The 114,254-nt window shown below is 55.8% G+C and carries 117 protein-coding genes and 1 pseudogene (1 of these 118 running past the window's edge); 72 read left to right on the top strand and 46 right to left on the bottom strand.

The genetic code is table 11. The annotated features are described in order from the left end of the window. From H7848_RS04710 to H7848_RS04670, 9 genes are all read left to right on the top strand, one after another. On the top strand, positions 1-206 hold the end of the coding sequence (locus H7848_RS04710; protein ID WP_208348480.1) for a cysteine desulfurase family protein. The gene continues 949 nt to the left of window position 1, outside the view; the window shows 206 of its 1,155 coding nt (coding positions 950-1,155); its start codon lies beyond the left edge, outside the window; the stop codon is at positions 204-206. A 21-nt stretch (positions 207-227) separates the two neighbouring features. Beyond that, complete coding sequence (gene sufB / locus H7848_RS04705; protein ID WP_208348478.1) at positions 228-1,748, top strand: Fe-S cluster assembly protein SufB; 1,521 nt, start codon at positions 228-230, stop codon at positions 1,746-1,748. Positions 1,749-2,233: 485 nt separating this feature from the next. Continuing rightward, a complete protein-coding gene (locus H7848_RS04700; protein ID WP_208348476.1) occupies positions 2,234-2,770 on the top strand; it encodes a hypothetical protein in 537 nt (178 codons plus the stop codon). Between the two features lie 83 nt (positions 2,771-2,853). Further along, positions 2,854-3,609, top strand: coding sequence for a Fe-S cluster assembly ATPase SufC (gene sufC / locus H7848_RS04695; protein WP_208348474.1), 756 nt, complete (start codon positions 2,854-2,856; stop codon positions 3,607-3,609). Further along, positions 3,609-4,895 (top strand): Fe-S cluster assembly protein SufD, encoded by a 1,287-nt coding sequence (sufD, locus tag H7848_RS04690; RefSeq protein WP_208348637.1) that lies wholly within the window; start codon positions 3,609-3,611, stop codon positions 4,893-4,895. The genes sufC and sufD overlap by 1 nt, the downstream gene beginning before the upstream one ends. A gap of 1 nt (position 4,896) precedes the next feature. Further along, positions 4,897-5,397: a YIP1 family protein gene (locus tag H7848_RS04685; RefSeq protein ID WP_208348472.1), complete on the top strand. Its 501-nt coding sequence runs from the start codon at positions 4,897-4,899 to the stop codon at positions 5,395-5,397. A 9-nt stretch (positions 5,398-5,406) separates the two neighbouring features. Continuing rightward, positions 5,407-6,006: a Yip1 family protein gene (locus H7848_RS04680; RefSeq protein ID WP_208348470.1), complete on the top strand. Its 600-nt coding sequence runs from the start codon at positions 5,407-5,409 to the stop codon at positions 6,004-6,006. After that, positions 5,999-7,219 (top strand): cysteine desulfurase, encoded by a 1,221-nt coding sequence (locus H7848_RS04675; RefSeq protein ID WP_208348469.1) that lies wholly within the window; start codon positions 5,999-6,001, stop codon positions 7,217-7,219. Before H7848_RS04680 ends, H7848_RS04675 begins: the two co-directional genes overlap by 8 nt. Positions 7,220-7,306: 87 nt before the next feature. Further along, the gene (locus H7848_RS04670; RefSeq protein WP_208348466.1) at positions 7,307-7,852 is read left to right on the top strand and encodes a lipocalin family protein; all 546 of its coding nucleotides are present in this window, start codon (positions 7,307-7,309) and stop codon (positions 7,850-7,852) included. Here H7848_RS04670 and H7848_RS04665 read toward each other — a convergent pair. Next, positions 7,823-8,683, bottom strand: coding sequence for a helix-turn-helix domain-containing protein (locus H7848_RS04665; RefSeq protein ID WP_208348464.1), 861 nt, complete (start codon positions 8,681-8,683; stop codon positions 7,823-7,825). The genes H7848_RS04670 and H7848_RS04665 overlap by 30 nt on opposite strands. Positions 8,684-8,790: 107 nt before the next feature. Between H7848_RS04665 and H7848_RS04660 the strand changes: the two genes are divergently transcribed. Further along, positions 8,791-9,690 carry a fatty acid desaturase gene (locus H7848_RS04660; RefSeq protein ID WP_208348462.1) on the top strand — a complete coding sequence of 300 codons (900 nt, stop codon included), beginning with the start codon at positions 8,791-8,793 and terminating at the stop codon, positions 9,688-9,690. On the opposite strand, the gene H7848_RS04655 is transcribed toward H7848_RS04660, so the two are convergent. Beyond that, positions 9,687-10,355 (bottom strand): NUDIX hydrolase, encoded by a 669-nt coding sequence (locus tag H7848_RS04655; RefSeq protein WP_208348461.1) that lies wholly within the window; start codon positions 10,353-10,355, stop codon positions 9,687-9,689. The two genes, H7848_RS04660 and H7848_RS04655, sit on opposite strands and share 4 nt — an antisense overlap. Next, a complete protein-coding gene (locus tag H7848_RS04650; RefSeq protein WP_208348460.1) occupies positions 10,345-10,737 on the bottom strand; it encodes a DUF983 domain-containing protein in 393 nt (130 codons plus the stop codon). The genes H7848_RS04655 and H7848_RS04650 overlap by 11 nt, the downstream gene beginning before the upstream one ends. A gap of 148 nt (positions 10,738-10,885) precedes the next feature. Between H7848_RS04650 and H7848_RS04645 the strand changes: the two genes are divergently transcribed. The 4 genes from H7848_RS04645 to H7848_RS04630 all read left to right on the top strand — a co-directional run bounded on the left by H7848_RS04645 (position 10,886) and on the right by H7848_RS04630 (position 12,722). Continuing rightward, the gene (locus H7848_RS04645) at positions 10,886-11,284 is read left to right on the top strand and encodes an EF-hand domain-containing protein (protein ID WP_208348459.1); all 399 of its coding nucleotides are present in this window, start codon (positions 10,886-10,888) and stop codon (positions 11,282-11,284) included. Between the two features lie 61 nt (positions 11,285-11,345). Next, positions 11,346-11,930, top strand: a complete 585-nt coding sequence (locus H7848_RS04640; protein WP_208348458.1) for a sigma-70 family RNA polymerase sigma factor — start codon at positions 11,346-11,348, stop codon at positions 11,928-11,930. Continuing rightward, positions 11,920-12,267 (top strand): hypothetical protein, encoded by a 348-nt coding sequence (locus tag H7848_RS04635; RefSeq protein ID WP_208348457.1) that lies wholly within the window; start codon positions 11,920-11,922, stop codon positions 12,265-12,267. Before H7848_RS04640 ends, H7848_RS04635 begins: the two co-directional genes overlap by 11 nt. Next, positions 12,267-12,722, top strand: a complete 456-nt coding sequence (locus H7848_RS04630; protein WP_208348455.1) for a periplasmic heavy metal sensor — start codon at positions 12,267-12,269, stop codon at positions 12,720-12,722. Before H7848_RS04635 ends, H7848_RS04630 begins: the two co-directional genes overlap by 1 nt. Positions 12,723-12,767: 45 nt before the next feature. On the opposite strand, the gene H7848_RS04625 is transcribed toward H7848_RS04630, so the two are convergent. Continuing rightward, positions 12,768-14,153 (bottom strand): diguanylate cyclase, encoded by a 1,386-nt coding sequence (locus H7848_RS04625; protein ID WP_208348452.1) that lies wholly within the window; start codon positions 14,151-14,153, stop codon positions 12,768-12,770. A 90-nt stretch (positions 14,154-14,243) separates the two neighbouring features. Between H7848_RS04625 and H7848_RS04620 the strand changes: the two genes are divergently transcribed. Together H7848_RS04620 and H7848_RS04615 are read left to right on the top strand one after the other, a co-directional pair. Continuing rightward, positions 14,244-14,522, top strand: a complete 279-nt coding sequence (locus H7848_RS04620; protein WP_237072584.1) for a DUF3572 domain-containing protein — start codon at positions 14,244-14,246, stop codon at positions 14,520-14,522. Between the two features lie 30 nt (positions 14,523-14,552). After that, the gene (locus tag H7848_RS04615) at positions 14,553-15,026 is read left to right on the top strand and encodes a hypothetical protein (RefSeq protein ID WP_208348447.1); all 474 of its coding nucleotides are present in this window, start codon (positions 14,553-14,555) and stop codon (positions 15,024-15,026) included. Here the strand turns inward: H7848_RS04615 and H7848_RS04610 are convergent. From H7848_RS04610 to H7848_RS04600, 3 genes are read right to left on the bottom strand one after another with little or no spacing between them, the layout of a single operon-like run. Continuing rightward, a complete protein-coding gene (locus H7848_RS04610) occupies positions 15,023-15,580 on the bottom strand; it encodes a TadE/TadG family type IV pilus assembly protein (protein ID WP_208348445.1) in 558 nt (185 codons plus the stop codon). The genes H7848_RS04615 and H7848_RS04610 overlap by 4 nt on opposite strands. Next, positions 15,577-16,134: a TadE/TadG family type IV pilus assembly protein gene (locus tag H7848_RS04605; RefSeq protein ID WP_208348444.1), complete on the bottom strand. Its 558-nt coding sequence runs from the start codon at positions 16,132-16,134 to the stop codon at positions 15,577-15,579. The genes H7848_RS04610 and H7848_RS04605 overlap by 4 nt, the downstream gene beginning before the upstream one ends. Further along, positions 16,131-18,248 carry a pilus assembly protein gene (locus H7848_RS04600; RefSeq protein WP_208348443.1) on the bottom strand — a complete coding sequence of 706 codons (2,118 nt, stop codon included), beginning with the start codon at positions 18,246-18,248 and terminating at the stop codon, positions 16,131-16,133. Before H7848_RS04600 ends, H7848_RS04605 begins: the two co-directional genes overlap by 4 nt. A 621-nt stretch (positions 18,249-18,869) precedes the next feature. Between H7848_RS04600 and H7848_RS04595 the strand changes: the two genes are divergently transcribed. Beyond that, a complete protein-coding gene (locus tag H7848_RS04595; protein ID WP_237072591.1) occupies positions 18,870-20,255 on the top strand; it encodes a Glu/Leu/Phe/Val family dehydrogenase in 1,386 nt (461 codons plus the stop codon). Positions 20,256-20,281: 26 nt separating this feature from the next. Here the strand turns inward: H7848_RS04595 and mepK are convergent, their stop codons facing one another. Then, complete coding sequence (gene mepK, locus H7848_RS04590) at positions 20,282-20,851, bottom strand: peptidoglycan L,D-endopeptidase MepK (RefSeq protein ID WP_208348441.1); 570 nt, start codon at positions 20,849-20,851, stop codon at positions 20,282-20,284. Between the two features lie 315 nt (positions 20,852-21,166). Here mepK and H7848_RS04585 point away from each other — a divergent pair, with 315 nt between their 5' ends. From H7848_RS04585 to H7848_RS04565, 5 genes are read left to right on the top strand one after another with little or no spacing between them, the layout of a single operon-like run. Next, entirely contained in the window at positions 21,167-22,771 is a 1,605-nt protein-coding gene (locus H7848_RS04585; RefSeq protein ID WP_208348440.1) for a L,D-transpeptidase family protein, read from the top strand. Positions 22,772-22,799: 28 nt separating this feature from the next. Further along, on the top strand, positions 22,800-23,891 hold the full coding sequence (gene lpxD, locus H7848_RS04580) for a UDP-3-O-(3-hydroxymyristoyl)glucosamine N-acyltransferase (RefSeq protein ID WP_208348438.1): 1,092 nt from the start codon (positions 22,800-22,802) through the stop codon (positions 23,889-23,891). Positions 23,892-23,922: 31 nt separating this feature from the next. Then, positions 23,923-24,180 (top strand): acyl carrier protein, encoded by a 258-nt coding sequence (locus tag H7848_RS04575; RefSeq protein WP_208348435.1) that lies wholly within the window; start codon positions 23,923-23,925, stop codon positions 24,178-24,180. A 10-nt stretch (positions 24,181-24,190) separates the two neighbouring features. Next, complete coding sequence (locus H7848_RS04570; protein WP_208348433.1) at positions 24,191-25,399, top strand: beta-ketoacyl-[acyl-carrier-protein] synthase family protein; 1,209 nt, start codon at positions 24,191-24,193, stop codon at positions 25,397-25,399. A gap of 60 nt (positions 25,400-25,459) precedes the next feature. Next, positions 25,460-26,278 (top strand): class I SAM-dependent methyltransferase, encoded by an 819-nt coding sequence (locus tag H7848_RS04565; RefSeq protein WP_208348431.1) that lies wholly within the window; start codon positions 25,460-25,462, stop codon positions 26,276-26,278. On the opposite strand, the gene H7848_RS04560 is transcribed toward H7848_RS04565, so the two are convergent. After that, positions 26,176-26,814 (bottom strand): invasion associated locus B family protein, encoded by a 639-nt coding sequence (locus H7848_RS04560; RefSeq protein ID WP_208348429.1) that lies wholly within the window; start codon positions 26,812-26,814, stop codon positions 26,176-26,178. The two genes, H7848_RS04565 and H7848_RS04560, sit on opposite strands and share 103 nt — an antisense overlap. Positions 26,815-27,148: 334 nt before the next feature. Between H7848_RS04560 and H7848_RS04555 the strand changes: the two genes are divergently transcribed. Beyond that, positions 27,149-28,690: a helicase HerA-like domain-containing protein gene (locus H7848_RS04555; protein ID WP_208348427.1), complete on the top strand. Its 1,542-nt coding sequence runs from the start codon at positions 27,149-27,151 to the stop codon at positions 28,688-28,690. Between the two features lie 159 nt (positions 28,691-28,849). Here the strand turns inward: H7848_RS04555 and H7848_RS04550 are convergent, their stop codons facing one another. From H7848_RS04550 to H7848_RS04530, 5 genes are all read right to left on the bottom strand, one after another. Beyond that, complete coding sequence (locus tag H7848_RS04550) at positions 28,850-29,470, bottom strand: hypothetical protein (RefSeq protein ID WP_208348425.1); 621 nt, start codon at positions 29,468-29,470, stop codon at positions 28,850-28,852. Between the two features lie 553 nt (positions 29,471-30,023). Continuing rightward, entirely contained in the window at positions 30,024-31,325 is a 1,302-nt protein-coding gene (locus tag H7848_RS04545) for an HlyC/CorC family transporter (RefSeq protein WP_208348423.1), read from the bottom strand. A 53-nt stretch (positions 31,326-31,378) separates the two neighbouring features. After that, entirely contained in the window at positions 31,379-32,317 is a 939-nt protein-coding gene (locus tag H7848_RS04540) for a site-specific tyrosine recombinase XerD (protein ID WP_208348419.1), read from the bottom strand. Beyond that, a complete protein-coding gene (locus tag H7848_RS04535) occupies positions 32,317-33,807 on the bottom strand; it encodes a hypothetical protein (protein WP_237072583.1) in 1,491 nt (496 codons plus the stop codon). The genes H7848_RS04540 and H7848_RS04535 overlap by 1 nt, the downstream gene beginning before the upstream one ends. Before the next feature lie 22 nt (positions 33,808-33,829). Continuing rightward, positions 33,830-33,982: a hypothetical protein gene (locus H7848_RS04530; protein ID WP_208348646.1), complete on the bottom strand. Its 153-nt coding sequence runs from the start codon at positions 33,980-33,982 to the stop codon at positions 33,830-33,832. 111 nt (positions 33,983-34,093) lie between these two features. Here H7848_RS04530 and H7848_RS04525 point away from each other — a divergent pair, with 111 nt between their 5' ends. Together H7848_RS04525 and aroB are read left to right on the top strand one after the other, a co-directional pair. Then, on the top strand, positions 34,094-34,687 hold the full coding sequence (locus H7848_RS04525) for a shikimate kinase (RefSeq protein ID WP_208348415.1): 594 nt from the start codon (positions 34,094-34,096) through the stop codon (positions 34,685-34,687). After that, the gene (gene aroB, locus H7848_RS04520) at positions 34,684-35,787 is read left to right on the top strand and encodes a 3-dehydroquinate synthase (protein WP_208348413.1); all 1,104 of its coding nucleotides are present in this window, start codon (positions 34,684-34,686) and stop codon (positions 35,785-35,787) included. Before H7848_RS04525 ends, aroB begins: the two co-directional genes overlap by 4 nt. Positions 35,788-35,797: 10 nt before the next feature. Here aroB and ssb read toward each other — a convergent pair whose 3' ends face one another. Next, positions 35,798-36,277: a single-stranded DNA-binding protein gene (gene ssb, locus H7848_RS04515; protein WP_208348412.1), complete on the bottom strand. Its 480-nt coding sequence runs from the start codon at positions 36,275-36,277 to the stop codon at positions 35,798-35,800. A 132-nt stretch (positions 36,278-36,409) separates the two neighbouring features. Here ssb and H7848_RS04510 point away from each other — a divergent pair, with 132 nt between their 5' ends. After that, positions 36,410-36,997: a lytic transglycosylase domain-containing protein gene (locus H7848_RS04510; protein WP_208348409.1), complete on the top strand. Its 588-nt coding sequence runs from the start codon at positions 36,410-36,412 to the stop codon at positions 36,995-36,997. Between the two features lie 3 nt (positions 36,998-37,000). Here H7848_RS04510 and H7848_RS20135 read toward each other — a convergent pair whose 3' ends face one another. The 7 genes from H7848_RS20135 to miaA form a co-directional block, all read right to left on the bottom strand. Beyond that, complete coding sequence (locus H7848_RS20135) at positions 37,001-37,123, bottom strand: hypothetical protein (RefSeq protein WP_272874376.1); 123 nt, start codon at positions 37,121-37,123, stop codon at positions 37,001-37,003. A 57-nt stretch (positions 37,124-37,180) separates the two neighbouring features. Beyond that, positions 37,181-39,265 (bottom strand): dipeptide ABC transporter ATP-binding protein, encoded by a 2,085-nt coding sequence (locus H7848_RS04505; protein WP_208348406.1) that lies wholly within the window; start codon positions 39,263-39,265, stop codon positions 37,181-37,183. A gap of 34 nt (positions 39,266-39,299) precedes the next feature. Then, positions 39,300-40,484, bottom strand: coding sequence for an ABC transporter permease (locus H7848_RS04500; RefSeq protein ID WP_208348403.1), 1,185 nt, complete (start codon positions 40,482-40,484; stop codon positions 39,300-39,302). Between the two features lie 13 nt (positions 40,485-40,497). Further along, positions 40,498-41,586, bottom strand: a complete 1,089-nt coding sequence (locus H7848_RS04495; RefSeq protein WP_208348400.1) for an ABC transporter permease — start codon at positions 41,584-41,586, stop codon at positions 40,498-40,500. Positions 41,587-41,712: 126 nt separating this feature from the next. Beyond that, positions 41,713-43,368 carry an ABC transporter substrate-binding protein gene (locus H7848_RS04490; RefSeq protein ID WP_208348398.1) on the bottom strand — a complete coding sequence of 552 codons (1,656 nt, stop codon included), beginning with the start codon at positions 43,366-43,368 and terminating at the stop codon, positions 41,713-41,715. Between the two features lie 291 nt (positions 43,369-43,659). After that, positions 43,660-44,460 carry a helix-turn-helix transcriptional regulator gene (locus H7848_RS04485; RefSeq protein ID WP_208348397.1) on the bottom strand — a complete coding sequence of 267 codons (801 nt, stop codon included), beginning with the start codon at positions 44,458-44,460 and terminating at the stop codon, positions 43,660-43,662. 68 nt (positions 44,461-44,528) lie between these two features. Next, the gene (miaA, locus tag H7848_RS04480; RefSeq protein WP_208348395.1) at positions 44,529-45,416 is read right to left on the bottom strand and encodes a tRNA (adenosine(37)-N6)-dimethylallyltransferase MiaA; all 888 of its coding nucleotides are present in this window, start codon (positions 45,414-45,416) and stop codon (positions 44,529-44,531) included. Between the two features lie 150 nt (positions 45,417-45,566). On the opposite strand from miaA, the gene pyrH reads away from it, so the two are divergent. From pyrH to H7848_RS04415, 13 genes are all read left to right on the top strand, one after another. Next, the gene (pyrH, locus tag H7848_RS04475; RefSeq protein WP_208348394.1) at positions 45,567-46,301 is read left to right on the top strand and encodes a UMP kinase; all 735 of its coding nucleotides are present in this window, start codon (positions 45,567-45,569) and stop codon (positions 46,299-46,301) included. 48 nt (positions 46,302-46,349) lie between these two features. Then, on the top strand, positions 46,350-46,913 hold the full coding sequence (gene frr / locus H7848_RS04470) for a ribosome recycling factor (protein WP_208348393.1): 564 nt from the start codon (positions 46,350-46,352) through the stop codon (positions 46,911-46,913). Between the two features lie 26 nt (positions 46,914-46,939). After that, positions 46,940-47,662 (top strand): polyprenyl diphosphate synthase, encoded by a 723-nt coding sequence (uppS, locus tag H7848_RS04465; protein ID WP_208348391.1) that lies wholly within the window; start codon positions 46,940-46,942, stop codon positions 47,660-47,662. After that, positions 47,659-48,453, top strand: a complete 795-nt coding sequence (locus tag H7848_RS04460) for a phosphatidate cytidylyltransferase (RefSeq protein WP_208348389.1) — start codon at positions 47,659-47,661, stop codon at positions 48,451-48,453. Before uppS ends, H7848_RS04460 begins: the two co-directional genes overlap by 4 nt. Then, a complete protein-coding gene (dxr, locus tag H7848_RS04455) occupies positions 48,450-49,619 on the top strand; it encodes a 1-deoxy-D-xylulose-5-phosphate reductoisomerase (protein WP_208348634.1) in 1,170 nt (389 codons plus the stop codon). The genes H7848_RS04460 and dxr overlap by 4 nt, the downstream gene beginning before the upstream one ends. A 12-nt stretch (positions 49,620-49,631) precedes the next feature. Further along, positions 49,632-50,966 carry an RIP metalloprotease RseP gene (gene rseP / locus H7848_RS04450; protein ID WP_208348387.1) on the top strand — a complete coding sequence of 445 codons (1,335 nt, stop codon included), beginning with the start codon at positions 49,632-49,634 and terminating at the stop codon, positions 50,964-50,966. Positions 50,967-51,061: 95 nt separating this feature from the next. Beyond that, positions 51,062-53,401, top strand: a complete 2,340-nt coding sequence (gene bamA / locus H7848_RS04445; protein WP_237072582.1) for an outer membrane protein assembly factor BamA — start codon at positions 51,062-51,064, stop codon at positions 53,399-53,401. Beyond that, the gene (locus H7848_RS04440) at positions 53,401-53,943 is read left to right on the top strand and encodes an OmpH family outer membrane protein (protein ID WP_208348383.1); all 543 of its coding nucleotides are present in this window, start codon (positions 53,401-53,403) and stop codon (positions 53,941-53,943) included. The genes bamA and H7848_RS04440 overlap by 1 nt, the downstream gene beginning before the upstream one ends. 68 nt (positions 53,944-54,011) lie before the next feature. After that, positions 54,012-54,473, top strand: a complete 462-nt coding sequence (fabZ, locus tag H7848_RS04435; protein ID WP_208348379.1) for a 3-hydroxyacyl-ACP dehydratase FabZ — start codon at positions 54,012-54,014, stop codon at positions 54,471-54,473. Then, positions 54,473-55,270: an acyl-ACP--UDP-N-acetylglucosamine O-acyltransferase gene (gene lpxA / locus H7848_RS04430; RefSeq protein WP_208348376.1), complete on the top strand. Its 798-nt coding sequence runs from the start codon at positions 54,473-54,475 to the stop codon at positions 55,268-55,270. The genes fabZ and lpxA overlap by 1 nt, the downstream gene beginning before the upstream one ends. Then, on the top strand, positions 55,270-56,097 hold the full coding sequence (locus H7848_RS04425; protein WP_208348374.1) for an LpxI family protein: 828 nt from the start codon (positions 55,270-55,272) through the stop codon (positions 56,095-56,097). The genes lpxA and H7848_RS04425 overlap by 1 nt, the downstream gene beginning before the upstream one ends. Continuing rightward, the gene (gene lpxB, locus H7848_RS04420) at positions 56,094-57,257 is read left to right on the top strand and encodes a lipid-A-disaccharide synthase (protein ID WP_208348372.1); all 1,164 of its coding nucleotides are present in this window, start codon (positions 56,094-56,096) and stop codon (positions 57,255-57,257) included. The genes H7848_RS04425 and lpxB overlap by 4 nt, the downstream gene beginning before the upstream one ends. A gap of 51 nt (positions 57,258-57,308) precedes the next feature. Continuing rightward, the gene (locus H7848_RS04415; RefSeq protein WP_208348370.1) at positions 57,309-58,271 is read left to right on the top strand and encodes an acyl-CoA desaturase; all 963 of its coding nucleotides are present in this window, start codon (positions 57,309-57,311) and stop codon (positions 58,269-58,271) included. Between the two features lie 81 nt (positions 58,272-58,352). On the opposite strand, the gene hisG is transcribed toward H7848_RS04415, so the two are convergent. Genes hisG through hisS form a run of 3 tightly spaced genes read right to left on the bottom strand, consistent with a single transcriptional unit; the run spans position 58,353 to position 61,621 of the window. Next, positions 58,353-59,045, bottom strand: a complete 693-nt coding sequence (gene hisG / locus H7848_RS04410) for an ATP phosphoribosyltransferase (RefSeq protein WP_208348369.1) — start codon at positions 59,043-59,045, stop codon at positions 58,353-58,355. Beyond that, the gene (locus H7848_RS04405; protein ID WP_208348367.1) at positions 59,042-60,094 is read right to left on the bottom strand and encodes an ATP phosphoribosyltransferase regulatory subunit; all 1,053 of its coding nucleotides are present in this window, start codon (positions 60,092-60,094) and stop codon (positions 59,042-59,044) included. The genes hisG and H7848_RS04405 overlap by 4 nt, the downstream gene beginning before the upstream one ends. Before the next feature lie 3 nt (positions 60,095-60,097). Next, positions 60,098-61,621, bottom strand: coding sequence for a histidine--tRNA ligase (gene hisS / locus H7848_RS04400; protein ID WP_208348366.1), 1,524 nt, complete (start codon positions 61,619-61,621; stop codon positions 60,098-60,100). A gap of 94 nt (positions 61,622-61,715) precedes the next feature. Between hisS and H7848_RS04395 the strand changes: the two genes are divergently transcribed. Further along, positions 61,716-61,925 carry a SlyX family protein gene (locus tag H7848_RS04395; RefSeq protein WP_208348631.1) on the top strand — a complete coding sequence of 70 codons (210 nt, stop codon included), beginning with the start codon at positions 61,716-61,718 and terminating at the stop codon, positions 61,923-61,925. 1 nt (position 61,926) lies between these two features. Here H7848_RS04395 and H7848_RS04390 read toward each other — a convergent pair whose 3' ends face one another. After that, complete coding sequence (locus H7848_RS04390; protein ID WP_208348363.1) at positions 61,927-62,520, bottom strand: gamma-glutamyl kinase; 594 nt, start codon at positions 62,518-62,520, stop codon at positions 61,927-61,929. Between the two features lie 193 nt (positions 62,521-62,713). On the opposite strand from H7848_RS04390, the gene recA reads away from it, so the two are divergent. The 3 genes from recA (at position 62,714) to H7848_RS04375 (ending at position 66,926) form a co-directional block, all read left to right on the top strand. Then, the gene (recA, locus tag H7848_RS04385; RefSeq protein ID WP_208348362.1) at positions 62,714-63,790 is read left to right on the top strand and encodes a recombinase RecA; all 1,077 of its coding nucleotides are present in this window, start codon (positions 62,714-62,716) and stop codon (positions 63,788-63,790) included. A 174-nt stretch (positions 63,791-63,964) separates the two neighbouring features. After that, on the top strand, positions 63,965-66,634 hold the full coding sequence (alaS, locus tag H7848_RS04380; RefSeq protein ID WP_208348361.1) for an alanine--tRNA ligase: 2,670 nt from the start codon (positions 63,965-63,967) through the stop codon (positions 66,632-66,634). Between the two features lie 4 nt (positions 66,635-66,638). Continuing rightward, on the top strand, positions 66,639-66,926 hold the full coding sequence (locus tag H7848_RS04375) for a DUF1330 domain-containing protein (protein WP_208348360.1): 288 nt from the start codon (positions 66,639-66,641) through the stop codon (positions 66,924-66,926). A gap of 404 nt (positions 66,927-67,330) precedes the next feature. On the opposite strand, the pseudogene H7848_RS04370 reads toward H7848_RS04375, so the two are convergent. The 5 genes and pseudogenes from H7848_RS04370 to H7848_RS04350 all read right to left on the bottom strand — a co-directional run. Then, positions 67,331-67,543: pseudogene (locus H7848_RS04370) on the bottom strand (hypothetical protein); the annotation flags it as partial. 169 nt (positions 67,544-67,712) lie between these two features. Next, positions 67,713-67,955 carry a transposase gene (locus H7848_RS04365; protein WP_419555491.1) on the bottom strand — a complete coding sequence of 81 codons (243 nt, stop codon included), beginning with the start codon at positions 67,953-67,955 and terminating at the stop codon, positions 67,713-67,715. Positions 67,956-68,333: 378 nt separating this feature from the next. Further along, the gene (locus tag H7848_RS04360; RefSeq protein WP_208348359.1) at positions 68,334-68,633 is read right to left on the bottom strand and encodes a hypothetical protein; all 300 of its coding nucleotides are present in this window, start codon (positions 68,631-68,633) and stop codon (positions 68,334-68,336) included. 18 nt (positions 68,634-68,651) lie between these two features. After that, positions 68,652-69,179, bottom strand: coding sequence for a hypothetical protein (locus H7848_RS04355; protein WP_208348358.1), 528 nt, complete (start codon positions 69,177-69,179; stop codon positions 68,652-68,654). A gap of 57 nt (positions 69,180-69,236) precedes the next feature. After that, a complete protein-coding gene (locus H7848_RS04350) occupies positions 69,237-69,758 on the bottom strand; it encodes a hypothetical protein (protein WP_208348357.1) in 522 nt (173 codons plus the stop codon). 277 nt (positions 69,759-70,035) lie between these two features. Between H7848_RS04350 and H7848_RS04345 the strand changes: the two genes are divergently transcribed. From H7848_RS04345 to H7848_RS04330, 4 genes are all read left to right on the top strand, one after another. Beyond that, on the top strand, positions 70,036-72,162 hold the full coding sequence (locus H7848_RS04345) for a vWA domain-containing protein (protein WP_208348355.1): 2,127 nt from the start codon (positions 70,036-70,038) through the stop codon (positions 72,160-72,162). A gap of 26 nt (positions 72,163-72,188) precedes the next feature. After that, positions 72,189-72,671 carry a hypothetical protein gene (locus tag H7848_RS04340; RefSeq protein ID WP_208348353.1) on the top strand — a complete coding sequence of 161 codons (483 nt, stop codon included), beginning with the start codon at positions 72,189-72,191 and terminating at the stop codon, positions 72,669-72,671. Next, positions 72,671-73,168 carry a hypothetical protein gene (locus tag H7848_RS04335; protein ID WP_208348351.1) on the top strand — a complete coding sequence of 166 codons (498 nt, stop codon included), beginning with the start codon at positions 72,671-72,673 and terminating at the stop codon, positions 73,166-73,168. The genes H7848_RS04340 and H7848_RS04335 overlap by 1 nt, the downstream gene beginning before the upstream one ends. Before the next feature lie 358 nt (positions 73,169-73,526). Further along, the gene (locus H7848_RS04330; RefSeq protein WP_208348349.1) at positions 73,527-73,976 is read left to right on the top strand and encodes a hypothetical protein; all 450 of its coding nucleotides are present in this window, start codon (positions 73,527-73,529) and stop codon (positions 73,974-73,976) included. On the opposite strand, the gene H7848_RS04325 is transcribed toward H7848_RS04330, so the two are convergent. Continuing rightward, positions 73,948-74,874 carry an alpha/beta hydrolase gene (locus H7848_RS04325; protein ID WP_208348348.1) on the bottom strand — a complete coding sequence of 309 codons (927 nt, stop codon included), beginning with the start codon at positions 74,872-74,874 and terminating at the stop codon, positions 73,948-73,950. The two genes, H7848_RS04330 and H7848_RS04325, sit on opposite strands and share 29 nt — an antisense overlap. A 78-nt stretch (positions 74,875-74,952) precedes the next feature. On the opposite strand from H7848_RS04325, the gene H7848_RS04320 reads away from it, so the two are divergent. Next, positions 74,953-75,582, top strand: a complete 630-nt coding sequence (locus H7848_RS04320) for a TetR/AcrR family transcriptional regulator (protein ID WP_208348347.1) — start codon at positions 74,953-74,955, stop codon at positions 75,580-75,582. Between the two features lie 185 nt (positions 75,583-75,767). Further along, entirely contained in the window at positions 75,768-77,576 is a 1,809-nt protein-coding gene (locus H7848_RS04315) for a purple acid phosphatase family protein (protein WP_208348346.1), read from the top strand. A 198-nt stretch (positions 77,577-77,774) separates the two neighbouring features. Here the strand turns inward: H7848_RS04315 and H7848_RS04310 are convergent, their stop codons facing one another. After that, positions 77,775-78,995 carry a glycosyltransferase family protein gene (locus tag H7848_RS04310; protein WP_208348345.1) on the bottom strand — a complete coding sequence of 407 codons (1,221 nt, stop codon included), beginning with the start codon at positions 78,993-78,995 and terminating at the stop codon, positions 77,775-77,777. A gap of 12 nt (positions 78,996-79,007) precedes the next feature. Then, complete coding sequence (locus H7848_RS04305; RefSeq protein WP_237072581.1) at positions 79,008-79,820, bottom strand: HAD-IIB family hydrolase; 813 nt, start codon at positions 79,818-79,820, stop codon at positions 79,008-79,010. Positions 79,821-80,024: 204 nt separating this feature from the next. On the opposite strand from H7848_RS04305, the gene H7848_RS04300 reads away from it, so the two are divergent. The 16 genes from H7848_RS04300 (at position 80,025) to H7848_RS04225 (ending at position 93,596) form a co-directional block, all read left to right on the top strand. Beyond that, positions 80,025-80,432: a hypothetical protein gene (locus tag H7848_RS04300; RefSeq protein ID WP_208348344.1), complete on the top strand. Its 408-nt coding sequence runs from the start codon at positions 80,025-80,027 to the stop codon at positions 80,430-80,432. A gap of 12 nt (positions 80,433-80,444) precedes the next feature. Beyond that, the gene (locus tag H7848_RS04295; protein WP_208348343.1) at positions 80,445-80,873 is read left to right on the top strand and encodes a hypothetical protein; all 429 of its coding nucleotides are present in this window, start codon (positions 80,445-80,447) and stop codon (positions 80,871-80,873) included. A gap of 110 nt (positions 80,874-80,983) precedes the next feature. Next, the gene (locus H7848_RS04290) at positions 80,984-81,661 is read left to right on the top strand and encodes a hypothetical protein (protein WP_208348341.1); all 678 of its coding nucleotides are present in this window, start codon (positions 80,984-80,986) and stop codon (positions 81,659-81,661) included. A gap of 3 nt (positions 81,662-81,664) precedes the next feature. Beyond that, positions 81,665-82,873 (top strand): phage tail sheath family protein, encoded by a 1,209-nt coding sequence (locus tag H7848_RS04285; RefSeq protein WP_208348338.1) that lies wholly within the window; start codon positions 81,665-81,667, stop codon positions 82,871-82,873. 18 nt (positions 82,874-82,891) lie between these two features. Continuing rightward, a complete protein-coding gene (locus tag H7848_RS04280) occupies positions 82,892-83,326 on the top strand; it encodes a phage tail protein (RefSeq protein ID WP_208348335.1) in 435 nt (144 codons plus the stop codon). Then, on the top strand, positions 83,319-84,287 hold the full coding sequence (locus tag H7848_RS04275) for a hypothetical protein (protein ID WP_208348332.1): 969 nt from the start codon (positions 83,319-83,321) through the stop codon (positions 84,285-84,287). The genes H7848_RS04280 and H7848_RS04275 overlap by 8 nt, the downstream gene beginning before the upstream one ends. Then, the gene (locus tag H7848_RS04270) at positions 84,275-85,042 is read left to right on the top strand and encodes a CIS tube protein (RefSeq protein WP_208348329.1); all 768 of its coding nucleotides are present in this window, start codon (positions 84,275-84,277) and stop codon (positions 85,040-85,042) included. The genes H7848_RS04275 and H7848_RS04270 overlap by 13 nt, the downstream gene beginning before the upstream one ends. Beyond that, a complete protein-coding gene (locus H7848_RS04265) occupies positions 85,039-86,526 on the top strand; it encodes a phage baseplate assembly protein V (protein WP_208348326.1) in 1,488 nt (495 codons plus the stop codon). Before H7848_RS04270 ends, H7848_RS04265 begins: the two co-directional genes overlap by 4 nt. Before the next feature lie 4 nt (positions 86,527-86,530). Next, a complete protein-coding gene (locus tag H7848_RS04260) occupies positions 86,531-86,866 on the top strand; it encodes a hypothetical protein (RefSeq protein ID WP_208348324.1) in 336 nt (111 codons plus the stop codon). Further along, a complete protein-coding gene (gene tssE, locus H7848_RS04255; protein WP_208348322.1) occupies positions 86,863-87,312 on the top strand; it encodes a type VI secretion system baseplate subunit TssE in 450 nt (149 codons plus the stop codon). Before H7848_RS04260 ends, tssE begins: the two co-directional genes overlap by 4 nt. Then, the gene (locus tag H7848_RS04250) at positions 87,309-89,936 is read left to right on the top strand and encodes a baseplate J/gp47 family protein (protein ID WP_208348319.1); all 2,628 of its coding nucleotides are present in this window, start codon (positions 87,309-87,311) and stop codon (positions 89,934-89,936) included. The genes tssE and H7848_RS04250 overlap by 4 nt, the downstream gene beginning before the upstream one ends. Beyond that, positions 89,926-90,441: a phage tail protein gene (locus H7848_RS04245; RefSeq protein WP_208348317.1), complete on the top strand. Its 516-nt coding sequence runs from the start codon at positions 89,926-89,928 to the stop codon at positions 90,439-90,441. Before H7848_RS04250 ends, H7848_RS04245 begins: the two co-directional genes overlap by 11 nt. A 57-nt stretch (positions 90,442-90,498) precedes the next feature. Next, entirely contained in the window at positions 90,499-91,926 is a 1,428-nt protein-coding gene (locus H7848_RS04240; protein WP_208348316.1) for a PASTA domain-containing protein, read from the top strand. A gap of 54 nt (positions 91,927-91,980) precedes the next feature. Beyond that, on the top strand, positions 91,981-92,466 hold the full coding sequence (locus tag H7848_RS04235) for a hypothetical protein (RefSeq protein WP_208348314.1): 486 nt from the start codon (positions 91,981-91,983) through the stop codon (positions 92,464-92,466). Positions 92,467-92,469: 3 nt separating this feature from the next. Next, positions 92,470-93,222 carry a hypothetical protein gene (locus H7848_RS04230; protein ID WP_208348312.1) on the top strand — a complete coding sequence of 251 codons (753 nt, stop codon included), beginning with the start codon at positions 92,470-92,472 and terminating at the stop codon, positions 93,220-93,222. Between the two features lie 71 nt (positions 93,223-93,293). After that, complete coding sequence (locus tag H7848_RS04225) at positions 93,294-93,596, top strand: hypothetical protein (RefSeq protein WP_208348310.1); 303 nt, start codon at positions 93,294-93,296, stop codon at positions 93,594-93,596. Positions 93,597-93,702: 106 nt separating this feature from the next. On the opposite strand, the gene H7848_RS04220 is transcribed toward H7848_RS04225, so the two are convergent. Continuing rightward, the gene (locus tag H7848_RS04220; RefSeq protein ID WP_208348307.1) at positions 93,703-93,864 is read right to left on the bottom strand and encodes a carbohydrate-binding module family 14 protein; all 162 of its coding nucleotides are present in this window, start codon (positions 93,862-93,864) and stop codon (positions 93,703-93,705) included. A gap of 154 nt (positions 93,865-94,018) precedes the next feature. On the opposite strand from H7848_RS04220, the gene H7848_RS04215 reads away from it, so the two are divergent. Next, positions 94,019-94,810 (top strand): YiiX/YebB-like N1pC/P60 family cysteine hydrolase, encoded by a 792-nt coding sequence (locus H7848_RS04215; protein ID WP_208348305.1) that lies wholly within the window; start codon positions 94,019-94,021, stop codon positions 94,808-94,810. On the opposite strand, the gene H7848_RS04210 is transcribed toward H7848_RS04215, so the two are convergent. After that, entirely contained in the window at positions 94,795-95,664 is an 870-nt protein-coding gene (locus H7848_RS04210; RefSeq protein ID WP_208348303.1) for a hypothetical protein, read from the bottom strand. The genes H7848_RS04215 and H7848_RS04210 overlap by 16 nt on opposite strands. 23 nt (positions 95,665-95,687) lie before the next feature. Next, positions 95,688-96,989: an adenylosuccinate lyase gene (gene purB, locus H7848_RS04205; RefSeq protein WP_208348301.1), complete on the bottom strand. Its 1,302-nt coding sequence runs from the start codon at positions 96,987-96,989 to the stop codon at positions 95,688-95,690. Between the two features lie 158 nt (positions 96,990-97,147). On the opposite strand from purB, the gene H7848_RS04200 reads away from it, so the two are divergent. The 4 genes from H7848_RS04200 (at position 97,148) to H7848_RS04185 (ending at position 101,299) form a co-directional block, all read left to right on the top strand. Further along, the gene (locus tag H7848_RS04200; protein WP_208348299.1) at positions 97,148-98,053 is read left to right on the top strand and encodes a glycosyltransferase family 2 protein; all 906 of its coding nucleotides are present in this window, start codon (positions 97,148-97,150) and stop codon (positions 98,051-98,053) included. Positions 98,054-98,059: 6 nt separating this feature from the next. Next, positions 98,060-98,863, top strand: a complete 804-nt coding sequence (locus H7848_RS04195) for an alpha/beta hydrolase (RefSeq protein WP_208348296.1) — start codon at positions 98,060-98,062, stop codon at positions 98,861-98,863. Positions 98,864-98,938: 75 nt separating this feature from the next. After that, a complete protein-coding gene (locus H7848_RS04190; protein WP_208348293.1) occupies positions 98,939-99,697 on the top strand; it encodes a methyltransferase domain-containing protein in 759 nt (252 codons plus the stop codon). A gap of 15 nt (positions 99,698-99,712) precedes the next feature. Beyond that, positions 99,713-101,299 carry a glycosyltransferase family 2 protein gene (locus H7848_RS04185; protein WP_208348290.1) on the top strand — a complete coding sequence of 529 codons (1,587 nt, stop codon included), beginning with the start codon at positions 99,713-99,715 and terminating at the stop codon, positions 101,297-101,299. Positions 101,300-101,346: 47 nt separating this feature from the next. Here the strand turns inward: H7848_RS04185 and H7848_RS04180 are convergent, their stop codons facing one another. The 6 genes from H7848_RS04180 to H7848_RS04155 are packed head-to-tail and all read right to left on the bottom strand — an operon-like array spanning position 101,347 to position 108,669. Further along, the gene (locus H7848_RS04180) at positions 101,347-102,327 is read right to left on the bottom strand and encodes a hypothetical protein (RefSeq protein ID WP_208348288.1); all 981 of its coding nucleotides are present in this window, start codon (positions 102,325-102,327) and stop codon (positions 101,347-101,349) included. After that, complete coding sequence (locus tag H7848_RS04175; RefSeq protein WP_208348287.1) at positions 102,324-104,621, bottom strand: sulfatase-like hydrolase/transferase; 2,298 nt, start codon at positions 104,619-104,621, stop codon at positions 102,324-102,326. The genes H7848_RS04180 and H7848_RS04175 overlap by 4 nt, the downstream gene beginning before the upstream one ends. Then, positions 104,618-105,364, bottom strand: a complete 747-nt coding sequence (locus H7848_RS04170; RefSeq protein WP_208348286.1) for a hypothetical protein — start codon at positions 105,362-105,364, stop codon at positions 104,618-104,620. The genes H7848_RS04175 and H7848_RS04170 overlap by 4 nt, the downstream gene beginning before the upstream one ends. A 10-nt stretch (positions 105,365-105,374) precedes the next feature. Beyond that, positions 105,375-106,853 carry a hypothetical protein gene (locus H7848_RS04165; protein WP_208348284.1) on the bottom strand — a complete coding sequence of 493 codons (1,479 nt, stop codon included), beginning with the start codon at positions 106,851-106,853 and terminating at the stop codon, positions 105,375-105,377. Then, positions 106,850-107,773 (bottom strand): alpha/beta fold hydrolase, encoded by a 924-nt coding sequence (locus tag H7848_RS04160; RefSeq protein WP_208348283.1) that lies wholly within the window; start codon positions 107,771-107,773, stop codon positions 106,850-106,852. The genes H7848_RS04165 and H7848_RS04160 overlap by 4 nt, the downstream gene beginning before the upstream one ends. Positions 107,774-107,775: 2 nt before the next feature. Beyond that, positions 107,776-108,669 (bottom strand): glycosyltransferase family 2 protein, encoded by an 894-nt coding sequence (locus H7848_RS04155; RefSeq protein ID WP_208348281.1) that lies wholly within the window; start codon positions 108,667-108,669, stop codon positions 107,776-107,778. Between the two features lie 123 nt (positions 108,670-108,792). Between H7848_RS04155 and H7848_RS04150 the strand changes: the two genes are divergently transcribed. Next, entirely contained in the window at positions 108,793-109,683 is an 891-nt protein-coding gene (locus H7848_RS04150) for a glycosyltransferase (RefSeq protein ID WP_208348279.1), read from the top strand. A 15-nt stretch (positions 109,684-109,698) separates the two neighbouring features. Here H7848_RS04150 and H7848_RS04145 read toward each other — a convergent pair whose 3' ends face one another. The 3 genes from H7848_RS04145 to H7848_RS04135 form a co-directional block, all read right to left on the bottom strand. Further along, positions 109,699-110,460, bottom strand: a complete 762-nt coding sequence (locus H7848_RS04145; RefSeq protein ID WP_208348277.1) for a hypothetical protein — start codon at positions 110,458-110,460, stop codon at positions 109,699-109,701. After that, positions 110,444-111,523, bottom strand: coding sequence for a GSCFA domain-containing protein (locus H7848_RS04140; RefSeq protein ID WP_208348275.1), 1,080 nt, complete (start codon positions 111,521-111,523; stop codon positions 110,444-110,446). The genes H7848_RS04145 and H7848_RS04140 overlap by 17 nt, the downstream gene beginning before the upstream one ends. Before the next feature lie 90 nt (positions 111,524-111,613). Next, positions 111,614-112,618, bottom strand: coding sequence for a GlxA family transcriptional regulator (locus tag H7848_RS04135; RefSeq protein WP_208348274.1), 1,005 nt, complete (start codon positions 112,616-112,618; stop codon positions 111,614-111,616). Positions 112,619-112,759: 141 nt separating this feature from the next. Between H7848_RS04135 and H7848_RS04130 the strand changes: the two genes are divergently transcribed. After that, positions 112,760-114,130 carry a class II 3-deoxy-7-phosphoheptulonate synthase gene (locus H7848_RS04130; RefSeq protein WP_208348273.1) on the top strand — a complete coding sequence of 457 codons (1,371 nt, stop codon included), beginning with the start codon at positions 112,760-112,762 and terminating at the stop codon, positions 114,128-114,130. Positions 114,131-114,254 lie beyond the last annotated feature (124 nt).

Genomic DNA, 114,254 nt, shown 5'->3' with positions numbered 1-114,254 from the left:
CAGGTTTTGCGATCAGCGCAGGCAGCGCCTGTTCCAGCGGTAAGGTGAAGTCAAGCCGCGTCTTGCGCGCGATGGGATATGACGAAGATGTGGCCGCCAGCGCGATCCGCGTGTCGCTTGGGCCCGAGACGACAGAACAGCAAGTCATGGCTTTTGCAGAAGCCTGGCTGAAAGCAAGAGATAAACAGCGCGCCCGCGCTGCATAAACAAAGAGAGAGGAACCCGAGATGGCGGCATTGGATGTTGATGTCAAAGAAGGCGTCGAAGCGGAAACCGTTGAGGCCGTTCAAAAGCTGGCGGGTAAGTACAAGCACGGTTGGGAAACCGAGATTGAGATGGAATATGCCCCCAAGGGGCTGACGCCGGATATCGTCAAACTGATCTCGGAACGTAATGAAGAACCTGAGTGGATGACCGAATGGCGTCTGCAGGCCTATGACCGTTGGCTGCAGATGAAAGAGCCTGAGTGGGCGATGGTGGATTACCCTGAAATCGACTTTCAGGATCAGTATTACTATGCCCGTCCAAAAAGCATGATTGAAAAGCCCAAGTCATTGGACGAGGTCGATCCGAAACTGCTGGAGACCTATGCAAAGCTGGGCATCCCTTTGAAAGAGCAGATGATCCTGGCCGGTGTCGAAGGGGCTGAGGATATGCCTGCCGAGGGGCGCAAGGTGGCCGTGGATGCGGTGTTTGACTCGGTTTCCGTGGGCACAACGTTTCAGGCCGAATTGAAAAAGGCCGGTGTGATCTTCTGTTCCATTTCTGAGGCAATCCGGGAACATCCTGAACTTGTGAAGAAATACCTGGGCTCGGTCGTGCCGGTTTCGGACAACTTTTATGCCACGCTGAACTCGGCGGTTTTCTCAGACGGGTCGTTTGTTTATGTGCCGCCAGGCGTGCGCTGCCCGATGGAGCTGAGTACATATTTCCGGATCAATGCGGAAAACACAGGGCAGTTTGAACGCACACTGATCATCGCCGACAAGGGATCTTATGTCAGCTATCTGGAAGGCTGCACTGCGCCGCAACGCGATACGTCACAGTTGCATGCCGCCGTTGTTGAACTGGTTGCCTTGGAAGATGCTGAAATCAAGTATTCCACCGTTCAGAATTGGTACCCCGGTGATGAGGACGGCAAAGGCGGCATCTATAATTTTGTGACCAAGCGTGCCGATTGCCGTGGGGATCGATCCAAGGTGATGTGGACGCAAGTGGAAACCGGATCGGCTGTGACCTGGAAGTACCCAAGCTGTATTCTGCGTGGTGATGACAGTCAGGGCGAATTCTATTCGATCGCGATCACCAATAACATGCAGCAGGCCGACACCGGCACTAAGATGGTGCATCTTGGTAAGAACACCAAGTCCCGGATTGTGTCCAAAGGGATCAGTGCGGGCAAGGCGCAGAACACTTATAGGGGGCTTGTATCGATGCACCCCAAGGCTAAGAACAGCCGAAATTATACGCAATGCGACAGTCTTTTGATCGGTGACAAATGCGGCGCACACACGGTGCCCTATATCGAGGTCAAGAATAACTCCAGTCGCGTTGAGCACGAAGCCACGACATCCAAAGTGGATGACGACCAGCTTTTCTATTGTCGCCAGCGCGGTATGGACGAAGAAGAGGCCGTGGCCCTTGTCGTGAACGGGTTCTGCAAGGAAGTGCTGCAGGCGCTTCCGATGGAATTCGCGATGGAAGCACAACAGCTTGTCGCAATTTCCCTTGAAGGATCAGTGGGTTAAAACCTGATTTGCGCGTTATGAAATACAGTGAAAGGGGGCGCCCTTTCACATAGGCTTCTTTGAAACTGAGATCTTCATCAAAATGAACACAGGACATGCGTTGAAAATCGATCCTTTGCGTGACACCGGTTCGTATGGAATCAGTCATGATAAAGGCGCTTTTGGCAGGGGGTGTGGCGTTTATTTTTCGCGTGATACTCAATCTGAAAGACCCCGCGCCGGTATTAGCCAAAAGATTTGGCATAACCGCAATGATCGGGTTTTTGTATATCCAAACCCGGCGCTTTTCACGTTTATTTTCAGAGACTTGAAAGGATTTAGTCATAAGAGCAAAAACGGTAAATTTAGTTCTTATGGGTCCGGCAAAATTTGCGTTCGGCTCGTAAAACCAGCGGCAATTCGCCATAATAGTGCTAAGCCTATCAATCTTTCGCCAAAGAACTGCCCAATTTGCTACGTAACCTGGAATGAAAGTGGAGGGTTGTATGTCAATTGGTCAATCATCGTTCAACAGTCGGGTCAGCCGCATCGAGGGGTCCGATGGTCTTATTCCATCCGGGGCACGTGGGGCACGGAAACCGCATTTCCTGACTGGCATCGCAACCGGTCTATTTGCTTATATCCTATTTGTACTGGGCGCATGGCATCTGGAAGAGTGGCCTGTTGTGAACTTTACCACAGCCGAAGAACTGGGCTGGATTGCACTTGGAACGATCATCGTCGGCTGGATCGTCCGATCCCTGTTGAAGATCGAGGGCAAAGGCGTCATTCGCAATCACCTGATCGGTATCATTCTGGCATTCGGTGTCTTTCACATGGGCGTTCACGCCTATCCCGAACAGTTCGAGATGGCCTTTGCCCCCGAGTGGGTCGAACAGACGATCACTACGACCAGTGCGGAGTTTCTGACACCAGACGCGGGCTTTCTTGCAGCGCGCGACGTACTGATGACGCGCTTGGAAAGCGTCGAGGGCTATCAGGAACTGGTATCTCAGCTGACCGAAGATCTGGAAGGCGAATAAGCCGCACCACAAATTCACTTAACCTAATACAAGGCTCCGCGCTTGCGCGGAAGCCTTTGTTGTCGTTTGTCTAAGAGGAAATCATGCTAGAAATCAAAAACCTGCACGTCAAACTTGAAGAAGAAGACAAGCAAATCCTGAAGGGTGTTGATCTGAAGGTCGAACCCGGCAAGGTGCATGCGATCATGGGGCCGAATGGCTCGGGCAAATCGACGCTATCGTACGTCCTGTCTGGTCGCGATGGCTATGAGGTAACCGACGGCAGCGCTGAACTGGAAGGCGAAGACATTCTTGAGATGGAGCCGGAAGAGCGTGCCGCGGCCGGTCTGTTCCTTGCATTCCAATATCCCGTCGAAATACCCGGTGTCGGCAACATGACATTCCTGCGTACGGCGGTAAATTCCCAACGTAAGGCCCGTGGTGAGGAAGAAATCAGCGCCGCAGATTTCCTGAAACTGATCCGTGAAAAGGCCAAAAGCCTTAAGATTGACGCCGATATGCTGAAGCGCCCTGTGAATGTCGGTTTTTCGGGTGGTGAGAAAAAGCGCAATGAAATACTGCAGATGGCCATGCTGGAACCCAAGATGTGCATTCTGGATGAAACAGACTCGGGCCTGGATGTAGATGCGATGAAGCTGGTGGCCGAAGGTGTGAATGCACTGCGCGATGCAGGTCGCGCGTTTCTGGTGATCACCCATTATCAGCGCCTGCTGGATCACATCAAGCCTGACGTCGTGCACATCATGGCTGATGGCAAGATCGTGAAAACTGGCGGACCCGAACTGGCGCTTGAGGTTGAAAACAATGGCTATGCCGACATTCTGGCTGAGGTAGCATGATGGCGCTTCCCAAGATCAAACAGGATACGACCGACACGCTTTTGTCGTCCATGGCGATGCCGGACGGTGCCGGTTGGTCAGCTGCTGCACGGGCGGATGCGCTGGCGCGTGTTCAGAAGATGGGCCTGCCGACGCGGCGCGATGAATATTGGAAATACACCGATCCTGCGACGTTGACGACGGTCGCGGCACCACCCGCCGCCACCTTTGATGTGGGCGACGAGACACCGCTTTATGATGCTATCGACAGGCTGAAGATTGTTTTTGTGGACGGTGTTTTCGATGCTGCTGCGTCTGATGACCTGACCATGGCCGGTGTCACAATCTCGCGTCTGGCCGAGGCCGGCGAAAAGGATATCCACTGGGCCAAGGATCTTTACGGCACTTTGGAAGCCAAGGGTCAACATCCGGTCGAACGGCCCATGGCCGCGCTGAACACGGCCTATGCGACTGATGGTATTCTGATCCATGCAACGGCCAAGGCTGAAAAGCCTATCAGCCTGATTTATCATCATAAATCGGAAGAGTCTGACGCTATCCTGCACCACTGCGTGAAGCTCGACAAAGGTGCTGAGCTAACCATTCTGGAAAACGGACCTGCGGCGGCGCGGTTTAACAAATGCATGGAAATCGATGTGGCCGATGGTGCAGCCTTTCATCATATCCGGGCGCAGGGGCGCGATCATGAACGCCGCGCAGTCACGCATATGTTTGCGCGTCTTGGGACCGAAAGCGTCTACAAAAGCTTTACGCTGACGGCAAACGGTGTGCTGACCCGCAATGAAACTGTGCTGGAATTGACGGGTGATGATGCTGTTGCCCATGTCGCAGGTGCGGCCATGGGTGATGGTGATTTTCACCATGACGATACCGTTTTCATTACCCATGATGCGGTCAACTGCGAAAGCCGGCAGGTTTTCAAGAAAGTGCTGCGCAATGGCGCAGTGGGGGTATTTCAGGGAAAAATTCTGGTACAGCCCGGTGCGCAAAAGACCGATGGCTATCAGATCAGCCAATCGCTGCTGCTGGATGAAGACAGTCAATTCCTGGCAAAGCCCGAACTTGAAATCTATGCAGATGATGTGGCCTGTTCGCATGGCTCAACCTCTGGTGCGATTGATGAAGAGGCGCTTTTCTATCTTCGTTCGCGCGGTGTCCCCAAAGGGCCAGCGCAGGATCTTCTGGTGCTGGCGTTCCTGGCCGAGGCAATCGAGGAAATCGATGATGAAGATATCGCCGCTGATATCCTGACGCGTCTGGAAGGCTGGCTGGCCCGACGTCGTTAGTATGGCTGTCAGTTCGGATATCATCGCCACCTACAAAGGACCGGCGCGTGTGATGCGCAAGCTTATGTCGGCTGGTCAGCGGGAAGACCGTGCCCTGGCCGTTCTGATGGGCGCCTGCGTGCTGGTCTTTGTCGCGCAATGGCCGCGACTTGCGCGTGAGGCGCATCTGAACACCGAAGCTGAATTCGCGCAATTGATGGCCGGCGCCTTGATGGGATGGATTTTTATCATGCCGCTGGTGCTTTATGGTCTGGCCGCGCTGACGCACCTGATCGCCGGACTGTTTGGCGGGCGCGGGACTTGGTACAGGGCGCGCCTGGCTCTGTTCTGGAGCCTTCTGGCCTCAACACCTTTGCTCTTCTTACACGGTCTGGTGGCGGGTTTTATTGGGCCGGGCACGCAGTTATCCGTCGTCGGCGCACTTTGGCTGCTGGCCTTTGGTATATTCTGGATCTCGGGCCTGCGCGTGGCAGAGCTTGAGGCCCCGGTGAAAGCGGACTAAGTACCCAGTATGACCTTGACCGCACAATCCATAATTGCGCTGTTTCAGCTGTCCTTCGCTAACCCCAAAGAGGGGGCCGAGAAAATTTTAGCGCTAGGTATTCCGCGCGAAGCCAATTGGCTGATTGTGGCGATCGTGGCTGTTCTTAGCGGACTGCTTAGCGCAGTATTTCAGATGGTGACACCGGAAAATCCGCAGCCGATGTTCATGATGCCATCGTCCCCCGGCGGGCTGGTCGCAATAAGTGCCGCGACGTTGCTGTCGATGATCTTTGCTGTTCATTTGGCCGGTCGCGCGTTCAGCAGCCAGGGCAGTTTCGATGATTGCATGGTGCTAATCTGCTGGTGGCAGTTCATCTGGATCATTGTTCAGTCCGCCAGTGTGCTGCTGATCATGATGATACCGGCCATCGGGGCGTTGTTTTTCCTGATCATGGGGGGCTATTGCCTGTGGCTTTTGGTCAGCTTTACGGACGTGATCTATCGGTTTAATTCGCCAGGTAAATCAGCGTTGTTGCTGGTGCTGGCGTTTCTGGGTGTGGTCTTCACCCTTGGGTTTGTATTGTCAATTCTGGGTATCGTCCCCAATGAGGGTCCACAAAGTGCTTGATATCGAAAAAATTCGCGCCGATTTCCCGATCTTGTCGCGCCAGGTGAATGGCAAGCCACTGGTTTATCTGGACAACGGCGCTTCGGCCCAAAAACCCAAGGCTGTGATTGACGCGATTACTACCGCCTATTCCCATGAATATTCCAATGTTCACAGGGGCTTGCATTATCTTTCCAATCTGGCGACCGAAAAATACGAAAGTGTTCGTGGCACTGTCGCACGATTTCTCAACGCCCCGTCCGAGGACGAGATTGTACTGAATTCCGGCACGACCGAAGGCATAAATACCGTCGCCTACGGGTGGGCCATGCCACGTCTGAAGGCCGGTGATGAAATTGTGCTAAGCGTCATGGAACACCACGCTAACATCGTCCCCTGGCATTTCCTGCGCGAACGGCAGGGTGTTGTGCTGAAGTGGATTGATGTTGACGTCAGCGGTGCGCTGGACCCGCAAAAGGTGATTGATGCGATTGGCCCTAAAACGAAACTGATTGCGCTGTCGCATTTATCGAATGTTTTGGGCACCAAGGTCGACATCAAAACGATCACAGCCGCGGCGCATGAAAAGGGCGTGCCGGTTCTGGTCGACGGATCGCAGGCCGCCGTTCATATGCCGGTTGATCTGACCGATCTGGATTGTGATTTCTATGCGATCACAGGGCATAAGCTGTATGGTCCCAGTGGATCAGGCGCGATTTTTATCAAGCGTGAACGGATGGAAGAAATGCGCCCCTTTATGGGCGGGGGTGATATGATCCGTGAAGTGCATCGCGATCACGTGACATATAACGATCCACCCATGAAGTTTGAGGCAGGAACGCCCGGTATCGTGCAAACCATCGGTCTGGGCGCGGCGCTGGAATACATGATGACCCTTGGCATGCAGAACATTGCAGATCACGAGGACCGCCTGCGCGATTACGCCCGCTCAAAACTGGATGGTTTGAACTGGCTGACGGTTCAGGGGCAAACGCCCGATAAGGCCGCAATATTTTCGTTTACACTGGATGGTGCGGCCCACGCGCATGATATCTCGACCGTTCTGGACAAAAAGGGTGTTGCCGTGCGCGCGGGTCACCACTGCGCTCAGCCACTGATGGATCACATGGGCGTTTCGGCCACGTGCCGCGCGTCATTTGGCCTTTATAACACCACACACGAGGTGGATGTTTTGGTGGAAGCGCTTGAATTCTGCCACGAGCTTTTTGCCTGACCGGTCGCTTTCCCGCTGTATCTGAAAGACCCGTGTTGTGCCGACCCCGGCATAATGCCATGAATGCTATAAAAGCAGGGGGCATACATGCGGTGGTTGGTTTTACTATTGGTCGTGTCGGGATGCGCAGCCGTTGCGCCCAGTTACCGCAATGACAGTGTGCCGATTTCGTCGACCACCCGGTTTCAGGCCGAACGATACGCTGGCCTTTGGTATGAGGTCGCGCGCTTTCCCGTCGTTTTTCAGCGTGGGTGCGTTGGCACGACAGCGGAATACACGCTGCAATCCGATGGCAGTCTGTCCGTCAAAAACACCTGCCGCGATGGCGCGCTGGATGGTCCTATCCGGTCGATCGAAGGACGCGCACGCGTCGTCGGACCGGGCCGTTTGGATGTGCGGCTGAATGGTGTGCCCTTTGGCGCGCCTTACTGGGTGCTATGGGTCGACGCCGACTATAGAACCGCCGTCGTGGGAACGCCGAACGGACGCGCCGGTTGGATTTTGAACCGTACCCCTGATATTCCGCAGGACCGTCTGCGTGCGGCGCTTGAGGTGCTTGATTTCAATGGCTATGACACCAGCCAATTGATCCGCGTGCCGCACTCACCTGATCTGATCGCGCAGGGCCGATAGAAATTCCGGCAGATGTCTGGAAGATACCTCGGCCTCTCGAACCAGACCATCGAAATGCCGCGTAAAGGCCTGTACGCGTTCGGTGTCGCGAAAGGCCAGATAGTTGCGGCCCAGATAAATGACCGACAGCAGTGGCCCAAAGATCGTGATGGGGGCCGAATAAAGCTTGCGTGCATTATATAAAAAGATGCGCAGTGATGGGTAAAGCTGATCATGCAGGTCGATCAGCCAATCAATCTGCGCCAGTCGAATATCAGCAGGAAGACCCGTATAATAGCCTTCGGCCGTTGCAAAAACCTCAAGTTCGTGTTGCGGCAGGGCAATTTCATAGTCTGACCGCAGGCTTCGCATCCAACTCAGACGATCTTCCGACGCGCCGATGGCCTGATCGGTCGTTCGCCCTAGTGACGGCTGATATTCCCACTGCAAGGTCTCTCGGGTTTTCAGCATATCCGGCAGCCCTGCGGGCACGTGGCGAATTTTGTAGCCTGCGGCCTCTTTATGCCAAGCAAAGATTTGTTCATCGACCAGGGCGCGGGGCGCGCGCGTCATGGTCATCGATGCCGCCAACAGGTCAGCCGCCCGTTCCGGCCGTTCTGTCAAACCCAACAACCAGTCGGTTGAAATACCCAGTGCACTGGCGCATTCCCCGACCACCTGAGCATTCGGTAGGCGTGTTCCATCATCGTTCAGCAATTGGCTGATCGTCGACCTATCAACGCCTATGGCCCGCGCCAGCTGGCTTTGGTTCATCTGTTTGTCCGTCATGGCATCGGCCAAACGATCCCGGAATAGCTTTGCACGATTACGCTTGTCTAATTTATCCTGCATATGTGACTATTATCACCATTATTGACTATATGCTGCGTATATTCAGAATTCTGAACATCGTTGGCAAGTGTTACATTATGGCAAAACAAGAAAAGTTTGGGGAATACATGCCATTACATGAAAAACTGCGCGGGTTTGAATGGCCCACGCTAGTGCTTCTATTTTCTACATATCTGCTTTGGGCGCTGGCCACGACGATTATTTACACCTGGTCACCGGTTCTGGCGGTTATTCTGGCCAGCATCGCTATCGTCCAATTTGCATCGCTTCAGCATGAAATAATCCACGGTCACCCTTTCGAAAACCGGAAACTGAACGAACTGTTGGTCTTTCCGGCGCTGACTTTGGTTATCCCCTATCAGCGCTTTCGCGACACACATATGGCCCACCATCAGGACAGCATTCTGACCGACCCCTATGACGACCCCGAAAGCAACTATCTGGATGCCGGTGTCTGGGAAAAGCTGCCTGCCCCTGCGAAAGCCGTGCTGAATTTCAACAATTGCATGCTGGGGCGACTGCTTTTGGGGCCAGTCATATCGCAGATCGCCTTTATGCGAAGTGATCTACGGGCGATCCGGCGTGGCGACAGATCCGTTTTGATCGGTTGGTTATGGCATATTCCTGCAGTCACGATTGTGCTGCTTTGGATCACATGGGCCGGGATGCCCTTGGTCTGGTATGTCGTTGCGGTCTATCTAGGGCTGTCTATCCTGAAGATCAGGACGTTTCTGGAACATCAGGCCCATGAAAAAGCGCGCGGTCGTACTGTGATTATCGAGGACCGCGGTCCGCTGGCCTTTCTGTTTTTGAACAACAACCTGCATGTCGTTCATCATATGCACCCCAAGGTGCCCTGGTACCGTCTGCCGTCGCTTTATCGCAGCAACAGTGCGAAATATCTGCGGCGCAATGAAGGATACCGCTTTGCGTCTTATACCGAGGTCTTTCGGCGGTATTTCTGGCAGGCCAAAGATACGGTTCCGCACCCCATCTGGCGGCGTTAACCCCTTAGGCGCAGGAAAAGGCTTTCTTCGTCGTCATTCTTAAAAAATGGAACCGTTGCGGGCGGGTCCAGATTGGGAAGGCGGGCCGAGACTTCGGCCAGGACGACCTCGGTTATAAAGGGCAGATCGTAGTCCCGCGCCGCCTGCAGGGGGACCCATTGCAGATGCGAAAGCTCATCACAGGCCCGCGAAAAGTCATCCAGATCGCCCATCAGATGCCGCGCATCCAAAAGGAAAAAGCGGGCATCGAACCGCCGCGGCCGGCCGGGTGGCGTAATCGCGCGAAAAACAAATCGAAGGGGTGCCGCGGATGGCAAGTATCCCATGGCTGCAAACCGTCGCCATCCCTTGGGCGGCTCTGACCAGACACCAGGCTGCCCCAGGATCAATCCGCTTTCTTCCCAAAGTTCGCGGATGCCAGCGGCCGCCAGGGCTTTGGCCGACACATTGCTTTGATCCTGCAAACGGTCTGCACAGGGGGGTAGTATATCATCGGTCAAAACCACCTGTTGATCAGTTTCGTCAACAGCACCGCCCGGAAATACGAATTTATTCGGCATGAACGCGGCCGACTGACCGCGTTGGCCCATCAAAATTCTGGGATTTGCTTCAAGATCACGGACAACGATAATTGTGGCCGCATCCTGGATGCGGTCATGCGCCATCGTGCAGGCCGCCAAATCCATGCATGCGGCGTGACCATTGAATTGCAACAATGACGCCCTTTAGCCGCGGCAGCAGATAAAGCGACAGCGCCAGACATCCTACACAGAACACACCAGCCAGAACCAGCGGATGCGGTCTGAACGCTACGAAGACAATATGTAAAAGCGGCGCCATCAAGTGCCCGACAATCAAGATCGTCAGATAGGCAGGCCCATCATCCGCGCGGTGATGGTGCAGATCCTGCCCACACTGCGTACATTGGTCACTGACCTTCAGATAACCATTTAGCAAAGCGCCTTTGCCGCAGTTCGGGCAACGCTTGCGCCAGCCATTCCACATTGCGGGCCGCAGTGGTCGATCTGATGTTGCTGTATTGGTCATACTATCCAGTCAAATGATCCCGTTCGGTATGTTTGGCAAGCCGCATTGTTGCACCGCGCGCGAATGTCGCAAAATTTTTCCAGGTTTTGCGACGGAAATATCGCGGACGCCCGTTTGATATATATTCGCAACAATCGGAATGACAAAAATGACTAGGATCTTTTTTACAGCGGGTTTCATCATCGTCGGTGCCGTGGTCAATGCATCAGGGCAGGGTGTCTCTTTCGAAATTCTTGACACAAACGGCGACGGCCAACTGACCCAAGCCGAACTGCAGGCGCAGCACGAACGACGCTTTGAAGCCGCAGATCAGGATGGCAACGGTGTATTGTCTGAAAGCGAACTGCAGGCAATGTCAGCGCAGCGTTCGTCCCGACTATTGGACCGATTTGATCGCGATAATGATGGTCAGCTTAGCCTGGCTGAGATGCCCAATCGCGGGAACGGTCGTATGTTTCGCCGTATTGATCAGGACGGTGATGGCACCTTGTCCAAGGCTGAGTATCAGGCCGCACAGGACCGTTTTCGTGACCGTCAGAACAGATAGGGGTCAGCGTCTGGCAGCGACAGGTTTTCTTGTCACGGCCAATGTGATTTCTTGATGTATGATGGATCCGACGCCTGATGGCATGATGAGTGATGAGAGTGATGAAGCCTTGCTGGTGCGATATATATCCGGCGATACAGCGGCTGCGCGGTTGCTGACGATGCGTCTGACACCGGTCATATACGCATATGCTTATCGCATGCTGGGCCGATCGTCCGACGTCGACGACATCGTGCAAGATGCGATGCTTCGACTTTGGAAACATGCCCCGAAGTGGCGACAGGACGAGGCGAAGGTCTCAACATGGTTGTATCGGGTGACTTCGAATTTATGCATTGATCATATGCGCAAGAAAAAACATGACACGATAGATCAGATGCCTGAAATCGAAGATGACCAACCACTGGCCGAGGATCGCCTGCAAAGTCGGCACCAATCGCAGGCCCTGCATCAGGCGTTGCTTGAATTGCCCGGCAGGCAACGTCAGGCTGTCATTTTGCGGCACTTGGATGGGCTGGCAAACCCGCAGATCGCCGACATCATGGATATCAGTGTCGATGCCGTCGAAAGCCTGACGTCGCGCGGAAAACGCAGGTTGGCAGAACTGCTATCAGACAAGAAAGAGGTCTTGGGATATGTCCGATAAACCTGGTCAGAAAGACGATCTTGAGGATATGTTTCGTGCGGCGCGGCAGCATGCGCCCCAACCGTCCCAAGATCTGGTGGCGCGGATCATGCAAGACGCTATGGCCGTACAGCCAGGTCACCGCCGGCCGCTTCAATGGTTGCGTCGCAGTCTGATACAAAAACAAGGATTGTCCATTGCGGCGGGGCTTACTGCGGCGGCTATTGCCGGATTTTACATTGGTTTCATGTCACCTGATTTGTTTGGGTGGACCGTATTGTCGGGGTTCGAAAACGCTGACTATGAAATCTCCTATGGATTTTCGTCTGGACTAAACATGTTTTGGGAAGAGGTCTGATGGCTGAACAGACGAAACCATCGCGCTGGATCCGATTTGCTTTCATCGGCTCGGTTGCACTGAATGTTTTGATTATTGGCGCCGTTATTGGAGCAATTATATCGGGTGTGCCACAGAGACGGAACTTTCAGCCTGATATGTTCATGGCCTATGCACGTGCGCTTGAACCTGCGGATCGCAGGGCCATTGGGCGGCAATTATTTCAGGATCGTGACAGCATGATCATTGAACGTCGTCGTCAGTTTGCGCAGATGTTCAGCTTGCTTCGGGATGAAACATTTGATGCTGAAGCCGTGCGATCATTGCTAATGGACCAGCATGCTTTTGCGACTGAAAGACAGTTCGTGGCGCGGGAATTGTTGCTGGAACGGCTTCAGCAAATGACGTTCGATGAACGTCAGACCTTTGCCAATCGTTTGCAGGATATCGTCAATCAACGTCGTCGGGCTAACTGACGGACGGATGCAGTTTGCAGGATTGTAGATCAAACCTAGCTGCTGTTAAGCTGCACTTTGGCTAACGGTGACCTGATTTCGACCGTCTGACTTCGCCTCATAAAGGGCCTTGTCCGCATTCTGAAGTGTGTCCTGAACGGTTTTCTCGGGCTGCCCGCCTTGGCCGCCCATCGCAACGCCGATGCTGACGCTGACGTGAAGAGGTTCAGTGTAACCTGTAACACGGATTGGCATTTCATGGATAACACGACACAGCCGTTTTGCTGCACCCTTGGCCGCCTGAAGCGAGGTGTCCGGCATCGCAATCAGAAACTCTTCCCCGCCGATGCGTGCAATCAGGTCAACTGCACGCAGGTTTTCCTGAAGACACTTGGCCACATCAATCAGAACATCATCACCTGCGGCATGCCCATATCGGTCATTGATGCTTTTGAAGTAGTCAAGATCCAGCAGCATCACCGCAAAAGGCTTTTCACTGCTTTGCGCACGTTCGGCTATGCGGGTCAGATGCGGCATGGCGTACCGACGATTGTAAAGCCCCGTCAATGGATCAGTGACTGCCGCCTGCAACCCATCACGGACTTTAGCGCGAAGACGATCAGAGTGTCGCTTGTGTTTGATCTGTGTCCGTAAGCGCAGCGCCAGTTCCATCGACTCGAAGTCGTCATTGATCAGATCATTCGCGCCCAGGTCCAGCGCAATCGCGCTTAGATATCCGGCATCAGATGGCAGTACGATCAGTATTGATGAATGTCGGGTGGCGGCCCGGCTTCGAAGATCCGTTAACAGCCGCAATCCTTCCTGCGGTGTCGAAAGATGTGCCGAGATTACAAAAACATCAGGGGCCTTTTGCGGGCTGTCTTGATCCAATGCCCGATCTTTATCCAGTATTTCGACTTTGTCGCGAAGTTTGTCTTTTAAGCCATTCTGCCAAGCCTTGGCGGTGGTGTCATCAGCGGCGATCAGAGCGACCTTCGCTGGTGCGATGAATCCCGTCTCATCTTCAGCAAATCCAAGTGCGCGGCTGGTTCCATCGCGCAGCCGAAGTTCTTCGGCTGCGTCACGGGCGCGCAACAGGCTGCGAACCCGTGCCAATAGGGTCATATCATCGATAGGTTTGCATAAGAATTCTTCTGCGCCCGCCTCTAATGCGCCCATTTTTTCCCTTACATCGTCATCAGATGTGATAACGATGATTGGGATCTGCGCTGTTTTTGTATTTTCTTTCAGAGCTTTGCACAGCATACGCCCTGTCATGTCCGGCAACTTGGTGTCGACCAGAACCAGATCCGGCCTTTCGTTTTGGGCCGCTGAAATGGCATCCTCACCAGACGACGCCACCAGGACCTGATAGCGCGCAGCTTCCAGCTTGACCTGCATTACGATGCGGTTTGTTGCAACATCGTCTACTATCAGGATGCGACCGGGCATTGATCACCTTTTGTGCTTATAATCAGTTACTTTATGTTTTTACGTACAAAGGTTAATAAAGCATTGCGTGGCGCATAAAGGATGACAGGGATGCGGCGGGATTATGCCGAAACGGTCGCATTGAAGGCACTCAGCTGGTTGGTCGGAAACGATGAACTGATGCCTGTATTTATGGGCGCCACCGGTGTATCCGAAAGTGATATGCGTCAGCGCGCGACCGAGCCCGAATTTCTGGCCTCGGTCCTTGATTTTCTTATGATGGATGACCGATGGGTGACCGAGTTCTGCGATGCGGAACAGTTGCCATACGAAGACATAATCCGCGTGCGGTCCGCGTTGCCAGGTGGCGAGCAAATGCATTGGACGTGATCAGCGGCAGTTGTGAAAGACGGGGAAGAAATGAGTGAAGAAGTTCTGGCATGCGTCGAACCATCCAAGGCACGCCGCTGGTTTGGCGTTGGCTGTTTTGTGGTACTGGCCTTTATACTTGTACTTATCGCAATAAACGCACCATCGCGAAACCTGTGGGCAAGCGGTTTCTTAGCCGTGGTGGGGTTGTGCGCGCTGTGGATGGCATGGAAAATGTATCATGAAACGGCGGTTGATATCGAACTGACAGAAACCGAACTGAAAGATACTCGTGGGCATAGACTGACCGCACTCAGCAATATTGCGCGTGTAGAAAAGGGAATGTTTGCGTTCAAGCCGACAGGTGGCTTTATTTTGCATCTTAAACAGCCGATCCCCAGAAAATGGGCCCCTGGTCTATGGTGGTCAACCGGTCGTAAAATCGGGGTAGGGGGAATAACACACCGCCACCAGACAAAACTGATGGCGGAGTTGATAGATGCGAAGAAAGATGTGCGGGATTAACCGCACTCACCTTCCCAGCAAACCTGAGCGACAAAGCGCATTGGAACGATGGAACGATTAAGTAAGTCCATTTCGGGCAACGCAAAGTTTGCAATCGGAGTAAATTTCATCTCGGTTTCAACAATAGCTAACCGCTCTCCTGTTCCCATTGATGGTAATAACGGTTCTACATCCTCTATTCCTGAATAACCCGTGAGTGTGCCTGATGCTTCGGATCTGATAAATACACGTTCAGTATTTCCAGCTGCATCAACTACTTCCTGCTTCACCCATGTCACTCTAAGGCCAGTCGGTTCACCAGTATAGCTCAGCCAGGCAAAGACATCGTTTAAGCCATCCAGATAGGCCTGATCGAAGTCACTTTGATGCCGGGAAATGACATCAGCAGCAGTGTATGTCGCTTTTGATATAACCAATTCGTTTTTGTACGCGTCCCAAAAAACGATCATAGCCAAGTAGGTCCATATCAACAAAGGTACAGCCAATACTGCCTCAATCGTGATTGCACCCGAGGTGTCTTTCCAGAAACTCCGTATTGTTTTCTTCATACTCATGTCCGTGGCTCATTCACAAATGCAGTCGTTGCGATGATATTGAAGTCCGCTCCAGCCGGCCTGATTTCACCCAAACCAAAAGCTGTCGCATTCCCAAAAAAGGGTTTGATCTTTACGCAAACTCGAACAAACATAAGCTCATTGCTTGCGCCAGAGTCAAAAGTTGGCTGTAATAGCGGTACAATTTCTTCATTACGTTGCCGACATGGTATATTGGTTGGCCTTGGACTCCAGGTTGCTGTGTCAACGGATTGCAAAGCGACCTCAATTGATTCATCGCAGTCAGCGACAATAGACAATTGGCTGCAGATAAAGCCTTCCAAGTCTTCCGCATTTGTCAGATTTGGATTTCCCAACCGCAACTGCCTGACCGCGATATCAGTGGATCTTTCAAGAAACACGCCTTTCAACATGGTAAAGCTTGCTTCATATGAGGCCAAGAAGATCGTCATGATAAGCGGGAACGCAAGCACGAACTCAAGTGTTGCAGTGCCCTGTTCATCTTTCCCAAACTGTCTGAGATGCCTTTTAAGCTTAGTTATCATCGCAATCATTGGGTCAGCCTCAGTTGTTTAATGCTTTCGCTAATAGCGCTAAATGCATCACGCAGTTCTTTGTTATCGTTTGCAGGGAAGTAAAAGTCTTCTCGAGTTGCACAATACTGCAGAACTCCCCTGGCTATTGCGTCAGGCACTGCAAAAGCAATGGTATAAATTTCAACTTTGTCGTCTTTTGCGGCGTCACAGATGTCTTTAAGACGTTCGTTGGCCTCGCCCGCGGACACTGATGTGTAGTAAGGATTACGAACTGCGTTATAGTCATCTGCAGATATGCGTCTATTATTGCGTGGACGTTCAAAGAAAAACCGCGCTACGGTACGATTACCATCTTCAACAGGATACTGCGCAAACAGCTCTTGCCAACTCAGTTGCTCCATCTCAAAAACAGCTTCGTCTTCCTCTTCTTGATCTATTGCAGGACCATACTTTTGATGAGTTCCATCGCTCCATCGATGATAAAACTCAGGTGTATCCTCGTAAGCATCATCCGTTTTATGATCTAGCCATGCCTGGATTGCGCCAGCAAATTGACCATCAGTCATTTTGGGCAAGTCTGAAACGTCAACATCGATGTCATCATCATTAAGTGCGGCCAGCACATTTTGTTCATATGGACTTAGCTCTGATGCAGGTTTGTCTCTGGCATCAATAGCTACGCGTAAAAACAGTTGAAATTTTTCAAGGTCAAAGTCACCATCTACAACGACGCTATAGCGGGCACCCTGTTCTGGCGCGGGATTGAAGATGACTGGCGACGGCTGACCCTTAAAGCCGTTAGGCACCATTGGGCTTTGGTAATCTGTTCGCAAATCCCGTTGTGCAGTATTTTTACCGTCACTCATGATCACAAGGATCTTTTTCGCCTCTTCCGAAGCTGTGTGCAAATTACCGGTTAGATAGTTGGCGGGTAAATTATCACCTATCACCTCGTCGATAGCCTGAGGCGTTTTATTACCAAGGATAACACTTCCCGTATAACGGTAGCTTAGTTGCGGTCCTGCACGGAAGGTATCCTCGTTATCAATCTGCTCAGGTTCCTGGCTAAAATTATCCCGCAGGCCTTGCACTACGGGCCGGAATGAGGGATCCAGCAAGGCGGCACCCCATTTTGCGCCAAGGTCAGTCGCCGTGTTTCCGCTAGGTTTATATGCAGCGATGGCGGCTTTTAGCAGGTCTGCATCTATGCTGTGGGGAATAATCTGATTACGTCCCCCAAAATGACACTCACCAATATTAATCGCCCGAGAACTGTTATTACGGCGGTTGAAATGGGCCTGTTGTTTCAAGATATCTGGGGTCTCAGCTGTTTTGGACTGAATACCGTTTTTTGTGAAATCAGCATCGTCTATATAGACACAATGGGAAAACGGATGCTCTGTTTTAGGATCAATATTATAGTGACTTAGCAATGCCGCCCCAACGTTCACAGACGCGTTGTAAGGAACAAGTGAAATTGTAGAAAAGCGCGCTTGCCCGCTCTCAATTTGATCACGTGTAACTTTATATTTTGGTGGGTCGGTTTCTTGCAAGAGTATGTCATCGACAAAAGTAGATGCTGAATCCTTTAGCACTTCTATTTTACTCTCACTATCACTTATCGAGTCACTCATCGATCCTGAGATATCCAAGACCAGAACAATTTCGCGGTTCCAGTCAATCACTTCTTCTGCCTTACTTGCGGCTGGTGCCAGCATTTTATTGACATCCAAAAGGGTCATAAACGCAGTGGGTACGACCAATTCGACAGCAACCTCAACACTACGTCTTGTTTGGTTGCCGAATTCATCTTCTTCGCCGGATGTAACCGTGATGTCGTCATCCCCAACGATATCGCCATAGCCCGAAACTTTGAAATAGCTTTTTACAACCTCCTCAGGTGTTGCATTACTTGTCAGTTTTGCTGCGGCTAGAACCGCGGAGTCAGACGTATTCTGAAGCCCAACCCGAATAGACTCGTGCCGCATTACATCCACTGCCATACCTGCCGTGAAAAGCATGATGAAGAAGATGAAAAGCGTGAAGATAAGCATGTTGCCGTCTTCGTTTCTCCAAAACGACTTCACGTTCTGTGTTGCGTCGGTTTCAACACGATCGGGTTTCAGTTCCATTCGTTCCGCCTCCAGGCATAATCAGCAACGAGTTGGCAAGCAGACCTGCCAATGACATTCAAATCAGTTCAGTTTTCTGTTGGGGTATGGTGTCGAAGCAGGTTTTCAGATTTGGCGAAGTACCTGTCGGCATAAAAAAACTATCGATATGTGACAGCATATCGATATATTGTTCCTTGGCCGTCGCGCCCATGAAATCACAAACCTTTAACAACTCGGTATCTCCCCAAAAGAAACCTAGTACATGCGACGGATAACGCGCAATCCGTCTTGAGTTAATAAACTGTCAACTTGTGGCAAAAATGGGGCATGGGTTTCCGGTTTGGCGACAGTCAATGGGCGCTTTTTCAAATAATTCGCAAAATAAAGGGTAATCGGTGTCGCAAAAAGGTTCATTGGCAGAAAAGCGCTGCTTGCTTCGGGCACCGTATGGGTGTTCTGTCACAACTGACGTTACATTCATCCAGGGAATCCGAATCGGAATGCGACTGTTTTACAGTAATAAAAACGCAGAACCGTATCGCTGAGTGGACGCTAAAGATACAAAGACGGGAGGATCAGGTGACTGTTCAGCAAGGTATCCAGCAGGCCGAACCCAGCTTTCGCGAAAGTGTCGATCTGATGTTCAATCGGGCGGTGGCCCTGATGGATTTGCCGCCGGGGCTTGAGGAAAAGATCCGCGTTTGCAATGCTACATATACCGTGCGGTTCGGTGTGCGGCTGCGCGGGCAGATTCATACGTTTACCGGATATCGTTCGGTTCATTCCGAACACATGGAACCGGTCAAGGGCGGAATTCGCTATGCGATGGGTGTGAACCAGGACGAGGTCGAGGCGCTGGCTGCGCTGATGACCTATAAGTGCGCTTTGGTTGAAACGCCCTTTGGCGGGTCGAAAGGTGGGTTGCGCATCGATCCGCGTGAGTATGACGAGCACGAGCTGGAACGCATCACCCGCCGCTTTGCTTATGAACTGATCAAGCGCGACCTGATTAATCCGTCCCAGAACGTGCCGGCACCCGATATGGGCACGGGCGAGCGTGAAATGGCCTGGATCGTTGATCAATACGCCCGCATGAACACGACCGACATCAATGCACGGGCCTGTGTGACCGGCAAACCCCTGAATTCAGGCGGTATTGCCGGGCGGGTCGAGGCAACAGGCCGCGGCGTTCAATACGCTCTGCGCGAATTTTTCCGTGACCCCCGCGACGTTGAAAAGGCGGGTTTGTCCGGATCATTGGATGGCAAGCGTGTCATCGTTCAGGGGCTTGGCAACGTTGGTTATCATGCTGCCAAGTTTCTGCAAGAAGAAGACGGGGCGGTTATCGTGGGCATCATCGAACGTGATGGCGCGCTTTACGATGAAAGCGGCCTGGATGTGAATGCCGTACATGACTGGCTGGTCAAACATGGCGGCGTGACAGGCTACCCTGACGCGGGCCACACGGCTGAGGGCGCGGTGGTTCTTGAACAAGAATGCGATATTCTTATTCCTGCCGCGCTGGAAGGTGTGATCAACCTGCAAAATGCGGATCGGATCAAAGCCCCTTTGATCATTGAGGCCGCGAACGGCCCGATCACAGCGGGTGCCGACGATGTGCTGCGCAAAAAGGGTACGATTATCATTCCTGATATGTATGCCAATGCAGGTGGCGTGACCGTCAGTTATTTTGAGTGGGTCAAGAACCTTAGTCATATCCGTTTCGGTCGGATGCAGCGTCGCCAGGAAGAAACGCGCCACCAGCTGCTGATTGATGAACTGGAACGGCTGTCGTCTGACCGTGGTCTGGGCTGGCAGCTTAGCCCCGGGTTCAAGGAAAAATATCTGCGTGGCGCGGACGAGCTTGAACTGGTCCGGTCCGGTCTGGATGACACGATGCGCATAGCCTATCAGGCGATGCGAGAGGTCTGGCATGGCCGTGACGATGTCGATGATCTTCGAACGGCGGCTTATCTGGTTGCGATTGAACGTGTTGCGGCCAGCTATCGGGCCAAGGGGCTATGATATCTGACGGGCAGTGGGGGCGTTTATCAGCGTCCCCAGGTGCGGACAGGGCCGCAATCCATATGAACAAAGTTTGATTTCGAATAGCGTCCAACACCACCTGCGGCACATGCCGCGGCGGCTTTTGCGATTTGTGTCACACTGCGCGAATTCAGACGCAAGTCCGCAGCCTGACCTTTCATATGAAGCGATTGCTTGGCCACACCGCCCGAACGCGATCGCAGCATAGCGTTTGTCTGGGGGGTGCGGTAGCCGGACAAAAGCATATAGGGTTCATCGGCCTGCATCAGATTATGCGCAGCCGTCATAATATCAATAGTCCGGGTATCGATGCCAATTGCCCTGTCCTGGCGCCAATCGCGCATGAAGTGGCTGACCTCTTTCAGCGCTTCTTTCACGTATTTGCCATCAATCCAGTAGATCATGTCGATGCTTTCGCCAGTCCGACCCGAATACATCTTCAGACGTCTGATATCACCGGCACCCCGCAGAAATCCTGCGGCTGAGCTATATGTCGGTGCTGCCACGACTGCTGTTGCTGCAAACGCAGCCAATAGGCCGCGCCTTGTAAAGCCCGAAGAACTGGAAAGTGTCATGTCCCGTCGCCCGTCCCATTCTTATAGCCTGCGCATTCTGCGCAGTCCTGCCCAATCATCCCCACATACAATCGTATGCCATAAGTCGAATCAGCAACCAAGTCTTGTTTGCCTCGTATGTGAAATTAGTCACAAAAACTGGCAAAAATTTGCTAAATAAACCTTTATTTTATTGCCTTAACGTCAATTTCGTTGTCGATGTGCATCGCGTAGCCCTTATTTATAAAGGTTCTTAAATGTGAGTGGACTCTTGCCGACAAGTAAAACACAACAGAATTAAAATCGTATTAGAAGTCAAAAAATCAGAGGCCAGAGATGCAATTAACGCTGACCCGACCTTCCTTAATTCTTTCCTTTATCACCTTGCTTTTCATGATTTTGTCTGCTGTACCGTCCAGTGCAAGCAACCTGAAATTCAAGCAGGCTCTGGCTGAAGCCGCTGCCAGTGATCGCGATATCGCAGCCTTCTATAAATCCCGTGGATATGAACCGATCTGGGTCGGGTCCGGCAGCAAGGATCGCCAGCGTAGGCAGGCGTTTCTGAAGGCGCTGCAAGCCGCCGATGACCATGGATTGCCCGAAAAGGCCTATCCAATTGACACAATTCGGTCAAATTTGCGGGCGGCCAATACCATTCGTGAACGTGCCAAGGTTGAGGTGCAGCTGAGCAAACTATTCCTTGACTACGCCCGCGACATTCAGACCGGTGTTGTGACACCATCCCGCGTCGACGGTGATATTGTCCGAAAAATCCCGTATCGCAGTCGTACTGACCTTTTACAGGTGTTTTCAAAAACATCAGCCAACCGTTTTATCCGCGCCCTGCCGCCGCAGACCGCCGAATATAATCGTCTGATGAAGGAAAAACTGGAATTTGAAAAGTTGGTCGCACGCGGCGGGTGGGGGCCGGAGGTGCGTGCGTCAGAACTTAAACTGGGACAATCGGGTGCTCAGGTCGTCGCGCTGCGCGATCGTTTGCGGGCCATGGGGTACTTGCGCCGGTCCTCGACCCAGACCTATGACGATACGATCCGCAAAGCGGTGGCCCTGTTTCAGCATGACCACGGGTTACGCCCCGATGGTGTCGCGGGCCGTGGCACGATGGCGGAAATCAACAAATCGGCTGAAACACGTCTGAAATCGATCATTGTCGCGATGGAGCGGGAACGCTGGACCAACATGGACCGCGGCCAGCGCCATATCTTGGTAAACCTGACCGATTTCAGCGCCAAGATTATGGATAACGACAAGGTCACCTTCTCAACCCGCTCAGTCATTGGTAAAAATGTCCATGACCAGCGCAGTCCTGAATTTTCCGACGTGATGGAATTCATGGTGATCAATCCCAGCTGGTATGTGCCCCGGTCGATCGCTGTTAAGGAATACCTGCCGCTTTTGCGTCAGGACCCCTATGCCGTCCGCCATCTGGAAATCACAGACCGCAGTGGCCGTAAAATCAACCGTTCAACTGTTGATTTTGCATCCTACAGTCAGGACAGCTTCCCCTATAGCCTGCGCGAACCGCCAAGTCAGGGCAATGCCCTTGGACTGGTCAAGTTCATGTTCCCCAATCGCTATAACATCTATTTGCATGACACGCCGGCCAAAAGCCTGTTCAATCGCGAAGTCCGGGCCTATAGCCACGGCTGCATCCGGTTGGCGGACCCGTTCGACTTTGCCTATGAACTGCTGTCAAAACAGACCCGCGACCCCGAGGACTTTTTTAAGTCAAAACTGGCCACGGGCCGTGAGGTCTATGTCGATCTGAAAGATCCGGTGCCTGTGCACATAATATACCGCACCGCCTTCACTCAGGCCAAAGGGCGCACCCAGTTCCGGCGTGACGTCTACGGACGTGATGCAAAAATCTGGAACGCGCTGGCACGGCAAGGGGTGGTGTTGCGCGCAGTTCGGGGGTAACTAATCCTCCGATAAGATCGGGGGTCATATGGGTTATACCGTCAAGCAGATTGCAACGGCTTTGGGGGCGAAGGCTTTTGGTGCTGTTGACATTATGATCGAAGGGGCTGCCGAACCCGCCATGGCGGCGCCCGATCAGCTGGCGCTTGCGATGGACCCCAAGTACGGTGAGGGTCTGGCACAGGGTGCGGCACAGGCTGCGATCCTTTGGGCCGGGGCTGATTGGCAGGAATTGGGACTTAAGGCCGCGATATTCGTGCCGCGCCCCCGATACGCCATGTCAGGCCTGACGCAAATGCTGGACGACGGCCCCGACATCGCCCCCGGTATCCACCCAACCGCCGTTATCGATCCCTCAGCCCTGATCGGCGAAGGTGCTGCCATCGGCCCGTTCGTCGTGATCGGGCGCCGTGTGACCATCGGCCCAAACGCACGTATCGCATCGCATGTCTCAATCGCTGAAAATACTACGATCGGCCCCGGCGCCCTTCTGCATGCCGGGGTCAAGATCGGGGCGCGCGTGCAGATCGGTGACCGTTTCATTGCGCAGCCGGGTGCGGCCATCGGATCAGACGGGTTTTCCTTTGTCACGCCCGAAAAATCAGGCGTCGAAAACGTGCGCGAAACCTTGGGCGATCAGGGCGACGCCCAGGCGCAAAGCTGGACGCGCATCCATTCCCTGGGCGGTGTGGACATCGGCGACGATGTCGAAATCGGCGCAAATACGGCTATTGACCGCGGCACCATTCGTTCGACCAAGATCGGCAATGGCACCAAACTGGATAACCTTGTTCACATCGGGCACAACGTCCAGATCGGCGAAGACTGCCTGATCTGCGGTCAGGTCGGTATGGCCGGGTCCTCGGTCATTGGCAACCGGGTCGTCATGGCCGGCCAATGCGGCGTGAATGATAATATCTTTGTGGGCGACGACGTCATCGCAGGCGGCGCGACCAAGATTTTCACCAACGCACCTGCAGGTCGTGTGCTGTTGGGATACCCCGCGATGAAGATGGAAAGCCATGTTGAGGCCTACAAAGGCCTGCGCCGTCTGCCCCGACTTTTCCGTGACGTCGCAGAGCTGAAGAAAGCTATTTCAAACCGTGATCAGAGTGACTAAATCTTTGGCAACAAAAAAACGGGGGCCCATGATGAGTGTCAAGGACAAGGTCATCAAAATCATCGCCGAGCAGGCCGTGCTGGATGTCGAAGACGTCAAGATGGACAGCACGTTGGAAGATCTGGGCATAGACAGTCTTGGCCTGGTCGAAAGCATCTTCGCGATTGAGGAAGAGTTCGACATTCAGGTGCCGTTCAACGCCAATGACCCTGCCGAAAGCGATTTTGACATTTCAAGTGTGGCCTCGATCATCGATGCGGTCCAAGGCCTGATCGCGGAACAGTCGTGACACGATCCGCATGACCAGGGTTGTCATCACCGGGGCCGGAACGATCAACGCGCTTGGCCATTCAGTGTCGCAGACGTTCGAGGCGATGCGCGAAGGGCGCTGCGGCATCGGCGCGCTGGATATTCGTGATGTGGATCGTCTGGGCGTAAAGATCGGCGGGCAGGTTCGTGACTTTGATGAAACGGCGCATTTCAACCGCCAACAGATCGCCCTTTATGATCGTTTCACCCAGTTCACCCTGCTGGCTGCGGGCGAGGCGATCGCGCAGTCAGGCATCCATTTCAACGGTGAACTGTCGAACACGTCCGGTGTCGTCCTTGGCACCGCGGGTGGGGGCGTCAACACCTGGGATGAAAACTATCGCACCGTCTATGAAGACGGCAAAAACCGCGTGCATCCCTTTGTGATCCCCAAGCTGATGAACAATGCCGCCGCCAGCCACGTGTCGATGGAATACAACCTGAAAGGTCCCAGTTTTACGGTTGCCACGGCCTGTTCGTCGTCAAACCACGCCATGGGGCAGGCCTTTCATATGATCCGGTCCGGTATAGCCAAGGCCATGATCACCGGCGGGACCGAGTCCATGCTGTGCTTTGGTGGCGTCAAAGCCTGGGAAGGTCTGCGCGTAATGTCCAAAGACGCCTGCCGCCCGTTTTCCGCCAATCGCAACGGCATGGTTCAGGGCGAAGGCGCTGCGGTGTTCGTTTTTGAAAGCTATGATCACGCCAAGGCCCGTGGTGCCGACATTCTGGCCGAGGTCGTCGGATTTGCCATGACCTCCGATGCCTCAGACATTGTTATGCCCTCGAAAAAGGGGGCCGCACGGGCGATCAGCGGGGCCTTGGCCGATGGCCAGATCGCACCCGAGGAAGTCGGTTATATTAACGCCCATGGCACTGGTACTGCTGCCAATGACAAAACCGAATGCGCTGCCGTGGCAGATGTTTTTGGCCGCCACGCTGACCGGCTTATGATTTCGTCAACCAAATCCATGCACGGCCACCTGATCGGCGGCACGGGCGCGGTTGAACTGCTGGCCTGCATCATGGCGCTGAGGGACGGTGTGATTGCGCCGACCATCGGCTACGAAGAACCCGATCCCGAATGCGCGCTGGACGTCGTGCCCAACCAAGCGCGCGAGGCAAAGGTTGATGTGGCGCTGTCCAACGCCTTTGCTTTCGGCGGCCTGAACGCCGTTCTGGCCCTGCGTCGGGTTTGACAGGGGCCGAACCGATGCTACACCGGCAAAGATCGCAGCCTTGAACGGGACACGTCCTTTATGAACCGAGAACAAACAAACCGCATTCGCTACGTGTTGGAAGAAATCCTGCCGCCCGCGCTGCGTAATACGAAACTCTATCTTTTCCTGGCCAAGCATGTCTGGGGCGACCACGTCGTTCGGTTGGCCGAATTTCGGCAAAACGCACCCTTTCTGACGCCCAAGGAATACGAAACGCTCTATCGCGACCACCCGCGGGTCCATGACGAAACGGATAACTCGCAAGGCTGCATCGACAAGATCACCGCAGATATCGTGGGCGATACCGTTTGCGATGTCGGCTGCGGCACGGGTGCGCTGCTGATGCGGATTGCGGACAAACGCGATGATATCAAGGAAATGACCGGCGTCGATTTCGTGATCGAAGACGCCAAAAGCCTGGACCGCGTGAATTATGTCGCCGCCCACATCGAGGATTTACCGTTTAAAGACAACGCCTTTGACACGGCCATCTGCACCCACGTCATCGAACATATTCTGGAATACCGCGTCGCCCTGGCTGAATTGCGCAGTGTTGCGAAAAAGCGGTTGATCATCGTCGTCCCGCGCGAACGCGAGGCGCTTTATACCTTTAATCCGCATTTCAATTTCTTCTCCTACAAGCATTCACTGCTGCGCGCGCTGCATCCGATTCCGGAAAATACGAATGCATCGATATCGGGCGCGATATCTACTATCGGTAAGACTATTGATTGGGCTATTGCGTCGCAATCAGCTTACTGTGGTGGCGGTGCGGGTTCTTCTGTGTTGACGATCTTATCCATCTCGTTGAAAGCCGCTGTAAACCCGCTCAGAGACAGGTTCAGAACAACTTCCTGATCCGGTGCTACAGCTGGAACGATACGCACACGTGCTGCATTGCCCGCTTTCAGACTGTTGATGTAGTCTTCGTCAATGCCAAACTGCGCTAGACAACCAATCTGTGCACATTGCTTGAACTGATAGCGCCGCGCCGCAGCGCCATCAATCGATATGGTCACCCCTTCGGTCAACAATGTCTCTAGCGGGGCCATAAAATTGATAACAGCGCGCGCGCGTTGGCCTTCTTCGAGGGGCAACATATTGACCTCGGCGACAGAATTGCCGGAGTCATCTTCCAAGGTCTGATGCAACTCGCAAGCTTCGCGGTCCTGCGGCAGGCGGACGCAGCGTATCACCCAGTCGTTAAACTCGGCCTTGATAAAGGTTGACCCGACCTGATCACCTGGCGTGACCTCTTCGCCCATTTGCAGCCCATCCACCGGCTGCTCGGCAGGGGCCTCGGGCGCCACCTCATTCGTCGTCTCTTGTCCAAAGGCCGGCAGCGCCAGAACGCAGGCCACACCAACAGCTTTCAGAACATTCAGCTTGATCATCGTTTTCTTGCCTCTTTCTTTGTTCACGCTGTTAGCACGACCCTTTTGCAGAGTCAGGCCCAATCACCGTACCAAACGGCGTAAAATTGCCGTGAGACAAAAATAGAAAAAGGGCCCCCAAGGAACCCTTTTTCTGATCAAGTTCTCTCCCTGTCGGACAGGCCGACTTAGTATTATGTCAATGCTAGGCACTTTCGTCGCATAGGTCAATATAGTTTTAACGATGTTTTGCGGCAGAAGCGCTGTCCTAACGGTGATTTGATCAAGACTGGCGCTTTTTGCTGCAAAGCTGTAATTCTTCAAATCTGTAAAACGACGTTTATGGGGGATCGGTATGGGTGACGTTATTTTCGTGGGCGGTGGTGGCGAAAACTACGCGGACCACCAGACGCTGAAACTGGGCTACGCAAACCGGCACGGTCTGATCGCGGGGGCCACGGGAACCGGTAAAACCGTCACCCTGCAAATCCTGGCCGAGGGCTTTTCGAACGCAGGCGTCCCCGTCTTTATGGCCGACATCAAGGGCGATCTGTCGGGGCTGGCCAAGCCCGGCAGCGCGGATTTCAAACTGCACGATGCTTTCATGTCGCGGGCCGAAAAGATCGGGTTTGGCGACTATACCTATCAGGTTTTCCCCGTCACCTTCTGGGACCTTTTCGGCAAATCCGGCCACCCCGTTCGAACCACAGTGGCCGAGATGGGCCCGCTGCTGATTTCCCGCCTTCTGGAACTGTCCGAAGCGCAGGAAGGTGTGCTGAATATCGCCTTCCGCGTTGCCGATGAAGAAGGCATGCCTTTGTTAGATCTCAAAGACTTACAGGCCCTTCTTGTCTGGATCGGCGAAAACGGCAGCGATCTGGGGCTGCGCTATGGCAATGTCTCCAAAGCCTCGATCGGGGCCATCCAGCGGCGACTTCTGGTGCTGGAAAATCAGGGGGGTGCCAAGCTCTTTGGGGAACCCGCGCTGGATCTGTCCGACATCATGATGACCGACGATCAGGGCAGGGGGCGCATCAACATTCTGGCCTCTGACGAACTGATGTCCTCACCCCGTCTATACGCCACCTTCCTGCTGTGGCTGCTGTCAGAACTTTTCGAAGATCTGCCCGAGGTCGGCGACCCCGACAAACCCAAACTGGTCTTCTTCTTTGACGAAGCGCATCTGCTGTTTGACGACGCGCCCAAAGCTCTGGTCGACAAGGTCGAACAGGTCGCCCGACTGATCCGGTCCAAGGGCGTCGGCGTCTATTTCATCACCCAGAACCCCGCTGATATTCCCGAAGATATCCTGGGCCAGCTTGGCAACCGCGTCCAACATGCCCTGCGCGCTTTTACCGCAAAAGACAAAAAGCAATTGCGCGCTGCGGCCGAAACGTATCGTGAAAATCCGCGCTTCGACACCGAAAAAACGATCCGAGAGGTCGGCGTCGGCGAAGCTGTGACCTCAATGCTGGAAAAGAAGGGCGTGCCCGGTGTCGTCGAACGCACCCTGATCCGCCCGCCCTCGTCGCAACTGGGCCCGATCACTGATCTTGAACGCAAGGGCGTCATCGCCATGTCCCCCATCGCAGGCAAATATGAGGCCTTGCAGGACCGCACGTCGGCCTTCGAGATGCTGAAAAAACGCGCCGAAACGGCGGCCAAAGCCGCAGAACAGGCCGAGGCACAGGAAGAAGAACTGGCCATGGCCGAACGCGAATACCGCTCGGCCCGCCGCTATTCCGGCGCCCGCGTCAGCCGCTCGACCTCACGCCGAACCCGCAAAACCGAAAGCTTTGGCGAGGCGATGACGGGTATGGTCATCAAAGAGCTCAAAGGCACCACCGGCCGCCGCATCGTCCGCGGCATCCTGGGCGGCCTGTTCAAGGGGCGCTAAACCTACGGCCCGCGCAGTCCCGGACCCGATCCGGGACCTCTCGCCTCCCCGGGTCAGCTGTCCCCCAAAAACGACGTACACAGACGCTTTGGTAAGTAAATATCGTCCATTTTGCGGGACACTTTGCGATCATTCACATTGCCCGCGGTGATGACGGGTTCAAGGCCAGTCACCTTGAAGCATTATTTTTTTCACCGTCCCACTGTCGTCCACAAAGATAAGAAATGACCAAGCCAGTTCAGCCTGTGTCTGGTCTTGGCAGGGTGGAATTTCGTATATTAACTCTGATGGTAAGTCGCTCCGAATTTCAGGTACCTGGCCCAGAACATTGATAAGTTCGGCCCTCGTTAGCCCAACACGTAAACCTGAAGGGCTCTGCCACGCTGGGTCGGTTATAGTTAATTCAGCGACCTGATTTTGGAATAAATAAACAATCAATCCCTGATAGACGATGCTGTTAAATGGTAGGTCGCTGCCAGGTGGGATGGGTCGCCGCTCTTGTGGTTCTCCTAGTCGGTCAAGGACTATGGACTCTGGTGCGCCCTGAGTCACCCCATTCACGCTAAATTCCTCGTCCAGAATACAAGCATCGCCGTTTGAATCGGTGTTCGCCATTAAGGCAACACCCGATGAAACCGCCTCTGCGTCGCGCTGTACCGGCGAAGTGGCGCAACCAATCAAAACACCGAATGCTAAACCACACAGAAGCATTCGCACTATTCCAAAGGGTGAGCGTATGAATGCATTCATAGTATTTGTGCCTCTAAACCAATCAGACATACGATTAACTAATCGGCCCAAAACGTGCAACATGGTCTCCTTCAGGGTCCTCACCGTTCCCCAAAAAGCATGACAGACACTTGGTGATACTGCAGCATCGTACACTCCGGACTCTCAACCGACGTCCCAGATTTTGCTACCAAAACCTTAACGCTGCAAACCTTGCAAAGTTTTCGATTCGATTTTTGTAAAGTTGCGAAGTTTGGCACCGTGCCGTGCGATTTATGATGCGTTAATGGCCTCGGAAATGGTTAATTCCGCCATTTTATTAAAGATGTCTGATAGGAAAGGGCGCATTGACGGCCTGTTTTGTACGCCCGGGAATCGTATAAACCTGCGTACGAAACGTACGTTTTGTCACAAACGCATATGTCGAAGATCTCGAAAATACCAAAAATGTGCAGTCTGCACATTTATTTTGGCCCAAAACCGATACGCACGGCGCGTTTACTTTCATGACGTTGCGTCGGATTTGGCGACGGGTCAAAAGAACGCTGAAACCCCGCCGCCAAGACCAATGTCAGAACCGAAATTACAAATTATTTTCAACAGCTTAAAGCGGCCTGATCCGCAACTGTGTCAACCGATTGGCATCGCGGGCCATGACCTCGAACCGGAACCCGTGAAAGCTGAACACTTGCCCCACCGTCGGGATCGTCTGCGCCTCGTGAATGACCAGCCCGGCCACTGTGTTCGCCTCTTCATCGGGCAGGTTCCAGTCGGTTGCGCGGTTCAGGTCGCGGATCGTCATTGACCCGTCGATGATGTAATGCCCGTCCGAGGATTTCAGCAGCGGTTCTTCGGCGTCTGGGTCGAATTCGTCGGTAATCTCACCCACGATTTCTTCCAGAATATCTTCCAGCGTGATCAGCCCCTGTAGCGATCCGTATTCGTCCACCACCAGCGCAAAATGGGTGCTGCGGCGCAGGAATTCGCGCATCTGATCGTCCAGCGTTGTGGTTTCGGGTACGAAATAGGGTTTCATTGCCACATCCGTAACCTTGAATGATTTCAAGGCGTTGGGCGAGGCTTCGGGCCCCCGCATCAGCTTATCGATCGCGCGCAGCAGGTCCTTGGCATGGATGACACCCACGATATTTTCCGGCTCGTCCCGAAAGATCGGCAGCCGTGTGTGATTGCTTTCCAGACATTGCGACAGGATCTTTTCGGGCTCATCATCGGCATTGATCATCTCGATCCCCGACCTGTGCAACATGATCTCTTCTACTGTCCGGTCGCTTAGGTCCAGCGCCCCCAGAATGCGGTCGCGGTCCTCTTTTTCGACCACACCTTCGGAGTGGCCCAGTTGAAGCGCACCGGCGATTTCTTCCCGCACTGCCAGGATATGACTGTCCGGGTCGGTTTTGACACCGAACACCGCCAGAATGGCGCGCACCAGCATTCGCACAGCCCCCACGATGGGGGCAAACAGCATAATCACGACCGAAATCGCGCCCGCCACACTTGAAGCCGCTTTTTCCGCATTGGTGATGGCGTAGGTCTTGGGCAAAACCTCGGCAAAGATCAACACCAACAGGGTCATCACCAGCGTGGCGACGGCAACGCCGCCTTCGCCCAGAACACGGGTGAACAGTGCGGTTGCCAGCGAGGCCGCCAGAATATTGACCAGGTTGTTGCCCAACAGGACCGAACCGATCAGCCGTTCGTTATCTTCTGTGATGGTCAGCGCGCGTTCGGCCCCTTTTGACCCTTTGTCGGCTTGTGTCCGCAGCTTGCCGCGTGACGCAGCGGTCAGTGCGGTTTCCGAGCCCGAGAAAAAGCCTGACATGATCAGCAATACAACAATCGATCCGGATGTGATCCAGAAAGAAGCGTCGAAGATAGAGGGGTCCATTCCGTGTCACCTTGCAAGTTATGCGCTGGTTATGGGCTTTGAAGCACTGGCAATCAAGCGCTGTCGCTGTCCTGGGCCAAGGGATGATGCGTCAGAACCAGATCTTTCAACCGTTCTTCCAGAACATGGGTATAGATTTCGGTCGTGCCGACATCGGCGTGACCCAGAAGTGCCTGGATCGACCGCAGATCGGCACCGTTGGCCAAAAGATGAGTGGCAAAGGCGTGCCGCAATGTATGGGGGGTAACAAGGTTGGGCGAAACACCGGCAGCCACCGCTAAGTCTTTGATCAATAGATAAAATCGGGTCCGCGTAAGATAGCCCGTCTTGCCGCCCGATGGAAACAGAAAGCGTGACACGGGGCGGCCGTTTTCCCGCGCCTTGTCCTGTTGCTGATCCCACAGCTTGATCCAATCAGCCAGGGCCTGACGTGCGGTTCCGGTCAGCGGCACCATACGCTCTTTGTCGCCCTTGCCGCGGATCAGCAGCATTTTCGGATTGCCCCGCACGGCCGCAATGGGCAATGACACCAATTCGGTGACACGCATGCCCGTCGCATAAAGCACCTCAAGCAGACAGGTGTTACGCACCCGGTCCGCCTCCGACCGGCCAAAGCTGCGCACGGTCTGCAAAAGCCGGTCGACATCCGCCTCGCTCAGTGTCTTGGGCAGTCGTTTGTTGCGCCCTGGCCCCTTGATCTGAATGGCTGGATTTTCACTGCGCCAGCCTTCTTCAAATGCAAAGCGATAAAGCTGTTTGATCGCGGACAACCGTCTGGCCCGTGTCGATTGCGATAACCCCTGCGCGTCACAGTCGATCAGATAGTCTTCCACATCGGACCGGCTAGCTATTTTAAACTGCGAATGCTGGCGTTCAAGCCAATTTGCGAAGTCCTTCAAATCACGGGCATAAGCCAGCTGAGTGTTGTGCGCGATGTCCAATTCGGCCGCTTGCGCCTCGATAAATGCTGAAATCCAGTTCAGGTCGCTCATCAGCCGCGCTCAAGCAGCATCAATTGCAATGACGCCTGCCGCGCCGCGTCTTCCAGCCCGACGGCCCGCAGAATTTGCAAACCTTGGGTGACCTGCGCCATATCACCACCGGCACCCTTATCCAGCAAGGCGATGCCGCGCAGGATGGCTTCGCCAATTCGACCGTTTTGCAACATATCGCGAAACTTTTCGGGGGGCATATTATCGGTAAAGGCGTCTTTGATCGCAGCCGCAGTGTTTGTCGGTGCCGTGATACCGTCAAGATTACCGCGGGCCAGTGCAGCCAAAAAACGGTCCTCCGGGCTTTGCGTGGACAAGCGATTGCCCGCAGTTTCATACATGGGTGAGATCAGCGCAATTCGCAGTGCAAGGGCTTCGGTTTCGGGCAGAAGACGCACATTCATAAGCCGACTTGCAAACAGTCTGGCAAAAGGCACTTCAAGGTCCGCGCTCTGCATTTCACGCCAAATCTGCGGCAGGGCTGTCGCTATGGCGCTGCGGTCGCGATTTTCAAGCGCGCGGTCAAGGGCCTGTATCCCCTGGACCCGTTCCCATACACCGCCCGAAGCCGACGCGCGCCGTGCGCTGTATAGGCCTAAAAGCTGATTTTCCGAAATCGCACCTGCCTTGGCCAGGCGTTCAGCCGCCTCTAGCTGTGCTTTCCATCCGGCGTTCGCGCGCAGGTCAGACGCCGCGAAAGCGCGGGGCAAACGCACCGTAGGCAGCGGCTCACCGATGGCTTCCCGAATGCGGAACTCTAAGGGTGTGATGCGTGATTGCGGGGCAAGCGACAGGACATCGTCAACGGCTTCCGGTTCAAGAAACTGGATCAGCAGCTCGGCCTCGGACGGATTGATCTGTTCCAGTGCAATGCCTGTTTCCAGTGTCAGGGCTGCTGCCGACCAATCGCCGTTGCGCGCCAGGCAAAATATCCGCGTAGGAAAGCTGGGCGTCAGACCCGGTTGGTCGCGCAGGGTTTCGCAGGCTATATCTTCGGTTCCGGTCAGCAGCGCCAGATCGAACCAGCGGCGAAACAGATCGGGGTTTTCAACACCCGCCCGTTCCAGCAGGGCCTGGGCCGGTTCAATCGCACCGATGTCCAGCAGCGCATCAACGCGCGCCAACAAAAGCTGTGGTTCCGGACCTGATCCGATTGGCGGGTTGACCTCGGCCAACAGAACCATTTGCATCAGATCCTGCAAAGCAGGCAGGCGCGGGGTAGGGGTCAGAACGATCAGTTGCGACAAGGTCTGCGCATCGCTGTCGCCCCAAAGATCCGCGGGCAAGCCCGTCACCGTGCCGGGCAGCAGCCCGACCCCATCCGGTGTCGGCAGGTTCAGAGGCATGACCGTGATGTTTTCGATGGTGGCGCTATCGGTCACCGGCGGTTCGATGGTCGCACTGGTCAGTTCAGGCGGTGGCGCGGCCAAACTGTCAGACAGCCAGTCAATGGCCGACAACGGTGCCTCGGCCAGAGCCGTCGTCGTCATCAGGGCAGTTGCGCATAGGGCTCTAATCAACATCCAGCGTTACCGGTTTTGTCACCTCGACCTGTTCGGGGCTGAAATCTGCGCCCAGAAAAGGTCCAAGATAAGCATACGCGACCAATGCCAGAAAACCCAGCACCACAAGGTATCCAATATATTTGAAAATGCGCCCTATCATTATGGCTCTTGTCCTTGTCCCCGCTTGCCTGCCTGATATCGGCCTCTGATGGACCGATTTCCCCTATTTTATATATGGCCTTTTCGGCAACTTCACGCCATTGAAGATATGATGCAAGACATAAGCGGCCCTGTGCCGATATTTCACGAGGTCATTGTGATTAACCAGTTGAAAAAAACCGTCGTTCTGGTCGGGATGATGGGGGCCGGTAAAACGGCGGTTGGCCGGGCGTTGGCCGCGCGTTTGAATGTGCCATTCCGCGACAGCGATGCCGAGATGGTCGCGGCGTCGAACATGACCATCCCTGAAATCTTTGAACGTGACGGCGAAAGCTTCTTTCGTCAGAAGGAAACGCAAGTGATTGATCGCCTGCTGAATGACACCCCCGGCATTCTGTCGACGGGTGGGGGGGCGTTTCTAAGCGAAAGCAATCGTGCACTGATGTCGCGTCATGGCATTTCAGTTTGGTTGCGGGCTGATCTGGATTTGCTGTGGGAACGGGTGCGCCACAAGGACACCCGCCCGCTGTTGCGCACGGCGGACCCGTATAAGACGCTTTCCGATCTTTTCCATCAGCGCCAGCCGATCTATCAGTTGGCCGAATTGCATGTTCAGGCGCGCCCCGAGTTCGAGATCGAGGATATGGCCAAAGCCGTCGAACAGGTTTTGTTGACCCGAAAAGATGTATTGGAAACAGTGCAATGATGGATAAGGTGAATGTGGATCTGGGCGATCGGTCCTACGATATTCTGATCCAGTCAGGATTGCTGAAGGCAGCGGGTCAGGTGATCAAGCCCTTTCTGACGCGCCCGCGTGTGGTCGTGATCACTGATGAAACAGTCGCGGCCTTGCATCTTTATACCTTGGGAAATGCATTGGCCCAGGACGGCATCGAAATGACAGCTTTGGCCCTGCCGGCTGGTGAAGAAACAAAAGGCTGGCCGCAGTTTACACGCACCGTGGAATGGCTGTTGGACCAGAAAGTTGAACGGCAGGATATCGTTGTGGCGCTGGGCGGTGGCGTCATCGGCGATCTGGTAGGTTTTGCTGCAGCTGTTCTGCGCCGTGGTGTGCGTTTTGTTCAGATCCCGACGACCCTTCTGGCGCAGGTCGACAGCTCGGTCGGGGGAAAAACCGGCATCAACGCACCGCAGGGCAAGAACCTGATCGGCGCGTTTCATCAGCCGTCACTGGTGTTGATCGACATCGATATCCTGCAGACCCTGCCAAGGCGCGCCTTTCTGGCGGGATATGGCGAGGTCGTGAAATACGGGCTGTTGGGGGACGCTGATTTCTTCGAATGGCTTGAACAGAACGGCCCCGATATGGCGCTTGGCGACACTGCGGCCCGAGGTGCGGCTATAAAGCGGTGCTGCCAGATGAAAGCTGACATCGTCGCCCGTGATGAAACCGAACAGGGTGACCGTGCCCTATTGAACCTGGGCCATACCTTTTGCCACGCGCTTGAGGCCGCAACCGGATATTCAGACCGGCTTCTGCATGGCGAGGGTGTCGCGATCGGCTGCGCCCTGGCAACAGACCTGTCGGCCCGTCTGGGTCTTTGCAGTCAGGAAAGCCCAGGCCGTTTGCGGGCGCATCTGCGGGCCATGGGTATGAAGGTCGATCTAAGCGATATCCCAGGTGATCTGCCCACATCTGACAAATTGGTTGAGCTGATGGGGCAGGACAAAAAGGTAGTCGCAGGCCAGTTGCGCTTTGTCTTGCTGCGCGAAATCGGTGATGCCTTTGTGACCGCAGACGTCGATCCAGCACTTGTCAAAGCCGTGCTGGATGACGCGCGTTAGCTTCCGTGTATTAGAACGGAATTTCGTCGTCCAGATCAGTGTTTGCAGGGGCCGGGCTGCCGTAGCTATCCTGCGGGCCGCCACCATAGCCGCCACCGGACTGCTGGTTGCTGACATAGCCACCGCCGCCACCGCCATCGCGACCATCCAGCATCGTTAGCTCGGACTTATAGGGGCGCAGCACGACCTCGGTTGAATAGCGATCCTGACCATTCTGATCTTGCCATTTGCGGGTTTCCAACTGGCCTTCGATATAAACCTTGGACCCCTTTTTCAGATACTGCTCGGCCACCCGCGCCAAGGGTTCTGAAAAGATTGCCACCCGATGCCATTCAGTCCGTTCGCGTCGTTCGCCGGTGTTGCGATCTTTCCATGTTTCCGAGGTCGCCACGCTAAGATTGCACACCTTGCCACCATTCTGAAATGTCCGCACTTCGGGGTCCTGACCCAGATTGCCTATCAGAATGACCTTGTTAACCGAACCTGCCATGACATCCTCCTGCCGAATCTTTATGCTGTGCGACAGTACATCATTTGCCGACAGGAATTAAAATAAGCTTCATGTCTGGCCTTGCCGTCATAAATGCATATATTGCAGCCGATCCACCAAAGAGGAATACCCATGCGTTCCTTTATATTTCTTTTGTTTGGTTTTTGTTTATTCGTCTCCGGCCCTCTTTTCGCCAATGATGGCGTTTTGTCATCAAAATCGCGGGCTGGCCTGTTCAAATCGCAAACCGATGTGTTGGACCGCCGGGCCGCCACACAGTATGCGAATTCGGTCCGGCTGCAGCCTGACCGGGTTGCGATACCGACCGGAACGGCCTTGCGCTACACGGGCAAATATCGCGGCCCGTATCTGGACATGGCACGTTCCGCCGCCCGCCGCCATGGCGTGCCCGAGGATCTGTTTTTGCGACTGGTTCAGCAGGAAAGCGCCTGGAAATCCAACGCACTTTCGCACAAAGGGGCGATTGGCCTGGCACAACTGATGCCTCAGACAGCCCGGATGCTGCGGGTTGATCCCCATGATCCCAAGGAAAATCTGGACGGTGGCGCGCGCTATCTGCGGATGCAATACGACGAATTCGGGTCGTGGCGTATGGCCCTGGCGGCCTATAACGCTGGTCCCGGAGCCGTCAAGAAACATGGCGGCATCCCCCCGTTTCGCGAGACACAAAATTACGTAAAAGTGATTTATGGGGGGTGAGAGTTAGCGGACAATCATCAGAATAGCCGCGCCCCACACCAACAGCCCTACGATCACTGCAGGCAAGGCCCACCAGCCGCTTGGAAAGCGTTTTTGTTTTGGGGTCTTGTCCAAATCATCGGTCATCTGGCTGTCATACTCCGTGCCCCTAGCGTGCCCGAAGTCAGCCGTCAGAAAAAGCGCCTATTCGGCGGCCAGCTCGATGACCGGCTCCATCTCGCTTAGCTCTTTATCGCTTAGGTGACATTTCATCTGATGCCCATCCGCCAGCGCGCGCATGGGCGGCATTTCTGTTTCACACAAATTCCCATCGACGCGCGTTTTCCAGCGGCAGCGGGTCTGGAACGGGCAGCCGGGTGGCGGGTTCACGGCCGAGGGCACGTCGCCTTCCAGCACGATCCGCTTCTTGCTGATCTTCGTGTCGGCAATCGGCACCGCAGACAGCAGTGCCTCGGTATAGGGATGATAGGGCGGGCTGAAGACCTGTGCTGTTGTGCCCAGTTCCACGACATGGCCCAGATACATCACCATCACCCGATCAGACAAGTATCGCACGATACTAAGATCATGGGAAATAAAGAGAAGTGTCGTCTTATGTTCACGCTGGATTTCCATCAACAGGTCGGTCACAGCGGCCTGAACCGACACATCCAGCGCCGACACGGGTTCATCGGCAACAACAATTCGCGCGTCACCGGCAAAGGCGCGGGCTATCCCCACGCGCTGTTTCTGACCGCCTGACAACTGCCGTGGCATCCGGTTGGCAAAGGCGCGGGGCAGCTTGACCAGATCAAGCAATTGCAGCATGCGATCACGTCGTTCAGCTGTATTTTTACCAACGCCAAAAATCTCAAGCGCCCGGATGATCTGGCGACCCACTGTCATCGACGGGTTCAGCGTGTCGAACGGGTTCTGAAACACCATCTGAACATCGGCGATGGTCTTGGTGTCGCGCGATTCAATCGGGATATCCTGGATGGACTTATTGTCGATCAGAATCTGCCCTTCAGTCGCCGTCTCCAGCCCCATCAGCACCTTGGCAAAGGTCGACTTGCCGCAGCCAGATTCCCCCACGATTGCCAGCGTTTCGCCTTCACGCGCTTCAAAACTTAACGTTTCATTGGCTTTGACGACACGGGGTTGTCCGCCGCCGAACATGCCTTTCCCGCCAATTTCATAGTATTTTTTCAGCTGATCGACTTTGACGACCACATCGCCCATGTCGGATTTTTCTTTTTTGTCGCTAAGAATGGGGGGTTCATCCCAGTCGATTTCCTGAAACTTCAGGCAGCGTGTTGCGTGGCGGTCATCGCCCGGCACGGTGTGCATGGAAATGTCCTGTGCGTTGCAGCGGCCTTCCTCAAAATAATCGCAGCGCGGGCCGAAGTTACAGCCCGGCGGGCGTTCGTGGGGCAGGGGGAAGTTGCCCGGAATGGCGATCAGGGGCCGCGCGTTTTTGTCGGCACCGGGCAGGGGGATCGATCGGAACAGCGCCTGCGTATAGGGGTGCTGCATCTTGTCGAATACATCCGCGACGGACCCCGTTTCGACGGCCTCACCCGAATACATCACGCAAATGCGGTCGCAGGTTTCCAGGACCAGCCCAAGGTTGTGGCTGATAAACAGCATCGACGTGCCGTATTTCTTGCCCAATTCCTTGACCAGTTCCACGATCCCGGCCTCGACCGTCACATCCAGCGCCGTCGTCGGTTCGTCCAAAATCAGCAAGGATGGCTTTGACATCAACGCCATCGCAATCACGATGCGCTGCTGCTGACCGCCAGACAACTGATGCGGAAAGCTTTTCATAATGCGTTCAGGATCGGGTAAACCCACGTCGGCCACCACTTGCAAGGCCAGATCCCAGGCCTCTTTCTTTGACGCGCCTTCGTGGATCATTGGCACCTCGATCAGCTGTTTGCCGATCTTCATCGCGGGGTTCAGGCTGGCCATGGGTTCCTGATAGATCATCGCAATTTCGGACCCGCGCAGGTCGCGCAGCTCTTCATCGCTCATCTCGGTCAGTTCACGGCCCTTGAACTTGATCGATCCGCCAACGACCTTGCCGTTGACGCCAAGGTCCTGCATCACGCCAAGGGCAACGGTGGATTTACCGCAGCCGGATTCGCCGACCAGTCCCATCGCCTCGCCCGGTTGCACGACGCAGGAAAAATCCATGACGGCCGGAATTTCCCGAAGACGGGTGAAGAATGAAATGGACAGGCTGTCAATCTCAAGGATCGGGCCGTCATAGTCCCATTTTGCCATCAGATTATCCTTTCACTCTTGTATCCGCGCCGCATCAGTCTTTCAGACTTTCTTCGCGCAATCCGTCCGCCAGCATGTTCAGTCCCAAAACCAGTGTCAGCAGTGCCAGGGCAGGCACGACGGCTGGGTGCGCCGCACGACGAAGTAGATCGCTACCCGCACTTATGGTGGCACCCCAATTTGAGCTCTCGGGCGACAGGCCCAAGCCGAAAAAGCCCAATGTTCCAAGAAGGATCGTTGTGTAACCGATGCGCAGGCAGAAATCGACGATCAGTGGGCCGCGGACATTGGGCAGGATTTCCCACAACATAATGTACCAATTGCCCTCTCCTCGTGTTTGAGCCGCCGCCACATAGTCGCGTGTTTTGATGTCGAATGTTAGACCACGTACAATACGAAACACCGTCGGCGAGTTAACGAAGACAACTGCAACAAATACGATCAGAATATTGGCCGGAAATACAATCACACCCAGAGGATCGGCATTCCAAGCTGTTCCCAGATATATCCAACCGCCAAACAAAACCGTAACAGCAAGCAGAATATTTCGCTTTGTTGGTTGAGTGTAGAAACGGGAATTCAGCAATATGATCAGAAAGATGATTGGGAACAGAAAAAGTATTCCAGCCATGACACGCGGTAAAGCTGAGTCTGTTATTTCGGGTGTGACCAGTAAGTAGAACAGCAGGATGACAGGAAATGACAATACAAGGTTGGCCAGAAATGTCAGCACTGTATCCAGCCGTCCGCCATAGTAGCCTGCTGGCAGTCCAAGGATAATACCCGCCATGAATGCAAACAATGTTGCGCAGGGTGCAATTAGAATGACCGTCCAGGCGCCGTCTACCATCCTTGAAAATACGTCGCGCCCCTGATGATCTCCGCCCAGAAGATAGTAGGGGTACTCGCCGCTATTAGCTGTGAAAGGCGTCCCGGGCAGAGCGTTCTGCAGTCTTCGTGCCTCAATCTGATCTCCCGGTATGCTCAACGGATCATGCGTCATGATCAGATCAAAAGCGCCAAACAGTCCGGTGAAAACCCAGAACATAACAAGCGTGAAGCCGATTATGCCAATCCAGCTATCATAAAGCTTGCCGTAGAGGCCAAGTTTGCGTTTGAAAAGAAATGAAATCGCAAGCAGTGCGGCAAGGGTTATCAAGACAGGCGTAAGCTGCGCGAGCAGACGTGTGATGATTTCAATCCAGCCAATCGGTTCCATCTGCCGGTCCTCTTTATGATATTCTTATGCGTGGGTTCAGCAGGACGTAACCCACATCAGAAATCAATTGCGTGGTCAAAACGACCAGCACAGCGATGACTGAGATACCCATCAGTAACTCGATGTCGTTGTTTGAGGCGGCATCGACCAGCGTTGCGCCAAAGCCTGGATAGCTGAAGATTGTCTCGACAATTACAACTCCGGTCAAAAGCCACGGGATTTGCAGCATGATCACTGTAAAGGGTGCAATCAAGGCGTTGCGCAGCGCATGTTTGACGACGATCGCGCGGAAATTTAGACCCTTTAGCCGGGCGGTGCGGATATACTGCGACGTCATAACCTCGGCCATCGAGGCGCGGGTCATGCGGGCGATGTAGCCCATGCCATAAAGTGCCATAGTTAAAACAGGCAACGTGAAATTCATTAATGTTGGGCCTTGACTATATGCACTGCGTGCCGAGCCGGATAAAAAAATACTCCGATCTATCAGCCCCCATTCCCGTAGAACAGGGGAAAGACCGTAGCTTGACGAGGCGAAAAGAGCAATAAACAGCACGGCCGAAACATATTCAGGGGTTGCTGTGGCTGCAATTGAAGCAGTTGACAATGTTCTGTCAGTTCTTGAACCCTCCCGCATTCCGGCAAGAATGCCGATGATCAGGGCAGAGGGGATCATAACGACCAAGACCCAAAACATAAGAACGCCAGTTGCCTCCAATCGACGGACCAGCACGTCTAGCACCTCTTCGCGTGACGACCGGGAATAGCCCCAGTCACCCTGTATAATCCCGCAGTATCTCACTGCATCCTCAGGCGCGGTGCCCGCCGGATTGCAATAGCCTGATACCGTTCCATCCTCGGCCGTTGTGGTCCAACCCGGTACGACGCCCAGCCATTGCCCATAGCGCAGGGGCATCGGTTCCAGATAGCCGCGCGCCTCAAGCCATGTGTCGACCTGTTCGTCCGTGATACGCGATCCAGCTTCTGTTCTTGCAATTTTTTCCAGATTGGGGCGCAGGTTGGTCAGTGAGAAGACAATCATTGTCAGACAGATTGCCGTCAGGATCATAACGCCGATGCGGCGCAGGATGAACAGTATCATTCCGGTCCCTGTTTTTTATCCCGCCAAGGGGCGGTCTTTAAAGATCAAAACACATTTTCAGCAATGCACAATGCGATGACCGTAATAAACTGGGGCCAGCATATAAATCGCTGGCCCCGATGATTTTTAGGCTTTCAACGCCAGATCTGCCGGGTTGATGAAATAGCTTGGGTGCATTTCAGCGCCCAGAACATCATCGGTGTAGTGGCGATAGATCGACCGCCAGTATGGCTGCAGCGTGACGCCTTCATCCAGCATGATCTGCTGCAGTTCTGCCATCACCTCGCGGCGGCTGTCAGCATCGGCAATTGCCATGGCGTCGGCCAGTTTGGCGTCAAACTCTTCACTTGAAAAGCCGCTTTCATTCCAGGCCTCGCCTGAGCGATAAGCCAGCGCCAAAACCTGCACACCCAAGGGGCGACCGGACCAGTCGGTCGAGCTGAACGGATACTTCGTCCAGTCGTTCCAGAACGTATTGCCCGGCAGGATCGTGCGGGTGACGTTGATGCCCGCATCGCGCAACTGCGCCGCCACAGCGTCGGTGGTGTTCTTGCGCCAGTCATCGTCGATCGAAATCAGTTCGTGTTCATAATCCGCCATCCCGGCCTCTTCCATCAGGGCGCGTGCCTGATCGGGGTCATGGGGTACGCGTGGGATTTCGGCATATTCAGGATGGATCGGGGCGACGTGGTGGTTTTCAGCCACCGTGCCCAGTCCGGCCACACCCAGTTCCAGGCAGACGGCGTTGTCGACTGCCAGTTGCAATGCGCGCCGCACGCGGGCGTCTTCATAGGGCTTCACGCCATTCACTTCAGCGTTGTGATTGGGGCGAATGACGATGGTGTTCGCCGTTCCGACCTCGGACTTGTTCCATCCGATGGCATCCATGATATCGACAAAATCGGTCACTGTTTCATACAGCATGTCGATTTCACCAGATTCAGCTGCAGCAACCCAAGAGGATGCATCGGTGCCGTAATCGATATATTCAACACGATCCAGCGTCGCACCTTCGCCCCACCATTCGTGATCGGGGTTTTTAACCAGAACGCCCTTGACGCCAACTTCATATTCCGCGGGCAGATAGGGGCCCGTGCCGATTGGGTTATCCATAGGGTTGCCGTTGTCGAACGACGGGTGAACAACCGCTGCCGGATAGTCCGACAGGCCCGGAATAATCGTGATATCGGGGTTGGGCAGGCTGAGGCGTACAGTCAGCGGATCGATAGCCGTAATCGCGCCCTCGATGGCCTTGTTGGTCGCAGGATCAACCAGAGTATTCATACGGGCGGCCATCGAATTACCTTCAACCGTCTTGTCGCACCATCTTTCGAAGTTCACTGCCACGTCCTCGGCCGTGAAGTCATCGCCGTTGTTCCATTTGACGCCGGGCCGAACGCGAAGTGTGTATTCGGTCGCATCATCGTTGACTTCCCATCCCTCAAGCAGGGCGGGTTCAAACGCGCCATCGCGCGTATAGGTCACAAGATACTCCAACCATCCGCGGCTGATGTTTGAAATCTGGGGCCAGTCATAGGTGCGCGGGTCTTTCAGCGGGCGCACATCCATCTGAATACGAAGAGTGCCGCCCTGTTGCGCGTGCGCTGCCGCCTTGGCGGGGGCACTGGCGCCGATCAATCCATAGGCCGCAGTTGCCGTCACCCCAAGTGCTGTCGCACGGCTTAGAAATTCACGACGGCTCAGCTTGCCGGCTTTTGCCTCGTCGGCATACATCTTAACGGCCGGATGCATTGGTTTACCAGTTAGGGTCGGTTGCGTCATCGTATTCTCCCTGTGACACGAGTGTCTTATCATTTTTGTCGTCCGATCACGTCACCGCAATCATTTTGGGGCGCTTTCATCGGTTGACGGTTATTCGGCACCAGATTATCCGCTGCGTCAATGTCCGCTTTCGCCATTTCAAAGTCTAAAAGCGGCATTTGCCTATAACAAAAACGACACCGACGCCGAACGCAACCGGAAATAACAAAATTTGAACACTTTGGAAAAAGGAATGAATCCGATAACCTGCGGGCCTCGGATGTCGTGATCCGACCGTCAGTCGGTCAGGGATCAGATGTGTTTTGCGCTGCGATAGGCCGATGGGGTCAGATCAGAGTGGTTCTGAAACGCCCGTGTAAAGTAAGCAGGGGTTGAAAACCCAAGATTTTTTGCAATCTGACCAACGGGTTCTTTGGTGTCACGCAAAAGGCGGCGTGCTTCGTACATGACCCGTTCGTTCAGCACTTGGGACGCGGGCTTGCCGCTGACCTGATTGCAGACCCGTGTCAGATGCGTTGCTGTCACGCCAAGGGCTGTCGCGTAATGCCGCACACCGTGATGTGTGGGAAAGAGATGTTCGATCAGATCGGTATAGCGGGCGACCAATCGCGTGGCGGCGTCGTTGTATTGTGCGCCGGGTTCTTCGCCGCTTTGACGTTCCAGCCAAACGCCAAGCAGCGCGGCATGGGCAAACGCCGCACGATTGCGCCCCGGACCTTCGTCAGCCAGTTCGCGCTGCAGGTTTTCCAGGTGGGTCGAAAATTGCTTCTGCGCGGCGACATCTCGTATGCGCAAGTGGACCGGCGCTTCGGGCAGCCCCATCCGTTCATCAGCAGGTAAAAAGATGACCGAACCGAATGTGCCGTTCATCAGCTCTAAAGCGAACATGGTGCCTGCGGGGACAAAGATCGCGTTGTGCACGCCAAAACCGCTGCGCCGCCCGGCCAGCGTGATCCGTCCCTGACCGCGCGTTGTCCAAACCAGCACATGCTGCTTTTCACTATGGGGCAAGGCCGTACGCCATGCCTCGCGCTTGGCTATATTGGCCAAGGGAATGATCTGGATCTGATCTAGTGTCTCGTTTGAAACCACAGGTTTATCCCAACTCTCGCTCGCACCCCATCTTTTTGAAAAGACGGCGGACGCATTTCAAGTCCGCATTACGGTGGGGAAAGCGGGCAAGCGTAAGATTGCCATTTCTGCATCCGTGCGCGGAACCAGGTTCGCTGTCTTTTCGCATACTGTCGGGACGAAATTATGGCCGCTTCACGGGCCTGATCCAGTGACATTTTTCCTTGTAAATAAGCAATCAGTTCGGGTGCGCCGATGGCCCGTGCCCAAAGCGCTGAGGGGTCCCAGTGGGGCATGTTTTGCCGCGCTTCCTCGATGGCACCATTTTGCAACATATGGTCAAATCGGTGAACAATTCTCTGGTTCAGCCAGTCTTTGTTCGCGTTTGTGACGATAGGTTGCGTTTGTGATAGTGGTAAAAATGGCGCAGGTGTTATGTCTTGCCATGTGACAATTCCCCTTCCTGTTGTTTTGAAAACTTCCCACGCACGCTGGACGCGCATTGGATTTAGCTTATCGATGCGTTTTGCCGACTCAGTATCAAGTTCGGCCAGCATGGCCTCGCGTCCTTCGGTGGCCATCTTGCGGTCGGCCTGCGCCCGGATCTTGGCCGGTGTGGCGGGAATATCAACCAGCCCTTCGGTCAGGGCTTTGAAATAAAGTCCCGTCCCCCCCACAATGATCGGCCGTTGGTCACTGCTCAAAAGGGGCTGTACCTGACGCAACCAATGCCCCACGGAATAGTCCGCGCCAGGGTCGATATGGCCGTAAAGCGCATGATCAGCCTGGGCCATGTCATCAGACGTGGGGCGGGCTGTCAGAATGTGCCAATTCGAAAAGACCTGCAAGGCGTCGGCATTGATGATCCGCCCGCCTTGGCGGGCAGCGATCTCAAGCGCCAGGGCCGATTTTCCAGCAGCCGTTGGCCCTGCAATCAGAACAGGCAACTCGGGCGAGATTTTATCGATAATCGACAACAGCTTATATGAATGCCCGGACGCGGCATGCGTGCAGTTTTTGTGCAGCCATAAACATCTTTTTGCGCACCACGTCTTTGATCATTGAACCTTGGGCGCATTTACGACATTTTGCAGCGCAACGCAAAGGTGGCTTCGGGGGCAGCAGGCATGGACGCATCAGATGGACAGACGGCAACGAAATTCAATCGCGTTCTTCTGAAAATATCGGGCGAGGCCTTGATGGGGGATCAGGGCTTTGGCCTGCATCCCCCAACCGTCCTGCGGATCGCGGAAGAGGTCAAATCGGTTCACGATCTGGGCGTTGAAATCTGTATGGTCATCGGCGGCGGCAATATCTTCCGCGGCCTTCAGGGGAGCGCGCAGGGGATGGAGCGCACGACAGCGGATTACATGGGCATGCTGGCCACGGTGATGAATGCCCTTGCCATGCAAAGTTCACTCGAAGGGTTGGGCATCCACACCCGTGTCATCAGCGCGATCCCGATGGATCAGGTCTGCGAACCCTACATCCGACGCCGCGCCGTTCGTCACCTGGAAAAGAAACGCGTCTGCATCTTTGCCGCCGGCACCGGCAACCCCTATTTCACCACTGACACCGCCGCCACCCTGCGCGCGACCGAGATGAGTTGCGAGGCGATCTTTATGGGCAAGCAGGTCGATGGCGTTTATGACAAAGACCCCAAGAAACACGACGACGCAAAACGGTATGAGGCGATCACCTATGATGAGGTGCTTCAGCAACATCTGGGCGTCATGGATGCCTCGGCCATTGCTTTGGCGCGCGACAACCATATTCCTATAATTGTATTTTCACTGCATGAACCCGGCGGTTTCCGGGGCATTCTGGCTGGCGAAGGCACCTATACAAGGGTCCATGGCTGACGCTATAGGAAGCAAAACCCAAAGTAAGACAAGAAAAAGAGGTGCGCGATGTCGGACGATTTTGAACTGGATACAGATGACCTTCAGCGTCGGATGGATGGGGCAATGGCCGCCCTGCGGACGGAATTTGCCTCGCTTCGGACGGGGCGTGCGTCGGCCAGTATGCTGGAACCCGTGATGGTCGATGCCTATGGCAGCCCGACGCCGATCAATCAGGTGGGCACTGTAAACGTCCCTGAACCCCGGATGGTGACCGTGAATGTGTGGGACAAGGGTCTGGTCGGCAAGGTTGAAAAGGCAATCCGCGAAAGTGGCCTTGGCATCAACCCGCAGCTGAACGGTACAATCATAATGTTGCCGATCCCCGAGTTGAACGAAGAACGCCGCCGCGAACTGACCAAGGTCGCCGCGCAATATGCTGAAAGCGCCCGCGTGGCCATTCGCAACGTGCGCCGTGATGGTATGGATCAGATCAAGAAAGCCAAGGCCGATGGATTATCGGAAGATGACCAGAAGCTTTGGGAAGGTGAAGTGCAGGATCTGACCGACAAGATGATTGCAGCCGTCGATCAGGCCCTTGAAACCAAACAGTCCGAAATCATGCAAGTATAGGCGTTTTTGCCGGAAAGGGCCCTGGTATGGCCAAAGATCTTTCGCAGACGGGTCCGCATCATGTGGCCATCATCATGGATGGCAACGGCCGTTGGGCCACGCAACGGGGTCGCCCGCGGCTGTTCGGGCACCACGCCGGGGCGAAACGCGTGCGTGAAATTGTCGAAGCCTGTCCCGATCTGGGTGTGAAGTACCTGACGATCTTTGCCTTCTCGACCGAAAACTGGAAACGAACCCAGACCGAAGTCGCGGGCCTGATGAGCCTTTTCCGCCGTTATATCCAGCGTGAGGCCCACGCCCTGTTTGAAGAGGGCGTGCGGGTCCGGTTCATAGGCGACCGGATCAAACTGGATGATAAACTTGTCACGCTGATGGATGAACTTGAACTGCTGACCGCTGACAACGACAAGGTTCACCTGACCATCGCGCTGAATTACGGCGGCCGGGATGAGGTCGCGCGCGCAACCAAACGCCTGGCTTACGAAGTGGCGGCAGGTCGGCTTGACCCCAAAGATGTCAATGATGAAACGCTGGCGCGCTTTCTGGACACCTATGTTCTGCCCGATCCCGATCTGGTCATCCGCACCAGTGGCGAGGCACGGATATCAAACTTTCTGCTGTGGCAGTCGGCCTATGCGGAATATGAATTTATCGATACACTCTGGCCCGATTTCAGTGCTCATGAATTTGCCGGCCTGATTGACAACTATTCTCAACGCGACCGTAGGTTTGGCGCAGTTAACACATGACCAATAATCCCAAGTGGGGCGATCTGAAAGACCGGATGGTCTATGGCGCAGTCATGGCGCTGATTGGTGTGGCTGGCATCTGGTTTGGGGGTATCTGGTTTCAGATGCTGGCGGTTTTCGTCACGGCCGTCATGATTTGGGAACTGACGCTGATGATCCGGCTGGATGCACCGACCCACGGTATGCTTCTGGCCGCGCTGACCGCAAGTGTGCTGTCGGGCCTTCTGGCGACCGAACAGACCGGTCTGATCCTGTCACTTTTGTTTGTGCCTGCCCTGATCGGCGCGGCCATCATGCCGCGTGAACGCCTGACGTATTTCTGCTTTGCTCTGGCCATTGTAATCGCAGGCTGGGGACTGGTGACCTTCCGCGAAAACTACGGCGTTTTGTGGCTGTTCTGGCTGGTGTTGGTCGTGATTGCCACAGATGTCTTCGGGTATTTCGCGGGGCGTCTGATCGGGGGGCCAAAGTTCTGGCCCGCAGTCAGCCCCAAGAAAACCTGGTCGGGCACCATTGCGGGCTGGGTATCGTCTGCCGCGATCGGGTTCATCTTTCTGGGTTTCACCAATGCCGGGCCTGACCTGCCGTGGATTTCGGTGGCCCTGTCCTTTGCCAGCCAAATGGGCGATATTGCCGAAAGCGCACTAAAGCGGCGGATGAATGTGAAAGACAGCTCAACCCTGATCCCCGGCCACGGCGGATTGTTTGACCGATTTGACGGGCTTTTGGGGGCGTCGTTGGTCATGCTGCTCGTGGCACTGGTCGTCGATATTCCAGAGGTGCGGTTCTGAAGCGCAAGATCACCATATTCGGGGCCACGGGATCAATCGGGCAAAATACCATTGATCTGATCCGCCGCGCGCCGGATGACTATGATGTCGTAGCTCTGACGGGCGGACGCAACATTGCGCAATTGGCCAGCGATGCCAAAGCCTTACGCGCCGAAATCGCAGTCACCGCTTACGATGATTGCCTGGCCGATCTGAAACAGGCCCTTGCGGGCACCGGGATCGAAGCGGCCAGTGGTGAACAGGCGTTAGAGGACGCAGCCACGCGGCCCGCCGATTGGATCATGTCTGCCATCGTTGGGGCAGCGGGTCTGAAACCCGGGCTGTGCGCATTGGAACAGGGTAGTACGCTTGCGCTGGCCAACAAGGAATCGCTGGTGACAGCCGGACCGCTGCTGATGGAAACCGCACGTCGGAACAGCGCCACAGTCTTACCGGTCGACAGCGAACATTCGGCGGTTTTTCAGGCCCTTGTCGGCGAAGACATTGCCGCCGTCGAACGCATCATCATCACAGCTTCGGGCGGGGCCTTCCGCGACTGGCCGCTGGAAAAGCTGTCAAAGGCGACCTTGGCGCAGGCGTCTAACCATCCGAATTGGGACATGGGGCAGCGCATCACGATCGACAGTGCGTCCATGTTCAACAAGTCGCTTGAACTGATTGAGACCAAAGAATTTTTCGGCGTCACGCCCGATCAGATCGAAACGGTTATCCACCCCGAAAGCCTGATCCACGCGCTGGTTGGGTTCCGCGATGGCGCCCTGATGGCCCATATCGGCCCGCCCGATATGCGCCACGCCATCGGTTTTGCCCTGCACTGGCCGGATCGCAAGCACCTGCCTGTCGAACGGCTTGATCTGGCCCGGATCGGCGCACTGACCTTCCGCGCGCCCGAAGATGCGCGGTATCCCGCCCTGCGTCTGGCGCGCAATGTGATGGAAACCGGCGGTCTGTCAGGCGCGGCCTTCAACGCGGCCAAGGAACGCGCGCTTGACGGGTTCATCGCAGGCGAAATCGGATTTCTGCAGATGGCTCAGGTCGTTGACGCCACGTTGGACAAATTGTTTGCCGAGCAGAGCCTTATAAATAACGAAATAAGCCTTGATAATGTGCTGCAAACGGACCATTTGGCTCGGGTGCGGGCAGATGAGATCATCCGTGCGCGATAAGGAGCAGTTTAGATGGATTTAACCAGTTTGATCGCAAGCTTCGGCAGTTTGACGCATGTGATCGTCTTCTTTGTGATTGCACTGTCCATCATCGTCGCGATCCACGAATACGGCCACTATATCGTGGGGCGCTGGTGCGGTATCCATGCCGAGGTCTTCTCGATCGGGTTTGGCCCGGTTCTGTTTTCCCGCCACGACAAACGCGGCACAAAATGGCAGGTCGCAGCGCTGCCCCTGGGTGGATATGTCAAATTTCTGGGCGATGCCGATGCCGCCAGCGGCAAAGACGGCGCGGCCGTCCGCACAATGACCGCCGAAGAACGCCGCCGCACGATGCACGGCGCACCGCTATGGGCGCGCGCCGCGACTGTGGTTGCAGGGCCGATGTTTAACTTTATCTCGGCCATTCTGATCTTTGCGGGGCTTGTTTTGTATAACGGTCGTGCAACCGATGATCTGGTGATCGACGAATTGCTTTCGCTACCGGATGTTTTTGTGAACGAACTGCAGCCTGGCGATCAGATCGTTGCGATTGACGGGAACACTTTTGAAGACGACAGCAGTGCCGTTATTGATCTGGTGCCCGAACAGCGTGTGATTGAATACGACATCCTGCGTGACGGTCAACCGATGACGGTCCGCGGGCCGCATCCCGTGCCTCCGGTTGTGGGCTTTCTGATCCCGCGTCATCCGGCTGCTGACATCGATATGCGTGTTGGTGATGTCATAATGGCTGTGAACGGCGAAGACGTTTTTACATTCATGCAGATGCGCGAATTGATCGTCGCCGAACAGGGTAATCCTGTGTTGTTGGACGTCTGGCGCGAAGGGCAGATGTTGAAATTTACGTTGCGCCCGCAGCCGACAGATCGTGAACAGGCCGACGGCACATTCAGACAAGAATACCTTATTGGTGTCCAGTCCAGCCTGTTTTTCACCCCCCAGACCGAGGCAGTTGGTCCGTGGACCGCCTTGACGACCGGGACGCAGCGCGTTTGGGATATTATTGTCGGCACTGTTCGCGGCCTTTGGAACATGGCGACCGGCGTGATCAGCACATGCAATCTGAACAGCCCGGTCGGCATTGCCCAGGCATCGTCGCAACTGGCCAGCCAGGGCACGACCACCTTTATCAGCTTTATCGGTATTCTTTCGGTTGCAATCGGCTTTTTGAACCTGCTGCCGATACCGGTTCTGGACGGCGGTCACCTGCTGTTTCACGCCTATGAGGCTGTGCGTGGCAAGCCGCCGAACGACAAGGTTTTGAATATCATGATGATGGCTGGCTTGACGATCATGTTGTCGTTCATGCTCTTTGCACTATTCCATGATTTGTTCTGCCCTTGATTGGTCGAAACCATTGACCGCCGACACATCATAGAGTGTTTCGGCAATAAAATAACTCTAGGTTTTGACATCGGCCGCCCAAATCGTTAACTGCAATGCAACAGGGGCAGCAGTGGCAAGGAAGAATCATGGCCGCGTTTTCAGGGTGTAATTCATTGTTTACAAAATTTCGTGTAGTTCTGGCTGTTTTTGCCACATTGTTGATCGTTTCGGGCGCCGCTTTTGCCCAATCCTATACTTTCAGCACGGTCCAGATTGAAGGCAACCAGCGTGTTGAACCTGCGACCATCCTGACCTTTGCCGGCATCGCGCGTGGCGAGCGTGTCACAGCCGGTCAGCTGAATGACGCCGTGCAAAACCTGCAACGTTCGGGCCTTTTTGAACAGGTTGAGGTCATCCCCCGCGGCTCGACCCTGATCATTCGTGTGCAGGAATTTCCCACAATCAACCTCATCAGTATCGAAGGCAACCGTCGCATCCGGGACGAAGATCTGTTGGGCCTTTTGCAATCGCAACCCCGTCGCGTCTACAGCCCCACCGTGGCTGAACAGGACGCCGAACTGATCACCAATGCCTATGCGCAGGCAGGCCGGTTTGCGGCGACTGTGACGCCATCGATTATCCGTCGGTCCGATAACCGTGTCGATCTTGTCTTTGACGTGACCGAATCCAGCGTGATTGAGATTGAACGCATCAGCTTCACCGGCAACCGTGCCTATTCCGACCGGCGCCTGCGTCGGATTCTTGGCACCAAACAGGCAGGTCTGTTCCGTCAGCTGATCGGTCGGGATACCTTTGTCGAAGATCGGATAGAATTCGACCGTCAGGTTCTGCGCGATTTCTATCTGTCACGCGGGTATGTCGACTTTCAGATCCTTGGTGTGTCATCGGAACTGACGCGCGAACGCGACGCTTTCCTGATCACCTTCAACATCCGCGAAGGGCAGCAGTTCCGCTTTGGCCAGGTGCGCGCCGTCAGCCTGATTGATCAGGTCGATGCCGAGGATTTCGAACGTGCTATCAACATTCGGCCCGGTGTTGTCTATTCCCCCACGCTGGTCGAAACCGTCATCGCCCGGATGGAGCGTCTGGCCATCGACCGGGGCCTCAATTTCGTTCGCGTCGAACCGCGGGTCACGCGCAATGACCGCAATCAGACACTGGACATCGATTTTGAAATCATCCGTGGCCCCCGTGTCTTTGTCGAACGGATTGATATCGAGGGCAACGCGACGACGCTTGACCGTGTCATCCGCCGCCAGTTTCGGATCGTCGAAGGTGATCCCTTTAACCCTCGTGAAATCCGTCAAAGTGCCGAACGTATCCGCGCGCTTGGCTTTTTCCGCAATGCCGATGTGAACGCCCGCGAAGGCACCCGGCCCGATACCGTGATCATCGACGTCGATGTCGAAGAACAACCCACCGGGTCATTGAACTTCGGTGCCAACTTCAACCAGAACGACGGTGTCGGCATCGCCATCAGCTTTAGCGAACGCAACTTCCTGGGCCGTGGTCAGCTGCTGTCGTTCGGCTTCAACACTGCCAGCGAAAGCGAAAGCTATAACTTCAGTTTTGCAGAACCGGCCTTTTTGGGGCGTGATCTGCGGTTCGGGATCAGTGCACGTTATGCTACAACCGACGGCCGCTTTTCCGACTATGCCACAACGCAAACCCGCATCAGCCCGTCGCTGTCCTTCCCCGTCAGCGAAAACGGGCGTCTGGGTGTGCGGTACACCGTGCAGCGCGACGAAATTTCGGATGTCGAGGATGACTCATCCGAACTGGTAAAACTGGACGAAGAACAGGGCGCGCTGACAACCAGTTCACTTGGCTATACCTATTCATTCGACAATCGACGCACCGGTCTGAACCCTAACGCCGGCATTTTGCTGCGCTTCAGCCAGGATTTCGCCGGTCTGGGCGGCGATCGTGAATACATCCGTACCACGGCCTTCCTGGGGGCCGAAACGGCCGTACTGAACGAAGAGGTTACGTTACGGGCCATCTTCGAAGGTGGTGCGATCAACATGCTGGATGGCGACAGCCGGATCACCGACCGCTTCAGCGGCAACGGCCAGATCCGCGGGTTTGAACCCAATGGCTATGGTCCCCGTGATCTGAGTGTGGAAAATGAAGACGCCGTTTACGGTAATTTCTTTACCGCGGCTCGGTTTGAGGTCGATTTCCCCCTGCCGCTGCCCGAAGAGTACGGGATTTCCGGCGGGGCTTTCTTTGATGTCGGATCGGTCTGGGGTCTGGATAACGATCTGGGCGGCACGATTGATGACGATCTGATCTGGAGATCTTCTGTCGGTCTGTCGTTCCTATGGACTACGCCGCTTGGCCCGTTACGGTTCAATTTCGCCCAACCCCTGTCCATCGAAGACTTCGATAATCCACAGTATTTCGATGTCTCGATTTCAACCAGCTTCTGATGCGGTGGATTGCGGCGGTTTTATGCGTTTGGCTTGGGGCGGCTGCCCTGGCCACTGCGCAGGATGCCCCGCCCCAGCTTCCATTAGGCAGTATTCTAGTCGTCGATCTGGATCAACTGTATAACGGCACCCGCTATGGCCAACGCCTGCAACAGATCATCGCGTCGGAAAGGGCTGCTCTTTTATCGGAAAACCGCACCAAGGAACGGGAATTCGAAACGCAGGAATTGCTTTTGACACAACAGCGCGATGCCATGTTACCCGAAGAATTCCGCGAACTGGCCACGCAATTCGATCAGAATGTCAGGCGTGTGCGCCGCGAGCAGGACGCAAAACAGGCCGCCTTGTTGCGCCAGAACGAACTATTCCGTGTCCGGTTTAATGAACAGATCAACCCGATTCTGACCGATGTTGTCACCGAACTTGGCGGGGCTGTACTGCTGAACCGAAGCGCAACAATTACCTATGCAACCGAGGTCGACATCACCGAAATTGCCATAGACCGTATTGATGCCGCGATCGGCGATGGCCCCGACCTGTAACCCCTGATCTTGTACTGACGCACCGCAGGTGTTAGCGACATCTTAACGATAATACTGGCGAGGGCCCGATGACTGACCAGCTTAAGTCTGCCGACATTGATGTTATTCAACGTATTCTTCCGCACCGTTATCCATTCCTGTTGGTTGACAAGGTCGTTGACATTGATGGTGCGAAATCCGCACGCGGCATTAAGAACGTGACCTTCAACGAACCCCATTTTCAGGGCCATTTCCCCGGCGCGCCCATTATGCCCGGTGTCACGATTGTCGAAGCCATGGCACAAACCGCCGCGATCATGGTTGGCGTGGATCAGGACATGCTGGATCAGAATTTCCTCGTCTACTTCATGGGCATCGACAAGTGCAAATTCCGCCGCAAGGTCATCCCGGGCGACGTTCTGGAACTGGTGATCGAAACCAAGCGCGGCGGATCAAAGATCTGGAAATTCGACGGCCGCGCCACCGTTGACGGCGAACTGGCGGCCGAGGCTGAATTTACCGCGATGATCGATTTGTCTGAGGGTAACTGATGCGCATCCACCCCAGTGCCGAAATCCACAGCAGCGCCGTCATTGAAGATGGCGCCACCATTGACCAAGGCTGCATCGTCGGCCCTTTCTGTCACGTGGGCGCGGACGTTCAACTGGGGAAAAGCGTCGAATTGAAATCCCATGTCGTTGTACAAGGTCAGACGACCATCGGGGATGAGACGATTGTTTTCCCTTTTGCAGTCGTCGGTGAAATCCCGCAGGATCTGAAATTCAAGGGTGAACAGACCAAACTGGCCATCGGTAAACGCAACCGTATCCGCGAACATGTCACCATGAACACAGGAACCGATGGCGGCGGTGGTGTGACCCGCGTGGGCGATGACTGTCTGTTCATGGCGGGGGCCCATGTGGCCCATGATGCCCAGGTCGGTGATCGTGTGATCATGGTTAATAACTCGGCCCTGGCGGGGCATTGTGTGATCGGTGATGATGTCATCATAGGTGGCCTGTCGGGCATTCACCAATGGGTTCGCATCGGCAAGGGTGCAATTATCGGCGCGGTCACGATGGTCACAAACGACGTCATTCCGCACGGTCTGGTGCAGGCCCCACGGGGCGAACTGGATGGTCTCAATCTGGTGGGCCTGAAACGTAAAGGTGTCGCGCGCAGCGATATCACCGCCTTGCGCGCAGCCTTCCAGATGCTGGCGCAGGGCGAAGGCAATTTTGCCGACCGCGCGCGCCGGCTGAGCGAAGAAACCGAAAGCGCATATGTCAAGGAAGTTGTCGACTTTATCCTTGGCGACAGCGATCGGTCCTTCCTGACCCCGCGCTGATGCTGGCGCTGATCGCAGGGCAGGGGCATCTGCCCATGGTCCTGATCAAGGCGCTGCGTCTGCAGGGCACAGATTTTCAGCTTTGTCAGATGGCGGATTTCCCCGCGAATGTCTTCATCGATCAGGATGTTCTGGAATTCCGCATCGAACACCTGGGCAGTTTCCTGCAGCAGCTGAAAGATCGCGGTGTCACCCAGGTCGTCTTTGCCGGCGCCGTTCACCGGCCCAAGATCGATCCGACCGCGATTGATGCCGCCACTATGCCCCTTGTCCCGCGCATGATGCAGGCGCTGCAACAGGGGGACGATGCCGCGCTGCGCACCGTGATCGAGATTTTTGAAGAGGCCGGCCTGACCATCTGTGCCGCCCATCAGATCATGCCCGACCTGATGCTGCCCGAAGGCGTTCTGACCGCCGTCAAACCGGGGGACCAGCACCTGCGCGATGCCGACCGGGGCGAACAGGTAATCGGCGCGCTGTCTGCCGCGGATATCGGGCAGGCCTGTGTCGTGGCCCGCGGTCAGGTCATCGCGGTTGAAACGCTGCCCGGCACCGACTGGATGCTGTCGTCGCTTGACCCCGCGCGGCTGCCCCAATCCGATGCTCGCCCCACCGGCGGGCTGATGTATAAGGCCCCGAAAACCGGCCAGGACCGCCGCATCGATATGCCCACCATCGGCCCAGACACGATCCATGGCATCGCCGCCGCCGGTCTGGATGGTCTGGTGATCGAAGCAGGTGGCGTTCAGGTCCTGGACCGTGCCAAAGTCATCCTTTTGGCGGATGAAAAGGGCCTGTTCCTGTGGGCGCGTAAGAGGTCATCGTGAAGCTTTTCCTGATCGCGGGCGAACCCTCGGGCGATAAGCTGGGTGCTGCGCTGATGCAGGGGCTAAAAACCCTGCGCGATGACATCGAATTTCACGGCGTCGGCGGTCCGTTAATGCAGGCGCAGGGCCTGATCAGCCTGTTCCCGATGGACGAACTGAGCGTCATGGGCATCGCCGAGGTGCTGCCAAAATACAGGCACCTGAAACGCCGCATTGCCGAGACGGCCGATCACGTGTTGCACCTGCAACCCGATGCCCTGATCACCATCGACAGCCCTGATTTCTGCATGCGGGTCGCCAAACGGGTCAAAGCCGTCAGCACCCTCCGCACCATCCACTATGTCGCCCCGACTGTTTGGGCCTGGCGACCAAAACGGGCCGACAAGATGGCGAAGGTCATCGACCAGGTTCTGGCCCTTTTCCCGTTTGAGCCCCCCTACATGCAGGCCGCCGGAATGCGCTGTGATTTCGTCGGTCACCCTGTGGTCGCCGACCCCCAGGCGACGCCTGCCGACGCCGATGCCTTCCGATCCCGCCATAACATCGCGAAAGACGCGCCGCTTGTCCTGGCCTTGCCCGGCTCAAGAAAGGGCGAGGTTTCGCGGCTGGCCGATCGCTTTGGTCAGGCTTTGCGCCTGCTTCTGAACACCCATCCTAATGCCCGTATCGTCGTGCCCGCGACAGAACCCGTCGCCGACCTTGTCCAGCAAAAGCTGGCAGACTGGCCGGGCGCCCCCATCATCCTTGACCCCCGCGCGCAGCCGCCCGATCAGGCCCAGTCCGAAAAACGCGCCGCTTTCCGCGCGGCCGACGTCGCACTGGCGGCCTCGGGTACCGTCTCACTGGAACTGGCCGCCGCTGAAACGCCCATGGTCATTGCCTATGACATGAACTGGCTGTCCCGCACCCTGATCGCGCGGATGCTGCAGATCGATACCGTGACATTGGTCAATCTGGTGTCCGACACCCGTGTCGTGCCTGAATTTCTGGGCCGCAACTGCCAACCGCCGCCCATCGCCCGCGCCCTGTCAGATGTCCTGACCAACCCGACCCCGCAGACAGAGGCCATGCAACTGACCATGCAAAGACTGGGGCAGGGCGGCACACCCCCCGGCCTACGCGCGGCCCAAGCAGTGCTGGATGGGTTGAACACAGCTTGACACAGTTTCTTAATAAACTAATAAGTTAATTAGTTATAAAGGTATTAAGTTATGCAAGACCTTACCGCAACAGATCGCATCAAGCCTAAACCTGATAGCTCGGCCACAGAAGGCCATGTCGTCTGGGCCCCGGTGAAATCCATCTGGTATACCACCATGCTGGTTGGGGGTCTGATCGGCATTCTGTTCTTTCCGTCGATACAAGCCGCAGTGCTGACATTTGCACTTATGCTTCTGACGCTGTGTCTTGGCCATTCAGTGGGCATGCACAGGCTGCTGGTCCACCGCGCTTTTGAAACGCCAAGATGGCTGGAATACAGTCTGGTCTATCTGGGCACATTGGTCGGCATGGCTGGCCCCATCGGCATGTTCCGCATTCATGAAATCCGCGACTGGCAACAGCAACAACCCGATTGCCACTCCTTTGCCAAACACGATGTAGGCTTCTGGAAAGACGCCATCTGGCAAATGCATTGCGACCAAATCCTGACCCAGCCCCCGGAACTGATCATCGAAGACCGCGTCACACAGGACCGCTTCTATCAGTGGCTGGAACGCACATGGCACTGGCAGCAACTTCCCCTTGCTGGGCTGCTGTTTCTGGCAGGCGGGATCGGCTTTGTGCTGTGGGGCATCTGCCTGCGTATCGCGGTGTCGCTGACCGGGCACTGGTGCACCGTCCATTTCGCCCACACCATGGGCCAGCGCCCCTTTGTCCGCGATGATCTGGCCGTCGACGGTCGCAACCTGCCAGCCTGGGGTCTGTTCACCTTTGGCGAGGCGTTTCATAACAACCATCACGCTTTTCCGCGGTCGGCCAGAATGGGCCATACGGCGCAGCAGATTGACCCCGGCTGGTGGGTGATCCGCGGATTGAAGACCATTGGTCTGGCGTGGGATATTCAGGTGCCCGATCTGACCGAACCGGGGCAGGGCAGGGTGATAACACTTTGTGCAGATAGTGATGCAGTCGAACGATCCTTGATGCAGGATGATGCCAAAGCCTCATCCTGAAATCTGTAACGCCCAATCTCGGAGTGGCCTCAGATTTATGACGTTAGGATCGATACCTGGTTACGCTGGCTTGTACCGAATTCAAAGATCAAGCTTTTCCGAAAGAGCTTTGAAAATATTTCGTTTTTCGTCCGTCCATTGATCGCCGCGTGACTTGAAAAGTGTCGCTTGGGATTTGTGGATCAGCCCGTCTTTCAGTATCTTCAGATGGTTCGCGCGTAGGGTTTCGCCCGTTGATGTGATATCTGCAATGGCCTCGGCTGTCAGGTTTTTCACTGTGCCCTCTGTCGCCCCCTGACTGTCGACCAGCTGATAATCCGCGACGCCTTTGTCGCGCAGGAATTCCCGCACAAGTCTATGATATTTCGTTGCAATTCGCAGCCGGAACCCATGCGCCCGCCGAAAAGCCGCAGCTGCGGCATCCAGATCGTCCAGTGTTCTGACGTCAGTCCAGGCCTGCGGAACAGCAATGATCAGATCGGCGTGACCGAAGCCAAGATGGGTCAGTTCCAGGACCTGACGATCCCAGACTGCCAGCTGTTCGCGTACCAGATCTGACCCCGTCACGCCCAGATCAATCCGCCTCGCGGCCATCTCACGCGGGATCTCACCGGCGGACAAAAGAACCAGTTCCAAACCGTTGACCCCATGGGCGGCACCGGCATATTCTCGTTCAGAACCAGTACGTTGTAGGGTAACATCCCGCGCGCCGAACCAGTCGAACGTTTTCTCCATCAGCCGCCCTTTTGAAGGCACGCCAAGTTTCAGCGTCATGAAGTACCCTCCAATTCTGTCACGATACCGGGGCGGATCACACCGCCCACCGCCGGAATTTCGCGTCCGTTGCCCAGCACCCGTGTCAGCGCGTCATAACGCCCGCCTGTGGCTATGGGGGGCAGATCAGGGCGCTGATCGGAGTAAAACCCAAAGACGAAACCGTCATAGTATTCCAGCGTCGTGCGGCCATAACTTGCTTCGAAATCAAGGGCTTCAACATCGATTCCCATTTTTTGCATCTGCTCTGCACGTGCCTCGAAGCGGTGCAAAGCTGTTGCGATCTGCGGCAGGTCAACTGCAATGTCCCGCAGCGCGGCCAACACGTTTGGAACTGTTTCACGCAGGGATAACAACTCTTCTATCAGGTCGACTTCCATTGACGAAATCGGATCGGTGGCTGCGTCTTTTTCCAATGCCATCAAACGGGTATCGATTTCTTTCTGGGTGCGCAGCCCGATCAGGGGGGCCTCTGACGGTTCGGGGATCACATGTGTCGAGGGTTTTGAAAAACGCTCTAACAAGGCACGGAAACGTTTGGGACGCCAGATGTGCCGCATCAGCGCGGCCTTGCGATCATCTGTTGTGCGCAGACCTGTAACTGCAGCGGTCAGCAGTCCGATATCACCCGTCGCAACACGGGGGGCAAGGGGCGCCAAAGCCTTGGAAAACAGTGCAAAAACCTCGGCATCGGCGCGGGCGCTGTCGCGGGAAAAGACCTCATACCCCACTTGCATATACTCTGTGGCGCGGTCGGGGTCATTTTCCTGTTTGCGAAAGATTTCGCCCGAATAGGTATAGCGTGCAGGTTCAGCCCCGTTTTGCATATGCATCTGCACGATGGGCACGGTGAAATCCGGTCGCAGCATCTGTTCCCCGCGCATCGGGTCTTGCGTGACATAGGCGCGCGCGCGAATATCTTCGCCGTAAAGGTCAAGCAGAACCTCGGCCGGTTGCAGGATATCTGCCTCAGCCGGAACAGCGCCGGCGTCCAGAAAAAACGACTGTAGACGCGCGGCGCAGGCTTTCACATTGGCCTTGGGTGGCATGGTTTAGTCCTGCCCGTCCAGAATTTGGCGCACCTTGGCGACCAGCTGATCGCGCGGCACTTCGAACTGGCTGGGGCGTTCCTTCCATTCTTCATGGGTCGCGCTTTCGGCGATTTTGGCGCCCAGGATCAGGTCCTTGATCTGAACGATGCCCTTTTCATGTTCGTCACTGCCCTGGATCACTGCGATGGGAGAGTTCCGTTTATCCGCATATTTCAACTGGTTACCGAAGTTTTTGGGATTACCCAGGTACACTTCAGCCCGGATACCAGCATTGCGCAGCTCAGCCACCATGGTCTGATAATCCGCCATGCGGGCACGGTCCATGACGGTGACGACAACGGGACCCTTGGACGTTTGTCCCATCCGCCCCTTAGCGTGCAGAGCGGCCAGCAGGCGATCGACTCCAACCGACACGCCGGTTGCTGGCACCTCTTGCCCGGTGAAGCGCTTGACCAGATCGTCATAACGCCCACCCCCGGCGACCGAACCGAACTGACGGATACGGCCTTTTTCATCGGTGATATCAAAGGTCAATTCAGCCTCAAAGACGGGGCCGGTGTAGTAGCCAAGACCACGGACGACGGATGGGTCGATGATAATGCGGTCGGGGCCGTAACCTTGGGCGTCTAGGAGAGTTGCGATCTGTTCGAGTTCATCAAGGCCGTTACTGCCGACCTGATCTGTCCCGACAACAGCACGCAAATTCTCAAGAGTTTCGTCATTGCTAGTTCCACGACTCGTAAGGAATTCGACGATCCTATCTTCTGTCGCTTCAGAAAGCTGAAGTCCAGGAATATAAGCTCCAGAAGCGTCCAAACGACCTCCACCAAGCAGTTCACGAACTCCGGTTTCACCCACTTTGTCATACTTGTCGATTGTCCTAAGGACGTCGTCACGCATCACGTCGAACGTATTTTGTGTCGACCGCATTATCTCTTGAAGGCCCCGCGATCGGATTACCTCATCGAAATCAATCGATCTAAGCACACCGTCGACTATTTTACGATTGTTCAACCTTACAACGTAGTCCCCGCGAGGGATCCCCACCGCCTCCAGGGCGTCAGCCAGCATCGCACAAATCTCCGCATCGGCGGCCATTGACGCAGTGCCGACGGTATCCGCATCACATTGATAAAACTGCCGAAACCGCCCAGGCCCCGGCTTTTCGTTGCGCCAGACCGGGCCCATCGCATAGCGGCGATAGGGGGTGGGCAGGTCGTTGCGGTGTTGGGCGAAAACGCGGGCCAAGGGCGCGGTCAGGTCATAGCGCAGGGCCAGCCAGTCGTCGTCCTCTTGCCAGGCGAACACACCTTCGTTCGGGCGGTCGACGTCGGGCAGGAATTTCCCCAACGCCTCGACCGTTTCGACGGCTGAACTTTCCAGCGCGTCAAAGCCATAGCGATGATAAACCCCGGCGATCTTTTGCAGCATCTCGGCGCGCTCTGTCACCTCGGTGCCGAAATAGTCGCGAAAGCCCTTTGGCGTGATGGCCTTGGGGCGGGGTTGTTTTTTTTGCTTGGCCATGATCGGTCCCTTTGCTTATCGCGCCTGCCTTTACCGCGCGGGACGGGCGGGGGCAACAGTGGCCAAGCCGATCAGGATGGCTTATGTGACCCCCATGACGGATCATCGCCTGACACAGCTGGAAGAAACCGCAGCCCATCTGACCCAAGTGGTCGATGACCTGTCAGACATCGTCGCCCGGCAAGAACGTGAGATTGCCGTGCTGAAACGGCGGCTTCAGGTGCTGTTGGAACGTGAAGCCGAGCGGCAATATGAGGCAGGCGGATCCATGCCGCTGGCCGATCAGAAACCGCCCCACTGGTAAGCTAACCAAGACTGTTCCAGATTTCGTATTCCTTGGTAAGAAATGCGCGGACGCGGGTTTCGATCTCAGGATCAAGTGTCAGATTAAGCACTGGTGAGACATTCATTTGGGGCAGAGTGATTTCCATCTGCAACCGGTCTTCCAGAAAGGTGATGACATCGGGCATTGATTCGTATCGGAACAGGTGATCGATGGTCATATCGCCCTTGCCGCCCGTTAGAAACTTGGCCTGCGATCCGACCTCGGCAAAGGCCGGGCGGGGGCGTTGCATATAAGCCTCGACAAAGGCATCAAAACTGATGCCAACCGTGCTGTTTGCGCTGCTTGCAAGCGACGGTCGCAGCCGGTACCGGTACCAGCTGTTCAGCCAGTCAATCGGTTCGCGGATCAGCGCCATGGTTTCGATATCCTCGGCGCCTGCTACGGTGAACATCGGCCGCAAAAAGCGATTATAGCGCTGAATCGTCGCGTGTTTCAGTTGCGGCGGGCTGGTGATGACAATATCCGCATGGGGGGTCAAGGCGGCCTCAAACGCTTCGCTTGCTGTTTTGGATTGGGACAAAAAGGCAAGTTTTTCTTTCCAGAAAACAAGCATTTACACAGCAAACCTTATGCGAAATTCAGTTATTTGAACACTGTAAACGACCCATTAACCCTAATCAACAAAAGCTGCTTTCGCGAAAAACTATTGCAATGTTCACGTTTTGATCTATTGGTTAACGGAACAAGAGGCGAACATCAGCAGTGATTGCCGCACCCGGCCGGGTGTGAAATAAGGAACGAAAGCGATGGCAATGGCAGATCTTCTTAGTATGGACAATAAACGAAACGCGGATAAGCAAAAGGCCCTGGACAGCGCACTGGCCCAGATCGAACGGCAGTTCGGTAAGGGGTCGATTATGAAGCTGGGCGATGGTGCCGTTCAGGAAATCGAATCGACCTCAACGGGATCGTTGGGTTTGGACATCGCGCTTGGGATTGGCGGTCTGCCCAAGGGGCGGATTATTGAAATCTATGGGCCTGAAAGTTCGGGCAAGACCACGCTGACGCTGCATTGTGTGGCCGAAGAGCAGAAAAAAGGTGGCGTTTGTGCCTTTGTCGATGCCGAACACGCGCTGGACCCGCAATATGCCAAAAAGCTGGGCGTGAACCTGGATGAACTGCTGATTTCGCAACCCGATACAGGCGAACAGGCGCTTGAGATTACAGACACGCTGGTGCGATCCGGTGCCGTCAGCATGGTTGTCGTCGATTCGGTCGCAGCCCTGACGCCCAAGTCCGAACTGGAAGGCGATATGGGCGACAGCAGCGTCGGTGTCCATGCCCGTCTGATGAGCCAGGCGATGCGTAAACTGACCGGCTCGATCGCGCGATCGAACTGTATGGTGATCTTCATTAACCAGATTCGGATGAAGATCGGCGTGATGTTCGGCAGCCCTGAAACGACAACGGGCGGCAACGCGCTGAAATTCTATTCTTCGGTCCGTTTGGACATCCGTCGCATCGGCGCGATCAAGGACCGCGACGAAGTTGTGGGCAACCAGACCCGCGTCAAGGTCGTGAAAAACAAGGTGGCCCCACCTTTTAAGCAGGTGGAATTCGATATCATGTACGGCGAAGGTATTTCCAAGACCGGCGAGCTGCTGGACCTGGGCGTCAAAGCCGGTGTGGTCGAAAAATCCGGGGCCTGGTTCAGCTATGGTGACGAACGGATCGGGCAGGGGCGTGAAAATGCCAAAACCTATCTGAAGGAAAATCCGCAGACCGCCTATGAAATCGAAGACAAGATCAGGGCGGCCCATGGTTTGGATTTCGACATGCCGCCGGGTGAAGTGGACAAGGACGACGACGTTCTTGAGGCGTAAGCGCTGCTTTGATGCGTGCGCCCCGGACCTGATCCGGGGCCTCTGACAGGAATATGAGGTCCCGGATCGCGTCCGGGACTTTTTTCTGGGTACATCTAACGGGTTCTTACGGTGGACAGTGGTTTCGTCGGGCGATAAACCAACCCGACCTGACAGTCTTTGCGGAAGACCACCATGCCCACGCTGAACGAAATACGATCAACCTTTTTGAACTACTTTGAAAAGCAGGGACACCAGGTTGTGGCGTCCTCGCCGCTGGTGCCACGCAATGACCCGACGCTGATGTTCGCCAATTCCGGCATGGTGCAGTTCAAGAACCTGTTCACCGGAGTTGAGACCCGCGACTACAAACGTGCCACCACCGCCCAGAAATGTGTCCGTGCGGGGGGCAAGCATAACGATCTGGACAATGTGGGATACACAGCCCGGCACCATACGTTCTTTGAAATGCTGGGGAATTTCAGCTTTGGTGACTACTTCAAATCCGACGCGATCCCCTTCGCATGGGAGGTCGTGACAAAAGAACTCGACATCCCCAAAGACCGTCTTGTCGTGACCGTTTACCATGACGATGATGAGGCTGCGGATCTATGGAAAAAGGTTGCCGGTCTAAGCGATGACCGAATTATTCGCATCGCCACGGATGACAATTTCTGGATGATGGGGCCGACCGGGCCTTGCGGGCCGTCTTCCGAGATTTTCTTTGATCACGGGGATCACATCTGGGGCGGTCCCCCCGGCTCCCCTGAGGAAGACGGTGACCGGTTCGTCGAAATCTGGAACCTGGTTTTCATGCAGTATGAGCAGTTCGAAGACGGCACGCGCAAACCGCTGCCCAACCAGTCGATCGATACCGGCATGGGCATCGAACGGGTGGCCGCGCTGTTGCAGGGCACGAATGATAATTATGCGACTGACCTGATCCGCAGCCTGATCGAGGCCTCGGCCAACGAAACCTCGACCGATCCGGATGGCCCTGACAAGATGCATCACCGCGTCATAGCGGACCATCTGCGGTCAACGGCCTTTCTGATTGCCGATGGTGTGATGCCGTCGAAGGATGGTCGCGGCTATGTATTGCGGCGGATCATGCGGCGCGCGATGCGGCATGCCCATCTGATTGGGGCCAAAGACCCGCTGATGCACCGTCTGGTGCCCGCGCTGGTCACGCAAATGGGCGCGGCCTATCCCGAGTTGACGCAGGCGAAATCCCTAATTGAAGAGACACTGAAACAGGAAGAAACCCGTTTCCGTCAAACGCTTGAGCGTGGCTTGCGTCTGCTGGACGATGAACTGGATGGCTTGGCAGATGATGTGCCGTTGTCCGGTCGTGCGGCCTTTAAGCTTTATGACACATATGGTTTCCCGCTGGACCTGACACAGGACGCTTTGCGCGAAAAAGGCCGCACCGTTGATGTCGCGGGCTTTGATGAGGCAATGGCCGAACAAAAGGCGCAGGCGCGTGCGGCCTGGGCCGGATCAGGTGAAACGGCGGATGCGACTGTTTGGTTCGATATTGCAGATGAACACGGCGCCACAGACTTTCTGGGCTACGATACCGAGGCCGCCGAGGGCCAGATTTTGGCCATCGTTAAGGATGGTGCGGCGGTGACATCGCTGTCAGACGGCGAAAGTGGCTGGCTGGTGATGAACCAAACCCCATTTTACGCTGAATCCGGCGGCCAGGTGGCCGATCACGGGTTTGTCCGCCGCCTGGATGACGAAGACATGATTGCCGAATGTACCGACGTCCAAAAGATGGGCGGCAGATCGATTTATGCGCATCATGTGACTGTTAAGGCGGGCAGTTTCACGACCGGCGACGCAGTCGGGCTTGAGGTCGACCATAATCGCCGCACGGCGATCCGGGCCAATCACTCGGCCACGCACCTGCTGCACGAGGCATTGCGTCAGGCCTTGGGCGATCACGTCGCACAGCGCGGGTCATTGAATGCCTCGGATCGTTTGCGGTTTGACTTCAGCCACGGCAAGGCGATGACGCCTGCTGAAATCAATCAGGTCGAAACCGAAGTTAACGATTTCATTCGACAAAATACCCCCGTGCAGACCCGCATCATGACACCCGATGATGCGCGTGCCATGGGCGCGCAGGCCCTTTTCGGTGAAAAATATGGCGATGAGGTGCGCGTGGTGTCGATGGGCCGTGCGACGACGGGTAAAGGTGCAGACGGCCAGACCTATTCGATCGAACTTTGCGGCGGAACCCATGTCAGGCAAACCGGTGATATCGGGGTCTTTGCCCTGATGTCCGAGACGGCGTCCTCGGCCGGCGTGCGCCGGATTGAGGCCGTGACGGGGGCTGACGCAATGGCAATGTTGCGGGATCGCGATATGCAACTTTCCAATGCCGAACAATTGCTGAAAGCCAGCGGGGATGAGGTCGCCGTACGGATCAAGGCGCTGATGGACGAACGAAAGACGCTGCAGAACGAAGTCGCCCAGTTGCGCCGCGAACTGGCCGTTGGTGGCGGGGGGCAAAAGGCTGCAGCGGACAGGAACATCAATGGGATAGCCTTTGCCGCTCAGGTCCTGTCTGGCGTGACGGGTAAGGACCTGCCTGCGCTGGTGGATGACCACAAGGCGCGCATGGGATCAGGCGCGGTGCTGTTGATCGCGGATGCCGATGGCAAGGCGGCTGTCGCGGCCGGTGTTACCGGGGATCTGACGGATCAAGTATCAGCCGTCGATCTGGTCAAGGCCGCGGTTGCCGAATTGGGCGGCAAGGGTGGCGGCGGTCGACCGGATCTGGCGCAAGGTGGTGCCAAAGATGCAAGAAATGCCGAAGCCGCGATCAAGGCGGCAGAAGCAATTTTGGGGGGATAGCAGGATGAGCGCGCTTTGGATTGCCCATGTAACGGTGACGGATGATGAGGCTTATGGGAAATATGCGGCCATCGCGACCGAGGCGATTGCCGCGCATGGCGGGGTTTTCCTGGCCCGTGGTGGACGGCATATTTCGTTAGAGGGTACAGATAGGCCGCGAAATGTTGTGGCGCGCTTCCCCTCAGTCGAGGCAGCCGAGGCCTGTTACCGGTCCGAGCTGTATCAAGAGGCGCTCAGTCATGCCAAAGGCGCGTCCGAGCGCGATCTGATGATTGTAGAAGAACTGGAATAGTGCGCGATGTGCTGTCCCAAATTCGGTCAGGGACTTCTAAGTATCTGATAATAAAAAAATTCAAGTTTCTGTCAAATGTCGACCTGATTGGTTGTCCGATGGGTAACTCGTTATATTTACCGTCTATTGCGGCCCTGAAAATAAATGTGCAAATTACACATTTTCTCTACTTTAGTTCGAAATAAATGTGTAAATTGCACATTTTCATGGGGTTTAAATGAATTACATGTGCAATTTGCACATTTTTAAAAAGAGTAACGCGATCCGTCATCGGTCATCCGTCATCCGTTGAACTTACCTAGGCCACCTTGCGTTCGAATGCGACCGGGCTTTTCCAGCCCAGTGCTGAGTGTCGGCGGCGCGGAGTGTAGAAGCCGTTGATGTACTGGAAGATTGCGACTTCAACCAATGACGCGACGTGAATGCAGATCGAGGAGCGAGCCTTTGTCCGCCATTGGTCCGAGGACAATGGCGAGCGCTAGGTAGAGCCATCCTTCGCGGGTCCAGACATAGCTGATATTACCCGCCCATTTCTGGTTGGGCGCATCCGCGTTGAAGTCGCGGTTCAGCAAATTCGGCGCGATGTTGAACAAATGGTTGCTGTCAGTCTTGCATCGGGGACTTTGATCCACTGGATCAAAGCCTGATCCCCCCTCACCTTGTATTTCTTCGAGCGTTCGACGTGGATGCCGTTCTCGCGCATCACCCTCATAGCTTTAGGCCCGCGAAGACCTGGGTGGCCTTCCACTGGGAAAACGCCCCACCGAGGCCTTTTCTGATCCGGTTTCAATTTAAAATCGCCCTCTCCTCCTTGAGCATACGGTTCTCTCGCCGCAGCCGTTCATTCTTACGCGCAAAGTCGAGGTCCTTGTCAGACACAAAATCACTGTCACGATGCGCCGTCACCCACTTGTTCAGCGTCGACAGGCCAACGCCCAAATCAGATGCCACCTGCTTCCTGCTCAGCCCGCTCGTCCGCGCGATCCGAACCGCATCAGCACGGAACTCGCCCGTCCGCTTCTGTCCCATAATCCGTCTCCTTTGTTGCAGTAAATGCTATCAAAGGAGCGGCATCAAAACAGGAAAGGTCCACATTGCGACCACCATGCCCAGCGAGCTTAGTCGATCGCATAGGTGACCAGGGCCATGCTAAAGAACAGATCAGAGAGGCCAATGAACTATAGGAAATACTCGATTGTTCTGGCACAGGGCTGATCCAGACCCTTGTGACGACATAAAAATCAAGAGGAAAGTTAAGAATCCTGCACCGAGGAGCAAAGAAGTATAATTGGGCTGTGATAGTCTCTTCATGATCTAGACGTCATTCCCCTTAGGTGATCAAAAAGATGGGTTTCTAAGGTGACCCGAAGGGTGCATCGGCAGTTTGTGGTTGTGGAATACTTATGATCAAACCACCGTCGCAGAGACGGCAATCATCCAAAAGTGCATCACACTGACCGCGGCCGAGATGACGCAGGCCAATGCTACCGACCACCATGCCCATTTCCCCACAAAAACTCTGTACCCGATCAATGCCAGAGGAAAGGCGACACCTGATACGCAGATGACCCAGAGGAAATATCCGAATGAGAAAAACAAGCCATAACTCAACTGCGTCACTGCGAAAAATATGGCGATGTTTAAAACGGCAAAACCGCCAGCCAGAAATAAAGGGTTAAGATTTGAATTTGGCGAAATCTTCAACATGCTGGGTCCACGCGGCGTCTAACCCGCCACCCGTGTCCAACGCCGCGGAATGGCCTGCATCTGATAGACCTGTGGTGGCTGCATGAAGATGAGATCTGTTTCAGAACACGTATAGGTGCCGGTTGATATCTCGGGTCCCAGTTCTGAAGGGCGCGGGGGGACCACTGACACCTGACCATTCATATTCACCTCTGTCACCACATCAAATGTCGTCGCGGTGATGGTAAAGGTGTCACCTTCGGTCTCGATCGTGGCCTCATTCTTGCCGGCCATGGTGACAGAGACGTTCATTCCGTCCATGTCCATCGATATCGTCATGCCCTCCATATTGCTAAGCACGCTGCCGTCGGCACTGATGTCCATGACCGGGCCTGACCCAGTGACCTCACCGCCATCAATGGGCATGCCACCCTGTGCCATCATTTCCGTCATATCGTTCAGGTCGGCGCTCCACTGCCCGATCAAGCAATCATCAAGTGCAAGCGCGCTTTGAGCGGTACAGGTCATGAGGGCCGTAGCCAGGATGGTTGGTCTTATAGATGTCATCTGTTTGGTCTTTTTCTATTGGGTAGTTCTGTCGTGCATGTCTGGCATTTGCACGCTTCAGAAACAGCTTGCGAGCGCTACGGCTGTTTCGGCCATGCGTTCGGCGAAAGCATCGGCGATTTCAAGCAGCTGCGCTTGCTGCTCATCTTCAAAGAGAACGGTAAAATACGTGTCGAGGTCCGGGTGTGCGTCCAGCTGCGCATTCAGATCATCCAGCCGGTCCTGCATCGCCGCTGCATCAGGGGCGGCGGCAACCCATGCGGCGCGATCTTCATCGGTCCAATTGAATGCGGTATGTGCTTCCAGCGTGTTCAGGCGGGCCGGATCCGTTTCCCAGATCCATTCACGCAGGGCCCGTGTCATCGTCAGGTTCTGCTTGGCCACCGCGGCGGATAGTTCCGAAACCTGCTGCAGGTCGGGGTGCGCGGCAACCACCATGTCGGTGATGTCGTCTTGAAAAGCCACTTGCACCTGTGTTTCGCGGCCCCATGCGGGCGCCAGACAGGTCAGGTCGGGGCTGGCGGCAAGTGATGCCGGGATGGTCACAAGGGCGAATGATGCTAGTGTGAGCTTTTTCATAAAGAGAGGTTTTCCTACCAAGAAGATTGATGGCACATGCCGATGTGAAAGAAAGTCAGACAGACGGTGCCAAGGGTGATAAAACATGGCGTACCCTTTGTGGCCCCCAATAGATGTAGCAAGATGCGCTTTTGCTAGCCGATCCGCGCAGCTCTGATTGCCGGCCCTGCGCCAAACGTATGCAATAGCACGCCAAAGCTTTCCTTTCTTTTCAAAGTGTTGCTAATGAATGCTCGCATCTTTATATATGTATACAACTTATTTTCAAGGAGTCATCATGCATCGTTCATTTCATCTGGCTTTACCACTTCTTGCACTGGGGCATATGGCCAGCGCCCAGGACGCGTCCACGAATGCAGATGTGCTGTTTATCCTCGATGGCTCAGGTTCCATGTGGGGGCGGGTCAATGAGGTGGAAAAGATCGTCATCGCCAAGGATGTGATGAGCGGGCTGATCGATGGTCTGCCAGAGAGCGTTGATGCAGGGCTGATCACCTATGGCCACCGCGAACGCGGCTCTTGCGCGGATATCGAGGTGATCGCGACGCCCGGGCAGACCGATCGCGCCGACCTGCTGGCGTCCCTTGCAGGCGTGACACCGCTGGGCAAGACACCGATTTCCGACAGCTTGCTGCGAGCAGGCGAAGTCATGCGCCAGACTGAGGATCCGGTGTCGATTGTGCTGGTATCGGATGGGATCGAAAGCTGTGAAGGCGATCCTTGTGCAACGGCCGCGCTCTTGCGCGAACAGGATATCGATGTGCGCATTCATGTCGTGGGCTTTGATGTAGACGCAGAAGCCAAGGAACAGCTCAGCTGCATCGCAGAGGCCGGAGGCGGTGAATACTACGACGCCAGTTCGGCAGACGCGCTTGATGCCGCGCTGGCTGATGTGCGGGTAAGCATTGTGGAAGAGCCGGTTGTCACTATAGTAGAGCCGACGATTGCGAATGTCTTTCTTGGAGATGACGTTCTTAACGCTGTCAGCGTCGTGAACGAAAAGACCGGCGAAGAACTTGATACTTTGTATAGCAGTGGCGGCGCAGGCATCGAAGTACCAGCTGGAACCTACCGCTACGCATTCCGGCATTTTACGTCGCCGCCGGTTGAGATCGTCGCGGGGCAGGACTACATCATCAGGGCTGCCGATTATGGTTTGGCGACCTTAAGTGTGTCGGAGGACGTATTCTTTGCGGTAGATATCGTTGAGCATGCGACTGATACGCAACTCACCGATCTTTACGCGAACAGGCAGCGTATCCAGGTTGCGCCGACCGACTACCGCTTTGCCTTTCGGCATTTCACGTCACCGCCGGTGAGTATCGCGCCAAGCGCCGACTATGAGATTTCAGCCCGCACCTTTGGTTTGGCCGATATCTATATTGATGAGGACGAACCCTATTCGGTGGATATTCTGGATGATACCAACGGGCAGCAACTGGCCGAGGTTAGCGCGGTATCCGAGCGTACGCAAGTTCCACCGGGAGACTACCGGTTTGAATTTTTCGATTTCACATCGCCAACGGTTACGATCGCACCAAACGAAACGGTGACGATCTCATCTGCGGATTATGGCTTGGCAGACGTTTTTCTTGCCGATGACGTACTTTTCACCGTCAACATCGTCAACGCAGAGTCAGCTGAAAGACTCACAGAAATTCACAGATCTTTCAACAGGCGACAGATACCACCGGGGACGTATATCTTTGAATTCAAAAACTTTACATCCCCTCCATTGACGGTAGCACCGGGCAGTGAACACATGATTTCCGCCGCCAACTATGGTCTGGCGCGTGTGGAGCTGGCCGATGATGTTTTTCTTAATGTCGATATCGTTGATGATGTCACTGGCCAGAAACTGGACTTTATCAGTGGATCAAGTTCTGTCAGGCAAATTCCTGCGGGGCGCTACCGGTTCGAGTTCAGCAATTTCACGTCACCACCTATGGATGTTGTGGCGAATGCAGACATCACAATCGCAGCTGCTGATTATGGGCTAGCCGACATTAGACTATCTGACGACGTGATTGGGCAAGTCAGCATCATCATTGACGAAACGGATCGGCGACTTACCAACATCAGTCGATCATCATCGCGACGTCAAATTCCACCGGGCACTTACCATTTCGCATTTGCAGATTTTGTCAGCCCCCCAATTGTGATCGCACCCGGTGAGCAGCGCGTTCTCTCAGCCGCCGATTTCAATTTGGCGACCGTCAGTCTGTCGGAACGCGTGCGCGGTGACTTTCTGCTGTTGCAGGGTGATCAGGACCCGATCAATCTGAAAAATGGCCGCGAGCGGCAAATTCTACCGGGCCCTTACGCAATGGTCTATCAGGGTGAAGAACTTGGGATCATCAACATTGATGCGAACGAAACCCGCATGATTGAAGTATCGCAGTAGTCAGTTTCTCTGCACCGGAGGCACCTATGAAGGTCGTTGAAAACACGTCAGACCGCCTATTCTTGCGGGACGCACCGTGGTTCATGAGCAGTCTGCTGACCGGTGCGATTGTGCTGATGTGTTATGTCACTTGGCAACGTTATCTTGAGGTCGGGTTTCAACAAGCTGCTCTTATGGGGGTTTTCGCAATAGGGCTTCCCGCCTTGGGTTTCGTTTTGCTTGTCAGGCGAGATGAGTTGATCCTTGATCGCGCAACGGGTGTGATGGAAATCAGGCATACGACCTTGTTCGGATATCAACGAGAAGAGGAACCGCTTGATCGGCTCGAACAGGCGTCCACACAAACCCACCACACATCAAATGGTAACACTCGGCACCGGGTTGCGCTGATCCTGTCGGGTGACCCTAAGAAAGACATCCGAAACATATCACCAGCATATGGCGCCGGACCGCATTCGAAGGACGCCGCCGACATCATCAATCGCTGGCTAAAGGAAGGCGTCTCTTAGTGAAGTATGTCCTGAACCTGTGGATGCTGCTCTTGTCCGTCACGCTTTGGACACCGCAACCCACGCACGAACCATTGCGTGACCTGCCACGTCTATTGGTTGGAACATCACAAGCGGCTGTGGTTGACCGATGTGAACGAGTGCAATTCAGACGATCGGGCGGTGTCGGGAGCAGTGCAACAAATAGCGTTACGATCTTTGACGACATCCCAATTGCGATCAGTGCCGAAGGGATAGAGGCGCATGGCTCGTACAGACTGGGCAAGGAATGGTGTGATGACCAAGTCGGTAAGTCCGTCAACATATTGGTTCATCCCGATGACCCACAACGAAGTATGATCAACAGCTACGTGCAGCTTTGGTTGCTGCCCGTTCATCTTTTGGTGGTTTTGGTCCTTTTTGTCCTGAGCGCAGTATACCCACCCGCATGGCGCTTTGTTTTCTTTGGATATCTGGCGTGTGCTTCGGGATCTGTCTTGTTGGAGCTTTATTTATGACGCCGACATTAGCCACAGAAACTACCTGCTTCTTACCCCCCCATTCAACTTTGACCACAAGAGATCAATGATCAGATGCGCAATTGCTCTTACCGCGCTATGCACAGGTGCAGCAGCCAATGAACTGACCCAGGACTTTCTAGAGGCGCCGGGCATGGTCTGGGTCAGGACAGATTTTCCCGCGTTCAGCAAAGAAGGGAAAATGGACAGTCTGATCCCATATCTGCAATTTACAGATGGAGAGTTTGAAAGCGGTCTGCTGGCCGGATATCCCAGCATCTACCCAAATAGCTGCGCAGAGCCTTTTAATTGTGATGCACGGACGACACGCGGAGACGTTTTAAGTGGACCCTAAACCGTGGTCGCGACCGGCATTCCGGCACAAGAAGGCACCACGCTCAGCGATTGGCAATTCGGTGAGGGTACGCGCCATGATTGGGCGCTTGCTGCAGATGGCATGTATGGCGGTTATGCCGCGATTAGCCGACGTGATGATCAGCTGTACCAGGAAACCAAAGCCGGCCCCCGCACGTATCTGCGTCTGCCCGAACACCTTATCCATTCAGCGTTCTACTTGGCCGAATTTACGGACGCACTTCGGAAAGGTCAAAGAACCGATCAATGTCGCGCAACGCATGATCGCACGGCACAAACTCTTCAATCGAAAACTCGTAAAACAGCGCCTTGCGCCACCTGTTTTGGTCCCATCATCACCGCACTTCCACTCTCAAAAAGAGTGAGTCAGCGGCAGACCAACCAATCAATGGATTTTTTCAACACTATCCGGATGTCTTGGCGATTGAAGTAAGAAAGGATCTCACTTCCTGTTGCAGTTCCTGCAGCGCCGGTTGTTCCAAAGGCAGATGTGAGCCATTTGTCATTTCGCGCAGTCGCTTATCGCCCCTCACCCGGTCGAATGCCAGTTTGCTGAGTGGCGTAGGAGTCCAGGCGTCAGCACCGGGATGAACAAGCAACAATGGGCAACGCAGGCGTATTGAAACCGCTTTTCGCGCGTATATCTTTCGGAAGAACCGCGATGGTATCCGAAGCCGTCCAAGCAGTCGGTCAGTTGAGAAATAGTCACGCATTGCGGCGCCACCTGTCATCTTATTCATTGGCGCAATCAGCCAGAGAGGCATTGCCACACGGTCAACAATCCAAGGCATCAAGTGAAAGCCCAACAACGTTGCGAGGCCGAGCCAACGCCAGCGCGCGGCACGGATGAAGATGCCTGGATCACCCATATCCAGAAGTGTTGTGGCAATGATGCCGGACACGTTCCGCGTTGCTTCGGCGGCGAAAACCGCTGTCATTCCGCCCAATGAGAGACCCATAAGGACCACGTGGCCGGTACATTCGTCTGCCAAATCCGCAACAACAGCCGGCCATTCTTCATACTCCCACCGAAAACCTTTTGCAGGTTGTGTCAAGCCGTAACCCGGCAGATCTGGCGCAAGGACATGCCATCCCTGTTTTGCAGCGAACGCTGCAAAGGGGGCAAGGACACGGCCATTCCCGCCCGCGCCATGGACTAGGATAAATGTGCCCTTCTTGGGTTCTTCCGGCTGCCACTCATCAATGTGAATATCATGACCGCGGATGGAGCGCCAAGTTTCGACAGGTTCGCATTCGAAATTAATATCAAACTGCTCGGCAAGGATTTCCCGATACTGCAACCATGATGCAGAGCCTTGGTAAGTGTTCATAATCTAGGTTCCTTCGTTTTGATACTCATGATATTGAGTATTTGCTCAGGTTTTCTACTCGGGTTCAGAGATTGGTACATGACGGCAACACAGAGACGCCAAGCCATTGTCCGCAAACCAAAACAAAGCCGCTCAAAGGCGACCGTTGCGGCTATTTTGGAAGCTGCGGCTCAGATTCTCGCCAAAGACGGTTGGGATGGGTTCAACACCAACGTGATTGCAAAACGCGCCGGTGTATCCATCGGATCGCTTTATGAATATTTTCCGAACAAACAAGCGCTCGTGGATGCGATCGCAGAAGACCATCTGTCAAAAGGTGAGGCGCTTGTGTCTGCTGCCTCGTCTTTACTTGTACCCACGGTCGCGCCAGACGATATTGTAAAAATCCTTGTCAGTGGGATTGTCGAGTTACACAAAGACGATCCCGAACTGCATCGCATGCTATCCTCTGAGGTGCCGATATCACCTATGCTCCGCAAAAGGGTCGACAAGCTACGCGCGACAGTGATCGAACGTTTGGCAGATGCACTTAAGCATCACATCAGTCAGAACCGGATTGCCGCCCAGCTGCTTTTTGACGTAGCCGATGCGGCCGTTCATCGATGGTTTATTGAAGATGATGGTACATTGGCCGCCCCGGAACGACTTGCCGAACAACTTCAGTGCATGATGCGCGCGTACTTAGATGGTTTGAGGGAGCGTGCCTGAACAGGAATTGATCGGCAGCAATGCTTTGATCTCGCGTCATTCGATCACAACTCAGCATCGTTCGCGGCCGGTTGGGGCGGCGATGATTTGCCGGTTCTTTGCGGAACGTGGAAAAAAATATCTGCCTATAAGCTATTGTTACAATTGGGCGTCAGCTGGGGATCACACATTCAGGAGTATCCCCTATGACATTCATTTCGCCCCTCAGACGGGTTTTGGTTTTGGCCGGTTTATCGGTCACGGCCGCCTTGCCCGGTTTCGCCGATCCGATCCTTGAGGCGACCATCGATTTGCGCGCCAGGCTGGTGCAGGATTTGGGACCTGAGGGCGTGGTCGACATGGCGCCCGGCACGGTTGAGGCTAATCTGACGGATGCGGAAAGGGACTTGTTTTCAACGGGCTATATCACATTCACCGTTGATCAGCCGGTCACGGTCCATATTTATCGCGATGATCGTCTGGCCCGCGTGGATGAGCCATTCTGGCTGGACGATCAGGGGTTTCAGCTGACAGAGTATTCCGCCGAAGCCTATGGCAAGGATTTCGATGTCTGGGCCAAGGATTTTCCCGCCGGTCAGATCGGTTTGGGCATCCATGCGTTTCGTGTGGTGCGTGAGCATTACTTTATCTCAGTCGCGCCGCAGCAGGGGGATGACCCCGTCACGATCACAGATTTGATGCCCCAGGCGCTGCAGACCGAAACGGTCGAATTGGGCGCGCGCACCTATGTCGACCGGTCAGTGACTCTGGACGCGGTATCGGATGCGTTGCTGGGCCATACGCTGATCAAGACACAGTCTGATCGCCGTCCTGTGGCTGCGGTTTATCGGTATTTCCGGCTGACCGATCACCCCGCAGCACCACGGCCTGATCAGATCATTCTGACAATGACCGACGATCCGTCGTCGTCGATGGCCGTGCAGTGGCGGACGGATACCAGCGTAACGGCAAGTGAAATCGCGCTTTGGCCCGAGGAAGACTATCTGCGCCCCGACCGGCCCGAGCCCAAGGTGATTCTGGCCGATACAGTCGTTGCGCCGTCTGAACGGACGGTGAACCAACCTGCGGTCCACCGGCATAGTGTGCTGTTGACTGGTTTGATGCCGGATACCCCTTATATTTACGCCGTCCGCCCGGCCGAGGGCATCTGGTCGGCCACAGCGCGCTTTACCACCGCGCCCGCGGGCGATGCGCCTGTCAGTTTTATGTATTTCGGAGACGTGCAGGAAGGCTTCGACCGGTTTGAAAGCGTTCTGGATCAGGCCATGCGCACCCGTCCGGATGTCGATTTCATCGCGATTGCCGGGGATTTGGTGTCGCGCGGCGGGGATGCGGACAATTGGGACGATTTTTTGAATGTGATCAGCCCCGTGGCGCGCAGCATTCCATTGGTGCCTGCCGTGGGCAATCACGAACTGCAGACCGGGAAATCGGTCGATTACTATCGCAGTCTGTTTCGATTGCCTGAAAATGGCCCCAAGGGCATCGAACCCGAGCGCGCTTATTCTTTTGGCTATGGCGGCGTCAATTTCATCGTGATGGACAGCAATCTTGGGGCCGACAGTCAGACCGACTGGCTGCGTCAGACGCTGGCGGGCAAGGATGATGATTTCACCTTTGTCATGTTGCACCATGCGGCGTTTACGTCGCGGCCAGGGCGGTATTACGAAAAAGTGACCGAGGTCTGGGCCCCGGTGATCGAAGACAGCGAAAAGGTCGCGATGGTTCTGCAGGGCCATGATCACGCTTATCTGCGCACACCGCCGATGCGCGGTGGGCAGCCTGATCCAGAGGGGCAGGGGCCGTATTATGTGATCTCAAGCGCGGGCGAGAAGTTCTATGATCAGGACGATCACGCCTATATCGATGTGGGTATCACGCGGACACAGATGTATCAGGTGATCGATGTTCTGCGGGACGATGATCGGATGGTCTATCGGGCGTTTGATGTTTACGGGGATGAGCGGGACCGTGTGGTGATTGATCGGGATTAGATCACCGTCCAATACACTTGTAGTGTATTTGATGAGAATCGAGGGCAGCGCCCGCCCTCGGGTCGGGCGCTGCCCGGTGGTACCCACCGGGCGAGGGGGGGGGGATATAGTGTCGCAGATTTCTGTTATGATATCCTGAATGACCATCACTCGAACACAAAAACGGATGTAGAGCAGGCGGCCCGCGGCGGGCGTACCCTAGGCAAATTCCGCACGGTCCGCGGCCACGGCGTTCAGCATGTCGCGCATCAGGTCGGGGTCGGCGGCGTGGACGCGGTTCCAGGTGGGGATAAACGGGGTCTCGGACGGGTTATCCAGAAAGATCGACCCGGCCCGCATGATGTTGTCGGCGAACAGTTCGATCGACCGTTCCTCGCGGTGGCGGTCGATGGACAGGCCGTTCATCTTGGCGTCGTTATAGTAGCAATCCAGCAAATCCAGCGCGGTGCGATAGTAAGTGGCCTTTAGCGTGCGGAACACATGTGTCGTAAAGACGGTACCATCGGCAGCAAGCTTGCGAAAAATCGCCTTGCAGATGTCAGTCGACATACGGCTAAGCCCGGTTGAGGCGTCTTCCACCGACAAATCCTGATGCTTGTGGTCGTAAGCATCCGAAATTTCGACCTGACAGACCGATTTCGGGGCCAGATTGCGCCAGGCCTCGGACAACACACCAATCTCAAGCCCCCAGTCGGACGGGATGCGCAGGTCGGGCAGGATACCGGTGCGCATGGCGAATTCACCCGACAGCGGATAGCGAAAGCTGCGCAGGTAATCCAGATAATCACGGTCGCCTATGACACGCTTCAGGGCGATCAGCAGCGGGCTGACCAGCAGGCGCGTGACCCGGCCGTTGATCTTGCCTTCGCCGATGCGGGGATAATAGCCCTTGGCGACCTGATAGGGGAACGACGGGTTGGCGACCGGATAGACAAGACGCGCCAGCATTTCGCGGTGATAGGTGACGATATCGCAGTCATGGATCGCCACAACAGCACTGTCCTGACGGGCCATCAGATAACCCAGGCAGCCCCAGACGTTTTTGCCCTTGCCCGGTTCTTCGGTATAAAGGCCCAGCTTCTTCAGACGCTCGCCCAGCTCTTTCTGGCGGGGGCTGTCGTTCCAGATCACGACGTGATCCTGCGGCAGCCGGGCAAAAAATGCGCGGGCGTGGCGATACTGATCGGCATCGGCACGGTCCAGCCCGATGACGATGCGGTTCAGATAAGGGACCTGCGACAGCTCATCTATGATTTTCGGCAGCGCCTCGCCCTCAAGTTCGGAAAATAGCGACGGCAGGATCAGGCTGATCTTGCGGGTCTGGGCAAAGGTGACAAGTTCATGTGTCATCGCCTCAAGACTGGTGGTGCGCAGATTGTGCAGGGTTGCGATATTTCCGTTCTGGTGAAAATCGGCCAAGATCAGGTTCCTTCAGTCGATGCCATGGTCTGACAGTAGCTGCTGCATCGCAGCATTCCAACCGGCCGGACCAGATAATTTCGTGCGCTGAATGCGGCCTTTGTCTTCGCCGGCCAGCGGGGGCAGGGGGGCGCGGTGCGGATTGTGGATGATGACGCCGTGATCGGCAGTCTCTAGCATTTCGATATCGTTTGGGGCATCGCCCAAGGCGATCGATTTGGGGCTGTTGTACCGAGCCAGGATTGTCTGCATTTGGTCAGCCTTCGTTTGTCCGAACGACAGGGTCAGATATCGCCCGCCCTGCCGCGCGGTTATGCTGTGCGTCGACAGGTGATCAAGGAACGCTGCTATCTGATCATCCGTTCCGTGCCAGCGGCCGGGTTCGGAAAATTTGCGTTTGCCTGCATTGGCTGCATCACGCAAGGGCAGACTGGTGTCTTGTGCGATCTGGTCCGCAGTCATGTCGCCGAAGCCGGTAAACAGGGTGCGCAGGGTGTTGGGTATTTCTTCCAACGCGGCACGAAGCCTGACGTAATCGTCGCCCTCGATATCATCGGCCCCGGCGGGCAAAAGCCCCGCGCCGTTTTCCACAATCGCAGGGCAGTCGGAAAAGCCAAGCGTCGCGCGCAACGGCGCGATCTCGGCCGCGGTCTTTGAGCTGGCCAGAATAACGGGAATCTGCGCCGCCCTCAGCCTGTCCAAAGCGGGTTCGGCGGGGCCATGGGAATAGCTGTCATGATCCAGAAGTGTGCCGTCAAGGTCGGTAAAAACGATCAAAGCGGGTGTCTGGTTCATCGGCTTTCGGGGCAGGCGCGAATCTGTCATCTGCCTTCATGTCTAGCCTGCTGTGATCCGGGGTCAATCATATCTGTCTAAGCCAAAGGACAAGTGATCATGGACTAAAATAATAAAGTCAAAACAGCATCTTAATTGTTATGATTGATATATCGCGCTTCAGTGTCGTTGACCGACCCGCGCAACAAGTGTATTATTCAGGCATTATTTTTGAATTTATATTTAAGGTGATTTATGACGACAGCATCCCCGCGGATGCCGGTATCCAGTTATATCTGGGTCGGTATCATTGCACTTGTAGTACTCTTTGAAATCATACTGTTCTTCGGCTCAGATCCCGACAAGACGTTTTCGACCATCATGCGCAGCTGGGCCGTTGTTGGCTTGGCAGCGCCCTTTGGCTGGGGCACATTGGCGGGCCATTTCTTTCACCCATCCGACAGCTGGAAAGGCATCTGGCAAAGCGTCTTTGGCGTGGGTTCATTCTGGGTGATCATCGTCACCGCCGGATTGATCCTGTTGCTGGCCGGTGTCGATGTGATCGTTGCATTGGCCACAGACGGTTTTGTTTATCCCGATATCGTATCCCCGATAATGCTGCTGGTCGGCTTTGTCTGGGGCGCGGTGTCCTGGCCTGTGTGATCGGAGGGTGTGATGGGAATTATCGTTACAGCCGAAGTTCTGCTGGTTCTGACAATAATAATCGGCGTCATCGTGTCGGATATCTTTCTGGCCGTCTCTGAGGATGGAAACAGGCATCCGTCGGGCCTGACGGGCGACACCTACAGCGAAGTTACGCGGTATTGGGCCAAGTTCACGCCGGTGATGCCTTGGGTCTGGGGCCTGTTGGCCGGGCGCTTCTTTCACTGGGGGCAAGAGCCGCTGTTGCCTGACCCATTCTGGCTGGGCGTGGTGATCATGCTGGGGATTACAGCCGTGGTATTCGCCATTGTCATCCCAATTAGAAAGTGGATCTGGCAGCCGATCGATACCATTTTCGGGATGCCGCTGGCCTTTGGCCTGGCCTATGTGGTCGGGTCCCTGTTCTGGCCAGTAGAAAGCCCGCCGATCGACTTCCTGTAAAGGGTTGGGGCGCGGTGTTGCGCCCTGATCCACCCCGTTTAACGAGTTCGCGTGTCGTATTTTTTGGCACTGTTACAAAACTGATTTTTATACGTTTTTTGGAACTCAAAATGCATTATGACCCCACACCTGCCTTCCGGCAGCTTGAAACCGGCTTTTCTGACTGGATCAAGGATGCCGCTGATTTTGCCAAGCCGAAGATCGCCTTGGACCAAGTGGCCGACACGACGTCTGATGCGGCGCAGGTTGGCATCCTGGCGGTGGGGTGGCGGCAGGCGATGTCGAACGGCAGACAGGCGCGCGAACATCGGGTTCTGGCCGACTATCTGCTGACTGTTTCTGCCAAAAGCTCGGCTGTGGCTCATGGTGTGTTGGGTGCGATGATTGTGCGGAAGATGCCGCAGATCGAAGCGCTTTTGCCCGTGTCGCAGGATGATCCGATCTGGGGTGCGCTTGGCGCTGCGCCCCGCCCGGCGCTTTTGGCCAGTTGCTATGTCGATCTGACCCCACCCGAAAAACCGGCCACGACGATTACCGAGGTGCGTGCGACGTTCGCCCCATCGGCCGCGATTTCGGGCCAGGTGGTGCAGCAGGGCAAAGCAGTGGCTGCGGCCAGTGTGTCTATCGCGGGCAGTGATCACGCCGTTCAGACCGACACCGACGGGCGCTTTACGCTTTACGGCTGGTCCGGTCAGGCCCTGGCCATTGCCCATCGCGGGTCCATCCAAGTTTTCAAACCCAAACCCGGGTCAGATGACCTGGTCATTTCCATCAAGAAGGAGCATTAGACCATGAGTAATTATGATGCACCCGGCGTTTATATTGAAAACGTCCGCGCCGGGACACCGCCCATTCAGGGGGTTGGCACCTCGACCGTGTTGTGTGTGGCACCTTGCCCCGGGGCCTCGGCCCCGATGCACAAGCCCAAGTCGATCACCAACTACACTGAATTTCTAAAGCATTTCGGATCCGACAAGCCCGAGGCACGGCATGTTCTTAATGCGGCCAAGGGGTTTTTCGAAAACGGCGGTACCAAGCTTTACATGATTGCCGTTGAGGATGACGCGGGTGTTGCCGGTGACGCGAAAAAGCGCACGGGGCTTTGGGCGGCGCACGGGCTGGATGAACCGGCCATCGTCATCTGTCCCGGTGTCACGGATATCGCCGTACAAAAGGCCGTTCTGACCTATTGCGAAAACATGCGCGATCGGTTCTGCATTCTGGACGCGCCCGAAAAGGTCGATGATCTGGACAAGCTGACCAAGATCGGCACCGTCAAAGCTGCTGCAGGTGAGGGCGAAGGTGGCGGCGGCGGTCGGGCGGCACGCGGTGGCGGGGTCAAGCCCGGCATGTCTGAACAGGGCTTCGGGTCGTTCAACTTTCCCTGGATTTCGGTGGTTGATCAGCAGACGCGCAAGATCGTGAATGCACCACCCTCGGGCCATCTGGCTGGGGTTTATGCCCGTACGGATGCATTGCGCGGTGTGCACAAGGCGCCTGCGAATGAAATCGTCAAAGGCGCTTTGGGTGTGTCCTATAACGTGGCCAAGGCCGAACTTGGGATGCTGAACCGCAACGGTGTCAATGTGATCCGGGAATTCACCTCGCGCGGCATCCGCATCTTTGGCGCCCGCACGCTGGCCGATCAGAATTCGGAATGGCGCTATGTGAACGTCAAGCGGTTCCTGATCTTTGTCGAAGAGTCGCTGCAGCTTGGCCTGATGCGCGCGGTTTTTGAGCCGCATGACAAGCCCACCCAGGACAGCCTGCGCATGCAGATCACATCGTTCCTGCTGACCTTGTGGCGGGATGGGGCCTTGGTCGGGGCGACCCCGGAAGAGGCGTTCTTTGTCAAATGCGACGCAGAAAACAATCCGCCCGACGTCGTCGAAAAGGGTCAGATCCGTGTGGATGTGGGCCTGGCCGTCGTGCGCCCTGCTGAATTCGTGATCGTACGCCTAAGCCAGTGGAATGGCGGCGGCAGCGGCGATCAAAGCTGATTTTAAGGAGAATTGATTATGCCTTTGGAAATGCCCGGAAATGCCTACAACTTTCGCCTTGATATCGGGGGCGAGATCGTGGGCGTCTTTACCGACGTCAAGCCGCCTTCGGCGCGCGTCGAAAACATCGAATATCGCGAAGGCGGCGGTGCCCCTGCGGTGCGCGTGCTGCCCGGTCGTGTGATCTATGAACCAGTTGTGCTGCGGTGGGGGTTTGGCCTGTCGCCGATCCTATGGGAATGGATGTCAGCGTCCATGGCGGGGCGCGCGGAATACAAGGACATCGCGCTGATCATGATCGCCAATGATGGCGAAAGCCAGACCGGCCGGTTCAACATGTTCCGCTGCCTGCCGACGGCCTGCAGCATGTCCGAACTATCGGCGCTCAGCCAGAGCGTGGCGATCGAGAACCTTGAGATTCACTATGAGAATCTGGAGCGGATCCTTGCCTAAGGACGCACATAACACAGGGCCATCCGTCTGGTTCCGCCTGCGGGCGGGGCTGGCGGCGCCTTTGCGCTGGCTGGCGGTGCTGTTCGATGGTCTGGCCATTCGGTTGGCACCCCCACCGGTCGTTCGCGCTGTACCAGGCGCACCTGCGGCCTGGTTGAAAACAATGCAGGAGTTTGCCCCCGATCTGTTGGACAGCGATGAGGGTTGGAAACGGTTGGGGCAGGCGTCGGGTTTTGAGTTGCCTGCACGGTCCGCGCACGGGAAACGGCGCTTGGCCAAACTACCGACAGATCAAGCCGGGTCATCCCACGACGGTTCTGTTCTGCCTGAGAACCCGCCCAATACCGCCTGTGAACCTGTCGAATTCGCGCGCCACACTGCGCTGCAGAACACACCAATAGGGCTGTGCGAAAGCCGCGCGGTCGATCGGGTGGCGGATACCCCGCCGCCTAAACGCGCCATACGGTTGCGCCCAACGTTTAGCTTTCCCGGTGAACGGAGCCAGAAAGCCGGCCCCGATACGATGCCAGGCCCTGCTATGAAGGCGAGCTTGGAAACCTATGATGTGCCGCCAAGCCAACCAAAGGGGACAGAGCAGTCGCCGCGGTTTCCAGATCATGATGCTGGTCAAAAGGCCCATGGATCAATAGCCCCGAAACGGGTGCGGGATGGAATACAGCCAGTCGGTCCGGACCAAACCGTTCGCCAAAAAGTCAAAACCGCCATCGCCGATCTACCCAGGCACTGCGATTATGCTGCCCACAATGAAACAATGCTGCCCGATCAAGCAGTAAGACGGGGCGCTTCGGTCATCGCACGCTCCAAGACCGTCGTCGGTGCGTGGCCCGATCTGCGGGCCCCGATTTCACCGCACAGCAATAGCCCAACCGGATTTGGCCTAAGGGATGATTTCTGGGCCCGCGGCACGCGCGAAGCAGGAAAAGGCACATGGAACGCATAGTTTTTTACAACGAACTGTCCGGCGACCTGATCGAATGCATGCTGAACCCTGAAAGCATGACATGGCGGCGTTCGGCGGGTCTGCGGACGCGGACGCTGGACCAGATGCCCATCGCGTCCTCTGCACAGACCGACGACAGTTTGATCTATACCGGTGGCGGTCAGACCGAAGCGGCGCTTGAGCTTTTGTTCGATGTGCGCACCGCGGCGCCTTCCAGTTTCGTCAAAGGGGGCAGTGCGCGGGCTGAAACCGGTGACATAAGGGAGGTCACCACCAAGCTTTGGGCGCTGGCCGAAAGCAGACCTGAAAATGCCACCGATCCCTGGCCACAGGTCGTGAGGATGATCTGGGGCAATTGGAGCGTTCCGGTCGTTGTCACAGCCGTTGCCGAACGGCTTGAGGATTTCACCATTGACGGTGTCGCGCGCCGGTCGTGGATCACCCTGGGTCTGCGGCGGGTAAACGAACGCGCCGAACTGACGCCGCAGCGCGGGGTGGACCCCCTGCATGGTGACGCGGTTGAGGCCGCGGTGGCCGAACTGACGTCAGACGATATCGCGATTGCCGAGGCCCCCCATACCTCGGCCGCGCGGTCGGGCGGTTTGTTCCGCATCGATCTTTTGGCGCAGCAGGCCTTCGGTGACCCGCGGCAATGGCGGTTTCTGGCGGCGTTGAACGGATTGGAAAACCCCTTTGATCCGCCCGCCGACCGACCCTTTGTCACCGTTGTTCAAGGCGATAGGGGCGAAAGATGACACAAGACCGTTTGCCCGCACTGACCGTTTTTCTGGATGGCGACCGGCTTGAGCCGCGCGTGGCCAGACAGATCACCTCGATCCGCATTCGCCGCGCGCTGTCCTGCGCAGCCCAGGCGGAAATTCGGATCACGTCCCATGATTTTCAGGTGCCACCCCTTGGCGCCGGGCTGCGGATTGAGCGTCAGGATCGCGATGAACCGCTTTTTGCAGGGGCCGTGTCGGCCATTGAACGCGCCCGGCGCCAGGATGGTGTGGTGACAGTGACTGTGCGGGGCTTTGATGCCCTGCAAAGCCTGCGGCGCAGCGGGCAGGCCGCATCGCTGCAGGATATCACGCCGGGCGATATTGCCCGGTCGATGGCCGATAAACTGGGTTTGGGTTTTGAGACCCAGGAAAGCGGCCCGACCCTGCCGCATATGATCCGCACAGATCGCACGGATTTCGATTTTCTGTGCAGCGAAACCCGCCGGTTCGGGCTGTGGTTTCATTTGCGTGCTGGCACACTGCACCTGCATGGCGTTGATGGCTTTGGCGCGCCCCGTCGCATCACGTTGTCAGAGGACGCCTTTGAGGCGCGGGTCGAGGCGAATGCGGATCAGGCTACCGGGTCGATGTCTTTCACCGCCTTCGCGCCCGATGTTCTTGACCCGTTTCCCGGCTTTGCCTTTGGGCTGGATAGTTCAGACGCCTATGGGGCGAACACCGTGGATGCCGACACCGATATTCCGGTTCTGAACCTGCCATCGGCGACTGAGGATGAAGCGTTGGCCATCGCATCCGCCGAAATGGCGCATCGCGACGCCGGTCGCGTGACTCTGCGCGCGGTTTTTGACGGCAGCTATGCCTTTCATCTGGGCCAGCGGCTTGAGGTGGCCGATATCGGCATGGATACCGCGGGTCCGCTGCCGATCACGCAGATCGAAGACCGCATTGATGTCGCCGCAGGGCATATTGTTGAGGTTTCGACCCAACCCGCGCCGCTGTCCCCAATTCAGCAGCGACCCCAGATGGCCTGGGCGAAGGTTGTTGACAATGATGATCCGACCGGCGCAGGGCGCGTGCGCTGCAGCTTTCCGGCTATTGGCGATACTGAAACCGGCTGGCTGCAGGTGATCCGCCCCATGGCCGGGCCGGATCGCGGTTTTGCCTATGTGCCAGCGGTCGATGATCACGTGATGGTCCTGACCAACTCGGGCCGTTTGGAACATGCCTTTGTTCTGGGCAGCCTGAATGCGCAGGAACGGCTGGCGATTGTGGACGGGGCAGGGGATGCCAAACGCTTTGGCTTTTATTCTGTCGCAGGCCACGCGCTGACGTTCGACGACGACAGCAAAATCGCTGAACTGAAAGCGCCAGATGGGTCGAAACTGGCCCTTGGTCCCGATGGAATTTCACTGCGCGCCGACGGGGATCTGACGTTGGAGGCCCCGGGCGGCACCGTCACCATCCGCGGCAACGCGATTGATTTTGAGCGGGGGTAGAGACATGCTGCTGATCACGAAAAAAGCCAACATTCGCTGCGCCCACCAGTTGGGCAAGGTTGAACTGAAAGCCACACAACGGTTTGTGCGCATTCAGGGCCAGCCGATCCTGGTCAAGCACGACACCCAGGGCTGCAAGATTGACGGCTGCCCCCCCATCCCGCCGCTGAAACCCTGTCTGGTGACGCTGAACGAAGTTGTAGGTCACTCGGATTTCATTCGCATCGGCGGGCGACCCGTGTCGCTGAACCTGTTGCAGGGGCTGACCAGCGGCGATCCCCCCGGCACCGTTCCCTATACCGTTCACGCCGCGGGCCAAAGTTTAGTGAGGCAGAAATGACCACCGATAGTATCCTTAGAAAACCGGAAAGATGCCTGAAGTTCTTTGCCACGCAGTTCGATGATGATGTGACGCATGGTCTGACCGCCGGATCAAACGGTGCCTTGCAGATGGTGGAAGAGGCCGATGCCGTGCGTCAGTCACTAATGACGCTGTTGTCGACCCGCCCCGGTGAACGTGTGATGCGCCCGGACTATGGCTGTGATCTGGAACGGCTGGCCTTTGCCGGACATGGCCACACCACGGAAATGCTGGCCAGTCTGCTGATCCGTCGCGCGATCCAGCGTTTTGAGCCGCGCGCCGAAAACCTGCAGGTGCAGGCCAAGGCTGACCCCGAAGACCCATCCCGCCTGATGATCGACATTGATTACACCGTCCGCCGACGCCAGCAGCAGGACCATCTGGCGCTGGTTGTGCCCACCATGATGCAAGAGGAAAGCCAATGACCCTCAGACCGCCAAATCTTGACGACCGTACCTATGACGACCTTGTTCAGGCCGCCCACGATCGGATCAAGGCGCTGTGTCCCGAATGGACAGATTTCGGCCCCGGTGATCCCGGCCGGACACTGGTTGAGACGTTTTCCTATCTGACCGAGGTTCTGATCTGGCGCGTCAATCAACTGCCCGACCGCGCCTTTATCGAGTTTCTGAACAAGATGGGCGTTCTGATGGGACCGCCTGCTGCGGCTTCAACCGAATTGGTGTTCCTGCGGGACGATACTTCGGTACCGCTGACGTTGCCGGTTGGAACGCGCGTGAATGCGGATCGCGCCGGTGGGCGCGGGGAAGCGGTGCAGTTTGCCACACTGGCGCCTGCCGTCTTTGAACCGGGGGCCAATCAGGCTGTCGTGCGCGCGGCCCATGCCGAATTGATCAAGGCCGAACTGTTGGGCGTCAGCGACGGACAGCCCGGGCAGATCTTCAAGGTTGCGAAAGGCGCGATCATTGCCCCCCTTGGCGCGCCGATGGATCTGGTGGTGGGTGTGGAAACGCCCCGTGATCAGGTGCCTGCCAAGGCCGAGGCGATTGAACATGATGACGCGGTCTACGTGCTGTGGCGTGAGGTCAAGACATTTAGCGCTGGTGATCAGGGCAAGGCCGTTTTCATGGCCGACCGAGCAAATGGTGTCATTCGTTTTGCACCCGCCGCGCGATTGCCCGAGGCTGGGTCCGAGGATGCCCCGACACTGGGTCGGACGGCCACCGCGATGGCTGCGATCCCCAATGCCGGGCGCCGTATCCGCGTCTGGTACCGCGTGGGTGGGGGGGATGCCGGTAATGTTGTTGCCGGGGCGCTGACCAAGCTGGATCAGAATATGCCCGGGCTTTCCGTGACCAACCCGACGGCTGCCACCGGCGGGCGTGATAGCGAAACCCTGGCCAACGCGCTGCGGCGTGGCCCGAGGGAGGTCGCATCGCGGAACCGGGCCGTCACCGCCCAGGATTACGAGGCCCTGGCCGAGGCCCTGCCGAACGTGTCGCGCGCGCGGGCCTATGCGCGGGCCGAAAACTGGCGCCATGCAGAAAAAGGGTCGGTTGAGGTCGTTCTGACGCCCCATATGCCCAAGGCGGACCGCACCGGGCTGTTGACGCGGTCAGCGTTAGAGGACGCCTGCACTGACACCGGCCTGGCCGATGCACAGGCGCATTTGCAAAAACACCGCCCCCTTGGCGCGCGGTGCGATGCAAGCTGGGTCCGGTTCAAGCCAGTGCGCATCCGGGTTCGTGCGGCCCTTCGCCCCTATGAAAATGCCAGTGATGTCGCCACGCGGCTGCAACAGGCGCTGAACCAGATGATTTCGCCCTTGGCCAACGCAGAAACCGGTCAGGACGGCTGGACCTTTGGTGAACCCCTGCGCAGCTGGCACATCAACGATGTCGCCCGCCGTGAACCGGCCATTGCCTATCTGGAAGATCCGATCATCGAAACGCCCGAGGCCCCCGATGACGTCTGCCGCGCGATTGTACCCGATGGAAACCAACCCGGTGTCTGGTATGCAGGCAGTGGCGAGGCCGTCTATCGGTCGCTGAATGACGGGGATGGTTGGGAGCTGGCGCGGGCTTTTCCCGGTGAAACGGTCTGTCTGATTGCGACGCCCGCGGCCTGGCACGGTGTGGACGATATGCTGGGGCTGGTCGCGGTGATCACACAGACCGAAAAAGGCAACAGCTTCTATATCTCGCGTGATTGTGGGGAAACCTGGACGCTGATCCTGCGGTTTGAACAGGGCATCAGTGTCACCGACATGGATTTTCTGATGCGGCAGGATGGCCCAACGGTGCTTTTCGCTGCCGCAGACGGGTTGCGCGAATTCACCCTGGATCGTGACAAAAACTGGCGGCGGATCATCATTGACCCCGCCACGCCAGACTTACGGGTCTGGGCGGTGACGGTCGCCCGTAATCCGATCGGATCGGCCAGCAGGTATACCGTTTTTGCGTCTGGCGACGGGCGCGGGCTGTTCTGTTCGGCCAGTGATGGGCTGCCCAAAAGCTTTACCGCGATTGGTCCTGCGGGCATGGAAAGTCAGATGTTCCGCGTGCTGGCAACCCATGAATTCGGCGGGCAGGCACGGGTCTGGGCCGGTGTCCGCGTGCCCCAAGGGGTCGAGGGCAAGGGTTGTTTCGAATATCGTGTCACGGGACGGCGCGATCAGGAACCGCGCGTGCGCCCCTATCCCAAGGGTTGGAATGGCGAAAGTTGCCGCGGCATCGCCTTTATGGACGACAAGGTTCTTGTGGCCACGCACCACGCCGGGGTTCAGACGATCTCACTGACCGATACCGACCCTGAATGGCGCCCCTCTGATGTGAACTGTGGCCTGCCGCAACGGCGTCTTGATCTGCTGCAGCCCATCAATGTGATTGCCGCCACAAATTCAAAAGCCATGATCTGTCCGGGGCAAGAGGACGCGGGCGAAGGCGGCGGCGTCTATCGCACCGATAACGGCGTGACCTTCGAACGCTGCAGCCAACGCGAACATGTGGGTTTTGTGACTTTGCCGCCGAACTGGCTGTTTTGCGCCGCAGGCGAGCATGTGATTGACGAGGTGGCCCATGAACGCTGATCAGATCGCCCATCTGTTGCCGGAATTCTGGCGGGATGCCCGCAGGCCCAATTCACCGCAGGACGCTTTGTTTGATGTCATGGCGGGGCTTTTGACCCCGGCTGAACACCAGATCAACACCATTGATGTTAGTCTTGATCCCCTACGCTGTCCCAAGGCCATGTTACCGTTTCTGGTCCGGATGATGGGGCTTGAGCCGCTGTTGCCGTTTACCGGTGCCCAGGACGGGCACATTGATACAAACGCCTTGCGCCTGGTGCTGGCCGAGGCACCGCATCTTCTGGATCGTCGTGGCACGAACACGGGCATTATGCGCGCCCTTACACTGGCTGTTGGCCCCGGTTTCATGATTGACGAAACATCGGCGCTGGCGGGGCAGTTCCACGTGACCATCCAGTGCCCAGACGGCACGCAAAGCGCCGGTGCGTTGATTGACGCCGTCACTCGCCTTTTCAAACCCGCCCACATCACCCATGACCTGCGATGGCCCGATCCGGACGAGTAACATTGAAATTACCACCAAGACCTTTTCCAAACCATTATTTTTAAAAGGAGATTTAAAATGCCGGAAATTGTAAATATCTCACAAAGTCAGACTGAAGTGGCGGTTGGTGCCGGTCAGTCTGCGACGATCAGTTTTGACATCGTCAATATCGCAGGCCGCCCGCTGGAAATCGGGTTAGAGGTCAGACCGCCCGAAGGAAAGCTGCCGGACTGGATCGGTGTCGTTGGCGACGATAGGATTTCGCTTGCGCCCAGTGAGACCCGCAAAATCGAGGTCGAAGTGGCCCCCGAAAATGCGGCTGAAGCGGCCGAGATTCTGTTTCGTCTCAGGGCCTATGAAACGGCTTTGCCCGAGGAAAATAACGGCGAAAGCGCTGTTGTGACGGCGGAGGTTTCTGCGGGGAACGCGCCACCACCCAAGAAGACATCCTGGGGTCTGATTGCCGGTATCGCTGCGGCCGTTGTTTTGTTGATCGGCGGCGGTATTCTGGCATATCTGCTGATTCCTGGCGGACCCGACAAGATGCCTGATCTGGCCGGTCTACAGATCGAGGACGCGCGAGAGCAACTGGACGGTTTGACCTATGCCAGTATAGAAGAAGTTGAGGTTACCGTGTCCGATGATTTCAGCGAAGGTCAGGTCGCCGGACAAAGCCCTGAGGCTGATGCGGAACTGACCGAGGATACCGAGATCGTTCTTGAGGTCGCGCTGATCCCCGAGGTCACGAACCCTATCATGCCCGAAGTGATCGGTCGGATGGAACGCGATGCGGTATCCCGCTTGCGGGCGATTGGGTTCGGTCGGGGCGATATCACTATCGACCGGCCCCTTGATCCAGCTGCCAATGGCACCGTGACGCAGCAACGTCCGGCCGCAAATACCGAAGTCACGCCGGGATCATTGGCCAAGCTGACCATTCCGCAACCCGCGATCCGTGTCCCTGATGTGCGTAACCGCAGCGTGTCGGATGCGCGGCGTAGGCTGGAAAATGCAGGCTTTGGCGATCGTATGATTACGGTGAACACGCCGACACAAAACGGGGCGAGTGGCCGTGTGACCGCTCAGAATCCGGCGCCGAACCAAACGGTTCCCAAAAACAGCCGTATCACTTTGACCGCGCCAAAGGCTGGGCCAATACGCGTAAATGTCTGCGCCCGCAGCCCCTATGCCGGCACATGGAAAAACGTTGATCGCAACACACGAGATGTGACCCGCGTTGTCCTGACCCCGCTTTGCCCCAACCAGTCACAGCACGCCACACGCTATACGCTGCGCATGTTCGGGTCATGTTCGCCACGTGATTGCGACTGGGGCAACACCAGTGCGCGTGTGTCCTCAAACCATCTGTCGGCGAAATATGATCAGGGCTTTGTGGTGCGCAATATTCAAATGGCGATGCAGGGCAATACGCTGCGCGTCAATATGGTGTCGAACTACAACGACAACCGCCCGACACGCACCAGTTCCCTGCAATTCCGCAAGTAAACCCGCTGGCCCCGGCTGCGGTCGGGGCCAGATTTTCATTAAAGAGATTTCATTATGGTCAAGCTTATTCTGATCCTTGCTGTTGTCGTGATCCTGTCCTGGGCCGCCCTTGGCATAGGGACCAGCCGCGGTGATGGGAACAGGGATAGCATCGTGGACGGGCTGCAATCGTCGGTGGGTCAGATGTTCACGGCGACGCTTCGGCCCTCTGATCTGGCTGCGCAAAGCAGCGTGTGCCGTCCCAATGGTGCTGATCTGACCGTGCGCCGCGGTGCAACGTGCCGCTACCGCATATCGGATGGCAGTTTCAGAAGCCGTGCGGCGGATGTGCGCATGAAAACCGGCCAGGGCAACATGCGGTTCAGCCTTTCGCCAAGCGATGACCCGCGCCCGGTGCCGCCCTCGGACGCCGCCGATATCACCACACGCACCAGCGCCAAGGTCACGTTCTATAAAGAGGGCGGCACATTGATCCTGGCCTGCCCGTCGCAGGGGAATGACGCGTCTTGCGTCTTTGTTCTGGCCAGATCGAGGGACTAAGTAATGAAGCTGCGCAAGATACCCCTTTGGATCGCATTTGTCCTGACCCTGCTGTTGGTGGGCATCGAAATTGGCGCGCAATTTCTGCCGATGCCGAGTGAGGGATCCAATGTGGCCTTCATACAGGATCTTGAAACCGAGGAAGAGCGCGACCAGGCCCGTCGCCAATTCGCCGCCGACAGCAGCCCGGACCGCCCGCCGGGGATGGCGACATCCTCAATCGCGCTGATCGACGGGCTGCTTTTGTGGACGATGCTGATGCTGGTGACATCAGGCGTCATATCGCAGGGCGTGCATAACAAATTGCGGGCCATCGCGACGCCCATTGTGACGCTGATCTTCCTGATCATCTCGCTGATCGTGCTGATCCTGGCCATCGTGAAACTGATGCTGATGTTGTCGCTGTTGCTGGCCGTACCCTTTGGAACGATCGTCTATATGATCATTTTTGCCAGCTTCAATACGGGCGCGGTCACGATTGCGGTTGGTCTGATCACCCTGCTGCGCGCTGTGGCCTTTGTTTTGCTGCTGGTGTCCAGTTGGCGCTATCTGAAGAACAAAACGCTGGTTTTCATTGTGATCACCGGCTTTCTGATCGGCCTGTTGATGGGCATCGTCTTTGCCCTGCTGCCGGGGATGTTGCACAGCATCGGGGACGCCGTGCTGGCCATCATCATCGCGATCCTGGGCCTGATCTGGGCACTGATCCTGTTTATCAGGTCGCTTCCGGGGATACTATCGTTGGTTCGGTTTTAGTTTTTAAAAGTATGGCCGTGGTTTTGGTCGATCATTTAAACTCAAAAAACTTTATAAAGGAGTAATTTAAAATGCCTAAAGTAGGAAGAATTGCCGCAATCGTACTGTTTTTGGCTCTTGGAATTGGTGCCGTGATCTGGGGAATTACACAAAGTGATTTCACTCTTGTTCCAATGGCAACAGCATTTGTCCTGGTTGCAATTGTTGGTATCATCGATGAAGCGATTTCAGATGCGCGGATTGAACTGTCGGGGTCCAGCTCCTCTGGCCTCACCGTTACCAGTATCTTAAGTTTTACGTTCAAATCGGTCTGGGCCGGGACGCTAAGCGTCATTCTTTTGATTGCTGGTGTTGTGCTGACTATTGTTCTCTAGGCGGACAATTTGGTTTCCGGTCTGCTTCCCAACCGGTCCGACACCCATTGTTATTCATAAAAAAGGCGGCCTTCGGGCCGCCTAGTGTAGTGCTGAGTGATGAATATCAGCTGGTTGTTGAAACGCAGCTTTTGGTCGTGTCATCCCATACGGTTCCCGCAGAGCAGGACATGGCGACAGTGTCTTTGCCGTAGTTGCATCCACCGGCAAATGCCACAGCAGGTGTGATCACCAGAACAGCTGCGGTCAGAAGGGTCTTCACTTGCATGAGCATCTCTCCTGTTGGCTAATGAGATCGAACATAGCACGGCTTGACTATACGTCAAAGAAACAAGTGTTTTCCGCCTGAACAGATTTTTGTGAGCGTGGGTGCTTTGACATCTTACCCCCAGTCGGTTTCGATGGCGGGCAGGGGGGAACACATGCCATCAAACCGGATAGATGACGCATTGGACTGGATCGGGCAGCGGCTTGCGAAAAAGTTGCATACGAAAAGTTCGGGGTACGATCCCTATACGCCATCCGATTTTCAAACGCTGTGCCGGACCCTGCAGCCGGGCGACGTTCTGCTGATTGAGGGGAACGAACGTATCTCGAAGGCCATCAAGTACCTGACCCAATCCACATGGTCACATGCGGCGCTGTATGTCGGTGATGTTCTGGACCCGGTTGATGGCGCCAAGCGTCCACGGCTGGTTGAGGTCAATCTGGGTGAAGGTTGCGTCGCAGTGCCGCTGTCGAAATATGAAACCTATAACACGCGTATTTGCCGGGCCGCCGGGTTAAATGATGACGAACGGGCGCGGGTGGTTGACTTTATGGTCGATAAGATCGGGTTGAAATATGACCTGCGGAATATCTTTGATCTGATGCGGTATTTCATGCCCACACCGCCGGTCCCCGTCCGCTGGCGGCGGCGGATGCTGGCCCTTGGGTCCGGTGATCCGACGCGGGCCATCTGCTCATCCTTGATCGCGCAGGCCTATCAGTCGATCCAGTATCCCATCCTGCCCACCGTGCGGGTCGAGGGCGGCAAGGGTCGCTATATCAAACGCGAAATCTATCACATCCGCCACCATTCCCTGTTCGCACCGCGGGATTTTGACCTGTCCCCTTATTTCGAGGTGGTGAAACCGACGATCAGCACAGGTTTCGATCACCGGGGACTGATCTGGCAAAAAGAGGGGGAGGAGCACACTCAACCCGTCGTCTGACTACGGGGCGGCATACTCATCGCGAAAAAGCTGTGGTTTGGCTGCCCCTCGATTTCAGCTTTCATACAGTCGACGCGGTCCGCAAATTCATCTTCGAAATACCAGAAGATCAGGCGTCTGAGGGGGATGTCGTACCGCGTTTCTTCGATCGTGACACGATATTCGTGCAGGTCATTGTGTTCGATCCAGAACTTGAATGTGCCAGACAATCCACCCGTTGCCGCGTTGGCGACCAGCGGTGCGAAATCATATTCGCCGTATGTTTTGCCATCGGTCGATGTCAAAGTCAGGATAGAGGCCTGATATAGCTGCCCCGAGCGGTCCGGATAAATCGCCAAAAGCTGTTCGGATGCGTTACCATATGGGGTAAAAACCGTGTTTCGATAGAAATAGTCACTGGCGTGTTGAAGCGAAGGGTAAAGACCCTGAAACACTCGTTCCCTTCCTGCGCTGATCAGCACGGTTTGTCTGCTGGTACTCTGTTTCTGTTTGTAGAAGCGGTCCAGAACGGGACTGCTCAGAACGACAAGAAACAACATCACACAGATAAAGGGCACATAAGACAACAATGCATCCAGGGTTTCACCATCTGGTAAAACTGCACGTAGAGCAGCCGAGATTACTATCATTATCGCTATCGTTTCGACCAGATATCGAAACATTGGCAGGACGAAGCAGATAATAATGGATACTATGGCTGCCGTAACAAATCCTGTTAAGGCGGCCCCGACAATCAGACTTAGAAAATTCAGATCATTTTCGGGGTTTAGTCGATTGACGACCAGCATCATGAACGTTGTAGCAACGAAAACAAAGATTGCACGGCGGCGTTGCCGGTAAAGACGCATAATCATAACTCAGAAATGTCCTTGTCGCTTTAACCAAACACCCGTTCAAAGATCGTATCGACGTGTTTGGTGTGATAGCCAAGGTCGAATTTCTCTTCGATCTGATCTGGAGTCAGTGCGGCGGTTACGTCGGGGTCGGCCAGTAGTTCGGTTTTGAAATCCTTACCCTCTTCCCAGACCTTCATCGCGTTTCGCTGGACCAGGCGATAGGCGTCTTCGCGGCTGACGCCGGCTTGGGTCAGGGCCAGCAGCACGCGCTGGCTCATCACCAGGCCGCGGAATTTGTTCATATTCGCCAGCATGTTATCGGGGTAAATCACCAGTTTATCGACAACGCTGGTCAGACGGGCCAGGGCGAAATCCAATGTGATCGTCGCGTCAGGACCGATGTTGCGTTCAACCGAACTGTGGCTGATATCGCGTTCGTGCCAAAGGGCGACATTTTCCATCGCGGGGATCACAGCCATGCGGACAAGCCGCGCCAGGCCCGTCAGGTTTTCGGTCAGCACCGGATTGCGCTTATGGGGCATGGCGCTGGATCCCTTTTGACCGGCGCTGAAGAATTCTTCGGCCTCCAAAACCTCGGTTCGCTGCATGTGGCGCACTTCGGTTGACACATTTTCAATAGAGGATGCCACAACGCCAAGGGCTGCAAAAAACGCGGCATGGCGATCGCGGGGGATAACCTGTGTGCTGATCGGTTCAGGCACCAGGCCCAGTTTGTCACACACATGCGCCTCGACCGCGGGATTGATGTTGGCAAAAGTGCCGACGGCGCCGCTGATCGCACCTGTTGCAATTTCTTCGCGCGCGACCTGAAGTCGGCGTTTGTTGCGGTCCATCTCGGCGTAAAAGCGGGCAAAGGTCAGACCCATCGTGGTGGGTTCGGCGTGAATGCCATGGCTTCGGCCGATCCGAATGGTGTCTTTATGTTCATAGGCCCGCCGTTTCAGCGCGGCCAGCAGGTTATCCATATCGGCCAGCAGAATATCCGCCGCACGTACCAGTTGGACATTGAAACAGGTGTCCAGCACATCGGAACTGGTCATGCCCTGATGGACAAAGCGGGCCTCTTCGCTGCCCACATGTTCGGCCAGATGGGTCAGAAAGGCGATGACATCGTGTTTGGTGACGGCCTCAATTTCGTCAATTCGGGCAACGTCAAAGTCCACATCCTTGGCCTTCCACACCGCATCCGCATTTTCGCGGGGGATCACGCCCAAATCGGCCATGGCGTCGCAGGCATGCGCCTCGATCTCATACCAGATGCGAAACTTGGTTTCAGGCGACCAGATGGCGACCATATCAGGGCGGGAATAACGGGGGATCATTGACGGGCCTTTTGATGAAAAACGTGGCCGGGTCATAGCCCGGCGGCGCCAGCGCAGCAAGTGCGGCGGTTTGATTTGATGAATTCACTTTTTATGCCAGGCTGTTATGGTATCCGCCAAATGACAGTGATGCTGACCAGATCAAAAGCGCAAAGATAATGGCCAAACGCCCGTTTCCCGATCCCACCAAGGCCGATTTTGCCGCAATTACAATGTGCTATAAGGACTATTTCTTCCTGAAGAAATGGTATGATTATTACGCAGAACAGTTCGGCCCGCAGCATCTTTACATCATCAGCCACGGCAATGACCCCGAACACCGCCGCATCGCGCCCGAGGCGAACATCATCGGCGTTTTCCGGGATGAGACGATGACGCAGTTCAACCGTCGTCGTTGGCGTGCGTTGACCGCTTTGGTCAACGGTTTTCTGTTTTATTACAACTGGGTAATCTGTGGCGATACTGATGAAATTGTCATTGTCGATCCAGATGTCGCACCAAACCTTGCGGCCTATCTATCAGCGAAATCCGGCGACAGCGTGCCCAAGTCGATGTGTCCGCTTGGGCTTGAGCTGATCCATAATCCCAAGATCGAAACCGGGTTGATTTCCGATGAAATACCGGTTCTGAGCAATCGAAGTGTCTTCAGGCTGAACGCGAATTATTCAAAACCCTGTGTGGTGCGCAGCACCTGCACCTTTACCATGGGCGGGCACGCAAATTCGCATTTACCTCGTGTTCTGGACGATCATTTGTATCTGGTGCATTTGCGCTACTTTGATTATGAGACCAGCCGCCAAAGATTGATCGCACGAAAAGAGATGCGATCGAAGATCACAGATCAGGATGTCAAACAGTCCCAGAATACCTGGGTGAAGGATCTTGAAAATTTTGAGAGGCTGTCTAGCGGCGAAGCGTCTGAAAAGACGATAGATTTTCCAGACTTCCGCAAGAAGATGGTCGAAAACCAAAAGCTGCTGCACAACGATAAGATCGCCTTTTTCGGGGGCGGGCGCAGCAAGACGCTTTATGCCTTGCCCGACCGCTTTCGTAGCATTTTTTGACCCGTCATGCCGTCTGATCCCCAGCTTTTGCACTATACATCTGCTGATGGTGCGACGCAGCTTGGTATCGATCTGTATCATCCTGATGGACCTTGCAAAGCGACTGTGATCTATGCCCATTGCGGGGGCTTCAGCCATGGCAGTCGCAAAGACAAGACCGCAAGGCGCTTGTCCGAAAAACTGGGACCCGAGGGTGTTGCCGTTGCATCCATCGATTATCGAAAGAAAACCGGGATTGAGGCCTTTGAGCCGCGCAAGGCAAAAGCGATTGAGGCGGCACAGGCGCGAACGGCCCGGGTCGGGATGCGGATCAATCCGAATTACTGTGGGCCTGCCTTCTATGCCGCGCTCGAAGATTTTGCAGCGGCGCTGACCTATCTGCGGGAAAATCAGAATGACCTTGGGCTATCGGCGCCATTTGTTGCGTTGGGCGCGTCGGCTGGCGGAATTGCCGCGCTGTCGTTGGCCTGGCCGCCGCGTGACGGCTGGCAGGATCTGCCCCGCCCCGATGCTGCCATGGGCGTTTGCGCGGCGATGGTGCAACCCTGGCGTCTGCATCGCGAAGGTCCGCCCGCGGTTTGGATGCATGGATGCCACGACGGCGTCATTTCGCCCCGCAATGCACGGCTCATCGCAAAAAAAGCCCTGGAAAAATCCGCACCGCTGAGTGTCCACATCACCCCAGTTCGCGGCCACAGACAGCAGGTCACCGCATTCCTGGAAGAAGACGACCCCGACGGCCGACCATGGCTAGACCTGTTGAGGGGCTTGATTGCGTCGGTCAATCAAGCCGATAAACGCAGCAGTTAACGATTGGTAAATGAATGCAGGCCAAGTACATCAGTATCGATTTATCCGCCGCGCCTGTCAGGAAAGCCCCGGAACATGGATGACGAACCGCCAAAGGATCAAACGGCGCGATTTCAGCGAAAACTGGAACGGCGTAAGACGAAAGCGATTGAGCAATTCACGCGCTTTGCCGGTGGACGTTTTGCACGGCACTGCCCGAATTGTGGGTATTTCGGAAAATTTTCGGCCTTTGGGTATCCGCCGCGCTACGATGCGCATTGTCCATCTTGTTCTTCGCTGGAGCGTCACCGATTGTTGCGGCTTTATCTGGATCGATTGGATGTCATCCACAAGACCCACAAAGTCCTGCATTTCGCGCCGGAACAACCGATTTCCGACAATATCCGCAGCAGATCGGGCGAATATATCACAACCGATTATATGCGTGAAGCCGTTGATCTCAAACTGAACATCGAAGCGCTGGATCTGCCAGATAAAAGCTTTGATCGCATTTTTTGTCTGCATGTTATGGAGCATGTCGACGACAGAAAAGCTCTGTCTGAGTTGTGGCGGGTGTTGAAGCCTGGGGGTCTGGCCATTCTGGCGACGCCCATCGTTGAGGGATGGAATGAAACCTATGAGGGGCCCGATCCCACAAGCCTGACCAAATCGCAGCGTGTCCTGCACTACGGTCAATATGACCACGTCCGCTACTATGGGCGCGATGTTCGGCAACGCATTCAGGCTGCAGGGTTTCGTCTGGAAGAGGTGACCGCGGTGGAACCCGATGTTTCAAAATATGGACTAATGCGGGGGGAAACGATTTTTCTTGCTTGGAAAGATGCCACGAAATGATTTCGTGAGAGGTTAATGGCAAAAGTTCTGATTTCATCGTTGCGCAACGAAGGTCCCTATATTCTGGAATGGGTGGCCTATCACCGTGCCATTGGCTTTGATCAGATCATTGTTGCGTATAATGACTGCGATGATGGGTCGGCTGAAATGCTAGAGGCCTTACAGGGGATCGGCTGGCTGATCGCTGTTCCGAATGTGGTTGATCAGGGCGTCGCTCCACAGCAATCCGCAGCCCACATCATCAAGTCGTCTGGAAAGCTTAAGGATGGTGATTGGGTCATCTGGATCGATCTGGATGAATTTGTAAATGTTCACATCGGGGAACGCCGCATCGATGACCTGATCGCACATATCGAACCCGCCTGGGGGATGCTGATCCCATGGCGGCTTTTCGGGGACGGGAACGGTGCCGAATTCAAGGGGCGTTTTGTCAGCCAGGATTTCACCCTTGCCGCTTCGCCGAAAACCGAGATGACCTGGGCCATTAAGACCCTTTTCCGATATGGGCCCGAGATTTCGCGCCTGGATATTCACCGGCCCTATCTGAATGAAGGGAATGGCTTGGATTTCGAAGATGTAATCGGCGGCAAAGGCGGACCGCTTAGCCGGAGGTGGGGACCCAATCACAGATGGCTCAGCGGCATAGCGCCACGCAGCTTTCCCCGGATCGGGCGTGAGGACAAGGGCTGGGATCTGGCGCAGATCAATCACTATGCCGTGCGCACCCGCGAAATGTATCAGCTGAAGCGGCTTCGTGGTCGCGGGTACTGGACCGAGGCAAAGACAAGCACCAAGCTGCGTCATACCGGCAATCTGTTCAATAAACTGAACACGAACGAAGAAACCGACAACTCTATTTTGCATTGGCAGGATCGGACAACGCACCTGATGGGTATGGCATTACAGGACGATGCTGTGGAACGCGCCCAGAAGCTGATTGCGGATCGTTTGACCGAAAACCTTTCGCTGCTGGAACAGGACACCATCGAACAGGAACAGACGACTGTTGAACCGGTCCCCATTCCACTGCCCGAGATGCATTTCCGGCCGCAAGCGGTAGAAATGATAAAGCAGGCCTATTCCCAGGCCGAGGTCATTCTTGAATATGGGTCGGGGGGATCAACAGTTTTTGCGGCACAGGAAACATCCGCCACGGTCTTAAGCATTGAAAGCGATAGGGACTGGGCAGATAAGCTTATCAAAGGACTTGAAGCGCATGGGTTCATGCGTGACGGTGTCGAAGTTCGCCATATCGATATTGGCCCGACCCGCGCCTGGGGCAAGCCGAAATCCACGGCACACTGGAACCAGTTCTGCAACTATCCGCTTGAGCCTTGGAATGATATGTCCTTTTCGCCTGATCTGGTGCTGATTGACGGCAGGTTTCGCATGGGTTGCTTCGCTGCGACACTGATGAACTGTCGTCAACCTTTGACCGTGATGTGGGATGATTATGTCAACCGCCCCCGATATCATGAGGTTCAAGAGGTGCTTGAGCCCTGCAAAACCATCGGGCGCATTGCGTTGTTTGACGTGGCGCCGCAGACCTATTCACCTGATCAACTGAACAAAATGGTCAGATGGTTTTTCAACACCGGCTGACATCATCGTCGGCGTTAAGTTCTGAATCGACGGTCTGAATGAATAAATCAGCACTTTTTTGGGGCAAATACATCCTTGTTCAGCGGTGTAAGGCAAGGTGCATCATCTGCAATCGAAGACATGGCTTTGTAAAATGCAAAAGCGTCGAATTTTATTCCGGTTTCACAAAGATAAAGATGGTCAGTATCTTTTTCGATAATGAAATCATGGTGGTAAAAGCCATGCCCCCAGATTTGGTCCAGTTGATGCGTTGTCCTTTGCAGTTCATCATAACGGGCTTCGAACATGGTTTCGAAAAGATGTTGCACAAGCGTGGGATCGCGTGGTGTGTCGACGCCATGAACCGAGGGATTTTCACGGCTGACGTCGGATGCCCCGATGAAGCCATGGATGATATGCGGACCACAGGCCAAGACGCGAAGCGTTATAAAGTATTCTTTGCCTGCAAAGCTGCGCCGGGTATCAATGTACCGCGTGTTATATCGGGATACGGCGTCTTCAGACGACAGGTCTGATGTCAACCAGGCCGGTTTTGATGTCGAACTGCTTTGATTTGAAAAAATGGTGTGGCCGTCTTTGACATCCATCTCGGGCATGCGGATGCCGCGTTTTGTCAGATAGCTATTCGTCAGCCGCTTATCCCGCATGATTGGGCCGATGCGGCTTGGATTGAATGTGACATCTGCAAGTTGTTCCGCGATGTTCATATTGACCGATAGCGGCGCGCCGAACTCTTCGTTGAAGAGGTTCAGCAAAACGACCGGTCTTGTGTCCTGAACCTTTTCGACCAGCTCATCTTCATCGAATACAAACTGAGGCTGCCATCCCAGGTCGCAAAGCCGCTTTAGAAATGTCGGGAAAAAATCAGTTGGCTCGACCTTGCCGCGTCCCCGGATCGCTGTACGTGTCACGGCGCTGATCAAAATGCGTCCAACCGGTTGCGGCGCGGTTGGAATTGGGCCAAGGGCCTCAAATTCTGCCAATTGCCGGTTGCGGATGCGTTGCTGGCTGCGGCTGAGGGTTTTCATGGGTGCAGGATTGTTAAATGCTGATCATCGCCGTGATGGATGACAATCGTGCTACAGCCAAGTTGCAGTCGTGTGCCAGTTTCAAGCGCATATGCCTGCGGTTTCGACGGCCAGTTGGTCAAATCCAAAGTCGCGCCGTCTGTCCATCTGGATATTTCGGTGACACCGCCGTAAGCGACTTTTATCGTCGGTGATCCGTTTTTTCCGATGTTGATCGTGTTCTGCCCGGGGCCCACGTGGATCATATCGCGCCCGCCCGCTGTGACGACCGTATTTCGCCCGGCGCCGGTGTGGATTTCGCTGTCGCCACCGCCATCTTCGATATGGTCATTGCCATACCCGCCATAAAGCCGGTTGTTGTTGGCACGTCCATAAATATGATCATCGCCAGGCCCGCCATCCAGCAGGTCGCGCCCCGATCCGCCACGCAAAGTGTCGTCGCCGGCGCCGCCATAGAAACGGTTGCGGGCCTTGTTGACCGGCAGGGTTTCCAACAGATCGTTGCCACCGCCACCATGAAATTCGGATGACGCATAGCGCGATCCGGTCATATGATCGTCTGCATTGGTGCCGCGCACGCCGACAGCGACGCGTTCCGAGGTTTCAAACCGCATCGGCGTATCGGGATGCGCGCGCACCTGGATGACGCGGGGGGCCTTGGGTTTGCCTTCGGGCCGGGCGACGACTGTGGCGATGCGTACGTTTTCGACATGCTGGGGCATGTTCAGCTCATACTCATCCGGGCCGCCCATATACCACAATGTGTCATGGCCGCCGCCTTCGTCCTCCTTAATCTTTTCGGCATCAGCGCCGTAGACCCAGTAATGGTTATCGTCCACGCCGCCTTCCAGCGTCACGGACCCATCGAGCGCCATCATCGCCTTGATCCCTGTGTCAGGCGTCCGCAGGCCGCGCAGATCAAGACCCAGGTCGGCAGCACCGCGGATCAGCTCCTGACGCAGAAAATCAACCGGCGTTGTATCGGGGGCCGAGGCCGCAAGGTTATCCGTTTCCCCCGGATCGGCGACCAGATCATAGATATGTTCTTCGCCGTTGGGATAGCGGAAATAGCGGTACTGTTCGTAGCCCCTGACTGAAGGGCGGACAGACAGCGTGCCGAAAACACTGGTGATCGGCGACTTGCTGCGGTCATAATCTCCAAAGCTGGGATCAATCAGCGGCAGCAGGCTCTGGCCCGACACCCAATCGGGGCGCGGGGTCAGTCCGGCCAGCTGGATGATGGTCTTCGGCAGATTGTGCAGCGACACGGGCAGGTCGATCTGGCGCCCTTCGGTCATCTTCGCGTTCCAGATACCAAGGGGCACGTGGGCGGCACTGTCCCATTGGCTCATCTTATGAAAGCTGTCGTGGGTGCCCAGGTTAAATCCGTTGTCTGACAGCAGGATAACCGTGGTGTTATCCCCCAGGGCCGAGCCGCGCAGAGCGTCCAGAAACCGGCCGATTTCATGGTCCACATGTGAACAGGCGGCAAAATAGGCGCGCACGACCTGACGCCAGGCTTCATCCCCTGCGCCTTCGGGGGTCCAGCGGCCATTCGTGATATAGGCGGTTTCATACATCGCCATTCCGGCCTGGGGACCAAAGTAGTCTTCGGGTGCAGCGGTATCGGGCCATTTGATCTGGCTGACGTCGTAGCGTTGATAGAACCGGTCGGGGCATTCCAGCGGATAATGCGGGTGTTTGAACCCAAGCTGGATCAGATGGCGCCTGTCGGGGTCGGCACGCTGAAGATAGTCAATGGCATTTTCCGCCACGGCGTTGTCATAGAAACCGCCATCATATTCCCCCTGATCATCAGGGTGATTGTAGCCACGGATACCAGGGCCGCGGTCAAGATAGGCAAAGGGGGGGCCGCGTTTGCTGCTGTCGCGCGCGGCGGGTTCTTCGTGAAACAGAATGCGGCGAAAGCGTTCCGGCATTGGTTTGTAATGCCCGTCGACCTTGCCCGTGGTGAAGCAGCGGAACCCTGACCGCCGCAGATCATATTGCCAGGCCGTCACAGGCGGCATGTCTTCGCGCCAGATGCGGTTCAGATCGACCAGACCCGTGCGATAGGGCGACAACCCCGTGGCCAGTTCGGCCCGGCAGGGGGCACAGAGCGGAACAGTGGCATAGGTGTTCACGAACCGCACGCCTTCACCCATCAGCCGGTCGATGTTTGGTGTGTCGATCCGCACACCAAAGGCATCACGCCAGGTGAAGATGTCCAGCATATCATCGATCCAGATGACGCAGATATTGTCTTGCGCGATGGTATCTCGGTTGAAGCTCATTTGGTGACCCCTGTGCTTTTCGCAGGCAGCGCCGCCTGGATCGCGTTCCGCTGCGGTCGCTGGTCTTCGCTCAGCAGATCGACACCGGGCAGAAAGATCACATCACTGACCACCAGCGCGCCTAGGGTTTTCTGCAACCCGCCGCGATTGCTGCGGCAGCCGATAAACATCTGACCGGGCGGGGCGTAGTTGTGGGACGGCGTTTCGGTTACGACCGCGTCTTCATCATTGATCGCCAGTGACAGCACATCTTTCGACACCGAAATCACGATCTGGTTCCATTCACCCGCTTCAGGTTCAAAATAAAGCGACACACCCTGTGGGGCTTTATCCTGTTTCAGCTCAATCAGTTCAGATCGTTCATTCAGAAACAGATAGGGGGCAGCGTTGTCTTTGGCGTGAATGCTCAACAAGGTCCGCCCGTCTTTTGCAGGGCTTTTGTAGCGGATCAGGGCGCTATAGACGTCGCAGTTTGCCTCAATATCAATCATATAGCCGCAATTTACATTGGCTTTAAAAACGACGCCGTCCGGGCCAAGCGATCCGTTGCCTTTGTTCGGCGTGGCGGGATAGGCCATACCGGTATCTGTCCGGGACGACCAGGCGGTGATCGACTTATCCTGCTGAACGATCCAGTCGCGTGCTGCTGACAGCCATATCGCCTCTTGTTCAGACAGGCTTTGCGCCAGATCGTCGGTCGGCAGCAATGCGCCCGGCGGCAAATCAATCTCTATCGTCAGCATCGCGTCCCCATCAGTGCACATCCAAAACGGCGGGCAGGGCCCATCGGTGCAACGTCGCGCCTGTCGGACTGTTCCAGCCCCAGTCGTCCCGTATCGCACCGGCGGCGGCAGGGTAGCCATCCTGCGTTTCGCGGGCAGGGGCGTCGAAGGCATAAAGCAACCTTAGCTGACCGTCTGACTGCGGTGGCTGGTCGAAACTCAGCACAATATCCTGTGGGTCATCGGGCGCGATGGTGACATCGGTCAGTTTTGCGCCGGTCGTCTCATTCTCAAGCCGAAAACCGGTGTCGGGTCCGACGGCAAATGGCGCATCAGTGTCGATGATCAGCGGCCCCATCGCCTCGGCCCGGACTCTGATCTGGTTGTCGTTTTCCCGTTCGGCCAACAGGAAGGTGGGGCAAGACCAGATGTCCCGCACTGACAGATGGGCCAGCGCATGGGCCTGCATTTCGGCCATCTGGCGCAGGGCGGTCGGGGTCGGGCGGGCATAGGCGTCTTGTTCGAACATATAGCCCGGCGCGGCGTAGATCAGACCGTGGCGCAGGCCCATCCATGACAGCTGCCATTGCGCGCGCAATATGGCCCCGTCGCTGATCTGCGGTGTGCCGCAGTCAAAAATGGACAAAACCGGCGGACGCCGGAAGCCGTTTTCCGCCGCAACCGCTGCCAGTTTATCCAGCAGATCCAGCATGGCTTTCTGATAGCTTTCCGCATCGTCTGAGATATCTTCCAGCCCGAAATCCAACATGATCGCGGCCAGCTCTGCGCGTTGGCCCAGGCGGTCTGCAGCAGCTTTCAGATTGGCCATCGCCTGACCGATATTATCAAAGGCCGTGCCACTGGCCAAATCTGCCGCAGTGGCAGAGCTGTCGGTTTCAGCCCGCGTCAGGTAAAGGGGCAGCGGGGCAAAGCGGTCCAGCGCCATGTCCAAAAGGGTTTCGGCAATAAATGCCTCGCGCGTCATCTCGGTCAGGCCAAGCAGGGTGTCGCAACGGGTCGCGGATTCAAGCCCCGCCATCCCGACGGCACCGATTTCATCACCGGGGGCCAGGATGTGAAACGGATAGGCGCAGGGTTCCGGCACCCCCAGGGCGCGGCGCTGTCCGCCAAAGCCCAGAAGGCCGATCAGCGGTTCCTGGGTGCAGGCGATGATGGCAGGGGGGCTGGCGTCAGGGTCATTGGTTGTCAGCCGCTGAAACTTGCGCGGTCCTTGGCGACCGGGAAGACGGGCGTGAAATCTGCACCATTCGCCGTCCAGCGCTACATCCCAGCAATCAATACCGCGCGTGGCACGTGCAATTCGGTCATCGGCGTCCTCGGCCTCGGGCGACGATCGTTCCTGCAACCGACGGTCGATATCGGCGATGACGTGATCCGACAGAACCATCTGCAGACCCGTCGGATCATAGCGGATGACATCGCCATTTTCCGCCTGCAAAAGCACGCCACTGGGCTTGGCGGGCGTTTTCTTATCCTTATCGTCGCTCACACATTTTCCTTCTTGGCCAGATTGGCTTCGGCCTTTGCCCGCGCCAGTTTGGCAAATCGCTGATCCGGCTTGGCTTTCAGCAGTGCGTTGCAGGCCGCTATGCTTAGCTTTGGATGCCGGTCCGTATCAAGGTTGCCCGTGAACTGACGTGCCCATTTTCGCACCATCCGGCGGTATCGCATCTTTTGCCAAAGCATCGGACCGACGCGCCCTGTTTCCGCCATATCGCGCATGACCTGATGCAGGGCGTCGCAATAGATGACCACGCGGATTGCCTCATGCGTCGCGTGGTTCAGGCGCAGCAGTTGAACGTGGGGCGCGGTCATACGGGCGACATGGGCCTTATCCTCGGGAACCAACGGGTCATACAGGATCGACACGGCCGGGATGTACGGAATGGCGGCGGCGGCATCCAGAAACGGCATGCCGTCCCAATTCGATCGCCGGACGGAATAGCGAAAGCGGCGTTCATAGGGCGCGATTTTCTGGTTCATGGTGGACTGCGGGCTGAAGGCCAGAACGCGGGCATCTGGGATCAGTGGGGCAAAGTTCAGCGCCGCGAACCCGCCCATGGACGCGCCCATCAGAACGACCGACCTGAAGGGGGCGAAAAGACCGCTACCCGCAAGATCACGGATCATCGGCCCGGTGGTCTGATGGCGATACCAATCCTTACGAAAGGACTGGATGCCCAGAACAGAATAACCCAGATCCTCAACCCGTCGCCACATCCAGGGCTTGCGCGGCTCATCCTCGTCAATCGTCGCCAGATTGTCGAAGGTGATGTACAGCACATCTGACCGACGTTCGAACCACAGGCGGTATTCATCGTTGATCACGCGAAAGCGGTTGGGCGGGGTCGACAAGGCCGTCTGCAACGCAATCTGTGGCGGAAGCGGGGTATCTGGGCCGTCGTCCATGGTCAGAAAAGCTCCGAAAATCGTTCAGGCAGGCGATAGACCTCTTTGCTGCGCCCGCCGCTCAGGCTCCAATAGCTGCCTTTTTTGACCTTCCAGCCCTCAAGCATCTTGGCGCGCACCTCGGGGAAGGACGCCGTTTCGGCAACGGGTTCGCGTTTGGCGTAAATCTGATAATCGTCCCAGGCGGTATCCCATCCGGTGGCCTTGCGCTTGACCTCTTTCAGATCACCGCTGGCGATATTGCGTTGTTCGCGCCGCAGGGCCAGCCGGTCTTTGGTCATATTGTAATCAATGAACCGCAGATGAAACAGGTACAGGTTTTCGTCCAGATGCACGCGGTTGTGGTTGGCATAGTGGCCACCCGGTGCAAAGCTGACGGGCGCGCGGACGATGCAGGGCTTGCAGTAATTGGCGTTCAGCCGGAAAATCCGCCGCCGTTCCAGCAGATTGACGCCCGGCTCAATCGGGTCCGGTTCCAGCGTGGGGTTATGCACCATCTCAAAGGCAAAGGGCGTTAGAACTCGGGGCAGGCGATTGCGCGGCAGTCCCGCGATATAATCGACTAGATTATCCGACACGGCCGGGTCAACTGCGACAATCTCATCCACATCACCGCTTAGCACCCAATTGTAGAAATTCGAAAAAGCCCCGTTGAACAGCGATATCATCTGCCAACGGCGCTGGTTCCAGCTGAACCGAGTGTCGTCATAGGGCAGATAGATCACATTGGCGCCTGCCGCGATTTCCTTATGCGCCGGATCGCCGCCGTGGCTGTAGATATACAGATTTTCGCGGCCCAGATGCTTGCCATAGTAATTCACCCACCGCTCAAGGAAAAAATGGTCGCCCCCAACCATGGTTGTCGCGGCCATAGGGGCCTTGGTGGGCTCGATCATCTGTCTTCCTCAGAACGCGTCATTCAACATCCGGGCCTCAATGCAACCTTATCTGACAAGGTATTGCAAACGGTGTATCTTCCTGCAACTGTCAATGCGTCAGTGGCTACGGTGAAAGTAACTATGCAAATCTACGGGCATTGCCGTTTTTCATGGTTTGGCGTGTCTGATACCGGGCGGCAGATCGATGACCTGACGGCAGCGCAGGAAAAGCTTTGGCATCCGTTACGCATGGCGGTCCGGTTTCAATTGTTCGAAAATCTGATGCTACCGTCGCTGCTGCATCAGACCGACAAAGATTTTCAGATGCGTTTTCTGGTGTCGCCGGAAATGCCCGAAGTCTATCGGAACCGGTTAGAAGAGGTCACGCGCGCCCACGATTTCATCACCATTGATGTTTCGCCCCAACGCAATATCGGCAAAGCCTTGGCACCCGTGGTTTCCGCATCAACCGAAGATGGTTCAATACCTGCGGTTCATTTCAGGCTGGATGACGATGATGCGGTTGGCAGTCTTTATATCGAAAAGCTGCGTTCAGCCAGCGCACGGCTTGAGCCTGGCATGTTTATCACCTTTCCCAAAGGGTTCACGGGCTTTGTTCTGGAAGACAAAGCAATGCATGTTCCCAGAAGCAAAAGCCTGATCGCCATCGGACTGGCAGCGGTTCTGGGGTCGGATTATCGACGCACACCGCTTCAGGTGCAGCACCTGAAAGTCGGTGGTCGGGCGCCGGTCTTTAGCGATCCGACTTTTCATGCATTTCACCATTCGGTTCACGGGGCCAATAACACCAAGGGGTATAAAACACCTGTCGCTGTAAATTCGGCCGATAGCACCCTAGCCCGCCGCATGATGGCGCGGCATGCTTATCTGAACGAAGGTCAGGTCAGCACAACCGAACTGGACGAACAGATTGATACCGCATTTCCGGGCGTTTCCGCGGTGTCCATCCGGCAAACGCTTGAAAACACAACCCGGCCAGAACAACTGGCTGAGGAGTACGGCTTTTTGTAACTCGCCGCTTGGCCTTTACGCGCTTTTGCTGATCTGATCTTGATCAACCTTCAGCACTTTCAGCACATCCTGAAAAACCAGGGCGCCATAGGCCGCGTTTTTGTGGGTGTAGTCATTTCGTTCGACATAACGGTCGGTGGCATATTTTGCCTTGGTAAAGCAGCCATCGGTCACGGTCACAGCGCGTTGAGGGATCAGTTCGATGCCGTCCTGGCCCATCTCATGCGCAACGATCTTCCATACGCCGCGCCTGTCTGTTTCCTTGGCGGCCAAGGCTTTTGCATAGACATCTGCCGCATCATTCGGCGTGCTTTTTATGTCGAATGACACAGGCGAAAACAGGACGCGTACATTCAAAGCAGCAATGTTGCGGGCAAAGTGATAGGTCAGTTCACCCTCAAGGTGATGACGCACAATCTCGTGTTCCAGCTGCTGCGACAGGAACTTGTCATCGGACAATCGCGCATCCAGAAGCAGGGCGAAAACGCGGGTGGTCCGCAGCCGCGACCCGACAAAGACAATCGCGTCAAAGTCGCGGGGGTCCAGAAAACGCCGTTGTTTTTCATTGAACTTCGCAAATCGTTTTGCGGTGAAGTCATCAATGGGTCGAATGCAGTCGTCTTTCCATTCAAGGAAGCGGAAGCGATTGCCGGCATGGCCCCAGAATTCAAGATCAACGCCCGAGGTATCGACTAACTGTTCGTCCACGGCCCGCTTCACGGCGGCGTAGTGGCTATCCCCAAAGACACAAAGCCGCGGCTTACTTGGCGAAGGCATTCAGGATCTCTTCTTCGCAGCGAATGTCGTCTTGCTCATCCGCTGTCTTGTCCGTTTGAACCGCGCGACGGGGGCGCACAGGCTGATCGGAAGCCGTCGTGTCCGGCTGAAATTTCGCCGCCTGACATTCAAAGAAACTTTGCATGACAAAGTCCACGCCGGTCTGATCGACATTGCGCTGGTTCGGGGCATAGAACATGCCGCGAAACACCGGGTTTGAGATGATCTCAAACGACGGAAAATAATCAACATAAGCAGCCGCTATAGCCATCTCACCGGCCACGGCCCGCAATGTGGCCTTGGAAAAGCTGGTCGCGGTCAGAACATGCTGGCCCGAAGCCGTCGCAACCAACGGCACGGGCGATACGGTCAGCAAAACCTGCAGTGTCGGATTGGCCTGCCGCATAAGCTTCAGCGCAGCCCGCAGATCGCGCTGGATCTGGCGGATCGTTGGATTGGCAAAAACATGGCGCGCGGTATCGAAGTCACCCGCGGCCGTGCCGGGACAGATGGCAAATTCCAGATCGCTTTCGCGGTCCCTCCACCCCTCGGTCAGACCCATGGTAAAGACAAAAACATCGCAATTCCGCACCGCCTCAGAAATGGCGGCCAGCGTGATGCGCCGTGATGCGCGGACCTCATCTTCGCTGGCAAATCCACCGGGTTCAATGGCGGGGCGAAACGGATCATAGACGCGGTTCTCACGATGCCAGAACACCTCGGGCATGGGCGTGTCGGTCAGCGCCCATTCCATCCACTGTCGCAGCATCTTGACCGTATAGATATTGCCTGTGCGAAAGCTGAACGTGCCAAAATGGTAATCGGCGTGGCGGTGATCGGGCAGGCCCTCGGGGGCGGGTTCTGCATTGACCCAATGATAGCCGCGTGCCACCAACGCCTTACTGAAGTGCTGCGCAAAACATGATCCGGCCGTGGCGATGCGTGTGCGTTTGCGGATCCGATATTTCGGATCCCACAGCTCTTTGATCTGAAAGGCCGAACGGTCGCTGACGGCGGAACGCCAGAACGCCTTGGGCGGCAGGTCTTTATAGGGGTGCGACATCTGTCTGGCCTGATCTGTCGAAATTGGCGTTAAACCTAGCAGGCCTGCCGGTTTGTCGCAATCTTGACGGCCAGACCCACCGGGATTTTCTTAGATTGACAGCCGCGCCGCCTGCGCGCCCCGTTCGCGATAGGGGGTCGTGTTGTAATGTGACCGGTAGCATTTCGAAAAATGCGAAGGCGAGGTAAAGCCGCAGGCCAGGGCCACGTTGATCACGCTCATATCCGTCTGCATCAGCAGATTGCGCGCCTTTTGCAAGCGCAACTCCATGTAATACCGCTTGGGCGACCGGTTCAGGTAGCGACGGAACAGGCGTTCCAGCTGCCGCGTGCTCATCCCCACGTTCTGCGCCAGGATCGAGGGGCTGATGGGTTCTTCGATATTGGCCTCCATGATCTGGATCACCTGGCTTAGCTTTGGGTGCCGCACACCGATGCGGGTTGGCGTCGACAGGCGTTGGGTGTCCTGATCGGTACGGATCGAGCTGTATATCAACTGATCGGCAACAGCATTGGCCAGATCTTCACCATGGTCATCCGCAATCAGCTTTAGCATCAGATCGATCGAGGCCGTGCCGCCCGCCGTGGTGTAGCGGTTCCCGTCAACGACAAAGACTGATTTTGTCAGCTCAACCTCTTGAAATTCCTCGGTAAAGCTGTCGTGGTTTTCCCAATGGATCGTCGCGCGTTTACCATCCAGCAATCCGGCCTTGGCCAGACTATAGCCCGCCGTGCAAAGCCCGCCGATCGTGGCGCCGCGCCGTGCCTCGCGCCGCAGCCAGTTCAGCAATCGCTTGCTTGTCGCCGCCTGCACGTCAATCCCGCCGCAAATCATCAACGTATCGTCGCGCAGCATCTCGTCCAGATCGCAATCCACCGAAAACTCGGTGCCCGCCGAACAGCGCACGGTGTCACCGCCCTCACCGGCCAGAACCCAGGTGTAAAGCTCTTGACCTGACATACGGTTCGCAATCCGCAAAGCCTCAAGCGCGGACGCAAAGCAAAGCAACGTGAAATCGTCCAGTAACACAAAGACGAAACGTCGGGGCTTTGTAGGTTGTTCAACTGCTGTTATCGCGCGCGGATCTGTATTCATAAGCTCGGCTTTAGTTTATCACATAGCACCACATCAGGTTTACCACATCTGATCAAGACCAATCGCATCGCAAAGGCATTGGCAAAGGCATGGATTTTTGGGTATAGAGGCCCCCTGATATCGCTAACCGGAGCAAAAACGATGACCAATTGGCAGAAATCTGACTGGCGCAGCAAGCCTCGGGTTCAGATGCCTGAGTATACGGATGATACTGCGCTGAAGGCTGTGGAAGCCCGGCTTGCAAAATATCCGCCATTGGTTTTCGCAGGCGAAGCCCGCAGGCTGAAACAGGCCCTGGGCGCTGCATCGCGCGGCGAGGCATTTTTGCTGCAGGGGGGCGACTGCGCCGAAAGCTTTGCTGAATTTTCAGCCGATACCATCCGCGACACGTTCAAGGTGATGCTGCAGATGGCGATGGTGCTGACCTATGGCGCCAAGGTGCCCGTCGTGAAAGTGGGCCGTATGGCCGGTCAGTTTGCCAAGCCCCGCAGCGCACCGACCGAGGTCAAGGGCGATCAGGAACTGCCCAGCTATCGCGGCGACATCGTCAACGGCTTCGACTTCACGCCCGAGGCCCGGATCCCGGACCCCAACCGCATGTTGCAGGCTTACACCCAGGCCGCGGCATCGTTGAACCTGGTGCGGGCTTTTTCGACCGGTGGTTACGCCGATGTGCATCAGGTCCACGGCTGGACACTGGGCTTTACCGATGCGGATGAGGCCGAGAAATACCGCGATATGGCCAACCGTATCAGCGACACACTGGATTTCATGCGCGCAGCGGGCATCAACAAAGATACTGCCCACACGCTGCAATCGGTCGATTTCTACACCAGCCACGAAGCGCTGTTGCTGGAATATGAAGAGGCCCTGGCGCGGGTTGACTCGACCACCGGTCAGTGGGTTGCGGGGTCAGGTCATATGATCTGGATCGGCGACCGCACACGCCAGCCTGACGGGGCGCATGTGGAATTCTGCCGCGGTGTTCAGAACCCGATTGGCCTGAAGTGTGGGCCAACGACCACTGCTGAGGACCTGAAAGTGCTGATGGAAAAGCTGAACCCCCAGAACGAAGCCGGGCGTCTGACCCTGATCGCCCGTTTCGGCGCAGGAACGGTGGGCGAACACCTGCCGCGACTGATCAAAACCGTCCGTGAAGAGGGCGCGAACGTCTTGTGGTCATGTGATCCGATGCATGGCAACACGATCAAATCGGCCACGGGGTACAAAACCCGGCCTTTCGACAGCGTGCTGCGTGAGGTTCGCGAATTCTTTGCCATCCACAAAGCCGAAGGCACCGTGCCTGGTGGTGTGCATTTCGAAATGACCGGCAAGGATGTGACTGAATGCACCGGCGGCGTGCGGGCCGTGACCGAGGAAGATCTGAGCGACCGCTACCACACCGCCTGCGACCCCCGCCTGAACGCCAGCCAGGCGCTGGAACTGGCATTCCTGGTGGCCGAAGAACTGTCAGATCATCGCATCGTCAAAGAAAACGCCGCGGCAAGCTAGAGCGTGATGAAATCGACCTGAATCAAGGGGGATTCACATAGGCTTATTTTGCTGATTCACTGTCGCCGACCACAAGATGGAGGGCGAGCAGTGGGTAAGGCACTTTCGATGGACCTTCGGGAGA

The organism is Pseudaestuariivita rosea, from assembly GCF_017592335.1.
Lineage (GTDB): Bacteria > Pseudomonadota > Alphaproteobacteria > Rhodobacterales > Rhodobacteraceae > Parasulfitobacter > Parasulfitobacter rosea.
This window is presented reverse-complemented; position numbering and strand designations above follow the sequence as displayed.

Coding starts and splice junctions, on each gene's coding strand:
- sufB (WP_208348478.1), top strand. CDS start 228: ATGGCGGCATTGGATGTTGATGTCAAAGAAGGCGTCGAAGCGGAAACC.
- H7848_RS04700 (WP_208348476.1), top strand. CDS start 2,234: ATGTCAATTGGTCAATCATCGTTCAACAGTCGGGTCAGCCGCATCGAG.
- sufC (WP_208348474.1), top strand. CDS start 2,854: ATGCTAGAAATCAAAAACCTGCACGTCAAACTTGAAGAAGAAGACAAG.
- sufD (WP_208348637.1), top strand. CDS start 3,609: ATGGCGCTTCCCAAGATCAAACAGGATACGACCGACACGCTTTTGTCG.
- H7848_RS04685 (WP_208348472.1), top strand. CDS start 4,897: ATGGCTGTCAGTTCGGATATCATCGCCACCTACAAAGGACCGGCGCGT.
- H7848_RS04680 (WP_208348470.1), top strand. CDS start 5,407: ATGACCTTGACCGCACAATCCATAATTGCGCTGTTTCAGCTGTCCTTC.
- H7848_RS04670 (WP_208348466.1), top strand. CDS start 7,307: ATGCGGTGGTTGGTTTTACTATTGGTCGTGTCGGGATGCGCAGCCGTT.
- H7848_RS04665 (WP_208348464.1), bottom strand. CDS start 8,683: ATGCAGGATAAATTAGACAAGCGTAATCGTGCAAAGCTATTCCGGGAT.
- H7848_RS04660 (WP_208348462.1), top strand. CDS start 8,791: ATGCCATTACATGAAAAACTGCGCGGGTTTGAATGGCCCACGCTAGTG.
- H7848_RS04655 (WP_208348461.1), bottom strand. CDS start 10,355: ATGGCGCATGACCGCATCCAGGATGCGGCCACAATTATCGTTGTCCGT.
- H7848_RS04650 (WP_208348460.1), bottom strand. CDS start 10,737: ATGACCAATACAGCAACATCAGATCGACCACTGCGGCCCGCAATGTGG.
- H7848_RS04645 (WP_208348459.1), top strand. CDS start 10,886: ATGACTAGGATCTTTTTTACAGCGGGTTTCATCATCGTCGGTGCCGTG.
- H7848_RS04640 (WP_208348458.1), top strand. CDS start 11,346: ATGGATCCGACGCCTGATGGCATGATGAGTGATGAGAGTGATGAAGCC.
- H7848_RS04635 (WP_208348457.1), top strand. CDS start 11,920: ATGTCCGATAAACCTGGTCAGAAAGACGATCTTGAGGATATGTTTCGT.
- H7848_RS04630 (WP_208348455.1), top strand. CDS start 12,267: ATGGCTGAACAGACGAAACCATCGCGCTGGATCCGATTTGCTTTCATC.
- H7848_RS04625 (WP_208348452.1), bottom strand. CDS start 14,153: ATGCCCGGTCGCATCCTGATAGTAGACGATGTTGCAACAAACCGCATC.
- H7848_RS04620 (WP_237072584.1), top strand. CDS start 14,244: ATGCGGCGGGATTATGCCGAAACGGTCGCATTGAAGGCACTCAGCTGG.
- H7848_RS04615 (WP_208348447.1), top strand. CDS start 14,553: ATGAGTGAAGAAGTTCTGGCATGCGTCGAACCATCCAAGGCACGCCGC.
- H7848_RS04610 (WP_208348445.1), bottom strand. CDS start 15,580: ATGAGTATGAAGAAAACAATACGGAGTTTCTGGAAAGACACCTCGGGT.
- H7848_RS04605 (WP_208348444.1), bottom strand. CDS start 16,134: ATGATTGCGATGATAACTAAGCTTAAAAGGCATCTCAGACAGTTTGGG.
- H7848_RS04600 (WP_208348443.1), bottom strand. CDS start 18,248: ATGGAACTGAAACCCGATCGTGTTGAAACCGACGCAACACAGAACGTG.
- H7848_RS04595 (WP_237072591.1), top strand. CDS start 18,870: ATGTTCAATCGGGCGGTGGCCCTGATGGATTTGCCGCCGGGGCTTGAG.
- mepK (WP_208348441.1), bottom strand. CDS start 20,851: ATGACACTTTCCAGTTCTTCGGGCTTTACAAGGCGCGGCCTATTGGCT.
- H7848_RS04585 (WP_208348440.1), top strand. CDS start 21,167: ATGCAATTAACGCTGACCCGACCTTCCTTAATTCTTTCCTTTATCACC.
- lpxD (WP_208348438.1), top strand. CDS start 22,800: ATGGGTTATACCGTCAAGCAGATTGCAACGGCTTTGGGGGCGAAGGCT.
- H7848_RS04575 (WP_208348435.1), top strand. CDS start 23,923: ATGAGTGTCAAGGACAAGGTCATCAAAATCATCGCCGAGCAGGCCGTG.
- H7848_RS04570 (WP_208348433.1), top strand. CDS start 24,191: ATGACCAGGGTTGTCATCACCGGGGCCGGAACGATCAACGCGCTTGGC.
- H7848_RS04565 (WP_208348431.1), top strand. CDS start 25,460: ATGAACCGAGAACAAACAAACCGCATTCGCTACGTGTTGGAAGAAATC.
- H7848_RS04560 (WP_208348429.1), bottom strand. CDS start 26,814: ATGATCAAGCTGAATGTTCTGAAAGCTGTTGGTGTGGCCTGCGTTCTG.
- H7848_RS04555 (WP_208348427.1), top strand. CDS start 27,149: ATGGGTGACGTTATTTTCGTGGGCGGTGGTGGCGAAAACTACGCGGAC.
- H7848_RS04550 (WP_208348425.1), bottom strand. CDS start 29,470: ATGTCTGATTGGTTTAGAGGCACAAATACTATGAATGCATTCATACGC.
- H7848_RS04545 (WP_208348423.1), bottom strand. CDS start 31,325: ATGGACCCCTCTATCTTCGACGCTTCTTTCTGGATCACATCCGGATCG.
- H7848_RS04540 (WP_208348419.1), bottom strand. CDS start 32,317: ATGAGCGACCTGAACTGGATTTCAGCATTTATCGAGGCGCAAGCGGCC.
- H7848_RS04535 (WP_237072583.1), bottom strand. CDS start 33,807: ATGACGACGACGGCTCTGGCCGAGGCACCGTTGTCGGCCATTGACTGG.
- H7848_RS04530 (WP_208348646.1), bottom strand. CDS start 33,982: ATGATAGGGCGCATTTTCAAATATATTGGATACCTTGTGGTGCTGGGT.
- H7848_RS04525 (WP_208348415.1), top strand. CDS start 34,094: ATGCAAGACATAAGCGGCCCTGTGCCGATATTTCACGAGGTCATTGTG.
- aroB (WP_208348413.1), top strand. CDS start 34,684: ATGATGGATAAGGTGAATGTGGATCTGGGCGATCGGTCCTACGATATT.
- ssb (WP_208348412.1), bottom strand. CDS start 36,277: ATGGCAGGTTCGGTTAACAAGGTCATTCTGATAGGCAATCTGGGTCAG.
- H7848_RS04510 (WP_208348409.1), top strand. CDS start 36,410: ATGCGTTCCTTTATATTTCTTTTGTTTGGTTTTTGTTTATTCGTCTCC.
- H7848_RS20135 (WP_272874376.1), bottom strand. CDS start 37,123: ATGACCGATGATTTGGACAAGACCCCAAAACAAAAACGCTTTCCAAGC.
- H7848_RS04505 (WP_208348406.1), bottom strand. CDS start 39,265: ATGGCAAAATGGGACTATGACGGCCCGATCCTTGAGATTGACAGCCTG.
- H7848_RS04500 (WP_208348403.1), bottom strand. CDS start 40,484: ATGGAACCGATTGGCTGGATTGAAATCATCACACGTCTGCTCGCGCAG.
- H7848_RS04495 (WP_208348400.1), bottom strand. CDS start 41,586: ATGATACTGTTCATCCTGCGCCGCATCGGCGTTATGATCCTGACGGCA.
- H7848_RS04490 (WP_208348398.1), bottom strand. CDS start 43,368: ATGACGCAACCGACCCTAACTGGTAAACCAATGCATCCGGCCGTTAAG.
- pyrH (WP_208348394.1), top strand. CDS start 45,567: ATGGACGCATCAGATGGACAGACGGCAACGAAATTCAATCGCGTTCTT.
- frr (WP_208348393.1), top strand. CDS start 46,350: ATGTCGGACGATTTTGAACTGGATACAGATGACCTTCAGCGTCGGATG.
- uppS (WP_208348391.1), top strand. CDS start 46,940: ATGGCCAAAGATCTTTCGCAGACGGGTCCGCATCATGTGGCCATCATC.
- H7848_RS04460 (WP_208348389.1), top strand. CDS start 47,659: ATGACCAATAATCCCAAGTGGGGCGATCTGAAAGACCGGATGGTCTAT.
- rseP (WP_208348387.1), top strand. CDS start 49,632: ATGGATTTAACCAGTTTGATCGCAAGCTTCGGCAGTTTGACGCATGTG.
- bamA (WP_237072582.1), top strand. CDS start 51,062: ATGCAACAGGGGCAGCAGTGGCAAGGAAGAATCATGGCCGCGTTTTCA.
- H7848_RS04440 (WP_208348383.1), top strand. CDS start 53,401: ATGCGGTGGATTGCGGCGGTTTTATGCGTTTGGCTTGGGGCGGCTGCC.
- fabZ (WP_208348379.1), top strand. CDS start 54,012: ATGACTGACCAGCTTAAGTCTGCCGACATTGATGTTATTCAACGTATT.
- lpxA (WP_208348376.1), top strand. CDS start 54,473: ATGCGCATCCACCCCAGTGCCGAAATCCACAGCAGCGCCGTCATTGAA.
- H7848_RS04425 (WP_208348374.1), top strand. CDS start 55,270: ATGCTGGCGCTGATCGCAGGGCAGGGGCATCTGCCCATGGTCCTGATC.
- H7848_RS04415 (WP_208348370.1), top strand. CDS start 57,309: ATGCAAGACCTTACCGCAACAGATCGCATCAAGCCTAAACCTGATAGC.
- hisG (WP_208348369.1), bottom strand. CDS start 59,045: ATGACGCTGAAACTTGGCGTGCCTTCAAAAGGGCGGCTGATGGAGAAA.
- H7848_RS04405 (WP_208348367.1), bottom strand. CDS start 60,094: ATGCCACCCAAGGCCAATGTGAAAGCCTGCGCCGCGCGTCTACAGTCG.
- hisS (WP_208348366.1), bottom strand. CDS start 61,621: ATGGCCAAGCAAAAAAAACAACCCCGCCCCAAGGCCATCACGCCAAAG.
- H7848_RS04395 (WP_208348631.1), top strand. CDS start 61,716: ATGACGGATCATCGCCTGACACAGCTGGAAGAAACCGCAGCCCATCTG.
- H7848_RS04390 (WP_208348363.1), bottom strand. CDS start 62,520: ATGCTTGTTTTCTGGAAAGAAAAACTTGCCTTTTTGTCCCAATCCAAA.
- recA (WP_208348362.1), top strand. CDS start 62,714: ATGGCAATGGCAGATCTTCTTAGTATGGACAATAAACGAAACGCGGAT.
- alaS (WP_208348361.1), top strand. CDS start 63,965: ATGCCCACGCTGAACGAAATACGATCAACCTTTTTGAACTACTTTGAA.
- H7848_RS04375 (WP_208348360.1), top strand. CDS start 66,639: ATGAGCGCGCTTTGGATTGCCCATGTAACGGTGACGGATGATGAGGCT.
- H7848_RS04365 (WP_419555491.1), bottom strand. CDS start 67,955: ATGGGACAGAAGCGGACGGGCGAGTTCCGTGCTGATGCGGTTCGGATC.
- H7848_RS04360 (WP_208348359.1), bottom strand. CDS start 68,633: ATGTTGAAGATTTCGCCAAATTCAAATCTTAACCCTTTATTTCTGGCT.
- H7848_RS04355 (WP_208348358.1), bottom strand. CDS start 69,179: ATGACATCTATAAGACCAACCATCCTGGCTACGGCCCTCATGACCTGT.
- H7848_RS04350 (WP_208348357.1), bottom strand. CDS start 69,758: ATGAAAAAGCTCACACTAGCATCATTCGCCCTTGTGACCATCCCGGCA.
- H7848_RS04345 (WP_208348355.1), top strand. CDS start 70,036: ATGCATCGTTCATTTCATCTGGCTTTACCACTTCTTGCACTGGGGCAT.
- H7848_RS04340 (WP_208348353.1), top strand. CDS start 72,189: ATGAAGGTCGTTGAAAACACGTCAGACCGCCTATTCTTGCGGGACGCA.
- H7848_RS04325 (WP_208348348.1), bottom strand. CDS start 74,874: ATGAACACTTACCAAGGCTCTGCATCATGGTTGCAGTATCGGGAAATC.
- H7848_RS04320 (WP_208348347.1), top strand. CDS start 74,953: ATGACGGCAACACAGAGACGCCAAGCCATTGTCCGCAAACCAAAACAA.
- H7848_RS04315 (WP_208348346.1), top strand. CDS start 75,768: ATGACATTCATTTCGCCCCTCAGACGGGTTTTGGTTTTGGCCGGTTTA.
- H7848_RS04305 (WP_237072581.1), bottom strand. CDS start 79,820: ATGACAGATTCGCGCCTGCCCCGAAAGCCGATGAACCAGACACCCGCT.
- H7848_RS04300 (WP_208348344.1), top strand. CDS start 80,025: ATGACGACAGCATCCCCGCGGATGCCGGTATCCAGTTATATCTGGGTC.
- H7848_RS04295 (WP_208348343.1), top strand. CDS start 80,445: ATGGGAATTATCGTTACAGCCGAAGTTCTGCTGGTTCTGACAATAATA.
- H7848_RS04290 (WP_208348341.1), top strand. CDS start 80,984: ATGCATTATGACCCCACACCTGCCTTCCGGCAGCTTGAAACCGGCTTT.
- H7848_RS04285 (WP_208348338.1), top strand. CDS start 81,665: ATGAGTAATTATGATGCACCCGGCGTTTATATTGAAAACGTCCGCGCC.
- H7848_RS04280 (WP_208348335.1), top strand. CDS start 82,892: ATGCCTTTGGAAATGCCCGGAAATGCCTACAACTTTCGCCTTGATATC.
- H7848_RS04270 (WP_208348329.1), top strand. CDS start 84,275: ATGGAACGCATAGTTTTTTACAACGAACTGTCCGGCGACCTGATCGAA.
- H7848_RS04265 (WP_208348326.1), top strand. CDS start 85,039: ATGACACAAGACCGTTTGCCCGCACTGACCGTTTTTCTGGATGGCGAC.
- H7848_RS04260 (WP_208348324.1), top strand. CDS start 86,531: ATGCTGCTGATCACGAAAAAAGCCAACATTCGCTGCGCCCACCAGTTG.
- tssE (WP_208348322.1), top strand. CDS start 86,863: ATGACCACCGATAGTATCCTTAGAAAACCGGAAAGATGCCTGAAGTTC.
- H7848_RS04250 (WP_208348319.1), top strand. CDS start 87,309: ATGACCCTCAGACCGCCAAATCTTGACGACCGTACCTATGACGACCTT.
- H7848_RS04245 (WP_208348317.1), top strand. CDS start 89,926: ATGAACGCTGATCAGATCGCCCATCTGTTGCCGGAATTCTGGCGGGAT.
- H7848_RS04240 (WP_208348316.1), top strand. CDS start 90,499: ATGCCGGAAATTGTAAATATCTCACAAAGTCAGACTGAAGTGGCGGTT.
- H7848_RS04235 (WP_208348314.1), top strand. CDS start 91,981: ATGGTCAAGCTTATTCTGATCCTTGCTGTTGTCGTGATCCTGTCCTGG.
- H7848_RS04230 (WP_208348312.1), top strand. CDS start 92,470: ATGAAGCTGCGCAAGATACCCCTTTGGATCGCATTTGTCCTGACCCTG.
- H7848_RS04225 (WP_208348310.1), top strand. CDS start 93,294: ATGCCTAAAGTAGGAAGAATTGCCGCAATCGTACTGTTTTTGGCTCTT.
- H7848_RS04220 (WP_208348307.1), bottom strand. CDS start 93,864: ATGCAAGTGAAGACCCTTCTGACCGCAGCTGTTCTGGTGATCACACCT.
- H7848_RS04215 (WP_208348305.1), top strand. CDS start 94,019: ATGCCATCAAACCGGATAGATGACGCATTGGACTGGATCGGGCAGCGG.
- H7848_RS04210 (WP_208348303.1), bottom strand. CDS start 95,664: ATGATTATGCGTCTTTACCGGCAACGCCGCCGTGCAATCTTTGTTTTC.
- purB (WP_208348301.1), bottom strand. CDS start 96,989: ATGATCCCCCGTTATTCCCGCCCTGATATGGTCGCCATCTGGTCGCCT.
- H7848_RS04200 (WP_208348299.1), top strand. CDS start 97,148: ATGGCCAAACGCCCGTTTCCCGATCCCACCAAGGCCGATTTTGCCGCA.
- H7848_RS04195 (WP_208348296.1), top strand. CDS start 98,060: ATGCCGTCTGATCCCCAGCTTTTGCACTATACATCTGCTGATGGTGCG.
- H7848_RS04190 (WP_208348293.1), top strand. CDS start 98,939: ATGGATGACGAACCGCCAAAGGATCAAACGGCGCGATTTCAGCGAAAA.
- H7848_RS04185 (WP_208348290.1), top strand. CDS start 99,713: ATGGCAAAAGTTCTGATTTCATCGTTGCGCAACGAAGGTCCCTATATT.
- H7848_RS04180 (WP_208348288.1), bottom strand. CDS start 102,327: ATGAAAACCCTCAGCCGCAGCCAGCAACGCATCCGCAACCGGCAATTG.
- H7848_RS04175 (WP_208348287.1), bottom strand. CDS start 104,621: ATGAGCTTCAACCGAGATACCATCGCGCAAGACAATATCTGCGTCATC.
- H7848_RS04170 (WP_208348286.1), bottom strand. CDS start 105,364: ATGCTGACGATAGAGATTGATTTGCCGCCGGGCGCATTGCTGCCGACC.
- H7848_RS04160 (WP_208348283.1), bottom strand. CDS start 107,773: ATGGACGACGGCCCAGATACCCCGCTTCCGCCACAGATTGCGTTGCAG.
- H7848_RS04155 (WP_208348281.1), bottom strand. CDS start 108,669: ATGATCGAGCCCACCAAGGCCCCTATGGCCGCGACAACCATGGTTGGG.
- H7848_RS04150 (WP_208348279.1), top strand. CDS start 108,793: ATGCAAATCTACGGGCATTGCCGTTTTTCATGGTTTGGCGTGTCTGAT.
- H7848_RS04145 (WP_208348277.1), bottom strand. CDS start 110,460: ATGCCTTCGCCAAGTAAGCCGCGGCTTTGTGTCTTTGGGGATAGCCAC.
- H7848_RS04140 (WP_208348275.1), bottom strand. CDS start 111,523: ATGTCGCACCCCTATAAAGACCTGCCGCCCAAGGCGTTCTGGCGTTCC.
- H7848_RS04135 (WP_208348274.1), bottom strand. CDS start 112,618: ATGAATACAGATCCGCGCGCGATAACAGCAGTTGAACAACCTACAAAG.
- H7848_RS04130 (WP_208348273.1), top strand. CDS start 112,760: ATGACCAATTGGCAGAAATCTGACTGGCGCAGCAAGCCTCGGGTTCAG.